The 115,343-nt window shown below is 45.9% G+C and carries 107 protein-coding genes and 3 other annotated features (1 of these 110 only partly in view); of the genes, 15 read left to right on the top strand and 92 right to left on the bottom strand.

Going from position 1 to position 115,343, the window contains the following annotated elements:
- Positions 1–22: 22 nt before the first annotated feature.
- Entirely contained in the window at positions 23–1,057 is a 1,035-nt protein-coding gene (gene pheS, locus ABMB67_RS10500) for a phenylalanine--tRNA ligase subunit alpha (RefSeq protein WP_354572027.1), read from the bottom strand.
- A 139-nt stretch (positions 1,058–1,196) separates the two neighbouring features.
- Positions 1,197–1,437, bottom strand: a binding site (T-box leader).
- 62 nt (positions 1,438–1,499) lie between these two features.
- Positions 1,500–2,255, bottom strand: a complete 756-nt coding sequence (locus ABMB67_RS10495) for a TrmH family RNA methyltransferase (RefSeq protein ID WP_251224689.1) — start codon at positions 2,253–2,255, stop codon at positions 1,500–1,502.
- A gap of 122 nt (positions 2,256–2,377) precedes the next feature.
- On the opposite strand from ABMB67_RS10495, the gene sspI reads away from it, so the two are divergent.
- On the top strand, positions 2,378–2,584 hold the full coding sequence (gene sspI / locus ABMB67_RS10490) for a small acid-soluble spore protein SspI (RefSeq protein ID WP_251224688.1): 207 nt from the start codon (positions 2,378–2,380) through the stop codon (positions 2,582–2,584).
- A 72-nt stretch (positions 2,585–2,656) separates the two neighbouring features.
- Here the strand turns inward: sspI and ABMB67_RS10485 are convergent, their stop codons facing one another.
- Positions 2,657–3,742: a M42 family metallopeptidase gene (locus tag ABMB67_RS10485; protein ID WP_354572026.1), complete on the bottom strand. Its 1,086-nt coding sequence runs from the start codon at positions 3,740–3,742 to the stop codon at positions 2,657–2,659.
- 75 nt (positions 3,743–3,817) lie between these two features.
- The gene (locus ABMB67_RS10480; protein ID WP_354572025.1) at positions 3,818–4,306 is read right to left on the bottom strand and encodes a dUTP diphosphatase; all 489 of its coding nucleotides are present in this window, start codon (positions 4,304–4,306) and stop codon (positions 3,818–3,820) included.
- A 159-nt stretch (positions 4,307–4,465) separates the two neighbouring features.
- On the opposite strand from ABMB67_RS10480, the gene ABMB67_RS10475 reads away from it, so the two are divergent.
- Entirely contained in the window at positions 4,466–4,849 is a 384-nt protein-coding gene (locus tag ABMB67_RS10475; RefSeq protein WP_251192407.1) for a sigma-w pathway protein ysdB, read from the top strand.
- Between the two features lie 84 nt (positions 4,850–4,933).
- On the opposite strand, the gene ABMB67_RS10470 is transcribed toward ABMB67_RS10475, so the two are convergent.
- Positions 4,934–5,512: a TVP38/TMEM64 family protein gene (locus ABMB67_RS10470; RefSeq protein WP_354572024.1), complete on the bottom strand. Its 579-nt coding sequence runs from the start codon at positions 5,510–5,512 to the stop codon at positions 4,934–4,936.
- 25 nt (positions 5,513–5,537) lie between these two features.
- Positions 5,538–5,684, bottom strand: coding sequence for a DUF1294 domain-containing protein (locus ABMB67_RS10465; RefSeq protein ID WP_354572023.1), 147 nt, complete (start codon positions 5,682–5,684; stop codon positions 5,538–5,540).
- A gap of 337 nt (positions 5,685–6,021) precedes the next feature.
- Between ABMB67_RS10465 and ABMB67_RS10460 the strand changes: the two genes are divergently transcribed.
- Positions 6,022–6,312 carry a DUF1294 domain-containing protein gene (locus ABMB67_RS10460; protein ID WP_235831246.1) on the top strand — a complete coding sequence of 97 codons (291 nt, stop codon included), beginning with the start codon at positions 6,022–6,024 and terminating at the stop codon, positions 6,310–6,312.
- Between the two features lie 100 nt (positions 6,313–6,412).
- On the opposite strand, the gene ABMB67_RS10455 is transcribed toward ABMB67_RS10460, so the two are convergent.
- The 40 genes from ABMB67_RS10455 to dnaE all read right to left on the bottom strand — a co-directional run bounded on the left by ABMB67_RS10455 (position 6,413) and on the right by dnaE (position 52,808).
- Complete coding sequence (locus tag ABMB67_RS10455; RefSeq protein ID WP_354572022.1) at positions 6,413–8,542, bottom strand: heavy metal translocating P-type ATPase; 2,130 nt, start codon at positions 8,540–8,542, stop codon at positions 6,413–6,415.
- Positions 8,535–8,903 carry an ArsR/SmtB family transcription factor gene (locus tag ABMB67_RS10450; protein WP_061794255.1) on the bottom strand — a complete coding sequence of 123 codons (369 nt, stop codon included), beginning with the start codon at positions 8,901–8,903 and terminating at the stop codon, positions 8,535–8,537. The genes ABMB67_RS10455 and ABMB67_RS10450 overlap by 8 nt, the downstream gene beginning before the upstream one ends.
- A gap of 264 nt (positions 8,904–9,167) precedes the next feature.
- Positions 9,168–9,725 carry a hypothetical protein gene (locus ABMB67_RS10445; RefSeq protein ID WP_354572021.1) on the bottom strand — a complete coding sequence of 186 codons (558 nt, stop codon included), beginning with the start codon at positions 9,723–9,725 and terminating at the stop codon, positions 9,168–9,170.
- Positions 9,692–11,569, bottom strand: a complete 1,878-nt coding sequence (locus ABMB67_RS10440; RefSeq protein WP_354572020.1) for a site-specific integrase — start codon at positions 11,567–11,569, stop codon at positions 9,692–9,694. The genes ABMB67_RS10445 and ABMB67_RS10440 overlap by 34 nt, the downstream gene beginning before the upstream one ends.
- Entirely contained in the window at positions 11,566–13,986 is a 2,421-nt protein-coding gene (locus ABMB67_RS10435; RefSeq protein WP_354572019.1) for a hypothetical protein, read from the bottom strand. The genes ABMB67_RS10440 and ABMB67_RS10435 overlap by 4 nt, the downstream gene beginning before the upstream one ends.
- Positions 13,964–15,337, bottom strand: coding sequence for a tyrosine-type recombinase/integrase (locus tag ABMB67_RS10430; RefSeq protein ID WP_354572018.1), 1,374 nt, complete (start codon positions 15,335–15,337; stop codon positions 13,964–13,966). The genes ABMB67_RS10435 and ABMB67_RS10430 overlap by 23 nt, the downstream gene beginning before the upstream one ends.
- Before the next feature lie 188 nt (positions 15,338–15,525).
- A complete protein-coding gene (locus tag ABMB67_RS10425; protein ID WP_354572017.1) occupies positions 15,526–15,711 on the bottom strand; it encodes a DUF1294 domain-containing protein in 186 nt (61 codons plus the stop codon).
- 148 nt (positions 15,712–15,859) lie between these two features.
- Positions 15,860–16,219, bottom strand: a complete 360-nt coding sequence (gene rplT, locus ABMB67_RS10420) for a 50S ribosomal protein L20 (protein WP_251192404.1) — start codon at positions 16,217–16,219, stop codon at positions 15,860–15,862.
- 37 nt (positions 16,220–16,256) lie between these two features.
- Positions 16,257–16,457 (bottom strand): 50S ribosomal protein L35, encoded by a 201-nt coding sequence (rpmI, locus tag ABMB67_RS10415; RefSeq protein WP_251224683.1) that lies wholly within the window; start codon positions 16,455–16,457, stop codon positions 16,257–16,259.
- A 36-nt stretch (positions 16,458–16,493) separates the two neighbouring features.
- Positions 16,494–16,997, bottom strand: coding sequence for a translation initiation factor IF-3 (infC, locus tag ABMB67_RS10410; RefSeq protein WP_251192580.1), 504 nt, complete (start codon positions 16,995–16,997; stop codon positions 16,494–16,496).
- Positions 16,998–17,102: 105 nt separating this feature from the next.
- Positions 17,103–17,224 (bottom strand) — a sequence feature (ribosomal protein L20 leader region).
- A 130-nt stretch (positions 17,225–17,354) separates the two neighbouring features.
- Positions 17,355–19,283, bottom strand: a complete 1,929-nt coding sequence (gene thrS / locus ABMB67_RS10405) for a threonine--tRNA ligase (RefSeq protein ID WP_285890608.1) — start codon at positions 19,281–19,283, stop codon at positions 17,355–17,357.
- A 362-nt stretch (positions 19,284–19,645) separates the two neighbouring features.
- Complete coding sequence (ytxC, locus tag ABMB67_RS10400; RefSeq protein WP_251224682.1) at positions 19,646–20,512, bottom strand: putative sporulation protein YtxC; 867 nt, start codon at positions 20,510–20,512, stop codon at positions 19,646–19,648.
- A 257-nt stretch (positions 20,513–20,769) separates the two neighbouring features.
- Positions 20,770–21,879 (bottom strand): cyclic dehypoxanthinyl futalosine synthase, encoded by a 1,110-nt coding sequence (gene mqnC, locus ABMB67_RS10395; protein ID WP_354572016.1) that lies wholly within the window; start codon positions 21,877–21,879, stop codon positions 20,770–20,772.
- 67 nt (positions 21,880–21,946) lie between these two features.
- A complete protein-coding gene (gene dnaI / locus ABMB67_RS10390) occupies positions 21,947–22,876 on the bottom strand; it encodes a primosomal protein DnaI (RefSeq protein WP_354572015.1) in 930 nt (309 codons plus the stop codon).
- The gene (locus ABMB67_RS10385; protein ID WP_251224679.1) at positions 22,877–24,328 is read right to left on the bottom strand and encodes a replication initiation and membrane attachment family protein; all 1,452 of its coding nucleotides are present in this window, start codon (positions 24,326–24,328) and stop codon (positions 22,877–22,879) included.
- A 108-nt stretch (positions 24,329–24,436) separates the two neighbouring features.
- Positions 24,437–24,895 carry a transcriptional regulator NrdR gene (nrdR, locus tag ABMB67_RS10380; RefSeq protein ID WP_251192397.1) on the bottom strand — a complete coding sequence of 153 codons (459 nt, stop codon included), beginning with the start codon at positions 24,893–24,895 and terminating at the stop codon, positions 24,437–24,439.
- An 83-nt stretch (positions 24,896–24,978) separates the two neighbouring features.
- Positions 24,979–25,377 (bottom strand): DUF1499 domain-containing protein, encoded by a 399-nt coding sequence (locus ABMB67_RS10375; RefSeq protein WP_251224678.1) that lies wholly within the window; start codon positions 25,375–25,377, stop codon positions 24,979–24,981.
- 130 nt (positions 25,378–25,507) lie between these two features.
- Positions 25,508–25,891: an adenosylmethionine decarboxylase gene (gene speD, locus ABMB67_RS10370; protein WP_285890606.1), complete on the bottom strand. Its 384-nt coding sequence runs from the start codon at positions 25,889–25,891 to the stop codon at positions 25,508–25,510.
- 392 nt (positions 25,892–26,283) lie between these two features.
- Positions 26,284–27,318, bottom strand: a complete 1,035-nt coding sequence (locus tag ABMB67_RS10365; protein WP_354572014.1) for a glyceraldehyde-3-phosphate dehydrogenase — start codon at positions 27,316–27,318, stop codon at positions 26,284–26,286.
- A gap of 253 nt (positions 27,319–27,571) precedes the next feature.
- On the bottom strand, positions 27,572–28,171 hold the full coding sequence (gene coaE, locus ABMB67_RS10360; protein ID WP_354572013.1) for a dephospho-CoA kinase: 600 nt from the start codon (positions 28,169–28,171) through the stop codon (positions 27,572–27,574).
- A gap of 12 nt (positions 28,172–28,183) precedes the next feature.
- Positions 28,184–28,819 carry a sporulation membrane protein YtaF gene (ytaF, locus tag ABMB67_RS10355; RefSeq protein WP_251223821.1) on the bottom strand — a complete coding sequence of 212 codons (636 nt, stop codon included), beginning with the start codon at positions 28,817–28,819 and terminating at the stop codon, positions 28,184–28,186.
- 63 nt (positions 28,820–28,882) lie between these two features.
- Positions 28,883–29,710, bottom strand: a complete 828-nt coding sequence (gene mutM, locus ABMB67_RS10350) for a DNA-formamidopyrimidine glycosylase (RefSeq protein ID WP_354572012.1) — start codon at positions 29,708–29,710, stop codon at positions 28,883–28,885.
- Positions 29,711–29,722: 12 nt separating this feature from the next.
- Positions 29,723–32,353 carry a DNA polymerase I gene (gene polA / locus ABMB67_RS10345; protein WP_354572011.1) on the bottom strand — a complete coding sequence of 877 codons (2,631 nt, stop codon included), beginning with the start codon at positions 32,351–32,353 and terminating at the stop codon, positions 29,723–29,725.
- A 333-nt stretch (positions 32,354–32,686) separates the two neighbouring features.
- Positions 32,687–33,622: a protease modulator HflC gene (gene hflC, locus ABMB67_RS10340; protein ID WP_251223818.1), complete on the bottom strand. Its 936-nt coding sequence runs from the start codon at positions 33,620–33,622 to the stop codon at positions 32,687–32,689.
- On the bottom strand, positions 33,623–34,576 hold the full coding sequence (gene hflK / locus ABMB67_RS10335; protein ID WP_251223817.1) for an FtsH protease activity modulator HflK: 954 nt from the start codon (positions 34,574–34,576) through the stop codon (positions 33,623–33,625).
- A 328-nt stretch (positions 34,577–34,904) separates the two neighbouring features.
- Complete coding sequence (pnpS, locus tag ABMB67_RS10330) at positions 34,905–36,686, bottom strand: two-component system histidine kinase PnpS (protein ID WP_354572010.1); 1,782 nt, start codon at positions 36,684–36,686, stop codon at positions 34,905–34,907.
- Positions 36,673–37,407: a response regulator transcription factor gene (locus ABMB67_RS10325; protein ID WP_251223815.1), complete on the bottom strand. Its 735-nt coding sequence runs from the start codon at positions 37,405–37,407 to the stop codon at positions 36,673–36,675. The genes pnpS and ABMB67_RS10325 overlap by 14 nt, the downstream gene beginning before the upstream one ends.
- Positions 37,408–37,712: 305 nt before the next feature.
- Complete coding sequence (gene mdh / locus ABMB67_RS10320; protein ID WP_251223814.1) at positions 37,713–38,657, bottom strand: malate dehydrogenase; 945 nt, start codon at positions 38,655–38,657, stop codon at positions 37,713–37,715.
- A 53-nt stretch (positions 38,658–38,710) separates the two neighbouring features.
- Positions 38,711–39,973 carry an NADP-dependent isocitrate dehydrogenase gene (gene icd / locus ABMB67_RS10315; RefSeq protein ID WP_354572009.1) on the bottom strand — a complete coding sequence of 421 codons (1,263 nt, stop codon included), beginning with the start codon at positions 39,971–39,973 and terminating at the stop codon, positions 38,711–38,713.
- A 90-nt stretch (positions 39,974–40,063) separates the two neighbouring features.
- Complete coding sequence (gene citZ / locus ABMB67_RS10310) at positions 40,064–41,179, bottom strand: citrate synthase (protein ID WP_354572008.1); 1,116 nt, start codon at positions 41,177–41,179, stop codon at positions 40,064–40,066.
- Between the two features lie 216 nt (positions 41,180–41,395).
- Positions 41,396–41,869 carry a DUF441 domain-containing protein gene (locus ABMB67_RS10305; RefSeq protein WP_354572035.1) on the bottom strand — a complete coding sequence of 158 codons (474 nt, stop codon included), beginning with the start codon at positions 41,867–41,869 and terminating at the stop codon, positions 41,396–41,398.
- Positions 41,870–41,993: 124 nt separating this feature from the next.
- Positions 41,994–42,392: an FxsA family protein gene (locus ABMB67_RS10300; protein ID WP_354572007.1), complete on the bottom strand. Its 399-nt coding sequence runs from the start codon at positions 42,390–42,392 to the stop codon at positions 41,994–41,996.
- A gap of 97 nt (positions 42,393–42,489) precedes the next feature.
- Entirely contained in the window at positions 42,490–44,244 is a 1,755-nt protein-coding gene (gene pyk / locus ABMB67_RS10295; RefSeq protein WP_251223810.1) for a pyruvate kinase, read from the bottom strand.
- Positions 44,245–44,269: 25 nt separating this feature from the next.
- On the bottom strand, positions 44,270–45,229 hold the full coding sequence (gene pfkA / locus ABMB67_RS10290) for a 6-phosphofructokinase (RefSeq protein WP_251192380.1): 960 nt from the start codon (positions 45,227–45,229) through the stop codon (positions 44,270–44,272).
- A 51-nt stretch (positions 45,230–45,280) separates the two neighbouring features.
- Entirely contained in the window at positions 45,281–45,523 is a 243-nt protein-coding gene (locus ABMB67_RS10285; RefSeq protein ID WP_354572006.1) for a hypothetical protein, read from the bottom strand.
- A complete protein-coding gene (accA, locus tag ABMB67_RS10280; protein ID WP_251223808.1) occupies positions 45,516–46,493 on the bottom strand; it encodes an acetyl-CoA carboxylase carboxyl transferase subunit alpha in 978 nt (325 codons plus the stop codon). Before accA ends, ABMB67_RS10285 begins: the two co-directional genes overlap by 8 nt.
- Before the next feature lie 18 nt (positions 46,494–46,511).
- A complete protein-coding gene (gene accD / locus ABMB67_RS10275) occupies positions 46,512–47,357 on the bottom strand; it encodes an acetyl-CoA carboxylase, carboxyltransferase subunit beta (RefSeq protein ID WP_354572005.1) in 846 nt (281 codons plus the stop codon).
- Between the two features lie 58 nt (positions 47,358–47,415).
- On the bottom strand, positions 47,416–48,081 hold the full coding sequence (locus ABMB67_RS10270) for a FadR/GntR family transcriptional regulator (RefSeq protein WP_251223806.1): 666 nt from the start codon (positions 48,079–48,081) through the stop codon (positions 47,416–47,418).
- 18 nt (positions 48,082–48,099) lie between these two features.
- Complete coding sequence (ystJ, locus tag ABMB67_RS10265) at positions 48,100–49,338, bottom strand: NADP-dependent malic enzyme (RefSeq protein WP_251223805.1); 1,239 nt, start codon at positions 49,336–49,338, stop codon at positions 48,100–48,102.
- A gap of 140 nt (positions 49,339–49,478) precedes the next feature.
- Positions 49,479–52,808 (bottom strand): DNA polymerase III subunit alpha, encoded by a 3,330-nt coding sequence (gene dnaE / locus ABMB67_RS10260; protein ID WP_354572004.1) that lies wholly within the window; start codon positions 52,806–52,808, stop codon positions 49,479–49,481.
- 202 nt (positions 52,809–53,010) lie between these two features.
- Between dnaE and ytrH the strand changes: the two genes are divergently transcribed.
- Together ytrH and ytrI are read left to right on the top strand one after the other, a co-directional pair.
- On the top strand, positions 53,011–53,343 hold the full coding sequence (gene ytrH / locus ABMB67_RS10255; protein ID WP_285890475.1) for a sporulation membrane protein YtrH: 333 nt from the start codon (positions 53,011–53,013) through the stop codon (positions 53,341–53,343).
- Entirely contained in the window at positions 53,340–53,846 is a 507-nt protein-coding gene (gene ytrI, locus ABMB67_RS10250; protein ID WP_251223802.1) for a sporulation membrane protein YtrI, read from the top strand. Before ytrH ends, ytrI begins: the two co-directional genes overlap by 4 nt.
- Positions 53,847–53,978: 132 nt before the next feature.
- On the opposite strand, the gene ABMB67_RS10245 is transcribed toward ytrI, so the two are convergent.
- Complete coding sequence (locus ABMB67_RS10245; RefSeq protein ID WP_354572003.1) at positions 53,979–54,920, bottom strand: DHH family phosphoesterase; 942 nt, start codon at positions 54,918–54,920, stop codon at positions 53,979–53,981.
- A 99-nt stretch (positions 54,921–55,019) separates the two neighbouring features.
- Here ABMB67_RS10245 and ABMB67_RS10240 point away from each other — a divergent pair, with 99 nt between their 5' ends.
- Positions 55,020–55,304: a YtpI family protein gene (locus ABMB67_RS10240; RefSeq protein ID WP_354572002.1), complete on the top strand. Its 285-nt coding sequence runs from the start codon at positions 55,020–55,022 to the stop codon at positions 55,302–55,304.
- Between the two features lie 293 nt (positions 55,305–55,597).
- Here ABMB67_RS10240 and ABMB67_RS10235 read toward each other — a convergent pair whose 3' ends face one another.
- The 7 genes from ABMB67_RS10235 to ABMB67_RS10205 all read right to left on the bottom strand — a co-directional run bounded on the left by ABMB67_RS10235 (position 55,598) and on the right by ABMB67_RS10205 (position 63,302).
- Positions 55,598–56,914, bottom strand: coding sequence for a CBS domain-containing protein (locus tag ABMB67_RS10235; RefSeq protein WP_251223799.1), 1,317 nt, complete (start codon positions 56,912–56,914; stop codon positions 55,598–55,600).
- Between the two features lie 511 nt (positions 56,915–57,425).
- The gene (locus tag ABMB67_RS10230; RefSeq protein ID WP_251223798.1) at positions 57,426–58,109 is read right to left on the bottom strand and encodes a metal-dependent hydrolase; all 684 of its coding nucleotides are present in this window, start codon (positions 58,107–58,109) and stop codon (positions 57,426–57,428) included.
- A gap of 137 nt (positions 58,110–58,246) precedes the next feature.
- A complete protein-coding gene (locus ABMB67_RS10225; protein WP_251223797.1) occupies positions 58,247–59,104 on the bottom strand; it encodes a YitT family protein in 858 nt (285 codons plus the stop codon).
- 214 nt (positions 59,105–59,318) lie between these two features.
- Positions 59,319–59,696: a hypothetical protein gene (locus ABMB67_RS10220; RefSeq protein ID WP_354572001.1), complete on the bottom strand. Its 378-nt coding sequence runs from the start codon at positions 59,694–59,696 to the stop codon at positions 59,319–59,321.
- 50 nt (positions 59,697–59,746) lie between these two features.
- Positions 59,747–60,550: an SDR family oxidoreductase gene (locus ABMB67_RS10215; protein ID WP_349775619.1), complete on the bottom strand. Its 804-nt coding sequence runs from the start codon at positions 60,548–60,550 to the stop codon at positions 59,747–59,749.
- A 170-nt stretch (positions 60,551–60,720) separates the two neighbouring features.
- Positions 60,721–62,097: an argininosuccinate lyase gene (gene argH, locus ABMB67_RS10210; protein ID WP_354572000.1), complete on the bottom strand. Its 1,377-nt coding sequence runs from the start codon at positions 62,095–62,097 to the stop codon at positions 60,721–60,723.
- The gene (locus tag ABMB67_RS10205) at positions 62,094–63,302 is read right to left on the bottom strand and encodes an argininosuccinate synthase (protein WP_251223793.1); all 1,209 of its coding nucleotides are present in this window, start codon (positions 63,300–63,302) and stop codon (positions 62,094–62,096) included. Before ABMB67_RS10205 ends, argH begins: the two co-directional genes overlap by 4 nt.
- A gap of 256 nt (positions 63,303–63,558) precedes the next feature.
- On the opposite strand from ABMB67_RS10205, the gene ABMB67_RS10200 reads away from it, so the two are divergent.
- Positions 63,559–63,861, top strand: a complete 303-nt coding sequence (locus ABMB67_RS10200; protein WP_251223792.1) for a hypothetical protein — start codon at positions 63,559–63,561, stop codon at positions 63,859–63,861.
- A 57-nt stretch (positions 63,862–63,918) separates the two neighbouring features.
- Here the strand turns inward: ABMB67_RS10200 and ABMB67_RS10195 are convergent, their stop codons facing one another.
- From ABMB67_RS10195 to ezrA, 14 genes are all read right to left on the bottom strand, one after another.
- Positions 63,919–64,740: an EcsC family protein gene (locus tag ABMB67_RS10195; protein WP_251223791.1), complete on the bottom strand. Its 822-nt coding sequence runs from the start codon at positions 64,738–64,740 to the stop codon at positions 63,919–63,921.
- A 3-nt stretch (positions 64,741–64,743) separates the two neighbouring features.
- Entirely contained in the window at positions 64,744–65,697 is a 954-nt protein-coding gene (locus ABMB67_RS10190; protein ID WP_354571999.1) for a 3'-5' exoribonuclease YhaM family protein, read from the bottom strand.
- Positions 65,698–65,903: 206 nt separating this feature from the next.
- A complete protein-coding gene (locus ABMB67_RS10185) occupies positions 65,904–67,106 on the bottom strand; it encodes an acetate kinase (protein ID WP_354571998.1) in 1,203 nt (400 codons plus the stop codon).
- Positions 67,107–67,309: 203 nt separating this feature from the next.
- Complete coding sequence (locus ABMB67_RS10180) at positions 67,310–68,302, bottom strand: class I SAM-dependent methyltransferase (protein ID WP_354571997.1); 993 nt, start codon at positions 68,300–68,302, stop codon at positions 67,310–67,312.
- Between the two features lie 117 nt (positions 68,303–68,419).
- Entirely contained in the window at positions 68,420–68,920 is a 501-nt protein-coding gene (tpx, locus tag ABMB67_RS10175) for a thiol peroxidase (RefSeq protein WP_251223787.1), read from the bottom strand.
- A gap of 199 nt (positions 68,921–69,119) precedes the next feature.
- Positions 69,120–69,590 (bottom strand): GerW family sporulation protein, encoded by a 471-nt coding sequence (gene ytfJ, locus ABMB67_RS10170; protein ID WP_251223786.1) that lies wholly within the window; start codon positions 69,588–69,590, stop codon positions 69,120–69,122.
- 18 nt (positions 69,591–69,608) lie between these two features.
- Positions 69,609–70,271 carry a DUF2953 domain-containing protein gene (locus tag ABMB67_RS10165; protein ID WP_354571996.1) on the bottom strand — a complete coding sequence of 221 codons (663 nt, stop codon included), beginning with the start codon at positions 70,269–70,271 and terminating at the stop codon, positions 69,609–69,611.
- 230 nt (positions 70,272–70,501) lie between these two features.
- Entirely contained in the window at positions 70,502–71,074 is a 573-nt protein-coding gene (locus ABMB67_RS10160; RefSeq protein WP_354571995.1) for an RDD family protein, read from the bottom strand.
- 18 nt (positions 71,075–71,092) lie between these two features.
- A complete protein-coding gene (gene sppA, locus ABMB67_RS10155) occupies positions 71,093–72,088 on the bottom strand; it encodes a signal peptide peptidase SppA (RefSeq protein WP_251223783.1) in 996 nt (331 codons plus the stop codon).
- Between the two features lie 71 nt (positions 72,089–72,159).
- Entirely contained in the window at positions 72,160–73,779 is a 1,620-nt protein-coding gene (locus ABMB67_RS10150; protein ID WP_354571994.1) for an amidohydrolase, read from the bottom strand.
- Between the two features lie 111 nt (positions 73,780–73,890).
- Entirely contained in the window at positions 73,891–74,103 is a 213-nt protein-coding gene (locus ABMB67_RS10145) for an alpha/beta-type small acid-soluble spore protein (protein ID WP_251192352.1), read from the bottom strand.
- A gap of 190 nt (positions 74,104–74,293) precedes the next feature.
- Entirely contained in the window at positions 74,294–75,502 is a 1,209-nt protein-coding gene (gene thiI, locus ABMB67_RS10140) for a tRNA uracil 4-sulfurtransferase ThiI (RefSeq protein WP_354571993.1), read from the bottom strand.
- Complete coding sequence (locus tag ABMB67_RS10135) at positions 75,492–76,646, bottom strand: cysteine desulfurase family protein (protein ID WP_354571992.1); 1,155 nt, start codon at positions 76,644–76,646, stop codon at positions 75,492–75,494. The genes thiI and ABMB67_RS10135 overlap by 11 nt, the downstream gene beginning before the upstream one ends.
- 177 nt (positions 76,647–76,823) lie before the next feature.
- Positions 76,824–78,542: a septation ring formation regulator EzrA gene (ezrA, locus tag ABMB67_RS10130; protein ID WP_354571991.1), complete on the bottom strand. Its 1,719-nt coding sequence runs from the start codon at positions 78,540–78,542 to the stop codon at positions 76,824–76,826.
- A gap of 242 nt (positions 78,543–78,784) precedes the next feature.
- Between ezrA and hisJ the strand changes: the two genes are divergently transcribed.
- Entirely contained in the window at positions 78,785–79,600 is an 816-nt protein-coding gene (gene hisJ, locus ABMB67_RS10125) for a histidinol-phosphatase HisJ (RefSeq protein WP_251223778.1), read from the top strand.
- A 25-nt stretch (positions 79,601–79,625) separates the two neighbouring features.
- Here the strand turns inward: hisJ and refZ are convergent, their stop codons facing one another.
- Together refZ and ABMB67_RS10115 are read right to left on the bottom strand one after the other, a co-directional pair.
- On the bottom strand, positions 79,626–80,249 hold the full coding sequence (gene refZ / locus ABMB67_RS10120; protein ID WP_354571990.1) for a forespore capture DNA-binding protein RefZ: 624 nt from the start codon (positions 80,247–80,249) through the stop codon (positions 79,626–79,628).
- 228 nt (positions 80,250–80,477) lie between these two features.
- Entirely contained in the window at positions 80,478–82,718 is a 2,241-nt protein-coding gene (locus ABMB67_RS10115; RefSeq protein ID WP_354571989.1) for a sensor domain-containing diguanylate cyclase, read from the bottom strand.
- Positions 82,719–83,215: 497 nt separating this feature from the next.
- Between ABMB67_RS10115 and rpsD the strand changes: the two genes are divergently transcribed.
- Positions 83,216–83,818 carry a 30S ribosomal protein S4 gene (gene rpsD / locus ABMB67_RS10110; RefSeq protein WP_251223775.1) on the top strand — a complete coding sequence of 201 codons (603 nt, stop codon included), beginning with the start codon at positions 83,216–83,218 and terminating at the stop codon, positions 83,816–83,818.
- A 114-nt stretch (positions 83,819–83,932) separates the two neighbouring features.
- Here the strand turns inward: rpsD and ABMB67_RS10105 are convergent, their stop codons facing one another.
- The 3 genes from ABMB67_RS10105 to tyrS all read right to left on the bottom strand — a co-directional run bounded on the left by ABMB67_RS10105 (position 83,933) and on the right by tyrS (position 87,014).
- A complete protein-coding gene (locus ABMB67_RS10105) occupies positions 83,933–85,042 on the bottom strand; it encodes an MFS transporter (protein ID WP_354571988.1) in 1,110 nt (369 codons plus the stop codon).
- A 64-nt stretch (positions 85,043–85,106) separates the two neighbouring features.
- Entirely contained in the window at positions 85,107–85,655 is a 549-nt protein-coding gene (locus ABMB67_RS10100; RefSeq protein WP_354571987.1) for a TetR/AcrR family transcriptional regulator, read from the bottom strand.
- Between the two features lie 117 nt (positions 85,656–85,772).
- Entirely contained in the window at positions 85,773–87,014 is a 1,242-nt protein-coding gene (tyrS, locus tag ABMB67_RS10095) for a tyrosine--tRNA ligase (RefSeq protein ID WP_354571986.1), read from the bottom strand.
- Positions 87,015–87,073: 59 nt separating this feature from the next.
- Positions 87,074–87,280, bottom strand: a binding site (T-box leader).
- A gap of 141 nt (positions 87,281–87,421) precedes the next feature.
- Between tyrS and ABMB67_RS10090 the strand changes: the two genes are divergently transcribed.
- The gene (locus ABMB67_RS10090) at positions 87,422–90,367 is read left to right on the top strand and encodes a transglycosylase domain-containing protein (protein ID WP_354571985.1); all 2,946 of its coding nucleotides are present in this window, start codon (positions 87,422–87,424) and stop codon (positions 90,365–90,367) included.
- Between the two features lie 575 nt (positions 90,368–90,942).
- Here ABMB67_RS10090 and acsA read toward each other — a convergent pair.
- On the bottom strand, positions 90,943–92,658 hold the full coding sequence (gene acsA, locus ABMB67_RS10085) for an acetate--CoA ligase (protein ID WP_354571984.1): 1,716 nt from the start codon (positions 92,656–92,658) through the stop codon (positions 90,943–90,945).
- 158 nt (positions 92,659–92,816) lie between these two features.
- On the opposite strand from acsA, the gene ABMB67_RS10080 reads away from it, so the two are divergent.
- From ABMB67_RS10080 to ABMB67_RS10070, 3 genes are read left to right on the top strand one after another with little or no spacing between them, the layout of a single operon-like run.
- Positions 92,817–93,449 (top strand): GNAT family N-acetyltransferase, encoded by a 633-nt coding sequence (locus ABMB67_RS10080; protein ID WP_354571983.1) that lies wholly within the window; start codon positions 92,817–92,819, stop codon positions 93,447–93,449.
- A gap of 24 nt (positions 93,450–93,473) precedes the next feature.
- Positions 93,474–94,112 (top strand): acetoin utilization AcuB family protein, encoded by a 639-nt coding sequence (locus ABMB67_RS10075; protein ID WP_251223768.1) that lies wholly within the window; start codon positions 93,474–93,476, stop codon positions 94,110–94,112.
- Positions 94,113–94,114: 2 nt separating this feature from the next.
- Positions 94,115–95,287: an acetoin utilization protein AcuC gene (locus tag ABMB67_RS10070; RefSeq protein WP_251223823.1), complete on the top strand. Its 1,173-nt coding sequence runs from the start codon at positions 94,115–94,117 to the stop codon at positions 95,285–95,287.
- Between the two features lie 110 nt (positions 95,288–95,397).
- On the opposite strand, the gene motS is transcribed toward ABMB67_RS10070, so the two are convergent.
- The 4 genes from motS to ABMB67_RS10050 all read right to left on the bottom strand — a co-directional run bounded on the left by motS (position 95,398) and on the right by ABMB67_RS10050 (position 99,395).
- Positions 95,398–96,159, bottom strand: coding sequence for a flagellar motor protein MotS (gene motS, locus ABMB67_RS10065; protein WP_251223822.1), 762 nt, complete (start codon positions 96,157–96,159; stop codon positions 95,398–95,400).
- Positions 96,146–96,949 (bottom strand): flagellar motor protein MotP, encoded by an 804-nt coding sequence (motP, locus tag ABMB67_RS10060; RefSeq protein WP_251223767.1) that lies wholly within the window; start codon positions 96,947–96,949, stop codon positions 96,146–96,148. Before motP ends, motS begins: the two co-directional genes overlap by 14 nt.
- Positions 96,950–96,978: 29 nt before the next feature.
- Positions 96,979–97,980: a catabolite control protein A gene (ccpA, locus tag ABMB67_RS10055; protein WP_354571982.1), complete on the bottom strand. Its 1,002-nt coding sequence runs from the start codon at positions 97,978–97,980 to the stop codon at positions 96,979–96,981.
- 338 nt (positions 97,981–98,318) lie between these two features.
- Complete coding sequence (locus ABMB67_RS10050) at positions 98,319–99,395, bottom strand: bifunctional 3-deoxy-7-phosphoheptulonate synthase/chorismate mutase (protein WP_251223765.1); 1,077 nt, start codon at positions 99,393–99,395, stop codon at positions 98,319–98,321.
- Between the two features lie 215 nt (positions 99,396–99,610).
- Here ABMB67_RS10050 and ABMB67_RS10045 point away from each other — a divergent pair, with 215 nt between their 5' ends.
- Positions 99,611–101,785, top strand: coding sequence for a cell division protein FtsA (locus ABMB67_RS10045; protein ID WP_354571981.1), 2,175 nt, complete (start codon positions 99,611–99,613; stop codon positions 101,783–101,785).
- Positions 101,786–101,946: 161 nt separating this feature from the next.
- Here the strand turns inward: ABMB67_RS10045 and ABMB67_RS10040 are convergent, their stop codons facing one another.
- Together ABMB67_RS10040 and ABMB67_RS10035 are read right to left on the bottom strand one after the other, a co-directional pair.
- Complete coding sequence (locus ABMB67_RS10040; RefSeq protein ID WP_251223763.1) at positions 101,947–102,384, bottom strand: YtxH domain-containing protein; 438 nt, start codon at positions 102,382–102,384, stop codon at positions 101,947–101,949.
- Complete coding sequence (locus tag ABMB67_RS10035) at positions 102,381–102,824, bottom strand: DUF948 domain-containing protein (RefSeq protein ID WP_251223762.1); 444 nt, start codon at positions 102,822–102,824, stop codon at positions 102,381–102,383. Before ABMB67_RS10035 ends, ABMB67_RS10040 begins: the two co-directional genes overlap by 4 nt.
- A 183-nt stretch (positions 102,825–103,007) precedes the next feature.
- On the opposite strand from ABMB67_RS10035, the gene ABMB67_RS10030 reads away from it, so the two are divergent.
- Entirely contained in the window at positions 103,008–104,123 is a 1,116-nt protein-coding gene (locus ABMB67_RS10030) for an aminopeptidase (protein WP_354571980.1), read from the top strand.
- 114 nt (positions 104,124–104,237) lie between these two features.
- Here the strand turns inward: ABMB67_RS10030 and ABMB67_RS10025 are convergent, their stop codons facing one another.
- The 12 genes from ABMB67_RS10025 to ABMB67_RS09970 form a co-directional block, all read right to left on the bottom strand.
- A complete protein-coding gene (locus ABMB67_RS10025) occupies positions 104,238–105,833 on the bottom strand; it encodes an acyl CoA:acetate/3-ketoacid CoA transferase (RefSeq protein ID WP_354571979.1) in 1,596 nt (531 codons plus the stop codon).
- A gap of 39 nt (positions 105,834–105,872) precedes the next feature.
- Positions 105,873–106,874: a LacI family DNA-binding transcriptional regulator gene (locus tag ABMB67_RS10020; RefSeq protein ID WP_354571978.1), complete on the bottom strand. Its 1,002-nt coding sequence runs from the start codon at positions 106,872–106,874 to the stop codon at positions 105,873–105,875.
- A gap of 123 nt (positions 106,875–106,997) precedes the next feature.
- Positions 106,998–107,798: a 1,4-dihydroxy-2-naphthoyl-CoA synthase gene (gene menB, locus ABMB67_RS10015; protein ID WP_354571977.1), complete on the bottom strand. Its 801-nt coding sequence runs from the start codon at positions 107,796–107,798 to the stop codon at positions 106,998–107,000.
- A gap of 17 nt (positions 107,799–107,815) precedes the next feature.
- A complete protein-coding gene (locus tag ABMB67_RS10010; RefSeq protein ID WP_354571976.1) occupies positions 107,816–108,712 on the bottom strand; it encodes a 3-hydroxyacyl-CoA dehydrogenase family protein in 897 nt (298 codons plus the stop codon).
- A 21-nt stretch (positions 108,713–108,733) separates the two neighbouring features.
- Positions 108,734–109,471 (bottom strand): SDR family NAD(P)-dependent oxidoreductase, encoded by a 738-nt coding sequence (locus ABMB67_RS10005; protein WP_354571975.1) that lies wholly within the window; start codon positions 109,469–109,471, stop codon positions 108,734–108,736.
- A gap of 87 nt (positions 109,472–109,558) precedes the next feature.
- Positions 109,559–110,494, bottom strand: coding sequence for a 3-hydroxyacyl-CoA dehydrogenase family protein (locus ABMB67_RS10000; RefSeq protein ID WP_354571974.1), 936 nt, complete (start codon positions 110,492–110,494; stop codon positions 109,559–109,561).
- A gap of 23 nt (positions 110,495–110,517) precedes the next feature.
- A complete protein-coding gene (locus tag ABMB67_RS09995) occupies positions 110,518–111,285 on the bottom strand; it encodes an SDR family NAD(P)-dependent oxidoreductase (protein ID WP_354571973.1) in 768 nt (255 codons plus the stop codon).
- Positions 111,286–111,302: 17 nt separating this feature from the next.
- On the bottom strand, positions 111,303–112,577 hold the full coding sequence (locus ABMB67_RS09990) for a TRAP transporter large permease (RefSeq protein WP_354571972.1): 1,275 nt from the start codon (positions 112,575–112,577) through the stop codon (positions 111,303–111,305).
- Between the two features lies 1 nt (position 112,578).
- The gene (locus tag ABMB67_RS09985) at positions 112,579–113,073 is read right to left on the bottom strand and encodes a TRAP transporter small permease (RefSeq protein ID WP_354571971.1); all 495 of its coding nucleotides are present in this window, start codon (positions 113,071–113,073) and stop codon (positions 112,579–112,581) included.
- A gap of 195 nt (positions 113,074–113,268) precedes the next feature.
- Positions 113,269–114,309: a TRAP transporter substrate-binding protein gene (locus tag ABMB67_RS09980; protein ID WP_354571970.1), complete on the bottom strand. Its 1,041-nt coding sequence runs from the start codon at positions 114,307–114,309 to the stop codon at positions 113,269–113,271.
- A 38-nt stretch (positions 114,310–114,347) separates the two neighbouring features.
- Complete coding sequence (fabG, locus tag ABMB67_RS09975; protein WP_354571969.1) at positions 114,348–115,088, bottom strand: 3-oxoacyl-ACP reductase FabG; 741 nt, start codon at positions 115,086–115,088, stop codon at positions 114,348–114,350.
- 18 nt (positions 115,089–115,106) lie between these two features.
- Positions 115,107–115,343, bottom strand: partial view of an acetyl-CoA C-acetyltransferase gene (locus ABMB67_RS09970; RefSeq protein WP_354571968.1) — the end only. The gene runs 942 nt beyond the window's last position; only the last 237 of its 1,179 coding nucleotides appear in the window; its start codon lies off the right edge, out of view; it ends in the stop codon at positions 115,107–115,109.

The raw sequence follows: 115,343 nt of genomic DNA, 5'->3' as shown, positions 1-115,343 counted from the left end.
CAATATCTCCTGTTAAATCGGTCTAGTTCCGTTTGAATTGCGCTAAAAAACGAACATCGTTTGTATAGAAGTGGCGAATGTCATCAATATCATACTTCAGCATCGCCAAGCGCTCGACACCCATTCCAAAAGCAAAGCCGCTGTATTTCGTTGAATCAAATCCGCTCATTTCAAGCACACGCGGATGAACCATACCGGCTCCGAGCACTTCAATCCAGCCAGAATGCTTACAAATCCGGCAGCCATGACCGCCACACATTCCGCACGATACATCAACCTCAACAGAAGGCTCGGTAAACGGGAAAAAGCTTGGACGAAGACGAATCTCTCTTTCCGCTCCGAAAAAGGATTTCGCAAACGTTTCAAGAACCCCTTTCAAATCGCTCATCCGCACGTTCTCATCCACGTATAAGCCCTCAATCTGCATAAATTGATGAGAATGCGTCGCATCATCATCATCGCGCCGGAACACTTTCCCCGGACAAATGACTTTCACCGGCCCTTTTCCTTGATAACGTTCCATCGTTCTCGCCTGAACCGGCGATGTATGGGTCCGCAGCAAAAGCTCTTCCGTGAAGTAGAACGAATCCTGCATATCGCGGGCGGGATGATCCTTCGGCAGATTTAATGCTTCAAAGTTATAATAATCCGTCTCAATTTCAGGTCCTTCGGCAACAGAGAAGCCAAGACCGATAAAGGCATCCTCCACCTCTTCGACGACAGCCGTTAAAGGATGAGTGGAACCGGCCTGAACCGGACGGCCCGGTAAAGTGACATCAATGCTTTCGCTTGCGAGCTGGGCTTCAATCGCCGCTTCCTCGAGCGCTGCTTCCTTGCTGTCGACCTGTTCTTTGATCGCATCACGGACATCGTTGGCCATCTGACCAATGACAGGACGCTCCTCCGCCGATAATTTCCCCATGCCGCGCAATACTTCCGTAATCGGGCCTTTTTTTCCTAAGTAGGCGACCCGAACCTCCTGCAATGCTTTTTTGTCCTCGGCCTGCTTGACCTTTTCTAACGCTTCATCACGTAACGCTTCTAATTTTTCACGCATCTGTTTTCCTCCTTCTTTTCGACCATGAACTTGCTTTTGCTCCACACCCGCTTCGGGCTTCTTTCGGGCATCCGCTAACCGCACGACGCCCTCCCTCAAATCTTCCTGGAAATCGTCAAAAAAAGAGCCCTCAATCCCGGTAAGGGACGAAGACTCTCGCGGTACCACCCTAATTAACGCAGAAAAGTGGCGCTTCCCTGCATTCGCTCCATTGACTTAACGGCCATAAACCGGTACATCTTCACGAGAATCCATCTCCCGTGCTCCGATGCCTGCTCCAGAGCGAATTCGGAATTCCCTGCTATAAGAATGCTTTCAGTCAAGGCATTCTCTCCCTGCATAGCGGTGTCATTCGTACTACTCTCTTTCGTCGCATTTTGCTTTTTTCACTTGTATGATGATCGCTTTTTCATTATAGAAAAACTTCAGCGCCGATGCAACCTTATCCTCGTAAATAATAAAGGAGAATGCCGGTTGCCACGGCGACATTTAATGACTCCGCTTCTCCATAGATCGGAATGTACAAATTCTGGTCAGTCAGCTCGAGCAGCTCCTCTGACACCCCTTCTCCTTCATTTCCCATCAGCAGCGCGAAATCACGCTGCGGCTCAATCGCCGAATAAGAGCTGGCGCCTTTTAGAGCAGTGCCGAAAACAGGGATTTGCGCCTGTTTACATCGCTCCACCCAGTCCACTAAATCTCCTTTCAGCACCGGCAAGTGGAAAATCGAGCCTTGCGACGCTCGAATCAGCTTCCCATTAAAAATATCGACACAGCCGTCGCCTACAATGACACCGGTTAAGCCGGCGCTGTCTGCCGTCCTAATCATCGTTCCCAAATTCCCTGGATCCTGAACGCGATCCACTAGCAGATACTTTCCTTCCGTAATCTCGGCATCCGGCGTTTCAGGAAGCTCACATACGGCGATAACGCCCTGGGGCGTTTCCGTTTCAGCCAGCTCCTTCATCACTTGCGGACTGATCATAATGACGTCAAGCTCAGCCAGCGGCCACTCTTGGGGCGGGATCGTTTCATCGGTCAGCAGCACTGTATTTACTTTGATCGAGGCCCGTAACGCCTCTTCCACAAGATGAAAGCCTTCGACAAGAAACTGTCCGGCTTTCTCGCGCCCTTTTTTCGTATGAAGCTTTTTCCAGGCTTTTATTTGCTCATTTTTGCTCGAATCAATCCTTCGCATACGGTACTCCTTTACCTGTCTGTTCTATCCCTCATCATACCGATTTTTACAAACATAATCCAGTCTGATTTCAGCCATACTACAAGGAGAAAGAATCATGAACTGGAAAGGAGGGCACAAAGATGGGCTTTAACCTTCGTGGTGCGATTATGGCCAACATTCAGGGCAGCTCTGAAGAGGATGTCGAAGCAACAATTCTCGATGCCATTCAGCGTGGAGAAGAAAAAATGCTGCCGGGTCTTGGCGTGTTATTTGAAGTATATTGGAAAAACGCAGACGAGCAGCAAAAAGAAGAAATGTGCCAGCAAATCAGCCAGGGGCTGCAATAAACAGATAGAGGGATTACCGCCAACAGTGCCAGCTTTGACGGTAATCCCTCTTGATTTTTTTTGAGCCAACCATTAATCAAATGTAAGCTTTTCCACCGTTTCGCGATCGAGCTTTTTGATGACCTCCACGAGCAGCTTCACCGTATTTTCATAATCATCGCGGTGCAGAATCGCGGCGTGAGTATGAATGTAGCGGGTCGCGACTGTAATTGACAGCGCCGGAACGCCGTTCGCCGTTACGTGAATCGCGCCGGAATCCGTGCCCCCTCCGGCCATCGAGTCATATTGATACGGAATGTCATGCTCATCAGCAGTTGCCGTTACAAATTCACGCAAGCCTTTGTGCGAAATCATCGAAGCATCATACAAGACGATTTGCGGCCCTTCGCCCATTTTGGCGAGAGCTTCTTTTTCCGTTACCCCAGGCGTGTCGCCGGCGATGCCGACATCAATCCCGAAGCCGATATCCGGCTGAATCAAATGCGCTGATGTCCGCGCGCCTCTTAAGCCGACCTCTTCCTGAATCGTTCCGACTCCATACACCGTATTCGGGTGCTTTGCATCCTTCAATTCGCGCATGACATCAATCGCAATCGCGCAGCCAATCCGATTATCCCACGCTTTTGCCATCAAATACTTTTCATTCTTCATGACGGTGAATTCACAAACCGGGACGACCGAATCGCCAGGACGCACGCCGAATTCAAGCGCTTCCTCTTTGCTTGAGGCGCCAATATCAATGAACATATCCTTTTTATCAACCGGCTTCTTCCGGACATCGGCTGGAAGAATATGCGGCGGCTTTGAACCGATTACCCCCGGAATGTTCCCTTCCTTTGTCATGACTGTAACGCGTTGGGCCAGCATCACCTGCTCCCACCAGCCGCCGACGGTTTGAAAGCGGAGAAAGCCTTTGTCATCAATGCTTGTGACCATAAAGCCGATTTCATCGAGATGACCGGCAATCATAATTTTCGGGCCGTCCGCCTGACCGACCTTTTTGGCGACAAGGCTGCCAAGCTTATCAGTCGTCACCTCGTCGGCATATGGCTGAATATAGCTTGTCATCACTTCTCTCACTTCACGCTCATCTCCTGAAATGCCGTTCGCATCAGTCAGGTCTTTTAGCATTTGCAGACGTTCATCAAGCTTCTTCATTATGTACATTCCTCCTATGATCAAGTAGTGACTTATTAGTAGTATACATAAAAAGCGTGGTCCTACTCACTTCATCTAATAACCGACATCCTGCCGTTCATGATTCACTTTATTTTTAGCCAAATAGCCGGCTTCGATTTCCTCGTGGGAAAAACCGAGCTGCTGGCCTAACGCCAGGAACGCTTCCATCAAAGCGTGATAGTTCTCTTCCGTCGGAGCAAGCTGCAGTCGGTGTGTCGTTTCCATCACGATGAGAAATTGCCCGGTCAGCGTTTCCTGATGGCCATATGACTGAAGCGGCTGCGGGTAGCGAAATCCGAGCGCCAGTCCGAGTGTCAGCACGAAATGCAAGCCGTCGACATACTCCTCCAAAATAACACCTCGCTCAGAGGCCGACTTGCGGCTCCAATATTTAAAGCAGCGCGTTTCGTTCGCCAGTTCGCCAAGCTCCACAAGAAGCGCCAGCTGCTGCTCCTGAAACAAATCAGCCTGCGTCAGCTGATGCTCGGTCATAATCCGGTTGTTTAATGTCTCCTGGATGTCAAATAGCTTCTGAATATCCAACGTTATCCCTCCCCTTGAACTTGATTATAACAATTTTTTTCAAAAAAGATGCAACCAAATCTTTTCTGATTCGTATAACTGAATAACTACTTTACTTCCTTTATAAAAGTATGTCAAAATCATTCTATTCACTGATCCCTCATAAAGGAGGAATGAAACATGGTCATTCTCTTTCGTTTCTTAATTTTATTAGCTCTTATAATCCTGGCTTATTCGGCCTTAAAGTATTTATTTCACCCGCGCCGCAAGCTTGAGCAGGCGCATGAACGCCAGCAGTTTTTCTTTTACGATGATGAGAAGGACGTCAGGAAAAACTTCCTCCTCACCTACAAAGGTGTGATGTTTGAAGGGGAAAAATATTTAGGGACGACAGAGGACTCCTTCGAGATTGTTTCCGTCTATATTTGGGCGAGACAAACCGACCGGCTGAACGGATTTTCCAAAGAGGATTTTCAATTTATTGCCGATGATGTTCATCTTCGCTACCCGAATGCAAAAATCGAATGGAAAAGCCCGATTAAAGAGCTGCTGCGAAAAGAATAAGCAAGAGGGGTGTGCCAAAGGGGAAAATACCCTTTTTGACACACCCCGTCTTTTTCATTACGAAGCTTATGAGACAGCTCCCACTCATTCTTTCTTCTCCGCAAAAAAGCCGGCCCAGCTGACAGACGTTGTGCGCTTCGGCCGAAAAAAGAGAAACAGCAACGTCAAAAAAAGAATAAATACGACCGTACCGACGAGCGGCAGTGCATGCAGCATATCACCAAAGGATGTATAAACAATCGCCGGTGGAATACTGACGATAAAGGATTGCTGTGTATACTTTTTAACATTGTCTGTCGTTTCCATAATATAAAGCGACACAAGATGGAAATGAACAAACGGCATCAGTCTCATCACCATCATTTGCGGCAATGTCAGGCGATATTCATCTTTCAGCATGCGCCGTTTTAAAGCAGCGACCTTTTTCCTGACACCCGGAAAGAGATAAACGAGCCAATAAAAAACGAAGCTGACTGCTGTCAGACCGACAATCGAGTAGAGTGAGCCGGCCAACGTCCCGAATAAATATCCGCCTAGCAGACAAATAAACAGAACCGGAATGAAGAAAATCTGTCTGACGACATGGAGCAGAATAAAAAACAGCGGGGCGAGCCAACCGCTTTGCTCAATTACGAATAAAGACTTTCTTAGAAACTCTTCCATTGTCAGCTCCACCTCCTCTACTACATTATGCTTGTATCGCTGAAATGATGAAGGCGAGCGCCAGCACCTGGATCACGATAATAAGCGGTACCCCGATCATAAAACGCTTATGCTTCGTTTTATGATGAAAAAATCTCATTCCTACATTATGATAAGTGGGATTATTGTACATTCATACTCTAACTCGATTATTATTGGCTTTTTAGTAAAATTAGATCAATTTTACTTTTGGACAAAAAAACTATTATTATTTTCTACTATGATAAAATAATTGGATTAATATTGGTAAATTGGTTCAATATCGTGTTCTTTTTCACATGAAAAAATTGGACAATTTTCACCATGTAAATCTACATTAATAATATGACCTTAATTCTTTCCTTTTTGCTACTCGCCCCATAAAATCGAATCTTATTCAAATTTCGGTTATAATTATTTGTGGTTCATAAAATTAACTCCTTTACATAATTCAAATAATTGAGATTTAAAGGAATAAGATGGAGGTTAATTTGGAATTGATTTTTCTTGTATTTGTATACTTATTTTTCATTAATACTGTTGGTATGGTATTGATGTACCTAGATAAAAAAAAGGCTATCAAAGGGGAGTGGAGAATTAAAGAAAAAACATTATTTAAAATTGCGTTGTTGGGTGGCTCTGTTGGAATTTTGCTAGGCGGCCAGCAATTTCGGCATAAAACCCACCATAATTCATTCAAATATGGAATTCCGGTTATCATTACATTCCAAATCGCATTGATCATCTTTGCCATTTATTTCTTTCAAAATAACCCCATTTGATGAAAGGACATAAAATGCAATTCACCAATAATCCCCAAAACTAAATAATGGTTTTATCATAAAAAGGGATAACGTTCTGCTATCCCTTTTACATATGATTCTATTCTTTTACTTTTAGCAATCGTAAACTGTTTAATGTTACAAGTAACGTTGCTCCCATATCAGCAAATATCGCTATCCATAGTGTTAACCAACCGGGCATGACTAACAGTAATGCCACTAATTTAATCGCTAAAGAGAAGGTAATGTTTTGCTTGATGATTGTTAAAGCCTTTCGGCTTAATTTTATTGTATATGGTAATCTACTCAAATCATCAGACATTAATGCGATGTCAGCCGTTTCTAAAGCTGTATCAGTTCCAGCACCACCCATCGCTACACCAACAGTAGATGCTGCAAGTGCTGGAGCATCGTTCACGCCATCTCCGACCATTCCCACACTTTGATGCTTTTCTCGAAGTTCTTTAATGAAATTCAACTTATCCTCTGGAAGTAAATCAGCTTTAATATCAGAAACACCAATTTGTTTTCCAATTGCACTTGCAGTTCTTTGATTATCACCTGTAAGCATTACTGTTTCAATTCCAATATTATTCAATTTACCGATGACTTCTTTTGATGTTTCCCTAATTTCATCAGCTACAGCAATTAACGAAAGAATCTCTTTTTTCGTTCCTAGCACCATCACGGTTTTTCCTTGGGTCTGCATTTCTGTAATCTTTTGTTTTCTATCACTTTCAATGCTTCCATGCAATTCTTCAAAAAGTGCTGGGCTTCCGACATAATACATTTCGTTATTTACTTTGGCTTTTACACCTTTACCCGTAATGGATTGGAAGTCTTCAATCATTACATCATTAAAGTCTGATCCATTTTCTTCTGCTTTTCTCATAATTGCTGAAGCAAGTGGATGCTGCGATCCTTTTTCAATGGCTGCTGTTATGGTCATTAATTCATTTTCATTTCCACCATATGTCACAATGTCTGTTACAGCAGGAATCCCTTTTGTTAATGTTCCTGTTTTATCAAAGGCAATCGCTTTTAAGTGTCCTGCTTCTTCTAAATGGATACCACCTTTAATTAAAACACCATTTTTCGCTGCATTTCCAATTGCTGTAACAACAGCAACTGGAGTTGAGACTACTAAGGCACAAGGACAACCAACCACTAATACAGCTAATCCTTGATAAATCCATTGGCTCCAGTCTCCCCCAAATAATGGTGGAACTACCGCAATTAAAAGAGCTAGTATCACAATAGCTGGTGTATAGTATTTTGCAAATTTATCGACAAACGCTTGAGAAGGGGCCCGTTCTGCTTGAGCTTCTTCTACCAAGTGAATGATTTTTGAAAGAGTAGTATCTTCAACTCGTTTTGTTACTTTAACCTCAAGTAACCCTTCTTCATTCAAGGTTCCTGCAAATACTTCATCATCTGTGGTTTTCATTACTGGAACACTTTCACCTGTAATCGCAGCCTGATTTAATGCCGATGTGCCTTTAACCACTACTCCATCCATTGCTAACTTTTGACCGGGCTTAACAATCATGATGTCTCCAACTTGAATATCATCAACATGAATCATCATTTCTTCATTGCCACGTCGAATTAACGCTTCTTTTGGGGCAATATCCATTAAAGATTCAATAGATTGACGTGCTTTATCCATTGAATAACGCTCTAATGCTTCACTAATCGCAAATAGGATAACAACGGTTGCCCCTTCACCCCATTCACCAATGATTGCAGCTCCTATAATGGCAATAGTCATAAGCGTATTCATATCGAAATTTAATCTGCTTAGATTTTTGAGACCTTTAATGAATAACGAATATCCACCGATTAAAATGGACGCTGCATAACCAATTGTCGGTAGAACATGCTCCTCACCATACTGCTCTCCTAAGAACCAGCTAACTACAAGTAAAAGAGCTGATATATATACCTTAATATTTTCTTTCTGCTTCCAAAAAGGTTCTCGTTCTACCCTTTGTTCTTTTTCATCTCGAATTTTTAAATTTTCAAATGCTCCTGCTTTTTCTAATTCTTCAATTGTTGTCGTCCCTTTAACATAAACTTTAGATGCTCCGAAGTTTACTTTCGCATCCTGAACACCGGGAAGTTCTTTAACATTATTTTCAAAAATGGCTGCACAGTTAGTACAAGTAAATCCTTGAACACGATAGGCTTTCATTTCTTCTTCAGCAAGTTTTGCTTTCTCACTAGACATTGCTCTTCACCTCTTTCTTATGTGCTAATGCAATCATCATAATTTGTCTGATATGCTCATCATCTAATGAATAAAATGCCAGTTTGCCTTCTTTTCTAAATTTCACAACCCCCTGTTTATGAAGGAAGCGTAAATGATGAGAAGCATTTGCAACTGTAACACCTACTATATTTGCGATGTCACACACACATAGTTCTTCATCTTGACACAAAGCATAGGTAATTTTTGCTCTATTTTCATCTGCAATAGCTTTTAACATTTGGGCAACACTAACAATGTCAATTGCTTGTAAATCCCCTTGTATTCGATTGACTTTTTCTTCATCATAACAATAAATCTCACAGGTATCTTTTTTATTCATTATCTCACTCCATTCTCATTCAAGTCTTCATTTGATTATAGTATACTTCATTTAACCAAAAACATTCAAGTATATATTTGAATGAAATTAAAATAGGAATTTGTATAATTCTAACTCCTGATGTTCGTTTTTTTTAATTAACCTTTCTTAGCATAAAATTAAATCCACAATTTATTTATAAAAACAAAAAAACAAGCTATTCATTATAGCTTGTTTTCTATGAGTTTTTGCGTTCAACTATCCTCTAATTCCTTAGATTTTAAATCAACTAAAGGATACAATTTTTTTATTATTCTGATCAGCAACTTCCTTACGCAATTTATTGTTTTCAATTTCTAATTTTTGAATATCCTTTTGTCTATCTTCTATTTTTTGGATAAGACGTTTATTTTCAGCTTCTAACTTTTCTATATATAATTTCATTTCGAAGCTGTCAACTACTTTCTGTCTTAATCCATCTATATACATGGAAAGCTCCCCTTTTTCACTTTTGAGCTTTTTAGTCCTATTTATATTCAAAATGTCTTCTTTTTCAATTTCTTGAATTCGTTTTTCAATATAGAGTTTTAATGTATTTGTATTTAGGTTAATCTGGCTTCTTGGTACTTTTGCCCCCGATGAAACAGAGGAAATAGATAGTTTATTAGACTGCTTTATTTGTTCTTTTAATTGTCTTTGTTTCATACAAAACTTTTGTAGATATTCTTCTAACAAGATCAATTGGTCCTGTATTTTTACGCTACTAATTTCACTTAATTCACCAATACCATATCTTAGAGTGTTTTCATTTACACACTCTCTAAGTTCAATGTCGATGCCCATTTGGTAATCTCCTTGTTAACATTTTCAATATCGGAAATTATGATTTCTAATTGTGGGTAAGAAGATAAGATGAATTCTTTTCCTTTCTCGTTCAAAATAGAAAGAAGTAATTCATGCTCTTGTAAAACCCGGTTTTGATAAAACTTAATTAAAGAAGAATATTCATTCTCATAATCCCTTTGATACTTTGAGTCCTGTTGAACTAATTCTTTGTTATGTTGAACGATTTTTGACTTATCAATAAATCGTTTATAGGTGAAATCAAACGATTCAATATTAGGTACTTTTGGACTTAGAAAATACCATTTTTCAAAGGTTGCAAGACGATATTGACGCTCACACAACATTCCTAAATGTTTAGTACATACCCCAACGATGCTTTCACGTAAGGGGTTATATTTTAAGGTATTGATAATTTCATCAATATCCTTAAAAATATTGAATTTCTTCTTTTGGAGAAATTTATTTATCTCTTCATATGCTTTAATTAATTCTGGTTCTGATAGTTCTTTTTTTATAAAGTGATTTTGATTGTTTAGTTCCAAACCTAATGAAGTTCCATCCTTCGTTGCCCGTTTGAATAATGTTTCCTTTATAAGTTCATCTCTAAAATAGTGCTTTGTCATTTCTTCAGTCAAATGATTCATATGCTCTCTTATCCATTGCAAACTAACTTTATCCTTTAGAATATTAGCCACGGCTACTCTAAATTGATGTGGATTTAAAGTATAAAAAGTATCACCTATTTTTGGAACATTTGGTAAGATTTTTGGGATTGTACCTTTTAAATAGCTGTCAATTTTCATTAAATGAATTTGGGCTTTTTCATACTCAGATATATGATCAAACAATTCATTTTGATTTCTATAAAAAAAGGTATCAAAGATGTTATCAAACGTTGTCCGACCATAAATCTTATTAAACTTGTTCAAAAATAGATAATTGGTGCTTCCCATTTCTCTCCCGTTTTTTGAAATTTTCACAAGAGTTTGGTAAGCCTGTACAGTTTCAGGAAAAGCGATTGTTTTAGTCCATTTGCCATTATTTTCAGCAGTTGTTTTAAAAGTAAAAAATTCAAGTATAAATGCTTTTGCTTTTTTGTTTAATATTGTAATGTCCTTCAATTTACCAGCTTCTAATCTATGGAGTTCTCCTTTTCTCATACCTGTGTGGGATAAAATAACAATTAGACACGCCATCATACGATCTTGTTTTCTAAGGCTTTCATCCTTCATATCTTTTAAGGCACATTTAACAACACGATTAAAAATTCTTTTTGGGATATTTGGTGTTTTATGAGCCTCTTTTTCCGCTTTTCTTTCTACTATTGGAACAGTAAGTGTCTTTTGAAACTCCGATAAATCTATGTCACATCCAGCAAATTGAACTTCCTGTAAAAACCTACCAACACCTTTAAGAAGCGTTGATAGATAATTTTTTGTAATATTATTTTTTTTAAGAGTTTCCACATATCCCTTGATGACCTCTGGTGTTAGGTATCTTAAATCATACATATATTTTTCTTTTTCCAGATAAAAAATGAATCTTCTTATCTCGTTGAATCTGCTATAAACTGTACTGCTTCTATTTCGTTTAGTAAACAGCTCACGCAGCATAATTTTTTTCAATAATACTCTAAACATTTTTGACTTGATAGGGGAAAAATCAAGTGGGTGTGCCTTTGGGTGTAGTTTATCGGCAATCTCCCATCTATTATCAGAAAACCTCAAATTTGTCCTAATCAAGAGTGGGGGTTCATCAATAAAATCACTTTTTAGGTAATTCTGTTGCCCAGATAATGTACTTGCATTATCTATATTCCATTCTATTTTCTCAGTGTTCATTTTTCCCCCTCCATAATCGAATACATTTTTGCTAAGTAACTTCCATACAACTCCATCAACCCCGAATAAAAGTTCCTTTCAGCAACCGAGGTCGCATTTTCTTTATTTTTTTTATAAACTTTCATTTTCTCTTCAAAATAATAACTACGTTCAACAGTTGTTACAAACTTTTTACAAGTCAAACATTTATAAAAACTATCTTCTTCCAGTTCAACTTTTATACATGGTTCACTTGCACAATTCCCTGCACCATCTTGAACAGGTGGCAAGTCTTTAACTGATTCAATATCCACAATTTCTCCCTGTAATTCATCATCCAAAATTGAAACTTCATAAAGTGCCTCAACATACCTTTTTGTATTCTCTCTATCACGATAATGTTTAGCTGCAACCCCGGCTGTGTTTCCTGTGATTACACCAACCTCTAATGTTGAAATAAGACCATCCTCAACCATTTGCCAAGCTCTCTCAATATATGTATCTCGTAAATTATTAGGGCTATACTGCAATCTAATTTTTTCTTGATCATATAAGTTCTTACAAACTTCTGTAAACAAACGAATAAATCTGCCCTTTATTCTAATCACTTTATTATCAAGATAGTAATGACTACAAATAAAAATATATTTTTTTAAAGGTGAATCTGCTTTTTCATAAATTGCTTGAGTTAGTTTTAAAGCCCTTTCAATTAATCGAATATGTTCTATCATGAAGACCTCTGTCTTATATTTTCTTCCAGAAGTCTTAGAGTAATATTTAATTGTGCCAAATTCCCCACTATCATCAATTGATACAATGCAATCTCTTTCTAATCCCAATATCTCACCGTGACGAAGTTTTGTTTCAATAGATAATTGTAAAACAATTAATAATATTTCATCTTCTTTTGTCTTTACTCTTCGAGTAAATTCCTTTTGTATTTTGGTAAAGTCTTCTGATGGAATTGGAATTCCACCCTTATTTTCAATTTGAATTGAACTGAATTGGTCAATACTCAACATAGTAATGCTATATTTTCGTTGAATATGTTTTAGATAACTGCGTATGATAACAATTCGTGACTTGGTTGTTTTATCGTTGTATTTTTCATTTGATATGAGACTTGCATGATAAAAAATTAAAAATCTGTTTGAAAAAGGCTTAACCTCACTTGAACCCAATAGTTTGTCGGATACCGTTAATGAAGGTTTTAAGGTTAATACTTTCATTTCATCTTGATAATACATTTCTGCTTGGTTTAAAAAGTCTACTAAGACATAAAAATGGTTGTAAGTACCTCGATATGTCAAATCAGATTTCCATATGTAATCTTTTAAGTCTTCTCTAAATTCGATATTGTGTACCTTCTCAAAGTTCATAAAGGAATTATTAATGTTTCCTATGTGAGTTCCACTTTTATTAAGGTCAGCAACAACAAACCACTTATCGCTTTCAGAATAGTCGCCTATTCCATTGGTGTTTACAACCTCATAGCCCTCTTCAAGACTTTTTTGATATAGGTTGTGTGTGAAAAGATCTCTGTTGAAAAAAAACGAATTGAATAACCTTTCTCCTGTTTCTTCTAAATACATATCATCTATGTATCTATAAAACATTGAGAGAAAAGGGTAGGCTTCACGTCTTCCAAGAGGATTATATTCATCATTCATGCGATTAAAATAGATCAATTGCTCTTTAAACGTTTTCTCGTTAAAATCCTCAAATCTATTAATTTTGTAGCCACTTAAACTATCCTCAAATAATGTAGTCATTACTCTATGTTGGATGGTAAATTTGAAACCGCTTTGTTGATCAAAAATCTCTAAAAAACTTTTCACAATACTAAATATAAACTTATTATCCGTAGGCATAAAAAAATTGCCGTACATGAACTTATTATGAGCGTAATAACCTATCTGTATAATTTGTCCAACCTTTGAATTAATAGGAAAATTGGTACTGATTCTTTCAATAAAAGGAGTTATATTAAGTTTTTTCTTACTTCTCAATTCAAACTCATATGGCAAGAACAGATTTCTATAATTTACTATAAACGATTTCACTTCGGGATTCGTAATCACATCAAAAGAGATGATATTTTGATATAAATTGCTAATCATCTCTCTTGATGTTTGAGAAAAATTACCAAGTTTAGAGATTTCATGAAAAATGAAACAATAATTTTCCCAATTAAAATCTTCTTGGCTTCGTATGTATTTTCCGATAATTAACAAAAATTTTTTGATATACAATAATTTCAAGTTTCCTCTTTTTGCTTTGAATTTCCGTTTCATCAGAATGTCGCAGGTGTCCTTAGTTTGAAGCCATTCCCAAATTAAATTTTTTATTTGCAAATCGGATTCAAGAGATGCAATTATTGAGATAATGGTCTCGTTTTCAATGTCAGTATAATAATCATTTGTTTTTGTCTTTATCATAAATCTCTTTGTACCTTTCGTTGTTTTTCCTCAATAATTCTACTTTATCTTCATCATCAGGATTATAATAGGCTTCGCAACTTTTCGGACTTGCATGACGAAGTTCTTTTTGCAACTCTAAAATTTGCATTCCACTTTTAACTCGTTTCATAGCGAAAGCATGTCGAAAACGATGGCTTAAATTAGTAGATTTAGAACCTTTATCTACATGAATCCCTGCTTCTTTAAAAATCCCCCGAAGAACATACCCCCATCCAGCCTGTGTAATAGGAGTATAGTGTTGGTGATTTAAAAAGATATATTGATTCTCATTGTTTACAAGGGGAGTCGTACTAACCCTGTCTGCTACTGCATTATTTTTTAGGTTTTCCCTTTTAATTGGACTTTTACTTAATAGAATGTCATCTCTCGATTCGTCTATGTATTCTTGAATCAATTCTGCCATTTCTTCTTCAATTAGAACCGTCTGGTATCCAAGGTGATTACCTTGTTCTCTATACCAAGCATCATTATATTCATCTTTCGATGTAGGAGTTATAACCCCTTTGGCCCTTTGTGTAGGCTTGTCAGACATTCTATCACGGATGATGAGGTTATAATAACCTTCTTTATATGATGGCACTATATCTTCAAATGTTAGCCCTAAAACCTCTCCTATACGCAGCCCATAATTATACATCAAATCAATAATCACTTTTTCACGTATCCCATAGCTTCTTTCAATTACATCCATAATTCTTTCGTATTGATAAGGCTTTATGTATTTCGGAACAGATTGTTGCTTAAATACTTTTTTATTTACCTTGTATCGTTCCTGTGTCCCTTTATGTGCATGTGCAAAGAATCCATTACCTATAGTTGTACCTATTTTTATCGTTTCAAACAAAAATGAATCTTTTATGCCATACATTTTCTCTAAAAAATTTCTATAAACATTTAGATAGTTGTTATATGTCTGATTGTCTCGTCTAACTCGAAGATCAACACTCCATACACTACCTTCTTTTTTTCCCCCTTCTAAAAACAAGCGTAGATCCCTAATATCACCGTTAGTTAAATTTTGCGGATTATCAATATGTACAAGTTCCAAAAAGGAGTAGAACACCTTTAAAGCTGAAAAAGCAGTTTCTCTTTTTTTATATTTGTCATCGCCAATCTTTTCATTCAAATAGATATTGGCATCTTCTATTAAGTTTCCTTTTAAATCTGTAATTATGAAGTAAGTTTTCCTTCTTACGGTTGATAGCTTTATAAAGCCAATTATCCCAAACTTTTGGATAAGCTCATTATTGCTGTCGTATCGTTCATAAACTGTTCCTAACGATGTTTGTCTATCCTTAATTACACCCATATAGTTTTACCCCCAAGGTATAAGGTCCTCGGTCTATCGACCTGCGGATACGCCTCCCGCTGTGGGCTACGTCCCCATCCAACTACAAATAGAACCTTTATGTTTTTCTTTATAACTGGATATAGACAATAACCCCACTAATCATAAGTATAGAACACCATAAAAAAATATCCAATACTTTCTTGAAATCATGTACAGATACTTGGCTTTTCATAACCGATATAGGAGCCTACGCTTCCGCCGATGATCGCCCAAAGAAAAAGCGTCCGCTCCGAAATGCGCCTCTGTCTCTTTCGGGCTTTCTGCTTATCGGCCCCTACAACAATGAAAGAAAGCACGTTCACGATTAACAAATAAAGGACTCCTGCTCCCATGTTTGGACACCCTTTCTAAAAAACCGCGTAGCGGCATCAGAAAAAAAGAGAGGGGCCCCAAAAAGCCGTAGGCTCCGGGACACCCTCTCTTCCTTTTTGTGAGATAACCCCTAGGCACTATATCCGCTGCTTCAGAGCTGTCTCTTCTTTATGCGTTAAGGCTTGCTTTTGCTTTTTCAGCAAGCTGAGCGAATGACTTCTCGTCATTGACAGCAAGGTCAGCAAGCATTTTACGGTTTACATTGATCTCAGCAAGCTTAAGACCGTGCATGAAACGGCTGTATGAAAGACCGTTCACGCGGGCAGCCGCATTGATCCGTGTAATCCACAGCTTACGGAAGTCGCGCTTCTTCTGGCGACGATCACGGTAAGCATAAAGCAAGGACTTCATTACTTGTCCTTGAGCTGATTTGAATAATGTATGTTTTGAACCGAAATATCCCTTTGCTAACTTTAAAACCTTCTTACGACGACGACGAGCGACATAACCGCCTTTTACTCTTGGCATCGCAGTTCCCTCCTTTTTTCTATCAGAAAAACATCAATTATTTTTTGTACGTTAACATTTCACGAATACGTTTGAAGTCACCAGAGTGAACAATCGCAGATTTGCGGAGCTTTCGCTTCTGCTTCGTTGATTTGTTTGCAAATAAGTGACTAGTGTAGGCGTGTGAACGCTTCAGCTTTCCAGATCCTGTTTTCTTGAAACGCTTTGCAGCGCCGCGATGAGTTTTCATTTTTGGCATAACTCAGGTCCTCCTTTAATCTACTTCAAATCGATGTTACTTCTCCACCTTTGGAGCCAAGATTAAGAACATGCTGCGTCCTTCCATCTTCGGCTTTGCCTCGATCGTGGCAACATCTTCACATTCTTTCGCCAGACGCTCTAATACCCGGCGTCCGATTTCGGAGTGGGTAATCGCCCGTCCGCGGAAGCGGATCGCAGCCTTTACCTTATCTCCCTTTTCCAGGAATTTACGCGCATTACGAAGCTTTGTGTTAAAGTCATTATCTTCAATCGTCGGGCTAAGACGAACTTCCTTGACGTTAATGATCTTTTGCTTCTTGCGTGTTTCCTTGTCTTTCTTTTGTTGTTCATAACGGAATTTTCCGTAGTCCATGATACGACACACAGGCGGTTTCGCAGTTGGAGCGACACAAACTAAATCAAGGTTGACATTCTGCGCCATTTCAAGCGCTTCCTGCTTCGACTTGACCCCAATCTGATCACCGTTTGCTCCAATAAGACGTACTTCACGCGCACGAATCCCTTCATTGACCAACATGTCTTTACTAATAATGAGCCACCTCCAAAGGATTTTAAACGGATCAAAGCACTTCACGCATATTGCTTCCATTCAGAAGAACGGAATGGTACATGCTCCTCATTCAATATAAAAAAAGTGCAGGCACAATACGCCCACACTTTGTTCATTTGAAAAATGAATGTTATTGTACCTGCCAACTGCATTCGCGTCAATCAGGTGAGAAGCGGGCGCTTCTGCTTTGTGTCCAATGTGTAATTGTTTACTTGACAACTATAGCATACCCGTTGATAGGTGTCAACTCGTTTAGCGACCGACCTATTTATTTTACCGTTAATAGGCTGAGATTGCAATGACGAATTTTCCCTGATTGTCTGCTTACTTCTTTACTTCCGCACTCAGCTGCTCAATGAACTGCTCGAGCGGGACGGATTGCGAGTCCTGCTCCCCGTACTTGCGGACGTTGACGGCGCCTGCTTCCATTTCCTTATCACCGATAACGAGCATATAAGGAATCTTCTGCATTTGCGCTTCGCGGATTTTGTAGCCGATTTTTTCATCGCGCTCGTCAATATGAACACGGGCCCCGAGCTGCTGCAACTGCTCCTGCACCTGTTTTGCATAGTCCAAATGGACATGCGGTGAGACCGGAATGACCTGAACCTGCACCGGCGCGAGCCATGTCGGGAAGGCCCCCTTGTATTCTTCAAGTAAAAAGGCAACAAACCGTTCCATTGTCGAGACGACGCCACGGTGGACGACGACTGGACGATGCTGCGCGCCATCCTCGCCGACATAGGTTAAATCAAAGCGCTCCGGCAGCAGGAAGTCAAGCTGGACTGTAGAGAGCGTTTCATCCTTGCCGAGAGCGGTGCGGACTTGTACATCGAGCTTCGGACCATAGAAAGCCGCTTCTCCTTCCGCTTCATAATAGTCGACATCGCCCAGCTCATCCATTGCTTCCTTCAGCATTCCCTGCGCTTTTTCCCACATCGCATCATCGTCGAAATATTTTTCCTTATCCTCTGGATCGCGATAGGAAAGACGGAACTTATATTCCTTGATGTCAAAATCCTCGTACACTTCGCGGATGAGGTGAACGACGCGCAGGAATTCCTCCTTGATCTGGTCAGGACGGCAGAAGATGTGCGCATCATTTAACGTCATCCCTCTGACACGCTGCAGTCCGGAGACCGCCCCCGACATTTCGTAGCGGTGCATCATTCCAAGCTCGGCTATCCGCAACGGAAGCTGACGGTAGCTGCGCATTTCCTGCTTGTACACCATCATATGGTGCGGACAGTTCATCGGGCGGAGAACAAATTCCTCGTTATCGCGCTCCATGACCGGAAACATATCGTCCTGATAGTGATCCCAGTGGCCCGACGTCTTGTACAGCTCGGCGCTGCCGAGAATCGGCGTATACACATGCTGGTAGCCCAGACGCTCTTCTTTATCGACGATATAGCGCTCGATAATGCGGCGCACCGTCGCTCCTTTCGGCAGCCAAAGCGGCAGTCCCTGACCGACCTTTTGGGAAAGGGCGAAAATACCAAGCTCTTTCCCAAGCTTGCGGTGATCCCGCTCCTTCGCTTCCTCGAGCAGACGAAGATGCTCCTGCAAGTCCTCCTTCTTAAAGAAAGCCGTCCCGTAAATACGCTGAAGCATTTTATTTTTGCTGTCGCCGCGCCAATACGCGCCCGCTAAACTGAGCAGCTTGAATTCCTTCACTTTATTCGTGCTCGGGATATGAACACCGCGGCATAAGTCGAAAAACTCTCCCTGCTCATAAATCGTCAGCTTTTCCCCTTCCGGAATCGCGCTGATTAATTCAAGCTTGTACGGATCACCGAGCTCTTCGTAAATCCGAATCGCTTCGTCCCTTGATACTTCAACGCGCTTGACCTCAAGATTTTCAGAAATAATCTTTTTCATTTCCTTTTCGATCTTCGGCAAGTCTTCTGCTGTAATGGATTCCTCAGCATCGATATCATAGTAAAAGCCGCCTTCAATGACCGGGCCTATTCCTAAATGAACATTTTTGTACAGCCGTTTAATCGCCTGGGCCATAATATGAGCCGTGCTGTGGCGCAAAATGTCGAGCGCATCCTCGCTATCCTGCGTGACAATTTCAATCTTTCCATCTGTTTGAAGCGGCGTTCTTACATCAACCAGTGTACCGTTGTGCTTCCCGGCCAGCGCTTTCTTTTTCAGCCCCGGACTAATCGAAGCCGCTACCTCTTCTGTCGTTGTCCCCTGAGGAAATTCCTTTACCGCGCCATCGGGAAACGTTAATTTCATTGCCATGACTATCCACTCCTTCTTTCTGATCTAATTAAAAACAACATAAAAAACACCCATCCCTCTATAGACATAGAAGGGACGCGTGTCATTCGTGGTTCCACCCTCATTCAAGACTGAAAAATTACTTTAGTCTCCTCATTGATGCAGGATAACGGCTGCATGCCGGCGCCAGTTTCCACATTAGGTGTTCCCCTCGCGCAGTTCAGAGGTGGTAAGCGTGCGATTCATGTTAAGAAGCTCCCAGCTTATTGCTTCTCTCTCTGAAAACAGAATTTCCGCAGCTCATGTCCTCGTCGTGACCCTTACTCATTTGACTGTTGATATGTAGTATTATAGGGAGCGCAAGCTGGAAAATCAAGAGGATTTCAAAAGTTGGTTGATTCTGGCTCGTAAGCCCGCAGTGGATAAAGGCGCAATCTTTCTTCAAAAATCGCCTGCAGCGTCAGGATGACACCGTCATCCGGCTCATCGGTGAAAAGATAAACTCTCCCCGGCAGCAGACTGACGAGCGGGCTGACAACCATTTCCTCGACCTCAAGCGCTTCTTCAAACATAAGCTCCACATTCAAGTGAAACAGCAGCTCCTCCCGTGTCAAACGACGAAAATGCTCATCATAGAGTGTGAAGCCTTGATCATGGACAATATGCAAACATGAAAATTTCGGCTGATGTGATTTCACATAGTGCCGGAGGTCAGCAATCATATTTTGATATTCCTGCTCAAGCATATATTCATCAATCGCCATTTCCACACAATCAATCAGCATCTCCCCATACTCCCGCAGACGAAAGGTCAGAAATGGCTCATAAAAGAAGCTCGTTTCTTCTTCGACATGATTGGCAAATGCTTCATAAATATAGGCGCGGCGATTGAAAAACGTCTTCATCATCGGCAGATCATCGCGATCTCCTTCTAAAATGGCTCGAGCAATGGTGATAATTTCCTGTTGCTCCTCCTTGGCTGTAAAATAGAACATCGTTTCGACGATATCGAGCAGCCACTCTTCTTCCTTCGTACTGATCACATAATCGGTCAGCACGGAAACGAGCAATGGATGAAAGGAATCATAGAAATTAACAAACTGATTTTCATAGTTCAGTAAAATCGTTGTTTCTCCTTCCCTTTTCACCGTTCCTTCCAATCCATAGGCAGCGTAATTTCGGATATACGTTCTTAGCTGATCTAACAGCTGCTTGCAATCATCGGTCTGTTCAAAATGGATTGCGATCAACGCTTATTCCCCCTTACCGTCTAACGAACTTCTTCTGCTTCATTTTTCCATAACCGTATTCAGACAGGCTCTACTCCATCCTATGACCGTTTTCCAAAAAACATGATGGGGAATATGCGAAAAGAGCGTTTTTTCTTAGCAGCGGCGCGCGAAGCCGACGCCCCGCCCCGAATCATCCCGAAAATGTTTATACGTTCTTCCTCCTAAAAAAAGCTGTCCCGGAGGCTCTCCCTCTGGAAACAGCTTTTTTGCGTTTTTTAGTTTTGCATAATAAAGTCTTTCTCCGCCTGCTCCTCGCCTTCAAACAGGTGAAGAATCTCATATTTCGTATTGCGCTGAGCCGGTATTTTCCCTGCTTCACGGATAAGCTTGAGAATTTGGTTCGTGTTGACCTTATGTGTAGTACCCGCTGCCGAGACGACATTCTCCTCCATCATCGTGCTGCCGAAATCATTGCAGCCGTATTGCAAGGAAAGCTTGCCGATCTCCGGGCCCATCGTTACCCAGGATGATTGAAAATTGGCGATATTATCGAGAAACAGCCGCGAGATCGCGACATTTTTTAAATAATCACGCGAGCTGAGCTTTTTCGTTTTCCACATTCCTGTATTTTCCGGCTGGAACAGCCAGGAAATAAAGGCGGTAAAGCAATTTGAACGATCTTGAGCGTCACGGACACGCTGGAGATGCAAAGCGCGCTCCTCATAGGATTCGCCAAAGCCGATGACCATCGTCGCCGAGCCAAACATCCCGACGCGCTTCGAAGCTTCCATCGCTTCAATCCATTGCTCCCACGTGATTTTCAACCGGCTGACCCGGAGCCTCGTTTCCTCCGTCAAAATTTCCGCTCCGCCACCGGGCATGCTGTCCAGTCCTGCTTCATGAAGCTCCCTTAAAACGTCCTCGACGCCAAGACCTGACACTTCGGCGATCTTCCATACTTCAGCCGGAGAAAAGGAATGCATCCAAATTGGGAAGCGCTTTTTAATTTCGCGCAGCAAATCGGTATAATAGCTGAGAGGGAGATCCGGATTCGTTCCTCCCTGCATTAAAATTTCCGTTCCGCCGACAGCGACGGTTTCTTCTATTTTTTTGAAAATCTCTTCATCTTTTAACACATAGCCTTCCTTGCTGCCAGGCGCCCGGTAAAACGCGCAAAAACGGCAATACGTGTCACAAAAGTTCGTATAATTGACATTTCGACCAATGACAAATGTCGTAATCGGTTCCGGATGCCACTTCTTCATGATCGTATTCGCCGCTTCGCCCATCTTTTCAACTTCGTCGCTCTCATAAAGAGCAACCGCATCTTCCATCGACAAACGCTCACCATTGACCGCGCGCTCTAAAATCGCATCAATGCTCATATATATCGTAACCCCCGAATCTTTCAAAATAGGATACTGTTATCGTATCATAGAAAAGCTGATTTATCTAACGTGAGCGGCGGTTTTTCCCTTCTACCGTCACAAACGCCGTGAAATGCTTGATCCGCTCCATAATCCGCTTCGCCTTCAGTTCCTCGGTCCCGCCGCGATCCGAGTAAGCGAGATGCTCCTCCAGCTCCTCATAATCATAATTGGACGTAAATAAGGTCGGCAGCTTTTCAAGCATGCGGTGCTGCAAAATCGCGCCGAGCACATCATCGCGAATCCAGCCGGAAATCGTCTCGGCGCCAATGTCATCAAGAATTAACACTTGAACGCTTTTGACCATATCCAGCTTCTGCTGAAAGCTGCCGTCGCCGATCGCCTGCTTCATTTCCCGGAAAAAATCAGGCGTATACACAATCATTGAGCCGATCCGCCTGCTCTTTAGCGCATTCATGACTGCGCCCATAATATGTGTTTTGCCGACGCCGAATTTCCCATAAAGATAAAGTCCCTCGCCATTCTCGCCGGGATTGGCATGAAGCGCAAACGCAAGCGCTTTGCGGCAGGCCTCTGCCCTGTCCTGATCGCGGTCAAGCGTATCAAAGCTCGCTGCAAGAATCTCCTTCGGCACATAGAGAGAGCGCATTAACTGCTGCTGCTGCTTCTTTTCATCCTCTTCACGCTTCAAGTGGCACGGATGGTAATGCAGGTCGAGCGCCCCTTTTTGGCTGATCAGTTCCGGTCGGTAGCCTTTCATCATGTTCGGACAGTTCGCAAGCCCCGGACACGTCTCGCAATGATAGCTTTCCTTGCGAAATTCATATAATTTAACAAGACCTTGCTCGATGCTTTCCTGGTTAATGTCCGGATTGCGCTGTAAAGCAGACTGGACGAAGGGGTCCGTCAGCAATTCCTGCATGGCACGGTCAAGCCGCTCTCTCAGGCTGCTGTTTTGCATCCAGTCCGTTAGCGATGATTGAATTGATTTCACTTAGCTCTCTCCCTTCCCCGCCTTACTTTTCTTCAGCTCCTCCAGCATCTCCTCAAAGCTTTTATCCCCTGATGCGGGAAGTTCATTTCGCTTGGCGGAAGAAGGGACCTCCGCTTTAGCGTCCTGCTCTTTCTGCTTTTCGGCGAGCAGCCATTTCGGCAGCTTGTCCCGCCGCGGGTTTGCTTTGCCTTTTGCTGATGCTTTCGGATAAGATCCGGACCGCCTGCTGCTTTGATTTGACTTATTCTGCTCGAAGAGGGCAAGCTCCATCGCTTCCTTCACCGTTCGTACTTTTTTTCTTGCCCAATGGCTCGCGATTTTATCGACCAACGCCTTGCTGAGCTTCATATCCTGACTCCAAAGAATAAAATCGAGCAGCACATTGATCACGCCTGGCAGCAGCTTATGATCAAGCATAAGCGATTCTATTATTTTAACATCCGCCGCTGCGACTTTGGCGCCGTCAGAGCGGATTTCAAGCAAGGTAAGTGGTGGCGTCGTTTCATAAAAATGGATGATCCGCTCTTCCTCTGTCGCAGGCTCACGGTCAGCCATGATCCGATCCTTAACTGGATGAGTCCGCAAGCCGAGAGCGGGCGGCTCTGTCCCTTGTTCAATTTTGTACCACTCCTGCACTTTTTTGCGCAGCTGCTCGCTGTTGACCTCCTCCTCATGGATAAAGGTCTGTTGGACGATACTGCTCATCTCCAGCGGCTCGATTTTATAGACAAAGGCGAGCCTGATAATCGCCGACTTGATCTCTTCCGTCAACGCCGAGTCCGGGACAATCGACTTCGATAAGCTTTTTTCAAACAGCTCAAAGTCGAATTGATTCGAAACAAAGGTGACATCCTGTTCATCCTGCCTGCTTATGAGCGCTTTTCGCTCATCAATATGCAGCACCTTCCCCGTTTCCGATTTCAGGTTCGAGACCATTTCAGAATGATGGAGCGACGCGTACACCTCATCAAAGGCGTATGTCAGCTCTGTATAGTCATCACTGGCCACTTCATCAAGCATGAAGCGCTCACGCAGCTGACGGTAATACGTTTTGCCGAGCCGATTAAACAAATAAACGCTAAGAACATCATTTTCAAAAAACTGCTTTGGTGTCATCGGAGGCTGCAATTCATATAAATACGTTGACCCTTCCTCGTCTTTGCGCTTAAAGGTTTTCAATAAACCAATCGCCTCCAGCTTCTTCCGCTCCTCATAAATCACCTCAAGCGACTCGCCGAGCAAAAGCATCAGCTGACGATGAATAAGCTCCCCGCTCCAGTATTGATCACGTTCAAGCTGGGAAAGAAGCGTCATGTAGAGGCTGTGGGCACATGCTCCGATTAAAGGCTGATACAATAAAGTAAGCGTCAAACGATCCTGTTCGGCCAGGTAATAGCGCGTCCGAACCGTAAATCGATCAACGGGTAATAACTCCTTCCAATGCCATGTCACCAAAGGTCCCCTCCTTTTCATGATGTCTGTCATGCTTCCTGATTGATATGAGCAAGTCAAAGCAGCGTAAAAAGAGCTTGCAGCGCTAGTTCGCTTTAAGCTCCATTGTTACTCGTTCTTATTCATCAAATCGGTCAGCTCTTTAATAAACACATTAATATCTTTAAATTGACGGTACACCGATGCGAAACGTACATAAGCGACATCGTCGACATCCGCAAGACGCTCCATGACCAGCTCTCCGACATCATGACTGTGTACTTCGTTTTTTCCTCTGCCGCGCAGCTCCCGTTCAACACTGCCGACGATCTGTTCAAGTGTTTCGAGCGAGACCGGTCTTTTTTCACATGCCCGGATCAAACCGCGAATGATTTTATCCCGGCTGAATTCTTGCCGCGTTCCATCTTTTTTGACAACGATAAGAGGAACCTCTTCGACCATCTCAAACGTCGTAAAGCGGTGATTGCAGGCTTCACATTCCCGGCGGCGGCGAATGGAGCGCCCTTCATGACTTGGTCTTGAATCAAGAACCCGAGTTCCATTATGGTGGCAGGCAGGACAACGCATTAAATCATCTCCACTTTCCCCAGTCGTACTTTAACATTATTATCTTTCATCATATAGAAAAAAGGAATCGCTGACAAGCATCGTTATGATAATTCGTCCCCTAAACCTGACCCTATGTAAGGCAAATTTTGATCTAATGCTTTGTAAAAAGCCATTATCGCTTTCCGACTTTGTCCAAAATCCGACGGGAGCACGGTATCGATCGAGCAGGACACATCGACTGCTGTCCGAAATGGTTTGACCGTAATGACCGTCACGATAAAAAGGGTTTTCCCGTTTGCGCTTGTCGCGACAATTTCACCGCGCTCCGCCTCGACTCTTTTCACCGTCCATTGCTGCTCTTGGATAACCTTCTCGGCTGCTTCGAGCGCCTTGTCCTTCGTCGTTTTATAGTAGCGGGTCTTCAGTTCATTCAGCGGGTGACGTTCAGCTGTTTCCGTCCGTTTGCTAAAGAGCTGCCCGAATGTATCCTTCAGCGCCATTATTTCCTCTCCTGTCCTTGTTGGCTTGATGTCCTTATCATACCATACCCAGCTTGCCAAAGCGTAAAAAGAGGACGGAATTGCTTAAAGGGGTGCCCCAAAAGCTACCGCTTTTAGGACACCCCTCTTCTTATAGTGCTTGTACTTTTGATTTTTCAATTTTGACCGGGCCCATTCCTCTAGGTACCTCAATCACTTCTGTTGTGGTAGCTCCAAGGGCCTCCGCAATATAATTAGATGCCACGTTAGGATCGATGCGATCTCCACACGTATAAACATCAATACTCGCATAGCCATGTTCTGGAAAGCTGTGAATCGTCAAGTGAGATTCAGAGATAATCACGACCCCGCTCACACCATGCGGCGCAAACTTATGGAAAGCAACCTCCCGGACTTCCGCTCCTGACTTTAATGCAGCATCCACAAAAACCTGTTCAATATAGCTCATATTATTCAACTTCTCCACGTTACAACCCCAAAGCTCAGCAATGACGTGACGACCCATTGTGTCCATAAGTTGAATCCCCCTTTACAAAGAAATGTCATGCCTTCTCAAACATGTAGGAACGTCTGTTTACACGGGGGAAAGTTAGTCCAAAGAGGTCCTAACCCTTTCTGCAAAAGAATCATCCCTAATTAACTGTAATTGAAGTTCACGAAAATCAGTATACTTCGTTTGTAAATTGATTGCAACAGTTAGAATTAAATTTTTTTGAAGACTTTTGCCAAGCAAGGATACTCGTCCCATCACAACAGCAAAAAGGAAGGAGCCCGGGGCAAAAGGTGGATTTTCCCTTTTTCCCCGGGCTAAGGCAGCGCCATGTTTTTTATCTCAACCGAGCTTCCTACCCAGCCCCTACTAGCATGTCTCGAAGCGCCCGGCACTATGCATTGATCGCAACTGCTTTAGGAAGCAGAATGAACCTCTTCCTTTACTGACAGCTTTTGGGCGACAAGATGAAGCAGATCAACAACGCGGCAGGAATAGCCCCATTCATTGTCATACCAGGCAAGTACTTTCACTTGCCGCTTATTCATGACCATTGTCGACAAGCCATCAATGACCGACGACTGTTCTTCCCCGTTAAAATCAATCGATACAAGCGGTTCATCGGTAAAGCCAAGAATTCCCTTCAAAGAACCGGCGGCCGCCTGCTGCAACGCTGAATTGACTTCCTCGACGGTTACGTCCTGCCGCACGGTCACGACAAGATCGACAAGTGAAACATTCGGTGTCGGAACACGAAGCGCCATTCCGTTCAGCTTCCCTTCGAGCTGCGGCAGCACTTTTGAAATCGCCTTGGCTGCCCCGGTCGAAGTCGGAATAATCGACTGTCCGCAGGCACGGGCACGTCGTAAATCTTTGTGCGGATTGTCAATATTTTTCTGATCATTTGTATAGGAGTGAACCGTTGTCATCAGTCCGCTTTCAATCGAAAACGCTTCGTCAAGCACCTTGGCGACAGGAGCCAGGCAATTCGTTGTACAGGACGCATTTGAAATAATGTGGTGCTTGTCGCTATCATAAGACTGATCGTTAACGCCAATCACGATTGTCTGGTCCTCTTCCTTCGCCGGGGCGGTGATGATTACCTTTTTTGCGCCGGCCTGGAGATGATAGCCTGCAGTTTCCCGTGTTTTGAATTTCCCCGTTGCTTCAATGACAATATCGACGCCAAGCTCCTTCCACGGCAGCTCACGCGGATCTCTTGATTGAAGCAGTTGAATTTCTTTTCCATCTATAATAAGCGAATGCTCTTTCGCCTCCACCTTTAAAGGAAAGGTTCCATGTATGCTGTCATACTTAATGAGATGAGCCAGCGTTTCTGCAGGGTAGCTCGCATTAATCGCTACGATCTCAACTTCTCTCTCCTGCATTGCCTTTCGAAATACCATTCGACCAATCCGCCCAAATCCATTAATGGCTGCTTTTGCCTTCATTAGAACGACTCCTCTCAGAAATAAGCTATACTTTATATCCTCTATTTTCAAAAATAGTATATCACATTATATGATTAAGTACGATTATTTTCTGCCCAAAAGTGAAATTTGTTGCATTTTTGGATGAATGTCAGGTTACAAATGACCCAAAACAAAAGAAATCGAATGACTTCCAGTCGTTCCATAACGAAAAAAGAGCCGGTAAAAAGGGCAAATCGCCTTTTAACCGGCTCCACTAACCTGAAATGAGCTGTCAGGACACGCTGACTCCCCATCGCCGCAAAATTTCTTTCAGCTGTGCCTCAGTCTCCTCTTTCGACCCTGAATTGTCAACAACCGCGTCCGCCTGCTTACGCTTTTCCTCCAAGGGCATTTGCGACGCGATTCGTTTACGCGCGTCGCTTTCCCCCGCCTGGTCACGTGCCATCAGCCGGGAAAGCTGCGTCTGTTGATCAACATAAACAAGCAGCACTTTATCAACTAAGTAAAATAGCTCACTTTCAAACAGAAGCGGAATGTCATACACGATTGTCGTCTCCCCTTGAGCGAGATAATCGTCCTTCCATTCGGCCATCCGCTTCCTGACAGCCGGGTGAATGATCCCGTTCAGCACCTTCCGCTCAGCCTCATCCTGAAAAATAATCGCCCCGAGCTTTTTTCGCGCAAGTGTTCCATCCTTATTCAACACATCCGGGCCGAAATGATCGACAATCTGCGCCAGCGTTTCAGTTCCCGGCTCGACAACCTCGCGCGCCGCCTGATCGGCATCAATGACCGGAATCGAATAAGAACGCAGCATCGCACTGACCGTTGATTTCCCGCTGGCAATTCCACCTGTTAAGCCAATAAACAAGACGCATCCTCCTTACAAGCTGCACACCCCTAATGTAATCAACAATAGACCAGGCAAAAATGAAAATTTCTTCAACCATCGTGAATCAGAAAAGCGGTAGCCGCTTCTCATCCCAAGCGTAATAAACAACGCGCTCATACCGGCGACGCTGATCGCCATCCAGACAGGAGAAAAGCCGATCAGCGCAGCGCCAAGTCCTGCTCCAAAAGCATCGAGGGATAGCGCAATTCCGAGCAGTAACGCCTCAGGTCCATTAATCGTCCCCGAATTGTCAAAATCGGCAATCATCGGTTTCCGTAAAATACGTATCACGACACCGAGCACTTTAATTTCAAAGTTGAGAATGACTTCATCTTCTTTTGTTTTTTCAGTGTTTTTCGCTGGCCTATAGACTTGATAAAGGGCCCAGGCTCCTATCGTTATTAAAATGATTCCTCCAATAGACCCTGCCACCTCCGGCGAGAGGTAGGCTTCCATGATCGTACCAAAAAACATCGCAACCAAAATCGAAACAGCCGAACACGCCGCAATAAACAGCAAGGATCGCCAAGGAAGCTTCATTTTACGCAACCCGTAGGTTAATCCGACACCAAAGCTGTCAAGACTAACGGCAAGGGCAAGAGTCAATAAGGAAACTATTTCAATCATCGTGATAAGCCCCTTCCTTTTCAACGCTATGATAGTATATGGCAGGGGCCTATTCGATGTACGTTACTTTTTTTGACAGTTTGCGCAGAAATGCGTTCCTCGTCCGCCAACAACCGTTTTGCTAATGACAGTCCCGCAGCGGATGCAAGCTTCATCTTTTCTTCCATATACTTGCAGCTGCTGTTGGAACATTCCCATCTCTCCTTGGCCGTTGACATAGGACTTGATCGAGCTTCCTCCCTGGTCAACGGCATCCTGCAATGTCGCAATAATCGCCTGATGAAGCCGGACAATCTCTTCTTCCGTTAAGGAAGCCGCCGTTCTTTCAGGATGAAGGCCAGCGCGAAACAACGCTTCATCGACGTAAATATTTCCAAGTCCGACCACTGTTTTTTGATCAAGCAAGAACACTTTTATTGACCTGTTTTTATGTCGGGTTGCTTCATATAAAAGCGCCGATGTAAACCGATCCGACAACGGCTCAATTCCGAGCTGCGAAAGAGGCAGTGCTCCCTCCTCCTCACCCTTTTTAAAAATGTGCATCGTCCCAAACTTCCGCACATCCTGATAACGAAGCTCAGTCCCGTCGGTAAAGGTGAACAGGACATGAGTATGTGGCAGCACCTCATCGGTCGCCTGATAAAGCCCGTAGCGCCCTTCCATCCGCAAGTGAGAGACAAGTGTCAGTTCATCCAGCATAAACAGCAAAAACTTCCCTCTTCGCTTCATCGCACGAATCGTCTGGCCCACTAAGGCATCCTGAAACTGCTCAACCTCGCGTGGCTGCTTAATAATATTCGCCCATCTCACCTCGACGGCGTCAATCGTTTTGTTTAAAACGAGTGTTTCCAATGTTCTTCTGACTGTTTCAACTTCTGGTAGTTCCGGCATCCTTCTCTCTCCTTACTTCGCGTCATACCATGTATCGCCGAATGACACATCGGCTTTCAACGGAACCGCAAGCTCCATCGCCTGTTCCATCACATCCGGAACGAGCTTCATCACCTCGTCCAGCTCCGCTTCCGGCACTTCAAAAATCAATTCATCATGCACTTGCAGCAGCATGCGCGTCTTCAGCTTCTTATCATCGAGCGCGGCGGCCATATCAATCATCGCCTTTTTAATAATATCGGCAGCCGTTCCCTGAATCGGCGTATTCATCGCCGTCCGTTCGGCAAAGCTGCGTTTATTGAAATTACGGCTTGTCAAATCCGGCAAATAGCGGCGCCGCTGCAGAAGGGTCGACACATAGCCTTTCTCCCTTCCTTCTTCGATGATAGTGTCCATATATTCTTTTACCTTCGGGTAGCTTGCAAAATAGCGCTCAATAAAGGAGGCCGCTTCTTTTCTCGTAATACCGAGGCTTTGCGACAATCCGTAATCACTGATTCCATATACGATGCCGAAATTCACGGCTTTCGCGCTCCGTCGCATATTGGCCGTCACTTCCTCTTTTTCGACATGAAAGACATCCATCGCTGTTTTTGTGTGAATATCCATGTCCTTCCGGAACGCTTCGATCAACCGATCATCCTTGGAAATATGCGCTAAGACGCGCAGTTCAATTTGCGAATAATCGGCAGCGACGATCTTCCAGCCTTGTTCAGACGGCACGAAGGCCTTGCGGATTTTCCGGCCTTCTTCTAAACGGATCGGGATGTTTTGCAAGTTCGGATCGGTTGAGCTTAAGCGACCCGTTTGTGTCAATGCCTGGTTAAAGCGGGTATGGACTTTCCCTGTTTCCTTCCGCGTCACTTTAAGCAGTCCTTCAATATACGTCGAGCTTAATTTGCCAAGCTGTCTGTAATGTAAAATATGCTCAACAATCTCGTGCTGGGGCGCCAGCTTTTCCAATACATCAGCTGAAGTCGAATACCCGGTCTTTGTTTTCTTGATTGGCGGCAGCCCGAGCTTTTCAAACAAAATTTCCCCGAGCTGCTTCGGCGAATTAATATTGAAAGCAACACCGGCAAGCTGATGAATCGTCTGCTCAAGCTCCTGAAGTCTGCCTTCCAGATCTTCGCCCATCGCCTTCAATTGCTCCGTATCAACCTTCACACCGGTCGTTTCCATATGACCGAGGATAACGGAAAGCGGCATTTCGAGCTCGCGGTAAAGCTTCTCCTGCTCGTTCTTCTGCAGTTCTTCTTCCAGTAGCGGTTTGAGCTGATAAAGCGCGTGCGCTTTGCGGGCAAGGTGCAGACCAAGCTTGTCCTGCTCCGGCACTTTCAGCTTCGCTCCCTTCCCGTATACGAGTTCATCTTCCTGCACATCCTCGATCCCCTTCCGCCTCGCCACATCGGTTATTTCATGGGAGGAGAGCGACGGATCAAGCAAATAAGAAGCCATTTGCACGTCGAAATCAATTCCTTCAAGCAGCAAATCACGCCAGCCGAGCACGACAACCGTCCGCTTTGCGTCAAAGACCCACTTTTTCGCTGTTGCATCCTTCGCCCATTTGCGGAACAGCTCCGACTGTAAGGCTACCTCTGTCGGCACGAAAAAATGACCTTCTTTGTTTGAGATGGCGATTCCTTCGATTTCAGCCTGATGATAATTTTCCTGCAATACTTCTACAATTAATGCCGCCGGACTCGTCAAATGTCTTTCTTCAATTTGACTAACGGTCTCATAGTCGAGCGCAGCAAGCTCTTTTTCCTCTTCCTGCGTGTCGTCGTAGGCAAATTTCGCCAGCAGCGATGAAAAATCAAGCTCCTTCAGCAGAGCGACAACCTGCTTCGAATCGTAATCGCCGAATCGTAGCTCTTCCAGTTCCTTCTCGTAAGGCACCTCCGTGTAAATCGTCGCCAGCTCTTTGCTCATCAAAGCCTGCTCTTTATGCTCTTCAAGCCGTTCCTTCATCTTCTTGCCTGAAATTTGATCGATCGAGGAAAGCACCTTTTCTACCGTACCAAACTCCTTTAACAGCTTAAGCGCCGTCTTTTCCCCAATCCCCGGCACTCCGGGAATATTGTCGGAGCTATCTCCCATCAGACCTTTCATGTCGATAATTTGTTCAGCTGTTATGCCGTATTTTTCGTCGAGCAATGCTTGATCGTAATAGTCAACTTGAGTAATTCCTTTTTTCGTCAAGGCAACCGTAATTCGTTCCGATACGAGCTGCAGCAAATCTTTATCACCTGAAAAAATCTTTACTTCCCAGTCTTTTCCTGCCGCCTGCTTCGCTAATGTTCCGATAATGTCATCCGCTTCGTAATTATCAGCTTCATAACGGGCGATGTTAAAGGCATCAAGCAGTTCTCTCACCAAAGGAAACTGTTCGGACAGCTCAGGCGGCGTCTTCTGCCGGCCACCCTTATATTCACTGTAGGTTTGATGACGGAACGTCGTTTTGCCCGCGTCAAAGGCGACGAGCATATGCGTCGGCTTCTCTTCTTCAATGATTTTCAACAGCATCGTTGTAAAACCGTAAACAGCATTCGTATAAACACCTTTGTCATTATTTAACAAAGGCAAGGCAAAAAAAGCGCGATACGCAATGCTGTTTCCATCTATTAATATGAGCTTCTTCAATCGAAAGGCTCCTCTCTGTTTCAATTTTCGCTGCTTCTATTGTAGCATAGGCGCGTAAAAATGAGAAAAAGAGGGCATGTCAAAAGGATTTGCTTTCCTTTTAACACGCCCCTGAATTTTGAAAAACTCCAACCTTTCCCTTGGCAAGGACTCCGCCCGGGCGCCATGGAAAAAACCGTTCCTTGGCTCAAAGCTAGTTGTGGCTTCGTTCTGCGCAAAGTCGCTACCGAAGAAACCCGCTTCGGTAGCGACTTTTTAAACCCTCGCGCAGACTTCGCTCACTACTTCGAGTTTTTGCCAAAAGGGCAAAATCCACCCTTTTGGCAAAAACTCTTAATCAATATACCCCATCAGGATGCGGGCGTATGGGGAGTCGGCCGGTAGTACGATGACGGTGTCGTCGCCGATTGTTGTTTCATAGGATTGGAGAGTGCGGTACAGCTGGTAAAATTCCGGGTCGCGGCCGAATGCGTCATTGTAAATGCGCGCGGCTTCTGCTTCCCCTTCCCCGATGATTTCATTGGCGTCTGCTGTCGCCGTCGCAATCATTTCTTTCACTTCCCGGTCGGTATTGGCCTGAATCCGGTTCGCTTCTGCTTCCCCTTGCGCCAAATACTCCTGAGCTGTCGAATGACGTTCCGATATCATCCGGCGGTAAACCGCTTCTTCATTCTCAGTAGGTAAATCTGTTCGTTTCATTCTGACATCCGTTAAAAGAATGCCGTAATTGTTTCGTTCAAGAGCTTCATTCACCCGGTTAAGCACGAGTTCATTAAAGTTTCCTCTAGTCGGCGTCATCTCTTCGTTGATAATTTCATCAAAATCGAGCTGCCCGAGCTCCGCCCGAATCGCGGAGAAAATCAATTCACCCATGATCGCTTCTGCCTGCTCCAAAGTGCGGGCATTGGCGATCATCATTTGCGGGTTGTCAATTTTCCAAATCGCATAATGATCGGCGAGCATCCGCTTTTTATCACGCGTGTTGATTTCAGCTGGAGGAATATCATACACCATCTGATATTTCGGTAATGTCGTCACCGATTGAATGAATGGCAGCTTATAGTTTAATCCCGGCTCGTCTTCGATCCGTACGACCTCCCCGAACTGTCTAACTACCTTATATTCGCCTTCTTCGACAATGAAGAGGTTGCTGATAATGATCGCCAAAATGGCAATTAACACAGCAGCAATTGCCGCAAGCTTAATATATTTACGCCATTCTCCGTTAGGACGGCGTTCATTTAAATCGACAATGTTTTCATCGCTCATTTAGTTCGTTCCTCCTTCTGCAGCAGCTTCCGCGCGCCGCTCAAGCGGTCGAATCGGTAAATAACTTACTGTATCCCCGTTGCTGTCCATAATATAAATTTCTGTAGACGGCAATACATTTTCCAGAGTCTCCAGCACAAGCCGCTGGCGTGTGACTTCAGGGTTGACTAAATACTCATCATAAAGCGCCTCAAATCGGGCGACATCCCCACGGGCCCGCTCAATTCGCTCGGTACGCGTTCCTTCTGCCCTGGACATAATCGCGTCCTTTTCCCCTTCGGCGACATTAATCTCTTGATTGCGGTACTTCGTCGCTTCATTAATCTTTGTTAAACGCTCTTCACGCGCGTCAGTCACTTCCGTAAAGGCGCGGCGCACTTCTTCAGTCGGAAGCTCAACGTCCTGAAGCTTCACATCCTGAATGCTCACGCCGATCTGGTACACTTCCAGCAATTCAACGAGATTTTCGAAAACCTTCGCTTCGATTTCTGGACGCTGATCGGTCAGCGCATCATCTATATTCGAGCTGCCGATCACCCCGCGTAATGAAGCAGAAGTTGCATTGTAGAGCACTTCCTGTGGATCCTCCGTACTGTATAGAAATTGCTCCGGATCGGTAATCCGCCATTGGACGGCCAAATCAGCAAATAAAATATTTTCATCGCCCGTAATCATTTTGGCCTCATTCGTAAATTCAATCAGTTCACCTTCATTTTCTTGATAACCTACTTGAAGGTTATATGTACCCCGGGATAAAATCTCCACTTTTTGAATCGGCCAAGGCATTTTAAATTTAAGACCGGGTTCTGTAATCGTTTCGTCCACCTTACCAAAGGTAATCAGGGCAGCTTGCTCTGACTCGTCGACAATATACCAGCCAGTAATTAAAAATAAAGCTAAAATGGCAATTCCAATTAACGAAACAAACCCTACCAACAGTTGCTTAATCGTCATCTTATCATCCTTCCATTCTTTCTACCTCTATTTACGAGTATGCAAAAATAAAGGTTTCATTCTTTTTGAAGATTCCTCACCCTTTTCTCACATTCTTATTCATTATAGTACAAAGAACTGAAGAATTGGGTAGAAAGAAATTGTAAATTGTCGGCAAGAACGAAAAAAAGGACGGAAGCTAAAGGGGGTGCTTCCGTCCTGCCTAAGGGGATGTAACAACTTCACAAAAAGGAGTCCTCTTTGTCAAGCATGATAAAACCGTTCAGTCTTTATTTTAGAAAACAAAGGTTAAGCAGGAATGAACATCATGTAAAAAGTTTGTAAAGCCTTAAACCGATTGTTCTTCTTCCTGTGTACGGGGAAACGTCAAGCTGAAGCATGTACCCTCTCCAGGCTTGCTTGTCACATGAATGCTGCCGTGATGGGCTTCCACGAGATGTTTGACTATTGCCAGCCCTAAGCCGGTCCCTCCGGAATTCCGGCTCCTTGCCCGGTCCACACGATAAAAGCGTTCAAAAATACGCGGAATTTCTTTTTCGCTGATGCCGACACCTGTATCCTGCACAAGCAATTCAACCTCGCTTTCCTTTCCATGAAGGAAAAGATCAATTTGCCCACCATCCGGGGTGTAGGTGATCGCATTGTTGACCAGGTTGATGACAATTTGCTTCATCCGTTCCGGGTCACCTTCCATTTGGCTGTCCCCCTGTGTATGAAGCAAAAGTGAGATCCCCTTCTCCTCCGCCTTTTCCTTTAAAATGACAATAACATCCTCAATCACGCGCTCGACATTCGTCGGCTGCCAGTTCAATTCAAAATACTGCTGCTCAATCCGCGACAGCTCAAGAAGATCATGAATTAATCCTTGAAGACGTTCGCTTTCCTTATAAATGATATTTAAAAACTTCTCCCGTAATGGAGCGGTCTCCATTGCCCCATCAAGCAAGGTCTCACTAAATCCTTTAATCGACGTAACCGGCGTTTTTAATTCATGGGAGACATTGGCGACAAAATCCTTCCTGACCTGCTCAAGCTTTTTCAACTCGGTAATATCGTGGAGGACAAGAGCAATCCCGGTCAAACGGTCATTCCGGCTCATAATCGGCGCGGCATAAATATCGAAATGCCTGATTTCCTGCTGAACGACAAAATGGACTTGCTTTCTCTGTTTTTTCTCCGTAATAAAAATCGCCTGGACAATTTTATTCAGCTCTTTATGTTTAATGACATCATGATAAAGCTGATTGATCCATAAGTCGGTATTCTCCTGAAAAATATCGCGGCAAGTCCGGTTCATTAACGTAATATCCCCGCGGACGTTGATCAGAATCAGTCCGCTTCCCATATTCTCAATTAATGTCTCCAGCCGCTCCTGCTGTGTTTGATAGCGGGTTGTCATTTGCTCCAAATTATGGGCAAGTACATTGATGGAACGGGTCAGCTGGCCGATCTCATCTTTTCTGCCTTCTGACGTCCGTGCTTTATAATTCCCTTCAGCCAGCTCATTGGCTACCGCGGTTGCACTTTCAATCGGAGAAATCATCTGGTTCGCGACGCGATAAGTGACCGCGACAATAATAATAAAAGCAACGGAAAAGCTGATCGCCAAAATGCCCCAAATCGTCTGATTCATCTCAGCCAGCGTTGTCGTCGGAAGCCCGAGCCGGACGAAGCCGATTTCTTCATTTTGATCATCGACAATCGGAACCGCGTAGTAGAGCAGTTCTTCTTTCACCGTTTCACTAAAACGAATACTTCTGCCTTCTTCTCCCGCCAGGATCGCCCGGATTTCAGGTCTTAAATCATGCCTGTCCATTAACGCCGGGTCCGTTTCCGACTCGCCGACGACCGAGCCATCAGCCAGAATAATCGTCACCCTAGCCTGCAGCTCCTCGGAAAAATCAATCGCCAGCTGCTGAATCTCCTCTGAAGCAAGATCCTCCTTCGCCAGCATATACGCCGTTAAATCAGCTTCTTTTTTCAGCCGTTCGGTCAGGCTGTTTAAATAAAAATCCTCGTAAAGCTGTCCAATAATAAAGCTTAGACTCGCCATGACGATTAATGTGATACTGACGACCGCAAGAACAAGCCTGAATCTAAGTCTTAGCATGGAGCTGTGGTTCCTCTAATTTATAACCAAGTCCGCGAATGGTCTTAATATAAATCGGTTTTTTTGTGTTTGGTTCTATTTTTTCACGCAAATGGCTAATATGAACGTCGACAATTCGCGTATCGCCGACAAATTCATAATCCCATACGGCATTTAACAACTGATCACGCGTAAGCACCCGGCCCTTATGGTTCGCCAAATAGAGCAATAGTTCAAATTCCTTCGGGGTCAGCTCGAGCACCTGGTTCTGGTAATGCACTTCGTAGTTATCCGGGTAAATTTCAACCTCTCCGCATGTCAGGACAGTAACAGCCTCTTTCGCAGTTTCTTCCTTTTGCGATAAAGACGACTGCTGCTCGACTCTTCGTAAAATAGCACGGACTCGGGCAACAACCTCACGCGGGCTAAACGGCTTTGTCATATAATCGTCAGCACCGAGCTCAAGACCCAGTACTTTATCGAATTCATCATCCTTTGCCGTCAGCATTAAAATCGGCGTCAAAATCTTTTGCTGACGAAGCTGCTTGCATACCTCAATACCGTCTAGCTCTGGTAGCATGAGATCAAGAACGATCAAATCAAATGGCTCCGAACTGGCGAGCTTCAATGCTGTAGCCCCATCCATTGCCGTAGTGACATCATATCCTGACTGCTCCAGATTGAATTGCAATAATGTAACGATTGATTCTTCATCATCCACTACCAATATACGCTGTGACATCATTCCATCCTCCAAACGTAAACTTCCCCCAAAGTTTACGTTAATAGTTGTAACGGTTTTCCCTCTTCATCCTTTTTTAATAGTATATCAAAAAAGAGACTGCTTTTCCTTGTTAGAACAGCTTTTTTCTAAGAAAACGCTCTCTTCTCCCCCAGGAGACGGCGCGAAGCCAATCGGTTGCTGTGAATTTCAAAAAAGAGAGGCTGCCTGAAAGCGAACGCTTCTAAGACAACCTCTCTTCATGTAATTGGAAGGTGCATCGTTTCTTTCTGCACGAGCCTTCAACCGTGATCCTTGTTTTCTACCTACTCTTTCGGCAATGCTTCCATAACGTTACGGATCGATTGAATCGATTTGGCGAGAGCCGCTTTTTCATCCTCAGTTAATTCAAGCTCAATCACCTTTTCAATTCCATCTCCACCGAGAATCGTTGGAACACCGGCATAAATGTCTTCGTAGCCATACTCGCCTTCAAGGTAAGCAATTGTCGGAATGACACGCTTTTTATCCTTAATGATCGCTTCCACCATTTGTGTAAGTGAAGCAGCAGGCGCGTAGTAGGCACTGCCGTTTCCGAGCAAGCCGACGATTTCGCCGCCGCCTTTGCGTGTCCGCTCGACGATTGCATCAAGACGGTCCTGCGGAATCAGCTTCTCCAGTGGAATGCCACCGGCATAGGAATAGCGGATAAGCGGAACCATATCATCGCCATGCCCGCCAAGAACAAAGCCGCTAATATCTTCTACCGACAAGTTAAGCTCCTGGGCGACAAATGTCCGGAAACGGGCTGTATCAAGCACTCCGGATTGGCCGATAACCCGGTTTTTCGGGAAGCCGGACTCTTTGTAAACCGTATATGTCATCGCATCAGCCGGATTCGTTAAGACGATGATATAACAATTCGGCGAGTACTTCACAACTTCTCTCGTTACGGCCTTCATAATTCCCGCATTTGTATTGACCAGATCATCGCGGCTCATTCCCGGCTTACGAGCAATCCCCGCCGTAATAACAACGACATCTGAGTCCTTTGTATCTTCATAATTTGAAGTTCCGACAATCGCTGAATCGATTCCTTGAACAGGAGTCGATTCAAGCATATCCAATGCCTTTCCTTTTGTCGGGCCTTCCATTTGTGGAATATCTAATAACACGACGTCTCCAAGTTCTTTTTGGGCAACCATCAGAGCTGTTGTAGCTCCAGTAAATCCACCGCCAATGACTGAAATCTTGCGACGCTTTATTGCCATCTGCATCCACTCCAATTTTTATTTAATAATCTAACCTCTTATCCGTTTCCTGATTAAAGGTTCTTAATTAATTCATCTGCAAAACCAGAGCATGATACTTCTGTTGCGCCATCCATCAGACGGGCGAAGTCATATGTGACGACCTTGCTGGCAATCGTTTTATCCATTGACGCCATAATAAGATCAGCCGCTTCTGTCCAGCCAAGGTGACGAAGCATTAACTCACCGGAAAGAAGAACGGATGAAGGGTTTACTTTATCAAGTCCGGCATATTTCGGTGCTGTACCGTGAGTCGCTTCAAAAATAGCGTGTCCTGTTGCATAGTTGATGTTCGCACCAGGTGCAATACCAATTCCGCCAACTTGTGCCGCAAGCGCATCAGAAATGTAGTCACCATTCAAGTTCATCGTAGCGACAACATCGAACTCTTTTGGACGAGTAAGAATTTGCTGTAAGAAAATGTCGGCGATTGAATCCTTGACGATGATCTTTCCAGCTGCTTCGGCATCTGCCTGTGCTTTATTTGCCGCGTCTTTTCCTTCTGCTTCGGCAATCTTGTCGTATTGAGCCCATGTGAATACTTTATCGCCAAACTCGCGCTCAGCCACTTCGTATCCCCAGTTTTTGAAGGCTCCTTCAGTAAACTTCATGATGTTCCCTTTATGCACAAGCGTCACGCTCTTGCGGCCTTCATCAATCGCATACTGAATTGCTGCACGAACCAGTCGGTCTGTTCCTTGCTCAGAAACTGGCTTAATTCCGATACCAGACGTTTCAGGGAAGCGGATTTTCGTTACACCCATTTCGTTTTGAAGGAAATCGATAAGCTTCTTCACTTCGTCTGAGCCTTCTTTGTACTCAATACCTGCGTAAATATCTTCAGAGTTTTCACGGAAAATGACCATGTCTGTATCTTCAGGACGTTTTACCGGTGAAGGAACACCTTTGAAATAACGAACCGGACGAAGACATACATAAAGGTCAAGCTCCTGACGAAGGGCAACGTTTAATGAGCGGATTCCGCCGCCGATTGGAGTCGTTAATGGCCCTTTAATCGCGATAACATACTTGCGAACTGCATCAAGTGTTTCTTCAGGTAACCATTCACCCGTTTGATTAAATGCCTTTTCACCGGCAAGAATTTCTTTCCATTCGATTTTCTTTTCGCCATTGTATGCTTTCTCAACTGCCGCATCCAATACTCTGGAAGCTGCCGCCCAAATGTCAGGACCAGTTCCATCTCCCTCGATGAACGGGACAATCGGGTTATTTGGTACTTCAAGAACACCATTATTCACTTTGATTACTTCTGCCATATTTAATGACCTCCTTCATATATTGTAAAACAGCAAGGAATGAAAAAATGCTATGTACAAGGAGGGAGTTGCTCCTCCTGCTGTACGCGATTAACGTTGTTCGACCGGCACGTAAGAGCGCTTATCGTGACCAACATATTCAGCGCGCGGACGAATTAGTCTGTTGTTGCTATACTGCTCCAGAATGTGGGCAAGCCAGCCTGATGTCCGGCTTACGGCGAAGATCGGAGTGAAAAGATCATGCGCAAACCCCAAGGAATGATAGACGCTCGCCGAATAAAAATCGACGTTAGGCAACAGCCCTTTTTCCTCGGTGATCATCTTATCAATTTTAACAGACATTTCATACCATTTTGGTTCGCCGGTAATTTCAGTTAGACGTTTGGACATTTCGCGCAAATGTTTCGCACGCGGGTCGCCATTTTTATAGACGCGGTGACCAAAGCCCATAATCTTTTCTTTATTATCCAATGCTTTACGGATGTAAGGCTCAACATTTTCAATCGTGTCGATCTCCGTCAGCATCTTCATCACACCTTCATTTGCTCCACCGTGGAGAGGACCTTTTAAAGCGCCAATGGCTGCTGTCATTCCAGAATAAACATCAGATAAGGTTGCCACGCATACACGCGCTGTAAATGTGGAAGCATTCAACTCATGATCTGCATGTAAAACAAGTGCTTTATTCAAGGCATTCACAGCAATTTTATCAGGCTCTTCGCCAGTCAACATGTACAAGAAGTTGGCGGCAAAGCTCAAGTCATTACGGGGTGCCACCGGCTCAAGACCGTCTCGCAAGCGTGAGAAAGCTGCCACGATCGTCGGAATCTGAGCCTGGATTTTAACAGCTTTAAGACGGTTTGCTTCCTCTTCCATCACATCAGCTTGTTCATCAAATAATGCCAGACTTGAAACGGCCGTACGCAATGCAGCCATTGGATGGACTTTATCTAACGGAAGTGCTTTCATCTGCTCGATGATCTCTTTTGGAATTTCTGCATGGTCAGCCAGCTGCTGTGTAAATGTCGAAAGCTCATCCTTTTTCGGTAAATCGCCATTCCAAAGGAGGTAAATCACCTCTTCAAAACTCGCATTATCTGCTAAATCATCAATGTCGTACCCTTGATAGGTCAGGACACTATCAATAATTGAACTAACACTTGAAGTCGTTGCTACAATACCCTCTAGACCACGAGTTGTACTCACATTAACCTCTCCTTTTCTCTAATGTTCTTCCTTGGCCCCGAACTAGTAAATGCTTACATTTACAACCAGTAAACATAAGCGCCGCTATGTAGGAAGATGTTGACACAGTTCATTATACCGATTTATTACGCTTTTGTGAACGTTTTACGTTAAACTAATTCTCGACAATCCGATCACTTTGCCCGCTTTACCTGGATGAAGCCGCTTTTCTTCGCATTAGCCGCCGAGCTTTGAAAAGAATTCAACAGCTCTCATTGCCAAGTACGCAATCCCAGCTCCAATTAACGGGCCGACCGCAACACCATTGAATAATGTCACAGCGAGAATCGTTCCAAAAACGAGAGCCGTCGTAATATGAGGATCTGTCCGCAATAAATCAAGCCCGCTTGCTGCAATTAAGGCGACAAGAATACCGGCTCCGAGCGCAATCCACGCATAAGAGGAACGCACCGCTTCCCCAAGCTGCTTAAACCCGATTTCGCCAGTAACAATCGGCGTTAAAACGGCAATCGTAATGACCGTGACGCCAATATTAATTCCCTTTTGCTGAATAAAAGGGAATACTTTATCTCCTAAACCTACCCATTTCAAAAGCAACAGGCAAACAACCGCAACGATTAAAGACTGGTTTTTCGCCATGATCGCGATCGCTAACAAAATAAGCATAAAAATCGACGCCTGTGAAAACAAAAAACAATCAACCTTCTTCCTAAAACAATCTTCCTCATACTGCGTTGGCCGTTCCAACATCCATAGCAATGCCTGTTTATCATACCATAATCCTACAGGATTCGCCATAACCGCCCAGCTTCTGTTACCTTCGATTACTCATAATAATAAAGTTTCCATTTTTGATGAGACGATGAAATATTTTCAGCAGCAGTGCTTTCGCAACCGTTCTCGTTTGCGGAATAAGCAAAAAGAAACCGATCGCATCCGTAATGAATCCAGGGGCGAGCAAAGCAATCCCTCCGATAAGAATACAAATCCCATCAAGCATCACTCCACTCGGTAATTGTCCTTGCTGTGCCTGCATTTGAGCGAGCCTGATCGTCTGCAATCCTTCCCGCTTCGCAAGCCAAGCCCCTAAAATTCCCGTTGCGATAATCAGAAGAATCGTCGGCCAGACACCAATCGTTCGTCCTGATAGGAGCAACACCGCGATTTCAAGCGCGGGCACAACAATAATAAGCAACAACAGGAACCGAAACATCTGAGCTTCCTCCTTCCGCCAACCTCATTTCCTGTTAAGGAAAAAAGTTTGTCTCAACAGACATTCGGCTTACTTGAGACAAACTTTCTAATTCCGCTTAAAGCACGCTCGTATGGCCACGATAAATATCGCCGCGCGCACTGTCTACTGTAATTTCCTCCCCATCTTCAAACAGCTCCATTGCCCCTTCGACTCCGACAATGACAGGGGTACTCAAGTTAAGACCGACGACCGCCGCGTGAGAAGTCAGTCCACCTTCTTCGGTGATCACGGCCGCGGCCATTTCAAATGCCGGAATCATATCCTTATCCGTACTGTACGTAACAAGGATTGAGCCTTCTTTCATTTTCTCATTGGCCTCAAAAGCGTTTCTCGCCACCACTACTTTCCCTGATGCCGTCCGCCGGCCGATCCCCTGGCCTTTGGCAACGACCTCGCCAATAACATGGACCTTCATAATATTTGTTGTTCCCGTTTCCCCGACCGGTACCCCCGCCGTGATGACGACCAAATCACCTTGTGCCACCATCCCTGACGATACTGCGGATTCCACAGTCGATTCCAGCATTTCATCGGTGGAAGCTGCTTCTTTGCCAAGAACAGGATAGACACCCCACACGAGGTTCAGCCTGCGGATGACGCGCTCGTTGCTCGTGACGGCAACAATTGGCGATTTCGGGCGGTATTTTGAAACCATTCTTGCTGTATAACCGCTCTCAGTCGCCGATAAAATAGCAGCCGCTGACAGATTAGAGGCAGTATGGGCGACCGATTGGCCAATCGCGCTCGTAATCGTGATATTCGCTTCCTTCGTTTTCTTACGCAGCATCGCTTCATAATTCAATGCTTCCTCGGTCCGTCGCGCAATGTTGTTCATCGTCTGCACGGATTCAACCGGATAATCACCGGCCGCCGTTTCACCCGATAGCATGATCGCGTCTGTTCCATCAAAGATCGCGTTGGCAACATCACTGGCTTCCGCTCTTGTCGGGCGCGGGTTACGCTGCATCGAATCAAGCATTTGTGTCGCCGTGATAACCGGCTTTGCGGCGTAGTTACATTTTTTGATCAACTGCTTCTGTACAAGAGGCACTTCCTCGGCAGGGATTTCAACACCGAGATCCCCACGGGCGACCATCAACCCGTCTGACACTTCTAAAATTTCGTTGATATTGTCGACACCTTCCTGATTTTCAATCTTCGGGATAATATGAATATCCGTCCCATTATGTCGTTCAAGAAGCTCACGGATTTCCAGCACGTCGGTTGCACGGCGGACAAACGAAGCCGCGATAAAGTCAACCCCCTGCTCAATTCCGAACTTAATATCAGCCGCATCCTTTTCGGTAATCCCCGGCAAGTTCACGCTGACATTCGGCACGTTGACGCCCTTTTTGTTTTTCAATGTCCCGCTGTTTAAGATCTTCGTAACAATTTCCTCGTCACGGATTTCCACGACCTCCAAGCCGATCAGTCCGTCATCGAGAAGAATTTTCGAACCTGGGTGAACATCGTCGATTAACCCCGGATACGTGATCGAAATCTTCTCCGCATTTCCAACTACCTCTGTCATGGAAATGATTAATGTTTCACCCGCCTTCAGTTCGGCTACTCCCCCCTCCAATGTTTGCGTCCGGATTTCCGGTCCCTTCGTATCAAGCAGGATCGCTACTTTTTGCCCGGTGCGCTTCTCTGCTTCACGAATATTTTCAATCCGCGCCCCGTGCTCCGCAAAATCACCGTGTGAAAAATTCAGCCTGGCGACATTCATACCAGCTTCAATAAGGGCAACAAGCTTATCGATCGATTCACTCGCCGGTCCAATCGTACATACAATCTTCGTTTTTCGCATATTAGCCTCCTAAAATAGTCATTGTTTAAATCGATAACTCCTGTGAGAGCTTGTACATCTCCTGGTCAATTGTATGCGGACGGGATAAAGCTTCGTTTATATCATGGTAGACTAGTTCATTACGCTGAATTCCGACAGTTACACCAGCTTTCCCATCAAGCAGCAGGTCAACCGCTTTAGCCCCGAGCCGGCTTGCCAGTACACGGTCAAATCCGGTTGGTGAGCCGCCGCGCTGGATATGGCCGAGCACAGTAACACGCGTCTCCATCTTCGTTGCTTCCTGAATGCTGCGGCCGAACTCAAATCCGCTTCCGACTCCTTCCGCTACAACAATAATACTATGCTTCTTCCCCCGGTCTTGTCCACGTTTTAATCGGGAGATAATCGCGTCAAAGTCATAGTCTGCTTCCGGAATCACGATTGTTTCCGCCCCATCAGCAAGCCCCGACCAAAGCGCCAAATCACCGGCATGCCGTCCCATGACTTCAATCACATATGTACGTTCATGCGAAGTTGCCGTATCGCGGATTTTATCTATCGCATCAATGACGGTGTTTAACGCCGTGTCAAACCCGATTGTGAAATCCGTCCCCGGAATATCGTTGTCAATCGTTCCTGGGACACCGATCGTTGGAAATCCGTGCTCGGTTAATTTTTGCGCCCCGCGGTATGAACCGTCTCCGCCGATCACGACAAGCCCTTCAATCCCAAACTTCTCCAGCTGGGCGATCGCCTTTTTTTGTCCTTCTTCTGTTTTAAATTCTTCACAGCGTGCTGTATATAAAATCGTGCCGCCGCGATGGATGATATCGCCTACAGAGCCGAGCTCCATCTTCTTAATATCACCCTCGATTAAACCGGCATATCCGTAAGAGACGCCATATACTTCCACCTCATGATAAATCGCTTTCCGCACGACAGCCCGAATGGCAGCGTTCATTCCTGGAGAATCGCCCCCGCTTGTCAGAACTCCGATACGTTTCATTCTATGTACCCCCTCGACTTGTTTTGGCAAAGTGTTTGTTCTTCTTTCCCCTTACCCTACTTTTTGGACTTGTAATAGTATCTTGCTCTCAATTAAAAAAAATACCATTTTCACCGCCGGAACACAATACAGATGATTGAGCGAGCCATCAAAAGAGGAGACGGCGCCAATCGACTTCTCTACTGCCTGAAAGCCACGCCCCGTACAGGTTTCAAAGATTTTCAGCGGCCCTGGATAGCACATAGAGGGTGTCCCAAAAGCCAGCACTTTTAGAACACCCTCTCCTTTATTCAACAGGCATGACATCGTTTACAAGCCCGTATTCTCCAATTTTTTTGTACTTTTCATAGCGATTTTCAATTAGTTCTTCTTCAGACAGCTTCGATAATGCTGTCAGAGAAGCCGTCAATACGTCGTCTATCGCTTCTGCCTGTCGCTTGACGTCTTTATGGGCACCGCCCTTAACTTCATGGATAATTTCATCAATAATCCCTAATTCTTTTAAATCCGGCGCTGTAATTCTCATTGATTCTGCCGCCTTTTGCGCCAGCGAAGCATCCTTCCAAAGGAGAGCCGCTGCCCCTTCCGGCGAAATAACGGAATAGGTCGAATTCTCGAGCATATGAACATGATTGCCGACACCTAACGCCAGCGCTCCGCCACTGCCGCCTTCCCCAATCACGACGCAAATAACAGGCACCTTCAATCCGGCCATTTCAAGCAGGTTTCTGGCAATCGCTTCACTTTGACCACGCTCTTCAGCAGCCTTTCCAGGGTAGGCTCCTTTTGTATCGATAAAGCAAAAAATCGGCCGATTAAACTTCTCAGCCTGTTTCATTAAGCGCAGCGCTTTCCGGTACCCTTCAGGATGAGGCATTCCGAAGTTGCGGCGAATGTTTTCTTTTGTATCTTTTCCACGCTGATGACCAATCACCGTGACCGGTCTCCCGTGAAATTTCGCGATGCCACCGACAATCGCCTCATCATCGCCAAATAAGCGGTCGCCATGGAGTTCAAGAAAGTCGGTAAACAAATGCTCGATATAATCCAACGTCGTCGGCCGCTCGCTATGACGGGCCAGCTGAACCCGCTCCCAAGGCTGCAAATTGCCGTAAATCTCTTCCTCCAGCTTCTGCAATCGTCTTTCCAGTTTCACAATTTCATCGGTTAAATCGATATCTTTTTCTTCGGTGAAATGCCGAAGCTCACTGATTTTATTCTTCAATTCGGTAATCGGCTTCTCAAAACCTAGTTCACTCGCCATGCTTGAGCACCTCCTTTGTTATGAAGCGTGAATATCCAATATATTTCGAAGTGTTTCTTTCATCTCCAGACGCGGAACAACACGATCAAGCTGGCCATGCTTAAGCAGGAACTCCGCGGTCTGGAAATCATCAGGCAGCTCCTGGCGAATCGTCTGTTCAATAATGCGTCGTCCGGCAAAGCCGATCAGCGCTTTCGGTTCGGCGAAATTATAATCACCCAATGAAGCGAAGCTCGCTGACACCCCGCCTGTTGTCGGATGCGTCATGATGGAAATAAAAAGCCCACCCTCACGATGTAATTTCTGCAGGGCGGCACTTGTTTTCGCCATTTGCATCAAGCTAAGAACCCCCTCCTGCATTCTTGCTCCACCGGAAGCGGAAAACAGGATAAATGGCAGTTTCTTGTCAATTGCCCGCTCTATAGCCAACGTGATTTTTTCACCGACAACCGACCCCATGCTTCCCATCCGGAAGCGGGCATCCATAACAGCTGCCACGGCGCCAAAACCGCCAATTTGCCCTTCGCCTGTCACAACCGCTTCATTGATGCCGGTTTTCTTGCGGTCCGCTTCAAGCTTTTCTTCATAGGCATCAAAGCCTAAAGGGTTAAGGCTCGTCATATTCTGATTAAATTCAACGAACGTACCACTGTCAAATATACTATTCATCCGGTCATAGGCTGCCATACGGTGATGATGACCGCATGTGTCGCACACATATAAATTCTTTTTCAATTCTTTCGTATACATAATCGTTCTGCAAGCGGGACACTTCGTCATTAAGCCTTCCGGCACTTCCTGCTTGGCACGCTCAGAAGGGATTGTCGCATACCGCTTTTTTTTCTTTAAAAAATCCTTAAGCATTTTTCCACCTCGCTCGCTTAAGCTTTCGTAATCTATGATCTAAAACGAAACAGCTCAATCAAAAACGGCTATTTTGCAAATGACGTTTCATCGCTGCAATTGCTGCTTCGCTGTCTCTTCCTTTAAGCGCCTGATAAATCTCTTCATGTTCGGCAATAGAAGCGCTCATTCTTCCTGCCCGTTTCAACGATTGTTCAATCGCCACCTTGTTGTACTCGACCAATGCCATCCATAGATTAAGCAGAAGCTGATTTTGGCAGGAAGCGACGATCGTTTTATGAAATAAATAATCCTCTTCCACCGGCAGATCACCATGAGCCCACTCTTCTTTCGCTTCATTGATCAGACTGTTCAGGCGTTCAATTGCTTCTTCATCCATTCGTTCACAGGCCAAGCGCAGTGCTTCCACTTCGACAATTCTTCTCGTTTCGCTCAGATCCTGCTTAGCACTTTCACTTTTCAATAAAAAAGATAAAATAATGTCAATTAATTGAAAGCTGCCAGCCGGTTTAATAAAGGTACCTTCCCCGCGCCTTGTCTCAATTAAATCAAGCAGTTCAAGCGCTCGCAGCGCCTCTCTGACAGAGGAGCGACCAACATCAAGTCGGTCGCTCAGTTCTCTTTCAGAAGGAAGCTTATCTCCACTCGTTAACTGATCATGCTGGATAATTTGATTAATTTTTTTGATGATTTCTACGTATACCTTCGGCTGTCCTGATGACATAATGTCATCCCTCACCTTTTATTCGTTTCCGATAATAGCCATTTTTCTCGTTCTCTCAGCTATTTCTTCAGGGTCTACTTTCTTTCTGGCAACGCCGGTCTCCATCGCTGTCTTCGCTACAGCTGCTGCAACAGCCGGAGCAACCCGCGCATCAAATGGTGCCGGAATCACATAATCAGAAGAAAGCTCTGACTCAGCGACAAGATCAGCAATCGCATAAACGGCGGCAACCTTCATTTCCTCGTTAATATGAGTCGCACGTACATCAAGCGCTCCGCGGAAAATTCCCGGGAAAGCAAGAACATTGTTCACCTGGTTAGGGAAATCAGAACGTCCTGTTCCAATGACTTTCGCCCCGGCAGCTTTGGCTTCTTCCGGCATAATTTCAGGCACAGGGTTCGCCATCGCAAAAATAATCGGATCTGCATTCATGCTCTCGACCATCTCTTTTGATAATGCGCCGGCAACGGAAACCCCGATAAAGACATCCGCGCCCTTAATGACGTCAGCGAGACTTCCCTCTAAACGGTCCGGATTCGTAAATTTCGCCACTTCGTCCTTCATCTGGTTCATCCCGTAAGAACGCCCGTCGAAAATAGCGCCTCTTGAATCACACATAATGACATCGCGGATTCCCATGCGCTGCATCAATTTAATGATCGCGATTCCGGCTGAACCGGCTCCGTTCGCCACTACTTTAATTTCTGACATTTTCTTCCCAGTCAGCTTTAACGCATTAATAAGTCCGGCTAGTGTGACGATCGCCGTTCCGTGCTGGTCGTCATGGAAGATCGGAATATTTGTTTCTTTCTTCAGACGCTCTTCAATTTCAAAGCAATCCGGTGCAGCAATATCCTCAAGATTGACCCCGCCGAAAGTCGGCTCCATTAATTTCACCGTTTCAACGATTTTATCGATATCTGTTGTGCGCAGGCAAATAGGAAAGGAATCAACGCCGGCAAATGACTTAAATAAGACAGCTTTTCCTTCCATAACCGGTAAAGAAGCTTCAGGACCAATATTCCCCAATCCAAGCACAGCAGTACCATTGCTGACTACGGCTACCATGTTTCCCTTCATTGTATACTCATATACGCTTTCAACGTCCTCAAAGATTTCCTTACAAGGTTCAGCCACTCCCGGTGAATACGCTAAGCTTAAATCCTGAGCATTTCGCACAGGGACCTTCGACGTTGTCTCCAGCTTCCCTTGATTTTCGCGGTGAATATGTAAGGCTTCTTCTCTTGTTGTTGCCACAACAGACACACTCCTTCTTTTATAAATAAATTTGATTTCCTTAGATTGAATCCTGTTTTTCACTAATGGTCTGACCACTTAAAACAACCTTTATTATATAGAAAGTTCAGTCATAAGCCAAGAGATATTCCTGATTTCCCTTATTTATTATACGACTGCAGCACGACATTTTCCTTCCCCAACAGCCCGATTAATTGATCGAGACATTCATCAGCCGCATTGACATACCAGTCTTGAGGGAGAATCTTTTTTTCTTTTGTTTCAGCATGATAAAGCACGACCGGAACCGTTCCCGGATAAGCTTGAAGCTGCGCTTTCACCTGCTCAATCTTCGAAGCCGTTTCCGGTAAAATCCGCAGAAACAAGAGTTTACGAGGCTCGACCGTAAGCTGCTGCAGCCGGATCGCCTTTTCAATGATAAGCTGCTGCCGTTTAGCGTCCGCCCTGCCTTCAACAAACAGAAGCTCGCCTTCTTTGAAAAGCTCTTTCGCTGCCTTCCAGGCTGATGGAAAAGCGACAACTTCTGCCTCGCCCGCCTCATCACTCAGCTTGGCGAAAGCCATCTGCTCATTTTTTTTCGTTTTGATTTCTCTGACCTGGACCACCAGTCCCGCCGCCCGGATCACCCCTTTCGCTGTCAGCGCCTCGCTCAATGTTCGACGCCCCCTCCCTTCCAGCTTCTCTTTATACATTTCCACCGGATGAGAGGAAAGGTAAAACCCAAGTGCTTCCCGTTCCATATCGAGCTTTTCCTGAACGGTGAGCGGTTCGGCAGCCTCATATTGCGGCGGTGGCACTTCGACGGTGAACAATCCAGCGGTTTCTTCCTGAAAGCTTTTGACTGTGTCCGCAAACTCAAACGCCGCTTGCAGGGAATGGAGCAAGGTCGCCCGATCCTCCGCGAACTCATCCAGCGCACCTGCTTTGATCAGCTGTTCGATTGCTTTTTTGTTAACGAGCTTCGTGTCAACGCGGACGACAAAGTCAAACAGATCAGAAAACGGCTTTCGCTCGCGCTCCGTCAAAATCGCCTGCACGGCCTTTACCCCTACGTGGGCAATCGGCAAAAGGCCAAAGCGGATCGCTGATTGCTCCCCGGTAAAGAGCTGGCCGCTTTTTGACAGAGAAGGGGGCAGGATCCGATAGCCGGCCTGCCGGCATTCCTGGAGATGATGAGCCAGTTTTTCATGATGGTGCCAGACGCTGGAGAGCAGCGCTGTATAAAACGCCAGCGGATAATGGGCTTTCAGATAAGCGAGCTGATAGCTGAGCATGCTGTACGCGACGGCATGGCTTCGGTTAAAGCCATAGTCAGCAAACCGTTCAATTAGGGCAAAAACCTGCTCCGCAAGCTCCGACCCGTACCCTTGGCGTAACGCCCCTTGCTGAAAAGCCTCCTTTTGCCGCGCCAGTTCCACTTTGTTCTTTTTGCTGATCGCTCTTCTTAATAAATCGGCTTCCGCCAAGGAAAAACCGGCGAGCACCGAAGCGATTTGCATAATTTGCTCCTGATAAATGATGACGCCATATGTTTTGGCCAAAACCGGCTCCAAATCCGGATGAAGATAGTGGACCTGCTCCGGTTGGCGCTTGCCTCGAATATAATCGTCGATAAATTTCATCGGGCCGGGCCGGTAAAGAGCGTTGACGGCCACGATATCTTCAAAGTCAGTCGGCTTGAGGTCGATCAGCGTCCGCCGCATTCCCTGTGACTCCAATTGAAAAATTCCCGTCGTATCGCCGGCACCGAGCAGCTGATAGGTCGGCGCGTCATCAAGCGGAATCACGGCCAGATTAAACGGGCGATGCTGCTCGTGAACAAGCTGGACGATCCGTTCCAGCAACGTCAAGTTCCGCAATCCGAGAAAGTCAAACTTCAGCAATCCGAGCTCCTCGACGACCTCCATCGTCGCCTGGGTCAGCGACATCCCGCCCTGACCCGCTTGCAGCGCGACGATTTCCGGCAATGGTTCGGCACTGATCACGACTCCCGCGGCATGTGTCGAGGAATGCTTCGGCAGCCCTTCCAGCTGTGTCGCGAGCGTCCACAGCTCCTCCGCTTCAGTTGATTGCTTAATCAGCTGTTGCAGCCGCGTGCTGCCTCTCAGCGCTTTCTCCAGCGTAATCCCCGGCGAGGCGGGCACTTCTTTGGCGATTTGCTCGGTTACCGTCCCCAGGCCCAGCGCCTTGCCAACGTCACGGATGACAGCCTTTGCCGCCAGCGTTCCGAATGTCAGAATTTGCGCCACATGCCGCTCTCCGTACTTTTCCTTGACATAGGCGATGATCTCGTCGCGGCGATGGTCGGGAAAGTCGAGATCAATATCCGGCAAGGAAACGCGCTCTGGATTCAAAAAACGCTCAAACAGCAGTTCATATTTCAACGGATCGACATGGGTAATATAAAGCGCATAAGCGACAAGTGAACCGGCAGCCGAGCCTCTGCCCGGGCCTGTATGAATCTGCCGTTGTCTCGCATAGCGTAAAATATCCCAAACGATTAAAAAATAATCACTGAAGCCCATCCTGATAATCGTGCCCAGTTCATGCTCCAGTCTGGCAAGCATCGGCTCCGTCACCTGTTGATAACGCTCCTTTAATCCCTGCTCGCATAAGTGGCGCAGCTGCTTTTCCGCCGGCACCGCCGCTTCCGCCTTAAATTTCGGCATGCGCCGTTCGCCAAGTGTCAGCTGCACCGTGCAGGCAGATGCAAGCAATTCAGAGTTGTGGAGCGCCTCTGGTACGTTTTGAAAGCGGTCGCTCATTTCAGCAGGGCTGTGTAAATAGGCGATCCGTTCTCTGTCGGTAAAGACGCTGTCAGCCAGCCTGCTCCCCTGCTGAATCGAGCGCGCCACCTGATACGCGCTGACGTCCTCCTTTTCTGTAAAAAAGACAGGAGGAGCGGCGAGCAGCCGCAAACCGGAAACTTGCGCGAACGCCTTACGTGCTTCATAGTCGTCACCATAATCCTCTTCAATCGCGAGGAACCAATCGGAGGATTCGGTCCCGCCTTTCCAGCGATTGATCCAGTCAAGTGCTTTTGGATACTGGCCTTCCTGCAGCCAAAGATCAAGGGGGCCGGTCCGGCTCGGCAGCACGACAAGCACTTCCCGCAAATGAGGAAGCATTTCCTCACGCGTCAGAAACGGCTCTTTTTCCTCTTTATGGCCAAGGATCGTCGCTAGCTGCAATAAGTTGGCATAGCCCTGATTATTTTTGGCATAAAGGCGAAGAGTGGCCGAAGCCTGCTGCTCCGCCTCATATTGGATGGTCAGCTCAAGCCCGAAGATCGGCTTGATCTGATTGGCAACGCAAGCCTGATAAAAGGGAACCGCCCCGTACATCACATGACGATCGCTTAATGCCAGCGCCTGATAGCCAAGCTCTTTCGCTTTTTTCACGAAAGCAGGCAACCGATTTGTAGCAGATAGTAGGCTGTATTCACTATAAACATAGCTTTGAACAACCATCCAATCCCCCCCTTCCTAAAAATAAGTCCATGTATCCTAGTATAGTATAAATGATCAGCTGCTGTCTCATTAGCTGGTTGTCCGGCGCTTTTTGCAGCGACCGGGACAACGGCAGTCATAATTCTGTTCTCATTCCGTATACATAGTAATATGGATAAGCCCTTGTACGGAAGCACGAGAGTGAAAGGAGGAACAGAGTATGTTGGACCGGGAGCTGCTGGCTACGTTAATCATAGACTTCTTCGTCGCCTTCGGTGTTTTAATCGGCGGCGCGATTATTGGCGGGATCGGTGCCTTTCTCATTGGAAAGCCTCCCCTTTCTGTTATGAATGATTTAGCCAGCAGCTTAAAAATCTGGGCGATCGTAGCAGCGATCGGTGGAACGTTTGACGCGATTACAACCATTGAACGGGGGCTTTTTAACGGCGCTCATGATGATATTTTCAAGACGGGGCTAATGATCTTTGCCGCCCTCTGCGGCGCGCATTCAGGGACGCTGCTGCTGCAGTGGATCGTAGGGGAGACACTGTCATGAGAATCCCCCCATTCTTTGAGCGGCCAAGCTGGCAGCGCTTTTTTGCCGGGGTCATCATTGGCGTTCTCATCGGCTGGTTCTTTTTTGTTTATCAGTATGGACAAGTGTATGAAGGCTTGATGCTGCGTATTTCCAAACAGGAGGCGCTGATCCATAAGCAGCAGGAACGAATTGACGGGCTCGTCAGCGAGCAGACGAAGCTGAATGAAGAGAATCAAAAAAAGCTGACGATCCAGCAGGTTGAAATTGTTTACGTAAATGACCGGCGCCTGCGCCTCAACCAGTTAACATTATTTGAACTAAGAGAACAGGCGCTCAACGAGCTCCAGTTTATTGAACGGAAAGATATTGAAACGGTGGCGACAATGAAAGATTCGATTATAAAAACGTTGGAGAATAAAGTGTTTCATGTCGGAGAAGGCCGCTATCAGCTTGATGTGAAGGAAGTCTATTTGTTTACGACGTTACGGCTTTATGTAGAAATTACGCTGCCGAGCGCTTGAGACAAAACGAGCTCCTATTGGCAATCGCAGTCGCCGAGGTTTTCGCACATTGCTTAAGGGCTGGGCAAAAGCAGCCTTTTGTCCCAGCCCCGGCAGCGTAGCCAAAACAGGATTGACTATGCCCGTTCTTTGTCAGTCCCCTTCGCTTGAAGCCCGCACAAGCTTCGCGACAATCTCCTCTGTTTCCTCCCAGGAATACGCCGTTGCTCCGGCAGCCATCGGATGGCCTCCTCCGCCGTGCTCGGCGGCAATCTCGTTAATCACCGGTCCTTTGGAACGCAATCTGACTCTGATCTTATCCTCCTCCTCAACGAAGAAAACCCATGTCCGTAAGCCCTCCACATCGGAAAAGCTATTGACGAGCTGCGATGATTCATTGGCTGTCACCTGAAACTGCTCCAGCAGCTCCTTTGTCAGCCGCATGACGCCGACGCGCTCAGCGACAATCGAAAAATGCTGCAGCACATAGCCTTGCAAGCGAATTATTTTCAAATCTTTTTTATGAAAGTTGGAATAAAACGCATTCTGGTCAAATGCTTCGGCGACAAGCAAACTCGTCCGTCTTAACGTATCAGCGCTCGTGTTTGAAAAACGGAACCTGCCCGTGTCCCCTACGATGCCCGCATAAAGCAGTTCAGCAGAGTCAGCGTCCAGTTCAAAACCGCGTTCCTTGCCCTGGATCGCCAATTCAACGATCATTTCACTGACGGAGCTAAAGCTCGTGTCAACCCAGATAAGATCGCCATACGGTTCCTCATTCGGGTGGTGATCGATTTTAATCAGGTAAGCGCCCCTGTCATAGCGCGCATCACTGATCCGCGCCGTATTAGCCGTATCGCACACGATCACGAGTGCTCCCTCATATTGTTCATCCTTTACCGTATCCATCTCCCCTAAAAAAGCTAAGGAGGGTTCTTCCTCACCGACGGCAAAAATGTTCTTTTCCGGATAACGCTTCTTAAGAAGCGAAGCAAGCCCGAGCTGGGATCCTAAAGCGTCGGGGTCCGGCCGTTCATGACGATGAATAATAACCGTGTCGAAAGCGGCAACTTGATCAAGAATAGTAGCAATCAATTTATTCAGCTCTCTTTCTGTTCATCTTTCCTTCACTGGTATTCTTTCTCTTATAACGATACAATATCAGCATGACCTATGAAACAAGGAGGCCTCATTGTGGATAAAATATTTACGATTATCATTATCTTTTCTGCCGTCTTTTTTCTTTATAACAAAATAAAAACATGGCGTACCCCGCCATCCTTATTAAATCGTCTCTATCAAACGAAGGCGACGCTCTCGCTCGGCTTTTTCCTCACCGCCTTTGGCGCCAACCTGCTGTTCACTCCACGCGGTACAATCGACATTGTCGTCGGAGCCGTTTTTGCCCTTTTAGGAATCGCCAATATCGTTTTTGGCTATCGCGCTTACCGCCATTACATCCCTCAGCTCGACGAGTAGTCTTTCCTCACTTTCGGGAGACCAATGAAAGAGAGAAACTAAAACACTCCGATCATCCGAGGCTGGGACAAAAGGTTGTTTTTTACCTTTTTTCCAGTCTCTACGCAATGAGCGGAACCGCCACGATTTTTTTGAAAGCCCGTTGTGAGTGGATTTCTCACAACAGGCTTGTGGCGTGTGAAGCCATTGCCAATAGGTCCAAAAGCTAGTTTTGTCTCAAGCTCGATCTTCTTCTCGTGCCGCGAACGTTGCTAGTCTGGCATCTCCTGATTCCCTGCTATTTGACTTTAGGATTAAGGTTCAATCAGCTGGGCCATCATCAATGCCTTGCCGACGATCTCCCCATTAAAGTACAGCTCGACGTCAATTTTTCCGTGCTTCCGTCCAATTTCCAATATTTTTGGTCTGATCATGATCATACTCTCGATCTGGACAGGCTTAATAAAGTAAATCGTAATATTCTCGACAACGAGATCACCTTTTTTGTATTTCCGCAACACTCTGCTTCCACTTTCGGTGACAAGCGTCGTCATGACGCCGTAGGAAATCGTCCCGAGCTGATTCGTCATTTGCGGTGAAACCTCGCATTCGAACATATAGCCTTCCTCGACGGCCTTTTCCTCGATCCGGCTCGTGACGATATCTTCAATCGTTTCACCGACATGAGGCTGCCGTTGCACCATTTGCAACGCTTTCAGCACATCCTGCCTGCTAATGATGCCAAGCAGCCGGCGCTGCTCGTCAATAACGGGCAACAGCTCGATTCCTTCCCACACCATAACGTGCGCCACAGCAGCGACGGTCGTATGCTCATTGACCGTAATCGGATTGCGGGTCATCACCTTTTCAATCGGAGTTTGCTTCGTCGCCCCGAGCACATCCTTTGCGGCGACCATGCCCTGAATTTTCATTTGGGCATCAATGACCGGATAACGGCTGTGCCCGGTTTTTTCATTCAGTTCATGCCACTTCTCGACATTGTTCTGCGTCGTCATGTAAAACGTGTCCTGCAGCGGAATCAAAATATCATCGACCAGCACGATCTCCTTTTTAATTAGCTGGTCATAGATCGCCCGGTTAATCATCGTCGCCACAGTGAACGTATCATAGCTCGTCGAGATAATCGGCAAATCCAGCTCATCCGCCAGCTGAATCACCTCTTCGCTCGTGTCGAAGCCCCCGGTGATCAAAACAGCCGCCCCCGCCTCCAAAGCGAGCCTGTGGCCCTGATAGCGGTTTCCTACAATGAGAAGATTTCCCGCTTCGACATAGCGCATCATCGCGTCAAGCTTCATCGCCCCGATGACAAAGCGGTTGAGTGTCTTATACAACCCCTGCCGTCCCCCGAGAACTTGTCCATCGACGATGTTTACGATTTCAGCAAAGGTCAGCTTTTCAATATTTTCCTTCTTTTTCTTCTCGATCCGAATCGTCCCAACGCGCTCGATGGTGCTGACAAGCCCCTGGTTTTCGGCCTCTTTAATCGCACGGTAAGCCGTGCCTTCACTTACGAGCAACGCTTTGGCAATAGAACGAACAGAAATTTTTTCTCCTACCTCAAGGTCAGTAATATACTCAATAATCTGCTCATGCTTTGTTTTTGTCGGCATACCGCCACCACACTTTCCTACTCTCACTGTATCTGTTATTTTTTTCTCTCTGTATTACTGCCATTATACGTTGGAAAGAGTAGGGGAGCAAGGCTATCTTTCGCTATTCTCTTTGTCTCAGTCTTTTTTTCGCGGCAGAAGGAAATGATACAGATGCCACTTTTGTTTCCTTTCTATATAACAGCTGTAGACTATTTCCAATTAAGACAATTATCGCAAATGCAACCCATGAATAAGCAAAGGCCTGTGCCAGCGGCTCACCTTGAAAAGGGAGTAACGAAAAGCTGTAAAATAACATCAAAGCCGACAGCAAACAGCAAAGAAACGCCCGTTGGCGCATAAGGATCACCCTTTCTTTTTTGACTCTTTTTCCATACCTTATGCGGCCAATATGAAAAAAAGACCCCTGTCCAGGTCTTCATTCCAATGCCATGTAAAAAAAGAGGGGCTGCGACAAAGGCTGGTTTCCCTTTTTGCATCCCCTCGTTTTTTTCTCCTATATCGATCCGCTTTAAAGCTCGATTGACTCTCCCACTCCGAGAGCGAGACCTTTTTTGCCTGGCAGCTGTTCAGCAAACTGCTTGCCGTCCTGTTTGATTAACGGGAACGTATTGTAATGAATCGGTACGACCCGCTTCGCCTGCAGCCATTCCGCTGCGACCGCGGCGTCGTCAGGACCCATTGTAAAATTATCGCCAATTGGCAGGAAGGCGAGGTCGATCGTATTTCGTTCACCAATGACCTTCATGTCGCCAAATAAAGCGGTGTCTCCAGCATGAAAAATCGTTTTACCTTCCGTCGTCAATAAAATCCCGGCCGGCATCCCTGTATAAATAATTTTTTGCTCCTCTTCAATTGTAAACGACGAGCCATGGAAAGCCTGCGTTAATTTAACGGTGCCAAAATCAAATTCATGCGCACCGCCAATATGAAGCGGATGAGTGTTGACACCTTGCCAGCCTAGATACGCTGCGAGCTCGAACGGGGCGATTACAAGCGCATCATTTCGTTTCGCAAGCGCTACCGTATCACCGACGTGATCATTGTGACCGTGCGTCAATAAAATCACATCAACCTCCACTTCATCGGCCTTTAAATCGGTTGTCCCATTTCCGGTAATAAAGGGATCGAAAATGATTTTCTTCCCCTTTGCTTCGACAAAAACAACTGAATGACCATGATAACTAACCTTCATTTGCATTCGCTCCTTTTTTGAAAAATAAATCAATTATGTAAGTAGATAGATGCAACAACAAATAACAAGCCATTCACCTATTTCTTTATACCCCATTGTATATTACTTAACCACACACCGGCTTGAATCCTGCCTGTTTACGAATCTTTTTTTTCGCCCGCCGAACTAAATAACGTTGCTTTTTTAACCCCGGATGTCTCTGACACATAATACGCTTCCAGCACGGCGCTCGGATCGACCGCCATGACAACCTCCTTCAGCTTCGGATAAACAAAGCGGTTCGTAATGCAATAAATGATTAATCGTTCATCACCTGTATAGCCGCCCTGTCCATACAGATAGGTGATCGACACATCAAGCTCCTTCAACAATTTTTGCCCGACTTTATGCGGCGTATCGGAAATAATCATCACCGATTTCCCCTGGTTTAACCCATCAAGCACAAAATCAATCATTTTCGAAACAATATAAAAAACAGCGACACTGAACATTGCCTGCTCAAGCGTAAAAACAAATGCCGCCCCGGTCAAAATAAACGCGTTGATCGCCAGCAAAAACGTACTGACCGGAATATGAAAGCGGCGCTGGGCCCAAATCGCAATCATTTCTGTCCCGTCCACGGCTCCCCCCGCTTTGACAACGAGGCCGACGCCGAGCCCCAAAAGCAGCCCGCCGTAAAGGACAATCAGTACTTCAGAAGACGTAATCGCCAGCATCGGTCCAAGCCACGCAAGGGAAGCAGCCGTTATCACATTTGCATATAAAGTCCGAATGACAAAGGTTTTCCCCATAAAGCGGCCCGAAAACAATAAGGAAGGGATGTTCAGGGCTAAAAAACCGACCCAGATCGGCCAGGCAAACAGTTCATTTGCCATAATCGCGATCGCTGTCACTCCGCCGTCGACAAGTCCATTCGGAGCCAGAATCAGCTCAAGCCCTGCCGCTACAAATACCGAACCAATCGTTAAAAGTAAATAATGAAAAAAAGTTCTCATTCCGCTGCTCCTCTACCCTTAGTTAGCTTAATTTTACCATATTCTTTCGGATGAAGAATAATCGGAACAAAGCGAACTTTCTCATTTGAACCAGCCGAAGCGCATTTCTGAAACAGAAAAAACCCCAAAGGCTAAAAAAACCTTTGGAGACATCCTTGAGAATGGAGAATAGAGCCTGCCTTTTGTGACAGGCTTTTTCTGTTGCGAACGTCCGCTATTCCGGTTTATGCCACACCCATGTAAAAAGCTTTCCTTCCCCGTTCATATAACGAATGTCGACGCTCTCCGCTTTTGGGTAGAGCGATTGCTGAATTCGCGATACAAGCTCTTCAATCGTCGCTCTTTCATCGAGGTTGATTTTCTCCAGTACACGCTCGACTTCTTCCTTCGCTTTTTCTCCTTTGATTACCCGTTCCCCCGATTCAAACTCATAATGATTCGGACTATCATATTCCCATTGATGTTCGATGCCATTTTCGATAATCGTCAGCCGGAATGAAAAGCTTTCCATCAGCTCTGTGCCGGCAGCATAAGCAGGAGAGCTTGCAAGCAAAAAGGCCATTCCAAGAAAGAGCATCCACATTTTTTTCAATTGTTATCACCTCGATAGTAAGGTGCGTTAAAAATGGAATATTATACATCCTAACGATAACGGTGTATGACATCCACCCCTCCGGTTACTTCCAGCACCGTTCCCGTCACCATATCGGCATCCTCTTCGCAAAGAAAGAGAATCGAGCGGGCGATGTCCTCCCCCGTGCCTGAGCGCCCAATTGGCGTCTCTCTGTCAGGGTGCTGACGTGCCTCGGCAATCGTCGCTTCCTTCATTTCTCCTAAAATATTTCCCGGACATACCATGTTGGCGGTAATCCCATATTCCGCTTCCTCAATCGAAACAGTTTTCATCAACGAAACAAGGCCGACTTTAGCGGCCGCATAGGCGGAGCGGTACAGCCATCCCGGGGCGCTGTTCGCTCCCTGGAAGCCATATGCAATAATTCTGCCGAATCGCTGCTTTCTCATAATGGGTACGATTTTTTTTAAAAGATAAAAAAACGCACTCAAATTGCCGTCGATCATTTGATACCATTCTTCTTCCTCGTATTCAACGAGCTTTTTCCGTTCAAATACATACGGCCCCGCATTGTTGATCAACAGATCGATCCGCTGAAAACGGTTCATCGCTGCCTCAACAGCCCGATAAATATCAGCTTTCTTCGTTACGTCCGCCTGGATAAACTGGAGCCGGCCCTCATAGGCCAGCCAGCGTTCTTTCAGAACCCGAACAGCCTCTTGATCACTGCGAAACGTCACCGTCACAGAATAACCCTTTGCCAACAAGCTTTCCGTCACCTGCACTCCTAAGCCTTTTGTTCCTGCCGTAATAAAGGCATGACGCATGCAATTCCCTCCTATGTCCTTCAGTCTCCTCACCTTCTCGATCATACTATGTTTTTCCTCATTCGTTAAGAAAAGCGACTGCACGATTTTTTCTTAGGCTACCCAAAAAAGAGGCTGAAGTAAAAGGTGAAAACAACCTTTTACTCCAGCCTCTAAGCAATATGCGGGGCCGCCACGATCTTTTGAATGGGGCTCTCACAGCTTTTATTCTGCATTTAGTCGGCAAGGCATTGCTTGGCCTTTTCGAGCGCTGCTTTTACTTGTTCGAAACCAGTGCCGCCTGCGCTGTTCCGCCGGGCGACAACCGTCTTCGGCTGCAGCACCTCGTAAATATCTTTATCAAATAATGAGCTCGCCTCTTCGTAATCAGAAAATGGTAAATCAAGCAGAAAGACACCCTTCTGAATCGCGACAAGAACAAGCTTCCCGACAACTTCATGCGCTTCGCGGAACGGCATTCCTTTCGTCGCCAAATAATCGGCGAGTTCTGTCGCATTTGAGAAATCCTGGTGCACCGCTTTTTCCATTGTATCTGCATGAACCGTCAATGTCTCAATCATCCCAGCGAAGATATGTAAGGAGCCTTTTACGGTTTCCACCGTATCAAACATTCCTTCTTTATCCTCCTGCATGTCTTTATTGTAGGCAAGCGGAAGTCCTTTCAACGTCGTCAGCAAGGAAAAGAGGTTGCCATACACCCGCCCCGTTTTTCCGCGGATCAGTTCAGCCATATCCGGGTTTTTCTTCTGCGGCATAATGCTTGAGCCCGTCGCGAAGGCATCATCGATTTCAACGAACTGGAACTCCTGTGACGACCAGAGAATCAGCTCCTCACACAAGCGCGACAAATGCATCATCAGCATCGAGGCGTTGCTGAGAAATTCCACGATAAAATCACGGTCACTGACTGCATCGAGACTGTTTTCATAAATGCTGTCAAAGCCGAGCAATTCGGCCGTATACATCCGGTCAATCGGGAAGGTCGTTCCCGCGAGTGCCCCAGCGCCGAGCGGAGAGAGATTGACCCGCTTCATGCTGTCTTCAAACCGGCCCAAATCACGTTCAAGCATCCAAAAATAAGCGAGCAAATGATGAGCGAAGGAGACCGGCTGCGCCCGCTGCAAATGAGTATAGCCGGGAATCAGCGTCTCGACATGGACAGCCGCCTGATCGTATAACGCCTTTTGCAGTTTTTTCAGCGCGGTAGTAATTTCTTTTAGCTGGTTGCGTAAATAGAGGTGCATATCGGTCGCGACTTGGTCATTCCGGCTTCTTCCGGTATGAAGCTTGCCGCCAACCGGCCCGATTTCATCAATCAGCATTTTCTCAAGATTCAAATGAATATCTTCCTGCTGCACGGAAAACTCGAGCTCGCCTTTTTCCGCTTTCTCACGCAATGTGCTCAAGCCCGCTTTAATTTGCTCGACTTCCTCATGCGAAAGAATGCCACACTTTCCAAGCATTGTAACATGGGCTAGACTTCCTTCGATGTCTTCGTTGACCAGCGCCTGGTCAAAGCCGATTGATGCCCCGAAGGCATCAACCCACTCTTCTGCTGTTTTCGTAAATCGTCCACCCCAAAGCTTCGTCACTGTGTGACCTCCTTTTTCTCTTTGTTCACCATGCTGTGTACTTTTGTTGTCAGCCCCCATAAAGAGATAAAGCCGACCGCCGCACTATGATCAAATTCGTCGTCCGTGGAGTAAGTCGCGAGCTTCTCGTCGTAAAGGGAATAAGGTGATTTACGTCCTTCGACGATTGCGTGGCCTTTAAACAGCTTCACCCGAACCGTTCCTGTTACCGATTTTTGTGTTTCCTTTAAAAAGGCCTGTAATGCAGACTGGATTGGAGAGAACCAAAGCCCGTCATAAATCACTTCTGAAAGCTTCTTGCTAATGACCGGCTTGAAGTGCGCGACTTCCTTCGTCAACGTAATATCTTCAAGCTCTTTATGCGCTTTGATCAGCGTCATGGCTCCCGGGCATTCATACACTTCACGCGATTTAATGCCGACCAGTCGATTTTCAACATGGTCGATCCGGCCGACTCCGTGCTTACCCGCGACATGATTCAGCTCAAGGATTAACTGGTCAAGCTGATAGGAAACGCCGTTAAGCGTTACCGGTACCCCTTGTTCAAAGCCGATTTCGATGATTTCAGCCTGATCGGGTGTATCCTCAATCGCGGCTGTTAATTCGTAGGCACCTTCAGGCGGTGTCGCCCACGGATCCTCCAAAATTCCGCACTCATTGGCACGTCCCCACAAGTTCTGGTCAACGGAATAAGGATTATCCAAATCAATCGGAATCGGAATATTGTTCTTCTTCGCGTATTCAATCTCTTCGTCACGAGACCATGCCCACTCACGTACCGGGGCCAGCACTTTTAAATGAGGATTCAATGCCTGAATCGACACTTCAAAGCGTACCTGGTCATTTCCTTTGCCCGTACATCCGTGCGCGACTGCTGAAGCTCCTGTCTGTTCAGCGATTTCCACGAGCTTCTTTGAAATCAAAGGACGTGACAATGCTGAAACTAGCGGATACTTTTCTTCATACATTGTATGAGCCTGAAGCGCCGGCAAAACAAATTCCTCGGCAAACTCTTTTTTCGCATCAATTGAATAGGATTCGATTGCACCGACATCAAGCGCCTTTTGCTTAACGAAGTCAAGGTCCTTTCCTTCGCCGACATCCAAGCCGACCGCGATCACATCATACCCTTTATCTGATAACCACTTAATAGCGACTGACGTATCCAAACCACCTGAATATGCTAGTACAACCTTCTCCCTCATTTTACATTCCTCCAATGAATAATAATACTCATAATATTATTTTTATACATTTCTGTGAAAAAAAAGAGCCGTCTTATTTTTTATGACTGCATAAAACCTAACTCATTTCTTATTAATATTCATTACTTTAACAGGGCTTATCGATTTTGGCAAGTGTTTATTCATCTATTTTTTATCTTTTTGTTTTCATTTTAACAAATGTCCGTTATCATCAACTGTATGGAAACGATTGTCGTAAATTATGAGGTGAATATACATGAGCATGACATTTCGCTATGACGCTCGTCTCGGTATCCCGCTGCCCGTGCTCTCATGCCGGTGGGAGGAAATCGAGCCAAATGTACAGGAAAGAATCCTGCTCGAATGGGAGGAAATCAGAGGCGCCATCCCGGATAAAGTGAAGGAGCTTGAACAGCAGATCGAAGCCGTTCATGCTGAAATGACGGAAGAAGAAGACTTTGAACGCTCTTGTGCCTTAAACCTAAAAATGGCTGAGCTTGCCTCTGTGATTAATGACCTGTGGATTTATTTCCGCACAACGCCGACTCTTTCAGCCTAAAAGAGACCTCCTTCATCCGGGGAGGTCTCTTTCTTATAGGGCTTGTACAACCCCTTCTTATTGCAGCAGTCTCCTCATCTGATAAAAGCGCTGTCCTACTTCAATTACTTGTTGAGTGAAGCGGTAATTGAGGCCGGCCCCGACCGCCATCCCTACTAAAGGCACGCCTTGCACCGTTTTTTTCCGTAACATGGCGATCATAAAGCTTTTTGCAACCTGGGCGAGCAATTGATCGAACCACTTTTGCTGAAAAATCGCGTCCTCTCCCTGATAAAAAACATCATCAGCCTGCTGTCCGACCTCAGCTAAAAGCTTATCCCACTCCGCTTTTTGGTAGGATTTCGGCAGCGTGGCCACATAAAGCAGTTTTAGAATATACACCATTTCAACCGGCTTTCTGCTGTCATATCCGTACACTTCCGCCAGCTGCTGTAAGGAACGGAGCTGAATGAAAGCCATCGCTGGTAAATCCAATGACAAAAGAAAGATTCCGCCCATTCCTGTCAGGCCGCCTTGCCCGAAGGCAAGCAGCCGCTGTTTCGCCATCAACTGTTCGGCCAAATAATCGAGCTGCTCCAATGAAAGCTGCCGCAAGTCGGAAATCGTTGCGATATTGGCATCAAAAATTCGGGCATATTGAATCATCCGGCGCCGGTTTTCTTCGTGGGAACGGCTATGCTGGCTCCACGCTTGAAGGTGAAAGAGGCAGTCATCAACTTTGGCGAGCCATTTTTGCTTCCGTTTTTCCCCCAGTTGATTAATAAGCAGTTCCGTCCATTTATGATAAGACTTTGTGAAATCAGAGCTTTCCGCGGTAAAATACGTTTCTTCCCAGTCCTTTATTTCCTGCCAACGCTGCTCGATCCGCCTTTCCGTCATACCCTACTCCTCCTTGTTCCTTTGCTCCGTATACATTTTTCGTTTAAAAAGCGCTGAATAGGTCCATGGCTCGCGCGCATTTTCAGCGATCATTTCAAATGTGTGCAGCTTCGTATTCAGCTGCTTAATAGAATGAAAAAAGAGAGCTTCAGCCGTCTTTGGAGAAACCGTACTTCCATAGCCGTCATCGACCTCTCCCATCTGACTGGCGACGCAATGCTTTAATGCTAACAGTTCGGGATCTTTCACAGAAATTCCTGCCTCCCTTGCCGCTTCGGAGATCAGCTCCAGGCCTAACGCAAGATGGCCAAGCATTTCTCCTTCTGTCGAATATTCAGGAGCAACCACTTCGGTGAAAACCTCGGTCTTTCCGATATCATGAAGCAAACAGGCAGCCAGGACAATGTCACGGTTGACAAACGGATAAAGCGGCAAGAGCTGATAGGCGCTTTGCGTGACTTGGACAATATGGTCAAGCAAACCTGCATAATAATGATAGTATGCTTTCGAAGCGGGGATCGTCGTCATTCGATCACGGATCGTTTTCTGACTGTACAGCTGCTTGACGATCGCGCTCAGCACCTCTGAGTGAATATCCTCCATCATCATCCTTAAATCATGCCACAGCTCTTCGCGTAAAACACCTTTTCGCGAAATCAATTCGGAAACATTGACGCCATCCTCTTCTGTCGCCAGGCGGATCCGGCGGATGTTCACTTGCTTTTGTCCTTTATAGCTCGTGATCGTTCCTTCCAGCTTCACAACCGCTTTCCGCTGCAGCAAATTCCTTTGTTCAGCTGTCACATCCCACAGCCGGGCCGGGATCAGCTGAAGATTGCGTTCAAGAATAAAGTTGGCATACTCACTGCCGTTCGAGGCCTGCTTTATTTCGCGCTCCCGCAATAGAAAAAAACCCGAAATTACCTCTCCCTCTGCCATATCCAAAAAAGCTGACATACGAGCGCCTCCTCGCGATTGTTCTCATTACAACTCTATACCCTGCTTATCCTTTACTCACTCTCATTCTAGCGCTCCCTCCTTGACAAAGTAAAGGACTTGTCCCCAAAGGCCCATTTTCACCTTTTGGGACAAGTCCGAAGCAGCAAGAGTAGGAAGCATAATCAGGAATTTTTTATCCAACCCGTGCCACAATACGAGCCGGATCAGCCTTTTGAAAGCGCCCCTGTCAGCCTCACCGTATCGCGGGCTATCATCACTTCTTCATTTGTCGGGATAATCAGCACTTTAACAGGAGAATGCGGATAATTAATAAACGCTTCCTTGCCACGGACTTTGTTCAAGCTTGGATCCCAATACACGCCCATGAATTCAAGTCCGGTCAAGACACGCTCTCTGATCACATCGCTATTTTCACCAATCCCCGCTGTGAAAATAATGGCGTCAACCCCGCTCATTCTCGCGGCATAAGAGCCGATATATTTGTGAATACGTGAAGTAAACACGTCAAGCGCCAGCTTCGCCCGTTTGTTGCCGGCAGCAGCTTCACTTTCGATATCACGCAAATCACTGGAAAAACCCGACACACCCAGCAATCCGCTTCTTTTATTCAATGTTTCAAGCACCTCATGGGCATCTTGATTCGTTTTTTCCATAATGTAAGGAATCAGTGCCGGGTCAATATTTCCCGAACGCGTTCCCATTGTCACACCAGCCAGCGGGGTGAAGCCCATTGAAGTATCAATCGACTTTCCACCTTTAATCGCAGCAATACTCGCTCCATTTCCAAGATGGCAGGAAAGCAGACGCAATTCCTCAATCGGCCGCCCTAACAACTCGGCCGCCCTCTGAGAGACATATTTATGAGATGTTCCGTGAAAGCCGTATTTGCGAATGCCGTATTTTTTGTAATAATCATACGGCAAGCTGTAAAGAAACGCGCTTTCCGGCATCGATTGATGAAACGCCGTATCAAACACCGCTACAGCCGGCACATCCGGCAGAATTTCCTTAAACGCCTGGATGCCGACGAGATTGGCCGGATTATGAAGGGGAGCCAGCTCAGACACTTCTTTAATGCCTTCGATTACTTCCTCGGTCAATAAGACTGAATCATTAAACTTTTCCCCGCCGTGAACGACGCGATGACCGATTCCTTCAATATCGGAAAGAGAGTCGATGATTCCGAGTCCTGTCAGCCTTTCAAGCAGAATTTTTACCGCAACTGAATGATTGGCGACTTCAAGATGTTCCTCGTGCTTTTCCCCATTTACTTCAATCGAAAATACTCCTTCTTCAAGGCCGATTCGTTCAAACAGACCCTTCGTCACGACCTTTTCCTCAGGCATATATAAAAGCTGGAACTTCAATGATGAACTTCCCGCATTAATTGCAATAATATTTGCCACTCATGAACAGCTCCTTTTTAATAAAGACGACACTTCCTTTCCATTTAAGCACCGGTATACGCTAATTTCAAGTGAATCCTCGTATTTACAAGCGCTTTCTCGTGAATTCTTTATTTTCTGAATTGAGCATACAGCCTGCTTCAAAAAAAGATGCACAGCAAAGGGTGTAGGTTTCCTTTACTGCACATCCGCTTTGTGATGGATTACGCCATTCCCAATTGTTCTTTGTACCATTTGTTAATCTGCTCAATCATATCGGCGAGAGCCTGTTTATTAGAAAAAGAAGGAAGCTCTGCTAACAGCGCCTGCTGCGGCTGATGTACACCTTCCCCTTTCTTTTGCAGCATGAAAATACTGCGGCCGAACGTTTCCGACTGAAACATGCTCTTTGGGAGCTGGAGCAAGCCGAGAATGTTTGCTTGCTGTTTAATATACGTATGCAGACGGTCCGCCTGTTCACTTTCAAAGAGGAAATTCGGAACAACGAAATACAAAAAGCCGCCGTCCTTTGTTTGCTGAATCGCCTGTTCAATCATTAAATGATGAAGAAAGGAATGCCCCTCTTCTGCCTGAAGGTGATAGCTTTTCGCCACATCATCCTTCGGGTAAAAGCCAACCGGCAAATCGGTGACGACAAGGTCAACCTGCGGGAAGGCGAGCGGCTCGATACTGTCCTGGTGAAACAGATCAAGTGCGTTTTCCTGCAAGTTGGCACTGACATAGGCGAGCTTGACCAAAGTCTCATCCACCTCGAACCCGCGGGCTGCCAACGGCTGTATGGCGTTATTCAGTAACGCGTGGACGAGATTTCCCGATCCGGCGGCAAGGTCGAGCAAGCTGGCTGGTTCTTTTCTTTGCTGTAATCCTTTATTCACTAAATAGCTTAAAAACAAGCAAACGGCATCAGGCGTCATAGAATGGTGCGGCTGAACAGCCCCTTTCATTCCTTTTAGCACGGCAAGCTGAAATGCCTTCCGCACTTCTTCCTTGGCAAAGGCCTGCTCACTGAGCTTCTCTACTTGATTCAAAAGCCATTTCTGTTGCTCCGGTTCAAGCGGCTGACAAACTTCCTGCCGGAACAGATTCTCTCCTGCCTCTGCCACCCCTTCAAGATAGGTGCAATCCCAATGCTTCTCCAAATACAAAGCCGCTTCATCCAAATATTGATACAAACTTTCCACACGTCGATCTTTCATCTACTTCCCACCTTCATAAGCTTCCACTTTCTTCTATTGTAACAGAAAGAAAAGGCTGTCCCAAAGGCTTCACCCTTTAAGACAACCTCATTTCCTCATCCTCTTCTTTCCTAAGCTTTACTTTGCTGCTTTTGCAGCTTCCAGCGCCGCTTCGTAATCAGGATGATTTGTAGCCTCTGCTACATATTCTGCATACGTTACCGTATCAGAGGAATCAACGACAAACACGGCTCTTGTTAAAAGGCGAAGCTCCTGAATCGCGACACCGTACGCTTGACCGAAAGAAAGATCACGATGATCAGAAAGCGTTTGAACATTCTCAATCCCGGCAGCGGCGCACCAGCGCTTTTGCGCAAACGGTAAATCAACGCTAATTGTTAGAATCTCGACATTTGGCAAGCCTGCCGCTTCTTCATTAAAACGACGGGTCTGCTGATCGCACACCCCTGTGTCAATGGAAGGAACAACACTGATAAGGCGCACCTTACCGCTAGTTGAAGCGAGTGTTACTTCAGATAAATCATTAGCAAGTACCGTGAAATCAGGAGCCTTTTCTCCTACTTTTACTTCATTGCCCAGCAATGTGATCGGATTGTTTTTAAACGTCACTTGTGCCATGCTGATTCCTCCTTTTTCGATTGGAAATATGTACATCCCTATCTTACACGAGAAAAGGAACCGCTGACAACAAAAGAGTATCCTGAATTTGGACACTGGCACAAACCCGCTGTGAGACATCCACTCACAACGGGTTTTCACATCATAGCGGTTGGACGAAGCCGCTGTCCTCTTTGACAACCTTCGCGCCTTTTTACAACTATACCGGCGGCTGATCGTGGCGGGGTTGCTGATAATGGTTCTGCTGCTGTCCTGTCTGATAGCTTGAATTTGTTTGCTGTTGATTCGAACTGAGCATCTGCTGGATTTTTTCCACTACTTGCGGAGCAAAGTCAAGCAGCTTTTCATAAAGGTGAGTGTTGCTGTCAAGATGCACCATTTTCACCCCGTGGCTGTTTACAACTAAAAAGGCAATCGGCGTTATCGAAACACCGCCACCGCTACCGCCGCCAAACGGATGTCCGGTATCATGCTCGTCACCATGATGAGAAGATTCAATCACAAACTCGCTCCCACCGGCCGCAAAGCCGAAACCAACTTTTGAGACAGGCATAATGACGCTGCCGTCCGGGGTTTCAACGGGATCACCGATAATTGTATTCACATCGACCATTTCTTTTAAATTTTCCATTGCTGTTTTCATTAAGCCTTGAATCGGATGATCTGACATTTTTTCTTCCTCCTGTCGTTACATAGTTTCTTGAACCGCGTCCTTTTCGGACCTTGTCGGCCTTTGTTTCCAATGCTTAAGCAGCATTAGAACTGCAACGATAGCATGTCCGATTCGAAAGGAAATCATGCATGAAAAGGAAACTTGCGTGATCACTTCCTGAAACCGCGGATCCACTCTGAGCTTCGGAAGCTGCTTGACTTTTACATAATGTGACAAAAGGCCAATCATGCTCCCTTTCAATCCCCAGATCACCCCGCTTAGCTGAGCGGTCATGGCCGCTTCTCCCACTCCAAAGGCAGTATACCAATGAAGCTGTTTGAGCGAAACGTGGCGAAGGAACCGCTTCATAATTTGATGAAGACCGACGACATGATGCACTAGATCGTTCAATAAGCGAAAATCATTCAATAACGTATCGATCGTAAATGCCTGTGTCTTATCTGATTTTTTTGGTCCCATCTCCTGCTCTTCCCTGACGATTAAAGAAAGAGACGTATCATCGAGCTGAATAACCGGAGCTGAGAACGTATAGACGCGCATCCCCCAAACACGAACAGCTACCTCAAGCAAATCATCATCCTTCAAATGACGATAAATGATCGAGATTGTCAGCTTCGTAATCATGATGAGGACAAGCAGCAGGACTAGAATGAGTAAAATAATCAGGAACCAGCGCATGTCATTCTCCTTAGCAGCATAATGTCGAAATGTCCCTATTTTGCCCTTTTCCTGGTAAATTAAACGAAAAGGGGATGAGACAAAAGGTTGTTTTTTTTCCCTTTTGCTCATCCTCCCTAAGCAGCGGGCGACGTTCGCGCATCGTTTTAAGGCTGGAAGGAAAGTGGGGGTTCATTCCTTCCAGACGCGCGCAGAACGAAGCCACCGTTCTCTTTTCATCCCCTTTTATTTCACTGAACAGGCTGGTAAATCATCTGTTCCGTCTCTTTCTCCTGAATGACAAACGTATCGGCGACCATGTCATGCAAGCCTTGTTTGCGTGCGGTGAACGCCACGGTCACATACAGAATTTGCAAAAAGAAAAAGATATGGTGCAGCAGGCGGCCGACACCTTCCCGAAATAGGATTTGCCCCCAGGTTAACGGCAGACCATTGACGGAAATCACCCGTAACCCGAAAACCATTTTGCCGATCGTCTGTCCGGTAACCTTTGTCATGATCGCAAAATAAAGGAAAAACAGCAACGCCGTAAGCACGGTCTGCCCGCTAAAGAACGTGATCGTTATGTCTCCCCCACCTGCCAAACGCCAGAGAGGGGTGAGGAGTAAACCATTTATTGCATAAACCGTTACAAGATCAAGCAGGAAAGCCCACAGTCTCAGCCAAAAGCCGGCCAAATAGTAAGGCGCCTCCACTGCTTCCGGCTGCATGACATGTTCCCGCTCTTGCTTGCGCTGCATCGCCCGATGACGCAGTTTGCCATTTACCGTTCGTCTTCCATCAGAACGTGGTCGTTGCTCCACTTTCCTTCAGCTCCTCCCTTAATTTGTATAAAGATACTTTAACGTTGGCGAGCGATGCTCCGCCAATAAACGGTGAAGCCCGGCAAGCTCATCCTCTGATGACAGCATTCTGTTTACCGACATTGAAAAAAGCTGAGAAAACCCAAGACTTGATTCATATTGAACAACGCTGTAATCCGCCCCTAAATAGTCCTTCATTGCCGCGATTGTATCATCGAGGCTTCCCAGCTGATCGACGAGGTTTAATTCCAGCGCCTGCGCGCCACTGTAAATGCGGCCATCCGCAAGCCGGCGAACCTCATCCTCAGCCATGCCCCGGCCGTTAGCGATTACAGCGACAAATTCATCGTAGGATTCGTCAATTAAAGCCTGTAATATCGCTCGGTCTTCCTCTGTCATCTCGCGAGTCGCAGACATAATATCCTTATACGGTCCACTCTTGATCGTATTCACTTTCACCCCATAGTTCTCCGCTAATTCGGCTACATTGATCGATTCCATAATCACACCAATTGAACCGGTAATCGTCTGTGGACTGGCGACAATTTGCGTTGCCGGCGCGGCAATGTAATACCCGCCTGAAGCGGCCATGCTCCCCATCGAGACAAAGACCGGCTTCCCATACTCCTCCTGCGCTTCGATAATCTTCTCATGAATTTCGGCGCTCTCGACTACACCGCCTCCTGGTGTGTTGACCCGTAATACAATGCCTTCCACAGCAGGATCCTTGGCGGCATGCTCTAATTGTGACAGCAGCAGGCGGTGATTATAGCTTGACGTTTGCAGCCATCCTGTTTCACCGTTATCCTGTATGACGCCATTTACATCGAGCAACGCAATAAAGCCGCTCCCATCTTCCCCTCGTTCGACAATTGTTTCTTCCCATTGATTCCCGCCCGGCATTCCCCAGGCCGTTGATTCAGAAAAAATTGTGGCAGTCGCTACATTCATTGCAGCAGAAGCCACTAACAGCATCGCTACTGCAATTAAAGCCAACCAGCGTTTTCGGCTCATCCTTCCACTCCCTTACATGTTTCATCTTTTTTACCATCGTTCATGATACCATACAATCTGGCGGCTTACAGTTACGATTTAGCATCGTTATCCCCGCCCCGGGTATACACGACCGTGTTATCGACAACCGTCATCATTACGTTAGCCTTCACAATCTGATCCGGCTCGCACGTAAACAAATTCGTGTCAAGCACCGTAAAATCAGCTGTAAACCGAGGCGCGATTTGTCCCCTTTCCTTCTCTTTGTTACTCGCATAGGCGCTGCCCCGGGTAAAAAGCGTCACTGCTTCAAATACAGAAAGCTTCTGCTCCGGCAGGTAGCCTTCATGCGTCTCGCCGGCTTTTCTGCGCGTCACTGCGGCATGAATGCCGAGCAAAGGATCAACCGGCTCAATCGGCGCGTCCGAACCGCCGGCGCAATGCAAGCCCCGGGCCAACAGACTCTTCCAGGCGAATGAGTGCGGCAGCCTGTCATAACCAAGACGCTCCATGACCCATGGAAAGTCTGAAACGACGAAGCGGGGCTGAATATCAAGCACAACAGGGAGCTTCGTCATTTGCTCGACTAACTCGTCATTAACAACTTGAACATGAATCAAGCGGTCTCTGCCTTCGCCGTCTGCCAACGGATACGATTGAATTGCTACCAGCGAAAGGGCCAATGCTTGATCGCCAATTGTATGAAGCGCGACCGGACGTCTTTTCGCTCGGGCCAGCTTGACAAGCCTCAGCAGCTCTTCTTCCGTATGAATCGCCACACCGGACGTTGACGGATCATCCGTATACGGATCGCGAAGCAGCGCGGTCCTGCCGCCAAGAGCGCCATCGACGAAGATTTTAACCGCGCCCAGCTCCAAAAACGGGCTGATTTCCCGCTCTTTGACGCCTGCTGCCTCCATCTCGGCGAGCGCCTCATGATGAATAAGCAGATGGGCGCGGAATTTCCGCCGTTTGCCGTCGATTACTTCCTGAAACTGTTTAAATGTCCGCAAGAAGCCGCCATAATAAAATAGATCCTCCGTATGTCCGCCGACGAGTCCAAGCTTTACTACATCATCTACAGCTGTCATCAACGCCCTGCGTATGTATTCCTCTGATACCGGTGGGATCACCTGCTTGATCAATTCCGTCGCCGTATCTAATAAATAGCCTGTCGGTTCCCCTTGATGATCCCGGACAATCACTCCCCCGGGTGGATCGGGAGTCGCGCTTGAAATGCCCGCCCGCTTTAATGCTTCACTGTTGACCAGCGCGGCATGGCGGCAAATCCTGCTCAAATACATCGGCTGATCGGGAGCGATTTCATCGAGCTCTGAGCGGTGAAAAATTTTCCGGTCGCTGAAATTGTTTTCATTCCAGCCTTCAGCAAAAAGCCACTCGTCCTCTTTGTTCTCCAGCACCTTTTTCCGCAAAAGCTGTTTCATTTCTGCTGCCGAGGCCACTTCTGACAAATCAAGCCGAAGCAGCTTTTCCCCATGTCCGATCAGATGAAGATGGCTATCGACAAAGCCCGGATAGACAAACGCACCGCCAACATCCCGCCTTGACGTCATTCGATCTTTATATTGTCGCTCAAGCTTCTCCGTTTCTCCGACAGCTTGAATTAATCCATTTTCGACATAAACGGCTTCTGCCACTTCCCCTTCTTGGCTCATCGTAAAAAAGGTTCCGTTGTGCCATAAGGTTCCCATCCGCATTCTCCTTTCCCCTTCATATTCACCTACTATCGTGCCAGATAGAATGAGAAGATGCAACGCAAAGAGGGCGCCCGGTTAGGACACCCTCTGGAAGCCAATACTATATTATTGTTGTTGGAAACCACCCATTTGTTGTTCAGCCATTTGAACAAGACGCTTTGTGATCTCTCCTCCTACAGAACCGTTGGCACGAGAAGTAGAGTCAGCTCCTAGTTGCACACCAAATTCTTGTGCAATTTCATATTTCATTTGATCTAAAGCTTGTTGTACACCTGGTACAAGTAATTGATTGCTGTTACCGCTGTTGTTGCTTGCCATGTGTCTCACCTCCTTCTGTACACATAGAATGAGTCGAAAGGGCAGAAAACATGCAAATAGCTTAATGGTAATTAATGCAAATACATTTAAGAAAAAACGCGGCGTGCGGATTCGCTATACCCTTTTTTGTAACTCGAAGAAGAGTAATCGCTACGCTCATTACGAATCACCGGAAATTCTTTTTGATTTTTTAAAACAGTTCTTCGATTTCTTCCTGGGCTTTCGTATAACTTGTAATCGTAATTTGCTCCGTTCTTTCGACAGCATCGTTGACATACTTCTCAGTCTCGACAAACTGCTCGAATTTATGGGCCTGATCGCGTCTCGGTCTCGTTTTTGAATCAGGCGGCAAAAAGATCGTACAGCAATCTTCATATGGAAGAATGGAAATATCATAGGTGTCGATGCGTCTGGCGATTTCAATCACTTCCAATTTATCCATTGTAATCAGTGGACGAATAATCGGTAAATTCGTCACTTCATTAATGGTGTTCATGCTGTGCAGCGTTTGACTGGCGACCTGCCCAAGACTTTCCCCTGTCGCCAAGGCGAGAATCTTTCGTCGTTCAGCAATTTTTTCGCTGATTCTCAGCATCATCCTGCGCATAATCGTCATTTGAAAATTACTTGGCACTTCCTGATGAATATGCTTTTGCATTTCGGTAAAAGGGACGAGGTGAACGACGACGCTGCTGCCAAACTTTGTTAACGTTTTCGCGAGGTCGAGCACCTTTTGCTTCGCCCTTTCATTCGTATACGGCGGACTGTGAAAATGAATCGCTTCAATTCTTGTCCCGCGCTTCATCGTCAAATAACCGGCGACCGGGCTGTCGATTCCGCCTGACAGAAGCAGCAACACTTTCCCTCCGGTTCCAACTGGCAGTCCCCCGGCTCCTTGATACGTCGCTGAGGTCAGATATGTCGCTGTTTCCCGTACTTCGAGGCGAATGTCTAAATCCGGCTGATGAACATCCACTTTCAATTGATCGGAGGAATGGGCCAGCACATAGCCGCCAACTTTGTGATTGAGCTGCTGCGTATCATATGGAAACTGCTTGTAAGCGCGCTTCGTTGTAATTTTAAATGTTTTCACCGGCGTTGGATGACTGTTCAACACCTCCAGCGCTCCTTTTTGAATCGCGGCAAGATCGTTCTCGACCATTAGCGCCAGGCTGAACGAATGAATCCCGAAAATATTTTGCAGCTTCTCGATGATCGCTTCATGATCTTCTCCGTTTAATTCAATGATGATCCGGCCGAATGTCCGCTTATAGCGCAAAGCGGGAAACATCTTCAAGCTCATTTTTATATTTTCCTGGAGATGCTTTTCAAAAAGGGAACGGTTCTTCCCCTTCAACGCAAGCTCTCCGACACGTACTAAAATATGATTATACTTCACGTTTTACAACCTCCAACAATTCAGGGATAACGGTTTGCAATTCCTTATTCAGCGCGGCGATCTCTGCCTCTGTCGTTTCAAAAGACAGGCTTACCCGGATTCCCGCGCTTGCTCTGTCCTCGCCAAAGCCCATCGCGGTCAATATTTGACTCGGTGCGGTCAGCTTCGAGGAACAGGCTGATTTTGTCGAGACGTAGATCTCCTTCTCACTTAATGATTGAACGAGGACCTCCGGCTTTATTCCCGGTACGGAAAAGTTAATGATATGCGGTGCGGCGCTGTCAATCTCAGGAGAGTTGACATACACCCCTTCTATTTGATGCAGAACATCGCGCACTTGTCTGTTTTGCTGAACCAATTTCGCCAGCTTCTGCTCCTGCTGCTCAACCGACATCCGTAACGCTTTGGCCATCGCCACAACACCGGCCACGTTTTCCGTTCCGGCGCGAATCCGGCCTTCCTGCTGACCTCCCTGAAAAAGTGGGCTCAGCTGCAGTCCCTTGCGGACATATAAAAAGCCCGTCCCCTTCATACCATGGAATTTATGGGCTGAACACGTGCATAGATCGACATTCGACGCTTTTACGTTCAACGGCACTTTCGTAATCCCTTGAACATGGTCGACATGATAATAGACTTTTGGATGGCCCGCGAGCCGCTTTCCAATTTCTTCAATCGGCTGAATCGTACCGACTTCATTATTGACATGGATCAGGGAAACGAGAATCGTATCCGGCCGCAGCGCCCGGCTGACATCATCAGGCTCAACTCGTCCTTCCCCTGTTACAGGCAAATACGTCACTTCAAATCCTTCACGCTCAAGCTGCCGGAAGCTTTCCAGCACAGAAGGATGCTCCACCTGACTCGTGATCACATGCTTCCCGTGCGTGCTTCGGGCATAAGCTGTCCCTTTGATCGCTAAACTGTTGCCCTCTGTTCCCCCGGAAGTAAAGATAATTTCCTGTGCCTCGACCTCAAGCAAATCAGCAATCCGGTTTCGCGCTTCTATCAGCAAATTTTCGGCTTGCATTCCCAATGAATGCAGCGATGAAGGATTGCCGAAATAACGTGTTGCCACCTTCATATATGCTTCTGCCACATCTTTATATGGTTGTGTTGTCGCGCTGTTATCTAGATAAATCATCTGCCTGCCTCCCTATATACACCCATCTATGTTAGCACAAAATCGGCAAATAACAAGCTTGTCGCCTTCGTAAAAAAGCATGAGCGACGAGGCCTGTAACTCGATGAAGAGCAATGGCTACGCTCATTACGAAAAAGCTGCTGAAAAAGTAAAAATCATACTTTTTCAGCAGCTTCGTCAAATCTCCTGCTTTAATCCACTTTTCTGATACATGTTCAAATATTCCTCGACCCGTTCCAGCACATCAGGGTCATAAGGCTTGATCACAGCAACAGCTGTTTCAACCGCTTGTTCATATTCATACTGACGGAAATAGTGCTCCGCATTCGTCAGCCCTTGATGCACATCATGTGAGCGGCTGCGGAAGCGGTTGCCGAACTGAATGACATACTCGGCAAATGTTGCCAGCTCAATTGTCTCGTTGATCAGTTCTTCGCTTTCCTTAACCGTCTTTACTGCTTCCTCGACGAGAACGGTAACCCGCCCCAGCTCCAACGGAACCTGATGCAGCTGCTCGGACGCTTCATCCATTTTCTGCTCAGCTTCTTGGAGCGTAAGCAGCGCGGCTTCCGGCAGTCCTGGAATATTGCTTTTTTTGATCGTCCGCTTCGTGTCCAGCAATGTTTCCTGAAGCGAGTGGAGTGTTTCCTTTGCCCGCCATTCGTCCTCGCGTAAAGCAAACAACGCCTGTTTATCCTCGGCGATGGACTGAGTCAGCTTCGTAATCTCAAGCTTCCATTCCTCTACCATCTCACGGATGGACGTGAATGTCTGACTCTCATTGGCCGTAATTTCCTGTAAGACATCCAGCTGTCTGGTGAGATCAAGTACCGCTTCCTCCATCTTTTTCCTTGCGGCGAGCTTCTCTTTCGAAATATGATAGCTCTGCTGAACCTGAACGGTCTCCTCAAATAAATCATTGATCTGATTTTTGGCCTGCTCGCAAAGCTGCTCAAGCTCGGGCAACTGCTCTGTCACAAATTGCTTTGAATCAACTTCAAACTCCAGCAGCTCATAAATCCCTTCTATTTGGGCTGACACCTCGTGCAACCGCTCCTCGGCCTCATCACATTTCAACGCCAGCAGCTCTTCCTTCAGCTTGTCGAGCTCGCTTTTGATGCCTGATAGCTGTTTTTCCAGCGAAAATGGTTCCAGCTTGTAGCCGGCCTCTTCCATCCCTTTCATGCCTTCCTCGATTTCTTTAAGCTCATTTGGAATGGTCGTCTCAGCCTGAACCAACAGCTTTGGATAACGCTCAAGCAGGGACTCTGTTTCCTGAAGCAATTCACCCGCTTTTAGCAGATGATCGCGCGCCTTCAGATAACTCCCTTCTGCTGTCGCTGTTTCGAATGATTCGAGCAAGGTTTGAATCTGCTCCATTCGTTCATCAAATCCGGCCACACCCTTCCCGAGTGAACCCCGGCGCTTTAACAAAGCGGCCTGCAACTCCTTGTAACGCCTTCTCACATCATCGATCTCCGTCCGGTTCTGCTCCTCGCTTTGAACGAGCTGATCGATTTCCTCAAGCATCTGCTTCAATTGATCTTCAATCCCTTGCAGCCTCTGGCGGGTAGTTTCCGTTTGCAGCTTTGCTTTTTTAAAGCGGTTTTTGGCTGCCAGCTCCTCTATATCAAACAATTGCTCTTCAATGTTTGGTAAAATAGTGCCGACAATATCATCCCATTCGCTCCGCCATTCTTCGAACTTTTCTTCCGTCTGGCCTGACATATGTAATTGTTTCACCTTACCGATTTCTTCCGGTATCGTCCGATTTAAAATGTCATTTTTCCATTCTTCTAACTGGTCTACTTCTTTATACGTTTTCCTGCGCAAAATGGCGCTTATTACAATTAAAACAAGGATAATAGCAATAGCTGTATAAACTACATAACGCATGTGAGGACTCCCTTCTATAGATCCTTGGAATGTTTTGTATTGAAGGCCTCAATTTGAGCTTCTAAAAAATACAGCGAATTTCTCATCGCCCTTTTGTTTTTCTCTACAAAACACAAATATCCTTTATATATTGACAAATTTTTTATTTTTCACGACTTTAATTATGTATTATGATACCATGAAAGTAACACTTTGTACGTTTTTTTCGTGGTTCTTATTTAATTTTAGAAGGAGATTCTACGATGGTACACGATGGACATGTTCACAGCCCCCTTTGTCCGCATGGCACAAAGGATGATTTTGTCGATTATTGCGAGAAAGCCATTGCCCTTGGCATAGAGGGAATCAGCTTTACGGAGCATGCCCCGCTCCCCGCTTCCTTCGATGATCCCACCCCTCAGCAGGACAGCGGCATGAACCCGGCTGATTTACCACGGTATATCGAACACATTCAATTGGTAAAGAGAGAATATAAAGGAAGGCTCAACATTCTGCTGGGCCTTGAGGTTGATTATATTGAAGGATTTGAAAAGGAGACGGCCGACTTTCTGAACGAGGTTGGCCCATTGCTGGATGACAGCATTCTTTCCGTTCACTTTCTCCATCTTCGCGACCGCTATCTTTGTCTTGATTACAGTCCGGATGTCTTTCAGTCAGCGGTTGATTTGCTCGGCTCTACCGCCAAAGTGCACGAGCATTATTATCAAACCGTTTTCGCTTCCATCAAGGCGGATCTGGGCCGCTACAAGCCAAAAAGAATCGGGCATATGACGCTCGCCCGTAAATTCCAAAAACGCTTTCCGGCTCCCGATTCGCAGTTGTTCGCAAAAGAGATCACCCGTATTCTGACAGCCATCCAGCAAAAAGGATATCAGCTGGATTACAATGGCGCAGGCTGCCTGAAGCCGCTTTGCCGTGAGCCTTACCCTTACGCAAGCATCATTGAAGAAGCCGTTCGGCTGAAGATCCCGCTTGTCTACGGCTCGGACGCTCATTCGGCCAATGGGCTGCTCAGTGGCTACGACCAGCTTGCCGCAGCTCCGCTGGCAAAGCCGTAGCTTTTTTCGTCCCGAAACAGGAAGCTTACGCGATTCCTGTTTCGGCCTTGGGCTGACAAAGGGCGGCCTTCACCCATCTTGCAATATGCTCCATATACCGGTCGACGAAATAAGGCTCTTTCGGTGACAGCTGGTACAGCTCCTGAAAATAATGGGGAGTCAAATAAGGCATATTCACCATCGTCCGGATCTGAATGATCACATAGTCGACCGACTGGCGCTGAAACTCTCCTTTTTTCATCCCAAGCTTGATCATTTGCTCGTAATCATGCTTTTCCTTCCGCAAATAAGTTGTCATAATTTCCCTGACAAGAACGGAGTCGAGCGTCATTTCGCGATGTACCATTCGCGCGGTATAATGATTTGTCGCCTGATAAACAAGCAGCTCCCTGATCACCGAAAGCAGACTCTCCTGGACGGAGTTCGTTTGCTGCCTGATCGCTTTATGCATCGTTTGCAAATATCCTTCGAGAAATTGAATCAAAATCTTTTCATAGAGCGCTTTTTTTCCGCCAAAATAGTAGGAAACCAAAGCGATGTTCACATTGGCTGAGGAAGCAATATCTCTGACAGAGGTACCATCATATCCCTGGGTATAAAAGAGTCTGATCGCTGCATCTACCATTTTCTCTTTCGTTGATCCCTTCATGTTTTGTTGTCCCCTTTGTCATAGTCTTCTTCCCCTTCTGCTTCGCCCCGACGCTGATCAATTCCTTCCATAATCCATCGACATTGGCCGAAGAACTTTCTACATTTTTTTCAGTCAAAAACAGACAAAAAGCTTGTCCTGAAAGGTTCACTTGACTAACCTTTCAGGACAAGCCCAGAGCAGTATCCAGCCCCGCCTTTGTAAAGCGGATATTCATTTACGCGCTCGTTATTTCACAACGACACGATTTTTCCCTGTTTCCTTCGCTTCATAAAGAGCGGTATCGGCCTGATTGAACAGCAGCTTCAACGATACTTCGCTTTCTCTTGAGCTCCAATGTGAAATCCCAATCGACACTGTGACGCGGGGACTCGTTTCAATCGCCACGGCTTTGACGATCCGCTCTGCAATCTGCTGCCCAATCTTCACCTCGATATTCGGGAAATAGATGGCCAGCTCTTCCCCGCCCCATCTTGCCGCAATATCTTCCTCGCGAATGTTCCGTTTCATAATATTGGCGACCTGAATGATGATATCATCGCCTACCTGATGCCCGTACGTATCATTGATTTGCTTAAAGTTATCAATATCAAGCAGCAAAAATGTCCCCTGATTCTGCTTGTACATCGACTCTTGAATCCGCTCGTCCAAATGGTTACGCGAAAACAGCTTCGTTAAGTGATCGGTGATCACGAGCCGTTCGAGTTCTTCGTGCAGCATGGAATTGGAAAAAGCCAAGGTGGAATGATGAACCAAAGATTGCAGTAGTTTAAAATTTTCAAAGGTAAAGTGATAGGAGCTTTGATGAACCGTGACAACCATCCCTTTTAGTTCATTGTTCTGAATCATCGGCACCATTAATACTGACTTGTAAAAATCGAGCTGAACATCTTCATGACGCTCCGTATCCCCAATGTAAATCGGGTCTTTATCGCGCTTCACCTTTCTTATTAACGGCTCGAGGGCATCAAGGGAATCTTCATTTTTGAAAAAGGGTGTACTTCCGTCAAGAACGACGGCTTCCCCATTGGCATGGAACATGATGAAACCCACTTCTTCGGCTTTAAATGACTCGATGATCTGCTGCGTCATAAAGTTGATCGTATCCGCCAGGCGCAGATTTGAATTTAACTGGTGTGACGTCTCGTTAATAAGCTGTAAATCATGAATCAGATTTCTCGATTGCTGATAAAGCTCAGCATTTTCTAAAGCGTTCCCTCCTGTATCCGCCAGCATTTGAATGAAGTCAATTTCATACTGCGGCACATGGACATCTTCAGAAGTCATAATTTCCATCACGCCGTAAACACCTTGCTTGCCGCGCAAAGGGGCGTAAAGAATCTTTGAATTGTCCTCCAGTTCTTTATCCACTTGGATTTGGCCGGTTAAATACGCATGCTCCGCTGTACTGTTACCGCTTTCCGTTCCATATTTCAACGGCTTAATGGAGACATTTTCGTTCACTTGCCATTCCTGTGAAAGAAGGAGATGGACGTGGTAGTGAGGATAGGCTCTTTCAATCGCCTCGACAATCTCCCCCAGCACTTCACCAATGTCCATTGTAGAGTGGAATTTCTTCGTTACTTGCAGTAAAATATCCCGCCTTTGTGCTTCCTGGACATCTTTTTCCTGTATATATGCTTTTTCAAGAATCGGTAAAATTTCTTTGATCGACTGCTCGTAGTCATCTTTTGCTTTTTGAGCCTCATGCTCGGTTTCAAACGTAAACAGGAGCAGGGAAACAGGCTTGTTTTCCACTTCTATGGCACAGATGACGTGGTAGTGATAATTGTTTTCAAACAACTGACTGTCTTTTAACAGCACAAACGGCTCCGCACCGATTTTGCTTTCATAGTGCTGCTGTTTAAACACCGCGTCAAAATGATCAAGATCCCAATGAGACGGATAAAACAAAGGAACGAATCGTTCTTCACTTCGCTCGACAATCACTAACTTGCCGGAGCCGCTGTCGTTTTTTTTATAGCAGGTGTTTAACGCATTGGCCAGCGAAGTAAACTCCATTTGATAGCCGGCCAATTCCAGTAATTCATTAATCGGAAACATCTTTTTCTTCTTCAGTCGCTTCGTCGTCAGTCCTGACCCGGTCACAACCCCTTCTAAATAGCTGATAATCGGCTCTTCCTTTGCCGAAGCAGAAAGAACGACACCTAAATATAACGGAGTATCAATATGTTCGTGCGCAGAGAAAGGAACTGCTAGCAAAACAGAGTCTTTACACTTGCATTTTAGCTTTTGTGCTGAAAAGTTGCTTTCAAAATAGGTGAGCGCCTCGTCCATGGAAGGCGGCACATAACCCATCTTGTATGCGGAGAGAATTCTCTCATTTGATGCAATAAAAAAAACAGCAGGTTCAAATAAAGCTGTACTCTTGTTACTGTTTGAGACAAGCTCTTCCAAAAATGGTCTATATTGACTATTGTCGCTGTTTCCATTCAGAATTTTATCCATTCTCTTACACCACCACATAACATGCATGTTAAATGACTCACATTTGCACTGATTTTTAATGATTTCCTTAGCCAAAATTAGTGAAGTAGGAAAATATGCCCCTCCCCCTCATAAATATATGAACCATTTCATTCATTAAATCATCATTCTTTTGGGTCTTTCTACATCTATTATAAAACAACTTATTCCATTTTACTATGTAACTAGAACGTTCCGATACAAAAAATTATGAATTTTTTTATCTCCCTTCTCAATATTCCGCTCTCTTCTTGACATTAAACGTGTAAATTAATATAATGGAATTTGTGTAAAAAGACAGCCAGTGTAAACATACTATGTTTTTCATTTTGTTCCTCGATGCGGCTGCATGAATCGAGGTGCATCTGTAACTTCTAGCTGTCGAAGCGAACATGCATGAAGACAAAATGAACGTAGCTATGAGATTACAATGCGGTTGTTATTTTGCAACAAACAAAATAACAAGGAGGAGTCTATTTATGGCTCGTTATACAGGTCCATCTTGGAAATTATCCCGCCGCTTAGGCATTTCACTAAGTGGAACAGGTAAAGAATTAGCAAAACGTCCGTATGCTCCAGGGCAGCACGGTCCAAACCAACGTAAGAAGCTTTCCGAATACGGAGTGCAATTACAAGAAAAGCAAAAGCTTCGTCACATGTATGGTGTCAACGAGCGTCAATTCCGTCGCACGTTCGATACAGCTGGTAAAATGGCTGGTATCCATGGTGAAAACTTCATGATTCTACTTGAGTCACGTCTTGACAACCTTGTTTACCGCATGGGTCTTGCCCGCACTCGTCGTGCAGCTCGCCAGCTTGTTAACCACGGTCATATCGTTGTTGACGGCAACCGCGTTGATATTCCATCATACCGCGTAAAGCCAGGTCAAACAATCGGTGTGCGTGAGAAGTCCCGCAACCTTGACATCATTAAAGAGGCGTTGGAAGGCAACGACTTCGTTCCTGGTTATGTATCTTTCGATGCTGAAAAGCTTGAAGGCACATACACTCGTCTTCCAGAACGCGCTGAGCTTCCTTCTGAAATTACAGAAGCGCTTATCGTCGAATTCTATTCTCGTTAAGCGATTATAAGGGTCTTACCCCAGCCTGTCGACAAAGTCGACAGGCTTTTTTGTTTAGAACGCTTTTTTAGAAATAGCGATAAATAAACTAATTCAACGAAAAAATCCTATTTTTTATTGTCGAACAGCAATAAACAGCCCCGCCGTCCCAAGGCTTGCAAACATTAGAAATGCAAAAGGGTATGCCGTGCTGTCAATCAATGCTCCTCCGGCCAATGAGCCGAGTGATTGGCCGAGACCGAGCGCCAGAAAAGAAAGGCTGACGCCGATTGAAGGCTCTGCTGGAAACAATCGTGTCGCCCAGATCACGAGCACTCCGGTCAGGGCGATATAGGTGCTGCCAAAGAGCAGCGCGGAGACATACACTGCCACATCAGCTGGAACCGTAATCAGCGCAATCGCCAGCAGCAGCAACAGAAAAACGAGCCGATAGGTCAAGGCCAGACCGATCTTCCCGATGGCGCTGCCCGTCAGTCCGCCGATGATCCCCGAAATCCCCATCACCATCCAAAAAGTAACGCTCTCCGTCGTACTCATCTGATGGACGACCGTTAAATAGCTGCGGGAAAACGTCCAAAAAATCGCAGAGCTGCCGCCAATCAGGAGTGAAGCCAACAGTAGCTCCTTTGCTTTGACGATAATATACCAGGATGCCTTGCTCCCGGCTGTTACGGCTTTCTCTTGCCGTGCCGGAAGAGAAAGCGAGTTCCAGAGAAGCACCGCCAAGGCGATGAGCACAAATAAAAAATAAGCGAGCCGCCAATGTTCGGTAAACAAAAGCGCGACAGGAGCGGAAACGAGCAGGCCGAAACCTGAGCCGCTGTTTATCCACATATTCCCGCGATCCTTATCTGCTTCCTTTAGTGAGATCGTCGCGACCTGACTTAGCGCCGGGGAAGCCCAGCCACTGCCGATCCCCGCAGCAAAAATGCTAATCACAAGCGGGGAGAAGCTTTGTGCCAGCGCAATTCCGCTCATCCCGACGAGCGCTGTGATCCCGGCGGCCTGTATTAAGCGAAAACAGCCGAACCGACGAATCAAAAACGGCGCCGTCAGCAACGCTGCCGAGTAAGAAACATAAGCAGCCGATGCAGCGATCCCGGCGCTGCTTTCCTTTAGCTTGAGGGAAGTCGAAATATCCGGCAAAAACAAGCCAAAGCTGAACCTTGCCAAGGCATAGGTGACAGCAATCATCGCGACACCGGGCCATACGATTTTCCCCATTTTCTCATCTCCTTTTTAGATAGAACGATCACTCTATTTTTAAAGAAAAAAACTAAGCCTTCTCCTATTCCGACTTAGCTTTTTTATCGCTCTCCAGTCTGATTTGTTTAGCGAAAAAGAGACATTCCTCAGCAACTTCATCAAGCGGCCTCGTTTCCGCCAAAGCAGTCGTTCCTTCAAAGAGCAGGGCGAGGCGGATCGCGTTCCGGTTTGTGTAGCCTGCCGCTTGGAAAAAATCGATTAGCGCCTCTTTATGTGCATCGACATAATCGACAATCGCCTGATTGCCATTCGCAAACTCTTCCTTCGCTCTTAAAAACATACAGCCATTCGATCCGTGCCTCCGTGTCCAGAAAAGATGCGCTTCCATCAGCGCCACAGAAGGCTCCCCTTTGGCCTCGTTTAGGCACGCCTTCAAGCTGGAAAAATACCGGGCTTCTCTTCTTTTTAACACTTCCATAATTAAATCCTCTTTCGATTGAAAATGATTGTAAAGCGTCATTAGCGCGACACCGGACTCTGTAACGACTTTCTTCAACCCAATCGCATGAAAACCGTGCTCGTAAAAAAGCCGTTCCGCCTGCTCCAATAAATCTTCTTTTTTCCGACTCATTCCAACCAACCCACCTTTATATAGAACGATCACTCTATTTTTGCATATTCATTCTGCTTTTGCAAGAAAAAGCAATGGCTTCAGGTCTGTTCTCCTAAAGCCATTGCCTTCCTTTTTTTACATGCTTATTTTTACGAACTTGCGCTTTCCGACTTGAATGACCTGCCCGTCCTCGACTTGCAGTTGCAGTTGAACATCGGTTACTTTTTCTTCGTTAATCTTCACTCCGCCGTTTTGAATCATCCGTCTTGCTTCCCCTTTTGAGCTTAGCAGCTTCAGCTCAACAAGCAAGTCGACGATCCAGACCGGGTTGTCTCCAGTCCATTGCGCTTCCGGGATATCGCTCGGCAAAGCACGCTTTTGAAAGACCGTTTTGAAATAGTCGACCGCTTCATCCGCCTCTGCTTTCCCGTGATACATCTCCACGAAGGTAGCGCCAAGACGCATTTTCGCATCGCGTGGGTGCACGCTGCCGTCCTCCAACCCGCGCTCAAGCTCTTCAATTTCTTCCATGGAAAGATTCGTGGCCAGCTTATAGTATTTCACCATCAGCTCATCGGGAATCGACATCGCCTTCCCGAACATTTCATTAGGCGCTTCATCGATGCCGATATAATTGCCGAGTGACTTCGACATTTTCCGTTCCCCATCAAGTCCTTCAATCAACGGCAGCGTCAATGCGACCTGCTTGTCTTTTCCATAGGCTTCCTGCAAATGTCTGCCCATCAATAAATTGAACTTCTGATCGGTTCCCCCCACTTCAATGTCAGATTCCATTGCCACGGAATCATATCCTTGCATAAGCGGGTAGAAGAACTCGTGAATCGAGATCGGTTGCCCCGATTTATAGCGTTTTTCAAAATCATCACGTTCAAGCATCCGGGCCACCGTCATATTGCCGGCCAGCTTAATGACATCCTCAAACGTCAACTCTTTTAACCAGGCTGAGTTATAGTAAAGCTTTGCTTTGTCCATATCAAGAATTTTTCCATATTGCTCGACATAGGTTTCGGCGTTTTTCTTTACTTCTTCATCCGTCAGCTGCTTTCGTGTTTCAGATTTCCCGGTCGGATCACCGATTCTCCCGGTGAAATCACCGATCAGCATTTGAATCTCATGCCCTAATTCCTGAAATTGTCTCAGCTTGTGCAAAACGACCGTATGACCGAGATGAACATCGGGAGCGGACGGATCCATCCCGAGCTTGATTTTCAACGGTTTTCCGGTAACGACGGACTTTTCAATTTTTTGACGAAAGTCCGCTTCCGGAATAATTTCCACAACGCCACGTTGTAAATAAGCAAGCTGACGTTCCACCTCGGCCTGCTGTTCAGCTGTTAACGTTACCTCTTTTTCCATTTGTCTTCCTCCTGTTTCGTTTCACTTTTGCACTAGAGCAGAAAAAAACCTCCTCCCTAAAAAGGGACGAGGTTGTCGCGTTACCACCCTTGTTGAAGAAGTCAGCCTTCTTCCACTTCATTTCAATAACGGAATGTTCCGTTCTTTGCTTATCACAAAGAAAGCTCCAGATTGTATTTCATCGTTGCCTGTGTACTGATTCGCACCACCCATCAGCTCTCTAAAACAGGGAAACAACGATTACTTCGATCCTTCACGGCTTTACCTATATATGCTCTATTTACGATGTTTCTTTTTTACCACAATGATTCACCCCTGTCAATATAACATTCTACATTATTTGCGGTTTTCATATCCTCCATCGACGGCATTATGCTATAATGTTTCTGATATATAGGAGGTTTGCTATGAAACAAGATTCTGCACTTATAGAGAAATTCAAAGCGTTTACAAGAAGGCTCCATGAACTGAAGGTCTTTCGCAAAATCGGGATCACCTATCAGGTCTTCTGGAATCTTTTTCTCATATGTTTAGTCGCAGGCTTTATGTCCCTTTTCTTCATCGGCGGGACAGCGGCCGGATATTTCGCCTCACTTGTCCAGGACGAAACACTCCGCAGCGCCGATGACATGAAAGCAAGGATTTATGACTATGAGGAAACGAGCCAGGTCTTTTTTGCTGATAATGTTTATCTCGGCGAGCTCCCTTCCGAAATTGAACGGCACAAAGTGGCGCTCAAAGACGTGTCCGACCATTTGAAAAATGCGATCATCGCTACGGAGGATGAGTATTTTTATGAGCACGAGGGCATTGTCCCGAAGGCAATCATGCGGGCGACCTTCCAGGAGTTCGCTAATTCTGCTGTGCAAACAGGCGGTAGTACATTGACCCAGCAGCTGATCAAAAATCAGATTTTGACAAGTGAAGTTTCGTTTGACCGGAAAGCAACGGAGATCCTGCTTGCTCTAAGGCTTGAACAATTCCTTGAAAAAGACGAAATCCTTGAAGCTTATTTAAACATCGTACCTTTCGGGCGCAATTCCTCAGGCCGTCATATCGCCGGTGTACAGGCAGCCGCTCAGGGAATATTCGGCGTTGACGCAAAAGACCTTTCCGTCGCTCAGGCCGCCTATATTGCCGGCCTGCCGCAAAGCCCGTTCGGCTATACACCTTTTACCGGAGACGGTTCGATCAAGGAAAATCTCGACCCCGGGCTTAACCGGATGAAAACCGTACTATCGAGAATGCATGAATCGGGCTTCATTTCAGACGCGGAATATCAGGAAGCGTTGCAGTATGATATTCGGGACAATTTAACAGACAGCACACCGGCTCCAATTGATCAATATCCTTATCTCACCTACGAAGTTATGCGGAGGGCGACGGATATTTTAGTCATGCAGCGCTTGGAGGAGGAAGAAATTTCTCTTGATGAACTGAATGAAGAAGAACGGCTTGAAACCTATAACCGGTTCCGCGAGCAGGCTTCAACCAAGCTTAGAAGCGGCGGCTACCGCATCCATACAACAGTGGATAAAAACATGTACATTGCGATGCAGGAAGCCGTGCAAAACGATGCTCTCTTTGGACCAATGAAGGATGGCGAACAGGAGGAAGTCGGGGCCATCCTGATTGAAAATCATACGGGAGCCATTAAAAGCTTCGTCGGCGGAAGAGATGAAGGCAGCGACCTGCAATACAATCACGCTACGCAGGCGTACCGGCAAAACGGTTCGACGATGAAACCGCTGCTCGCTTACGCCCCCGCAATGGAAATCGGCGCGATTCAGCCGGGGATTGTCGTACCGGACACAGAAGCGTACTATTCCGGCGGACAGGAAATCACCAACTTTGACAACCAGCATCAAGGCTTGCTTTCCGTGCGGGAATCGCTTGCCCGCTCACGCAATGTTCCGGCGGTTCGCTCTTTTAAGAGAGTACCGCATGAGCAAGCGCGGGACACATTGCTGAATCTCGGTTTTCGTCTCAGCAATGGCGAGCCGTATGAATCAGCTCCGCTCGGCGCTACAGAAAACAACGTTACCGTCGAACAAAATACAAACGCTTATGCGACTTTCGCCAATGGGGGTACCTATGTGGAATCCTATCTCATTGAGCGAATTGAAACAGCGGACGGGGAATTGGTCTATGAGCACGAGCCTGTTAAACGGGATGTCTTCACCCCGCAAACGGCCTATTTGACACTCGATATGCTGAGGGATGTCCTTCGCCCGGGAGGAACGGCAAGCTCTCTTCCTGGCCGGCTATCCTTTTCGGCCGATTGGGCTGGAAAAACAGGAACAACGAGTAATGTCTATGATTCCTGGTTTGTCGGATTTAACCCGAATGTGACGCTCGGCGTCTGGATTGGCTATGATACGCCGAAAGAGATTCAGCGCACGGTTGGTGGTTTACGTTACGGGCCGCGTACCCAGCAGATTTGGGCTAATCTGGCCAATGCCGCGTACTCTATCAACCCGGAGCTGCTCGCGCCAAGCGAAAGATTTGCGATGCCGGATGGGATTGTTAGACGTTCGATCTGCAGTTTGACAGGTCTCTTGCCATCGACGATTTGCCAGCAGGCTGGCCTTGTTACAACGGATCTCTTTAACGTCAAGTTTCTGCCATCGGAAGCGGATGACAGTCTGGAAAGTGCGCGCTATGTTACAATTGACGGCCAAAACTACCTTGCGTTGTCGTCTACCCCTGCCGAATTCACGGAACAAGGAGTAGCGATCTCAAAGGACTTCCTGGATATCGGCGACCTGTCCAATTATTTGCCGGAGTCGATGCGCAATATTATTCCTGAGCGGGAAGCGCCCAATAATGGACGGACTCCTGGTCCAGTCGGGGGAGTGGCCTTAAATGGCCAAACCTTAAGCTGGAATAAACACCCGGACAATGACATTGTCGGCTACCGGATTTACCGGGCAAGTAACGGCCAGGACAACTATCAGCTTTTAACAAGCGTGCGGGAAAATACAAACACAAGCTTCTCTGTTCAAGGAGGCTCTTATTCGTACTATGTCACGGCCGTAGATGCGGCCGGACGCGAATCAGCGGCCTCAAACACAATAGCCGGCAGCGCGCCGGAACAACCTGACGAACAGCCGGACAACGGAGCGGAAGACTCAGATTCAGCTAACGGAGACAATTCATCTGGCGGTTCTACTAATAATGGGAATGGAAATAACCAGCCGGATCACAGCAACGGAAATGGCACGGATACGCCGGAAGAACCGGCTGAACCTGATGGCAACAACGGAAACGGAAATGGAGGCGGGAACGGAAATAACGGTTCAGGCAATAACCCTCCTCCTAACGATCCGCCGCCTGAGGAAGAGAATAATTAGCTGAATAGCTATGGATTCCAACAGCAAGGCACCAACGGCCTAAAAATAAAAAAGAGCCAGCTGCAAAACTGGCCGGCCAGCATAAGCAGCCATTGTTTCGGGGTGTGGCAAAAGGATTTTTTCCTTTTGCCACACCCCTTTTTTTGTACAGGCTGCCGTCTCGTGATTTGCAACGCTTTATTCCAGGACAGCTCTCCCGCTATCGCTTTAAAGCAAGGAAAGGATAATACTAATCACGACAATTGCCCCTATAATCATTAAAATGGTTCGAATCATATGTTACTACACCCTCTCTTTTGCGACTTTTCCTTGTTACACAGGCTATTCCCCGCCATTCTTAATCATAAACCTTACAGAAAAGTCACAGGGCACAGCCGCAAAAAAGACAACGGATCATCTGTTTTATACGTGAGTCTGATCTGGCCTGCAACGAACAGAAAATACCTCTTCCCTAGAAGAATCAATGACGAAACCCCCACGCAAAAAACGAGGGGATGACAAGTAAGAGCTTGAGACAAAACGAAGGGCTGGGCAAAAGGTATAAGCAACCTTCTGTCCAGCCACTGTATTTGCCGTTAATCCTCCATTGTTGATAAGTCGCCTGTTGGCAGGTCAAGCTCCCAGGCTTTCAGGACACGACGCATAATTTTTCCGCTTCTTGTTTTTGGCAATTTATCCCTGAACTCGATTTCGCGCGGAGCCGCATGAGCCGCTAAGCCTTTTTTGACAAAGTTCCGAATGTCTTCCTTCAGTTCATCCGTTACTTCATAGCCGTCACGTAAAGCGACAAAGGCTTTAATAATCTCACCGCGGACCGGATCCGGCTTGCCGATCACCCCGGCTTCGGCTACAGCCGGATGCTCAACGAGCTTACTCTCCACTTCAAATGGACCGACGCGTTCGCCTGATGTCATGATCACATCATCAATCCGTCCCTGGAACCAGAAGTATCCATCTTCATCCATGTAGGCGGAATCACCGGATACATACCAGCCTTCGATTTCAAAATAGCTTTTGTATTTTTCCTCATTGTTCCAGATTGCCCGCATCATAGACGGCCAGCCTTTTTTAATCGCCAGATTGCCCATCCGGTTCGGCGGAAGCTCATTGCCCTGATCGTCGATAATCGCCGCTTTGACACCAGGAATCGGTTTCCCCATGGAGCCGGGACGAATATCCATCGATGGATAATTACAAATGATCTGCGCTCCCGTTTCCGTCATCCACCATGTGTCGTGAATACGGAGGTCAAACACTTTCTTGCCCCAGCGGACGACTTCAGGGTTAAGCGGTTCTCCAACGCTCAGAATATGGCGCAAGGAGGACAGATCATAATTTTTTACGACTTCATCTCCAGCACTCATCAGCATCCGGAAAGCTGTAGGGGCACTATACCAGACCGAAACGCGGTAGCGCTCCAATGTCTCATACCAGTCCTGCGGGCTGAAGCGTCCACCACGTACGACATTGGTCGTACCGGTCAGCCACGGGCCGAAAATCCCGTAGGAGGTCCCTGTCACCCAGCCCGGATCTGCTGTACACCAGTAAATGTCATCGTCCTTAAGATCAAGCACCCACTTGGCGGTCTGGTAATGCTGAAGCATCGCATTATGCACATGCAGCACACCTTTTGGCTTCCCGGTGGAACCGGACGTATAATGAAGAATCAGGCCATCTTCCCGGTCAACCCATTCAATGTCCAGTTCATCACTTGCCGCGTTCAAGCGCGTTAAAAAGTTCAAGTAGGCGCCATTCTCTTCATACGCTTCATCCACAATTAAAATTGTTTCGAGCTTCGGCAGATCATCGACCGGGACCCGTTCAAGCAAGGTTGGCGTTGTCACTAAAACCTTTGCCTCGCTATCTTCAAGACGATCCCGTACCGCACCTTCCATAAACGCTTCAAAAAGCGGGCCGACAATCGCTCCTAGCTTAATCGCACCGATTGTCGCGAAATATAACTCAGGTGAACGTGGCATGAAAATAAACACCCGGTCCCCTTTTTTCACGCCCGCGTCGCGCAGCACATTGCCGGCTTTATTGGAATACTGTTTCATTTCTTTAAACGTATACTGTTCATCTCTGCTTTTATCACTATAGTAAAGGGCGACTTTCTCTCCCTTATCTTCCTCAACATGACGGTCAATCGCTTCATAGGCGAGGTTCAGCTTGCCGGTTTTGCTCCAGGTGAACTGTTGTTCAACAGTGCTCCAATCAAAAGAAGCAGCCGCTTCTTCATAATTAGCCAGATTACTATTTTTGTTTTCGGATGGAAGCGCTTGCATTTTCATTACACATCTTCCTCTCTCTATGTATTTTCATAACTATTATAATACAGATAGATTCTTTATTCAAATTAAAATTGTTCCAAGGAAAAATCTATGAGAAAATAAACGTATCACCGACCAGATAAAATATCGGGCAAAAATTGAGGTGGGGAAAACAGATCATGATTCACTCCAAAACCTATTATTGTGTAGAAGTTTTATTTGATGGACGCCCTTTGCAAATTGAAGGCCCGGTTCCAGCTGAAAGGCTTGAGACATACGCTTTTCACCCGGGGCTTGTTGCGTTCCGTCCCCCGGAAGAACAAAAGAAAGCGCTGTTGGAGATCGCCGATTTACCGGAAGGTCGCATCAATATTATCCGCGATGATCAAACGGTCGTCGGCTATGTCACTTTCGTTTACCCTGATCCGATGGAACGCTGGGCAGAAGGCAAAATGGAAAACCTGCTTGAGCTTGGCGCGATCGAAGTTGCACCCGACTACCGCGGAGCGCAGCTGGGAAAAAACTTGCTGCGAATGTCGATGCTCGATGATGCGATGGAGGACTACATCATTATTACGACGGAATATTACTGGCATTGGGACTTAAAAGGCAGCGGTCTCGATGTTTGGGAGTACCGCAAAGTAATGGAAAAAATGATGAATGCCGGCGGGCTGGAATGGTATGCTACCGACGACCCGGAGATTTGCTCCCATCCGGCAAATTGCCTGATGGCGCGGATCGGCAAACGGATTTCCGCCGAGTCGTTACAGAAGTTTGACCAGCTGCGCTTTCAAAACCGGTTTATGTACTAGTACAACGAAAGAGGTGGTAATGATATGCTCATTGAACAAATTATGACGCGGGATGTGATCACATTACCTGCTGATGCCACAATTAAAGAAGCGATGCGTTTAATTGAGCTTCATAAAATTAAACATATTCCAGTCGTTGACGATGATGCCCATATTATCGGAATTGTCTCGGATCGTGATATTCGCGATGCAAGCCCCTCAATTTTTCACGCAACCGATCACCTTGAAGACTTTCATAAGCCTGTTTCGACCATTATGAAACGCGATGTGATTACTGCCCATCCGCTTGATTTTGTCGAGGAGATCTCGAATATTTTTTACGAGCATCATATCGGCTGCCTGCCAATTATCGACGACGGAAGATTAGTCGGCCTGATTACAGAAAAGGACGTGCTCCACTCCTTAGTGGAACTGATTGGCGCCAATCAGCCAAGCTCCCATATTGAAATTAAGGTCGAAAATATTACCGGCAAGCTTGCCGATATTGCGACCATCTTCAAACTAAACAAGGTCAATATTACAAGCGTCCTAGTCTACCCACACAAAGACCCGGCTTATAAAGTATTAACCTTCCGTGTTCAGACGATGGATCCGCGCCGTCTGATCGGTATTCTTGAGAATCAGGGCTATGAAGTCATCTGGCCTGGGGAACCGAGGTTATGATGATGAAACATCCATCCGTATTTATTTTTTCAGATGAGCAGCAAGCTTACCGCTTTAACGAAAAGCATCCTTTTAATCATTTGCGGCTTGCCCTTACGTATGATTTATTGAAAAAAAGCGGAGCCCTTTCTGATGAACAGATTATTGCCCCACGAATGGCAAGCGAAGATGAAATCGCTCTCATTCATGACGATGCCTTTATTCAAGCTGTAAAAGCAGCAAGCGAAGGTACGCTTGCCGAGTCCGTCGCCGACAACTACGGGCTTGGGACAGAAGACACGCCGATCTTCCCGCAGATGCACGAGGCTGCCTCACTTCTCGTCGGCGGAACGTTGACAGCCGTTGATCAAGTCATGAGCGGCGCCGCCTTGCACGCCTTTCATCCCGGTGGAGGCCTGCACCACGGGTTTAAAGGGAAAGCATCGGGCTTTTGCATCTACAATGACAGCTCGATTGCCATTGAATACATGCGAAAAAAATACGGGGCCAGAGTGCTGTATGTCGATACCGATGCGCATCACGGCGACGGGGTCCAGTGGGCTTTTTACGATGATCCCGATGTTTGTACGTTGAGCATTCATGAAACGGGGCGTTATTTATTTCCGGGGACCGGGCAAGTGCATGAAAAAGGAGCGGGAAAAGGCTACGGCTTTTCCATCAACGTGCCGCTTGATGCGTTTACAGAGGATGATTCCTTTCTCGAAGTATATGAAGCATCCATTCGCGAGGTGGCTGATTTTTTCAAGCCGGATGTCATTTTAACGCAAAATGGAGCGGATGCCCACCATCTCGATCCGTTGACTCATCTGTGTTCCTCCATTAGGACCTTTCATACGATTCCGAAAATCGCCCATGAAATGGCTCATGAATATTGCGGAGGAAAATGGATCGCTGTCGGTGGTGGCGGCTATGATATTTGGCGTGTCGTGCCGCGTGCTTGGGCTTCGATTTGGCTCGAGATGACCGGCCAAACCGCTAAGCGGGATGAACCGCTTGCCAAAGAGTGGCGGCAAGCCTGGGAAAAGCAGGCTGACGTCGGACTGCCAACGTCCTGGGATGATCCGGTTGATCTGATTCCCGCTATCCCGCGCAAACAGGAAATTACAGAGAAAAACCGTAAAACATTGGAAAAAGCGATTTTCCATATTCTCAATGAAAAAAAGAGATCGTCCTAGCTAGAGCAGCATAGATAAAAAGCCAGAAGGAAAGTGGATTTCTTTCCTCCTGGCTGGTGCAGATCGAAGCCGTCGCCTCATGGTAGATCTTTATTCAGACATCTTTGGATTTAGAACGTTTGATTGTCTTCACTGTTCGGGTCCGAAATCACAATGACGACGCGGCGGTTTGTCTGCAGGTTTTCAACAGACGTATTCGGCACGACCGGCCGTGTATCGCCATATCCTGTTGCGACAAAGCGTTTCGGATCAAGGTCATAGGTGTTGATCAAATGTCGGATAACACTGCTCGCCCTCGCGCCGGACAGCTCCCAGTTTGACGGGTAGCGAAAAGTGGAAATTGGCCGGCTGTCGGTATGACCTTCCACCCTGACCATATTTGGAATCGCTTCAAGCAATGTTCCAACCTTCTCTAAAAAAGGAAGCGCCTCTGGAAGGATCTCGGCTTCCGCTGTTTCAAAAAGCGTCCGTTCCTGCAGGACTAGCACGACCCCACGATCATCCCTCGTTGCCGAGATACCTTCTGTTAATTCATTTTCCTCAAGAAAATTTTGTACTTCAGCAAGAAGGGCGTCCATGTTTACTTCCGTTTCAGAGCCGCTTTCACCAAACTGTCCGTCCTCAAAAGGATCTTGCCGGTCTCCTTCACGCTCTTCGGCCGTATTGTCAAATTCTATCGCTGAAGGGAGAAACTCAAAAATTTGTCTTTGCTGAAAAGATTCAGCAATCGCGCGAAATTTCTGAGCATCGACGACAGACATCGAAAATAGGAGAATGAAGAATACGAGAATAAGAGTCATCATATCGGAAAAGGTGACCATCCATTTCGGTGCCCCCTTATCGACTTGCCGACGTCTTCTACGCTTGATCATACTCATCACCTAAATCTTCTTCTATTTGCTTCGTTTCCTTTATGAATGCACTCAGCTTTTCTTCAAGAATTTTAGGGTTTTGACCAGATTGCACGCCAATAACGCCTTCAATGATAATCTGTTTCACAAACACTTCTTCATCAGTCTTGTTTACTAGTTTCGTAGCCATCGGCAAAAAGACAAGATTGGCCAGCACGGTCCCATACAAAGTTGTTAAAAGGGCGACCGCCATGCTCGGACCTAATGAACCGGGATCATTCAAATTTTGCAGCATCAAAACAAGTCCGATTAACGTTCCGATCATCCCCCATGCCGGAGCATATTCGCCCGCCTTTTCGATAATGGCCCGTCCTTTGCGGTGGCGTTCTTCCATCGCCACCACCTCTGCCATCATAATGTCCTTGATCACATCGGGTTCAATCCCGTCAACGGCGAGGAGTACTCCTTTTTTAATGAACGGGTCAGTCACGTCGTCAAGACCTGCTTCAAGCGCTAATAACCCTTCGCGTCTTGCCTTTCCTGACAAATCGACAAATGTCTCAATCAGTTCTTTCAAATCGTGATCTTCCGTCCGAAATGCCTCACGTACAACTTTCGGTACGGCCTTCAGTTCCCCAAAGGAAAAGGTGATCACAATCGCGGCAAACACTCCTCCAACGACAATTAAAATGGAGGAAATTTGAATAAAGAAAATAAGTCCAGATGGTCCAGAGTTTGAAAAGACAGCCAATAGGAGCACGACTATCCCTAATACGAGTCCTATTGGCGTCAGTAAATCAAATTTTTTCATAGTCCTCTCCCTGCCTCACAATCTGCCCCTTACGCTTTCGTTGATTGACGATACTCAATACGGTGAGGGAGCTCCACGATGTGATCAAGCACTTCCTCTTTGTTCATATATTTTGTCAGCAACCGCATCGATACAGCTCCAATGTCATAAATAGGCTGTACGACTGTCGTCAGCGTCGGGCGTACCATAACAGCTAAACGCGTATTATCGAAGCCGATCACTTCGAGGTCATCAGGAATGGTAATACCGTTATCCTGGGCGGCGTGAATAATGCCTAATGCCATTTCGTCTGTCGCCGCAAAAATTGCTGTCGGCTTTTCATCCAACTGCAAAAAGGATTGCATCGCTTCAAGACCCGAGTCGTATGTATAATCTCCAATAACGACAAGCTCTTCATCGAACTCAATTTCGTTGCTTTCAAGAGCTTCCCGGTAACCGGCAAACTTCTGGTAACCGTTAATTGGATCATCGAGCGTGCCGGAAAGCATTCCAATTCGTTGATGTCCTTTTTCAATCAGGCTTTTAATCGCGTCATGAACTGCCTGCTTATAATCGATATTTACAGATGGCAACTCCTTGTTCGTATCAAGCGTAGCCGCCAACACAACCGGAACAGGTGAACGCTTGAATTGCTCGGCATGCTCCTCAGTAATGACACTGCCCATGAAAACAATTCCGTCAACCTGCTTCTCTAACAGCGTGTTAATTAAATGAATTTCCTTTTCCTTGTTCTGATCGGAGTTACAAAGAATGATATTGTACTTGTACATCGTCGCAATATCTTCAATCCCTCGCGCCAGCTCCGCAAAGAAAATGCTCGAAATATCGGGAATAATCACCCCTACAGTCGTTGTTTTTTTACTGGCGAGACCACGCGCCACCGCATTTGGACGGTACCCTAACCGTTCAATTGCATCCAGAACCTTTTTACGGGTTGCCGGCTTAACATTAGGATTGCCATTGACAACGCGTGAGACCGTTGCCATCGACACACCCGCTTCTCGTGCTACGTCATATATTGTCGTATTCAAATGTAGTCCTCCTTCAGCGAACTTAATGTATTGTTATCATACGATACTATGAGGAGGTTCCGCAATGTCTTACACTACTTATATCGACCCGCTTATGAAAAATTTTCACAGCATTTTCAATTTCTTTTCAGAAAAGTAGACAACGGAACCTTTTTCGTTCCCCAAAACGCCTATTCCTACTTATTATTCTCCTCTTTGAGCTGAATCATGTGATTTCACAAAAAGAAGGTGTGTCAAAAGGATCGATTTCCTTTTGACACACCCACACGCCTGAGCCGCGTCACGTTTTTCGTTATTTTCAAGAGAGGTGACAGCGCCGGAAATTCATCCAGGCATGCTTACCCTTTGTATAAGCCGGAAGCTTGCAATTCGTCGATAAAGGCATGGAATTGCGGAATATCCATCTGCTGCGCCGAATCAGACAATGCAACCGCCGGATCCGGATGCACTTCGGCCATCACTGCGTCAGCCCCGATGGCCAAGGCCGCCTTCGCTGCCGGAAGCAACAGATCACGCCGTCCGGTTGAATGCGTCACATCGACAAGGACCGGCAAATGTGTTTCCTGCTTTAAAATCGGTACCGCGGAAATATCCAGCGTATTACGCGTTGCTGTTTCAAAGGTGCGAATACCGCGTTCGCAAAGCATAAGGTTTGTATTTCCTTTCGATACGACGTACTCGGCCGCATGGATAAACTCAGAAATTGTGGCTGATAAGCCTCGTTTTAATAATACCGGCTTTTGAACAGAACCAGCGGCTTTCAACAGCTCAAAGTTTTGCATATTGCGGGCGCCGATTTGAATGACATCTAAATATTCTGCCCCGACTTCAACATCAGATGGACTGACGATTTCACTAATGACGACCATATCCAGCTCATCTGCAACCTGCTTAAGAATCTTCAGCCCTTCGACTCCCAATCCCTGAAAATCATACGGAGATGTCCGCGGTTTAAATGCTCCGCCGCGCAGGACATGAATGCCGCGATCCTTTAACGCTTTCGCCACCGTCAGTACTTGCTCGTAGCTTTCGACCGCGCAAGGTCCCATCACTAACCGCTGCTGGCCGTCTCCCATCTTCACCCCTTTAAGATCAACCACTGTATTCTCAGGATGCTTCTTACGGGAAACGAGCAAAGCTTTGCTGTTATCTTCTTCTTGCAATTCAAGACTAGCTTTGAAGATTTGTTTGAAAATATGCTGTAACGTCGATGTCTCGAACGGGCCTTTATTATTGGCCGCGATATGATCAAGCATGCTTCTCTCTCTGACAGGATCAAAACGGTTTACGCCTTGAGTTCCTTTGATCTTTCCAATTTCCTGTACGAGGTGAGCTCTTTCATTAATCAATTCCAGAAGCTTAAGATTCACCTCATCTAACTCGGCTCTCAACTGATCTACTTTCTCGTTACTCACAACTCTCCACTCCTTTTTATCCTTTGGCTTCTTCGTGATTAGGTTTATTATAAGGGATGCTTATCAGAAAGTCACGAACTTTTTCTTTAATAATTAGACGCTTTTAAGCGTTAAAGCGACATAATATATCTTTCTCTTACGTTCTCCGGCAAACTTTAGTAGAATAAAAGAAACATAAGTATGTCAAAAACTTTAAAAGAACGCAGGTGTTTGTCATGACTACTGATCAATCTTCCCCTTTATTCGCCCTTGATATCGGTACTCGCTCTGTTGTCGGCCTTTTGTTACGTCCTGAAAACGGCTCCTTTTCCTTAATTGACTCTGTCATAAAGGAGCATGAGGAACGGGCGATGCTCGATGGCCAAATTCATGATGTGCCTGCTGTTGCTAAAGTGATCGAGACAGTAAAGCACAAGCTTGAAGAACAGCACGGTCCTCTGCGGAAAGTATGCGTCGCCGCTGCCGGGCGCTCTCTGAAAACAAAGCGGGCCCGTTTTGAAATTGATATTTCGGCAAAGCCGATGTTTGATCGTGATGATGTGCTGCATTTAGAGCTAAGCGCAGTCCAGCAGGCCCAATTTCAGCTGGCAAATGAAATCGATGACGCATCGACGATTGATTATTACTGTGTCGGCTATTCGGTTCTCGCTTATTCTCTCGACAACGAACCGATCGGCAGCCTGCTTGATCAGACAGGCAAGCTGGCAGCGGTGGAAGTGATCGCGACTTTCCTGCCAAAGGTCGTCGTTGAATCACTGCTCGCCGCCCTGACAAGAGCTGAACTGGAGCTTGAAGCGTTAACATTAGAGCCGATCGCCGCAATAAATGTCCTCATTCCGCCTTCGATGCGCCGCTTAAATGTCGCACTCGTCGATATTGGTGCCGGGACATCAGACATAGCCTTAACGGATGAAAATACGGTGATTGCCTACGGAATGGTGCCGGTCGCAGGAGATGAAATTACCGAAGCCATCAGCGATCATTATTTGCTCGACTTTCCTGATGCCGAGCAGGTCAAGCGGCAGCTTTCCACGCAGGAAACCGTCGAGATCACCGATATTCTCGGCACAGAAATGTCATATGCGAAAAAAGAGTTCATCGCTCCGATCGAAGGGAACATTCAGCATCTCGCCCGTTCGATCAGTGAAGAAATTATCCGCTTAAATGGAAGAACTCCGAAAGCGGTTATGCTCGTAGGAGGAGGAAGCCTGACCCCCCTTTTACCTTATTATGTCGCTGAATATTTAGGTCTGCCAGAGAACAGGGTCGCGATTCGCGGAGCCGATGCGATTAAAGCTTTACAATCAAAGCCCGGTGATCCATTCGGTCCGGAGCTCGTCACTCCGATCGGTATTGCGATTGCGGCGAAAGAAAATCCGATCCAATATAGTAGTGTTACGGTAAACGGGCGGACTTTGCGCCTGTTCGACGTCAAAAAATTAACGATAGGAGACGGCTTACTCGCCGCCGGAATCGATATCGCCCGATTGTATGGCAAACCGGGCCTTGCGCTTATGGTTACGGTTCAGGAGCAGCTTATTTCCATTCCGGGCGAATATGGAGGGCCGCCCCTTCTGCTGAAAAACGGGCAGCCGACAACACTCGATTCCCCGCTGGAAGCTGGCGATCAGATTGTAGTAGAACGGGGGCAAAATGGCGAGCAGGCGAAGGCGACAATCGCCGACCTGCTTGAGGACATTCCGACGTTATCGCTCGTGATCAATGGCGAGAAACGGGAAATCACAGCGACTATTTTACAAAATGGAGTCGTTGCCTCAAAAGATTCCTTCGTCAACGAACGCGACCAAATTACACTGCTCTCAAAACGAACCGTAAAAGAGATTCTGCAGCTGGAAAACATAGGTCCCCACAACTTTGAGCCGGTGACAATTATCGTTAATGGGGAACGCTGGTCGTTTCAGCCAAAACAGACGAAGCTTCTGCTTAATGGCAGACCGGTGCTGCCAGGCCATGAAGTGAAAAGCGGAGACGAGATAAGCTGGGAGGTAGCTTCGGAAAATCAGCTAACCGTAGCGACATTTCTCAGGCAAAACGAAGTGGAGCCCGAAAAAAGCATCACCGTCTTCTACAATAATGACCCTGTGGAAATATATAAAACGGTTGTGGAAGTAAAACGGGGCGACAGCGTGCTCTCCCCGTCCGATGAACTGCGGGCAAACGATCAGCTTCAGTTGTCGTTTAAAAAGGAAGAGCCGTTTATTCTTCAGGATATCTTCACCGCCGTCGAAATCGACCTGGCTCATCTTTCAGGAAAGAAAGTAGTCCTGCGAAAAAATGGCGAAGAAACAAGCTTCAACAGTCCATTAATAAACGGGGACCGGATTGAGCTTCTCGTTGGCGAAAAGCTTTCTTTATTCCGCTCCTCTTAAAAAGGGAACATAGGTGACAAGGCCCAAGCCCGTTGCGAGAAAGCGACTCACAACGGGCTTTTTGTTATGCTCAACGCCTGCGCCTCATTATTAAAGGCCCTACCGAAGTTTTCCTCCGATAAGGCCTTGATGCAGAACGAAGCCACAATGATAGCTTGATGTTACTTCGTTTGACTCGCTTCTTCTTCAATTTTTGCCTGAATCTCATCCACTTCCCGTTTGACTGTTTCCTTCACTTCCTCCTGTGCCTCGCCTACCTCGCCAGCCAACTCATCTGCGAGCTCTTTTGTTTCTTCAGCATCGGCTTTCACATTGGAGGTGACTTCCTTTACTTTATCAACTACCTGGGCAGACTGATCACTGACGACTTTAGCGATGGAAGCTGATTTTTCCTTTGCATAAGAGGCCCATTCATTTCCTTTATCATAAGCGGTTGATGTCAGCTGGGTCGTCTTCTCTTTTGCCAATTGCGCTTGTTCATTTAAATCATTACGAAGCTCTTTGCCTGATTTCGGTGCTAACAGCAACGCGGCTGAGGCCCCTACAATTCCTCCGATTAAAGATCCAATAAGAAAGTCTTTCGTATTCATTTCACTCATTTGGTCTCCTCCTTACTAAGATTTAAGTGCTGTTTTCTTTGCTTGAATTTCGTATATAAATCAATCACGACATTGCCCCATTGTACCGCCTGGGCAATATTTTCGGATTGCTTTACCGTTTGTTCGGATACGGTATCTGACACGTGCCGCAGTGACTTATTCACTTGCCCGACGGAGTCTCCAAGCTCCTTAAATGAAGCGAAAACAGTATTAAAGGATTCGGTTTTTCCTTTTATATCATCAGCCAACTGATTTGTGCGCTGGAGAAGTTCTTCTGTTTCCTTCGTAATTCCGTTGATCTGCTTCTCCAACCCTGCCATTGTGCTGGCTACATGATCAAGTGTCTTATTTGCCGATTTCAATGTTTTGACAAGCGAAAAAACTAAAATAGCGAACGCTACGGCTACAATCAGCGCACTTATGTACAATAAACTTTCCAAACTAACGTCACCTCCCTGCTGTCTCAACGCCTTATATGTATACACATTTACCCATCTTTGCTCATTTGTAAACATAGGTGTCTGAATAACTTCGCTAATCTCTTTAATGAATCCTTCTTTCTCGCCAAAGTTGTTAAAAATTCCGATTATGTTTACAATAAGTTACATAAAGGAGGCGTTCAGATGAGAGATCCACGTATAACTAAGCTCGCTCATAATTTAATTACATATTCGGTGAATTTGCAAAAAGGAGAAAAGGTATTAATTGAGAACTTCGGCCTGCAGCGCCAGCTCGTCACTGCCCTGGTGGATGAAGCATATAAAGCCGGGGGCTATCCTTTTGTTTTATTGAAGGATCACCAGGTAGACCGCTCGCTTTTGATGGGCGCGTCGGAGGAGCAATTGAATTTACTTGCTTCCTATGAAGCAAACGTGATGAAGGATATGGATGCTTATATCGGCTTACGGGCTGGAGATAACATTTCTGAACTGGCGGATGTCCCTAGTGAAAAAATGACCCTGTATGGGAAATCAGTCGGCACGAAAGTCCATCGCGAAATCCGCGTTCCGAAAACAAAATGGGTGGTGCTCCGCTATCCTAGCTCCTCAATGGCCCAGCTTGCCAATACAAGCACCGAGGCGTTTGAAGATTTTTATTTTGATGTATGCAACCTCGACTACAGCAAAATGGATAAAGCAATGGATGCGCTCGTTGCCTTATTTGACCGTACAGATAAAGTCCACATTAAAGGACCAGGCACCGACCTTCAATTTTCTGTGAAAGATGTGCCGGCCATCAAGTGTGCAGGCCTGCGCAATATCCCTGATGGCGAAGTATATACGGCCCCGGTACGCGACTCAGTGAACGGGACCATTACATACAATACGCCTTCGCCTTACCAGGGCTTTACTTTTGAAAACATCAGCTTCACCTTTGAAAACGGGAAAATCATTAAGGCGTCAGCAAACGATTCAGACCGGATTAACAAGATTCTCGATACAGACGAAGGGGCCCGCTTTATCGGCGAGTTTGCCATCGGGGTCAATCCGTACATTCAGCACCCGATGAAGGATATCCTTTTTGACGAGAAGATTGACGGCAGCTTCCACTTCACACCCGGCCAATGCTATGAGGAAGCGGCAAATGGCAACCATTCCGCCATTCACTGGGACATTGTCATGATCCAAAGACCGGAATACGGCGGCGGCGAGATTTATTTCGATGACGTCCTGATCCGCAAAGACGGACGCTTCGTCATTCCCGAGCTTGACGCGTTAAACCCGGAGAATTTGAAATAACGTTCTCTGTTATCTAAATCGCGTACGCATATTGCTAAGAGGCTAGGGCAAAAGGTAAAACACCCTTTTGCCCTAGCCTTTCGCTATTCAATGTTCCAACTTTGCATGGCGTTTTTAAATCAGCTGTGTCGACACTTTGTTTAATTGCCAGCTCTTTTTTAGGTCCATTGGTTCTTCTCTGAAAATCGCTTTGTCCATTTCTTTTAAATGAGGGGATATAACAGGCTTGAACGCCATTTGTTTTAAAATATCTTTTTCCAGATCAATCCCTGGTGCAATTTCTGTTAACATTACCCCTTCTGCTGTTAAAACAAATACCGCTCTCTCCGTCACATACATTACCCGCTTTTCCCTCGCCGCGGCATACTGACCACTAAATGTAATTTGCTGAACTTCATTACTAAACTTCTTAAAGCAGCCCTCTTGTTCAATCACTAATTGACCGGCTTTACATGTTACCTGGAGTCCTCCTCCTGTAAAGGTAGTACAAAAGACAACCTTCTTTGCGGATTGCGTAATATCGATAAATCCTCCACTCCCAATATGTCTCCCTGCAAACTTGGATACATTCACATTTCCACTTTGATCAACTTCAGCCGCTCCCATAAAAGTAATATCGACACCCGCCCCATGATAATAATCAAATAGATATTCATGGTCTAAAATAGCCGAGGCATTTCTTGCAATGCCGAATGAATTACCACCTATCGGCACTCCGCCTATAATACCGGATTCAAGCGTAAGCTTTAAATCTTCATTTATTCCTTCTTCACTTGTAACCGGTCCTATTACATCTCCTGGAATGCCAATTCCCAAGTTCACAACCGCTCCTTCGAACAATTCCTGGACGGCCCGTCTGCCGATCATTTTTCTACTATCAAGCGGCGCCTGCTCGATTTCCTTGACCGGAGTCTTTATATCTCCCGTAAAAACAGGTGAATAAATAGTAAGCGGGGCCTGGCGGTGTTCCGTTTCCGGATTTTCCGCGACCACATATCCGTCTACCAAATAGCCTGGAACGACGACATCCTTTGGGTGGAAAGAGCCCTTCTTAGCCGTGTATTTCACCTGAGCAATCACTTTACCTCCATATGCCTTTGCTGCTTGCGCCGCCGATAATATTTCCAGCTTAATCGGCTCTTCTTCTGTCGTAATATTCCCTTCTTCGTCAATGCTCGTGCCACGGATAAACACGTAATCAAATGGGATCGCTGAATAAAATAGAAATTCCTCGTCATTAATATGAATGAGTTTTACTAAGTCTTCTTTTTCTTTTGTACGCTCGTTAAATTTGCCGCCTTCTATTCTCGGGTCGACAAAAGTCCCTAGGCCGATGGACGAAATATGCCCCGGCATTTTGTTTGCCATCGCGCGAAGCAGATGAGTCAGCTGACCCTGTGGCCAACAGTAGCACTCTACTTTATTTTGTTCAATCAGCTCGCGTGTTTTAGGGGCAAGCCCCCAATGCCCGCCAATGATTTTGGCAATCAGCCCTTCCTCTGCAATATGTTCAATCCCGTTGGTCCTCCCGGATTGCCCGGCAGTATGGTAAATCGTTAATTGATTTGGATGACCTGTCTCTTTAAATTGTTTCCTTAGCTCCTGCAAAATTTTATCGCATTGCCCCATGCCTCCAAAGCCTACCAGTGCAACGGTACAGCCATCTTTTATATGTTGAACAAGTTCAGCAGCCTGATATCGTTTCGCCATTTTGAACATCCTTTCACATATTGTTGACTTTTTCGCGTTCTATTCCTTTTGCCTGCAGCTTTCTCTTTCAATTAGAACCGGTTCTAAGTATAGCTGCGCAGGTTGATATTCATCTTTTTGCTGAATCGCACTTATTAACAATTCACACCCATTTCTTCCTATATCATAGGCCTTTGCATCAATGCTTGTTAAGGAAACCCTGAAGTCTTCTGCAAAAGGAATATTGTCAGAACCGATGACGGATACATCATGCGGTATCCTATAACCGGCATCCTGCAGTGCTTTAATCGCTCCGAACGCCATAACGTCGCTCGCTGTAAAAATAGCTGACGGTATGTGCCCGCTTTTAATCAATGGTTGAATATCCTGATACGCTTTCTCCATTGAATATTCTGAGCTGATCACTCTTTCAGAAGGCAAATAAATCCCCATTGAAGAAAGAGTATCGATAAATGCCTTTTCACGCTCCCAGCTATTTAAGCGATCACCACCGATAAAAGCAATATTTCGGTGACCAAGTTCAGTTAAATAAGTTGCGGCTAATTCGCCGACAAGGAAGCTGTTAATCCTTACCACCGTCCCTGCATATTGTTCAGGAGAGCGGTTGACCAGCACATGTTGCATCCCTATCTTATTTAGAAATGCCAGGCTTTGGGAATGTTGCTGATCGACTGTGCCAAGCACAATCCCGTCGACTCCCTGATCTACCATCGATTGAACGAGCTCATACTCTTTATCAGGATCGTCACCGGTCGTACAAAGAAGAACATTATAACCGGCCGTAATAGCAGCGTCCTCGACTCCTTTTAACAGCCTCGGGTAAAACGGATTTGTAATCTCCGTCACAATTACACCGATCAAACCGGTCTCCTTCTTTTTTAAGCTTCTCGCTACTTTATTAGGACGGTAGCCAAGTTCTTCGATTGCCTTTTCTACTCTGTGCTTTAATGGCTCACTGACATATTTATTACGGTTTATAACCGCGGACACAGTGGCGATGGACACATTTGCTGCTTTTGCTACATCTTTAATCGTAACCATAGTGTGCACTCCTAGCGAAACGTTTAGCTGGAAAGATGAAAAAATTTACTAAACGTTTTTCATTAATAGTAGCACGTGGTCTTTACATTAGACAATAATGTGTAGCCGCCCTCAAAAAAGGGGTTACGATTTTCTAAACTTTCGATAGTCAGCTTCCCGCTTTTCTTGAAATGCCCGCCTTCCCTCCGCCGCCTCTTCCGTTTGGATATACAAGGGCAGGCTCCCCATCGCCAATTGGGCAATTCCTTCTATATTTGCTGAGTCAGCATTAAATGAATACTTAATCATCTTCAGGGCCGTCGGACTTTTGTTGACAATTTTCTCCGCCCATTCGAGCGCTGCTTCCATCAATTGCTCTTCCGGCACAATTTTATTAACCAATCCCATTTCTTTCGCTTCTCTTGCATCATATTGTTCGCATAAATACCAGATTTCCCGGGCTTTTTTTTCACCGATAACCCTTGCCAAATATGCGGTCCCGTAACCTGCATCATAGCTTCCCACTTTAGGACCCGTTTGACCGAAAACAGCCGTTTCCGCAGCGATGGTCAGATCGCAAATGACATGCAATACATGCCCTCCGCCGATCGCATAGCCGTTAACAGCAGCAATCACGGGCTTGGGAATTTGGCGAATCATTTGATGCAGAGTTTGAATCTCTAACCCAAGCCCGCCGCCAAGTCCTCCTGCTCCATCATAGCCGGTTTCATTTTTCACTTTTTGATCACCGCCGCTGCAAAATGCCCGTTTGCCACTGCCAGTTAAAATGACAGCTCCAATGTCCTGATCGTCCCATGCCAGTTGAAACGCTTTGATAAGCTCTTTTACTGTTAACGCCCGAAATGCATTTAATACTTCCGACCGGTTTATCATGATAATTGCTATGCCATCCTTCTTTTCATAGAGAAGATCGTTAAAATTCATGCTGGCTCCCCCTGCGATTAAGTTATCTGTACGGCCGCCTGATTTTTTTCTTCGATTAATTTGTTTCCATTCCCGTCATATTTATAAAAGCCTCTGCCGGTTTTCCGTCCTAAATTACCGGACTCCACCATTTTCACAAGAAGTGGACAAGGACGATATTTCGAATCCTGAAATCCATCGTACAATCCCTGCATCGTTGCCAGGAGCGTTTCTAATCCGACAAAATCGGCTAACGTAATCGGCCCCATTTTATGATTCGCTCCCAGTTTCATGGCCGCATCTATATCCTCCGGGTCTACACCTTCCATAACAAGATAAATTGCTTCATTGACCATTGGAATGAGAAGGCGGTTCACGATGAAGCCAGGATAATCTTTACATTCAACAGCTGTCTTATTAATTTTACTGGAAAACTGTTTCATTTTCTGAACAGCTTCTGCTGAAGTCAAAAGCCCCGGTGTAATTTCCAGCAACTCCATCTTCGTTACCGGAAAAAAGAAATGCGCGCCGACGAACTGTTCAGGCCGCTTTGTTACTGCGGCCATTGCCGTAATAGATAATCCTGACGTATTTGAAGCAAAGACAGCTTCTTTTTTGGCGATTTGATCGATTTCGCGAAACACGCTTTTCTTCAAATCCAGGTTTTCCGGTACGGCTTCAATAATCAGATCAGCATCCTTTAAAGTTTGAACTTGACTGGTTGATGAAATTCGATTCATTACCTTTTCTTTTTCTTGCTTCGTTTTACGTCCTTTTTCAATGTCCCGATCCAGCAGTTTGTTGATTGAATGCATTCCCCTGATCAACTGGTCATCGGAAATATCCACCCATGTTACATCGTAACCGCCTTCTGCTGTTACTTGAACAATTCCTGCCCCCATTAAACCTGCTCCGATCACTCCAATTTTTTGCATGTTACTTCATCCCTTCCTCTATTAATTTATAAACATGCCACCGTCAACTCTCAGGATTTCACCTGTGACGAATGGCGAATGGGCGATCAGACCGAAGGCGGCCTCTGCGACATCTTCTGGCGTTGCCATTCGTCCAAGCGGGGTAGCCTCACTTAATTCTTTCATTTGCTTTTCGTGCCCTTCAATCCATCTTGTCGCGACTACTCCGGGAGCAAGACTATTGACTCTTACTTCCGGAGCCAGCACTCTCGCTAAAGATTTTGTTATGCTGTTGGCTGCCGCTTTCGAAGCAGCGTAACCGATTGAGCTGCCCAGCCCGGTTTGTCCTGCTACCGATGTTATATTTATGATGCAGCCCTTTTGCCTTTTTAACTGGTCGGCAGCCGCCCTGCAGCAAAAGAACATTCCTTTAACATTTACACCTACCATATTGTCCCAATATTCAGACCTCATTCCCTGTAAATCATCATGCTCAACGAAATGAGTCGTGCCGGCATTATTTACTAAAATATCAATCTGACCAAATGCCGTAAGCGTTTCGTTTACGAGCTTCTCGGCCGTTCTTTCATCAGCGACAGAGCCTTGAACGACAATACACTTTACTCCCAGCTTCTCAACTTCCTCTTTTACTTCATCTGCTTTGTCTTTTGATGAGGAGTAATTGATTGTTATATTGACCCCTTCCCTCGCAAGCCGAAGCGCTATCATTCTTCCAATTCCACTGCTCGATCCTGTTACAATCGCAACTTTTCCTTTCATTGCTCTCCCCCCATTATTTGTCACCACTTATTTTTCATGCTGTCCGCATGCCGTCTCCCGCATTGGCGCCTAAGCAGCAGCGCTCTCTTACTGGAGCTTGTCATCCTCCTTCAAAAAGTGAATTAACATTTGCTCCCGCTTTTGATTCATCTCTTTCGTAAAGGATTCGGTCCATACATAGAAACCTTCGCCTGTTTTCTGACCATATTTTCCTTCTTGCACCAATGCCCTTATCTCATCATAGGAGTGGTCCGCCTTTGACAAGTCTGTAAACAAATACTCTGAAATAGTGTCAAACACATCCAACCCACCCATATCCGCCGTTAAAAAAGGACCTGTTACTGGTAATCTTCTGCCGATGCTGTAAACAACAGCCGCGTCGATATCCTCCTTAGATGCCGCACCAAGCGCTAAGATGTGTTGCGCTTCGCGAAACAGGGCATATTGCAGCCGGTTCACAATAGAGCCTAAAATATCCTTCTTCACTTCAATTGGTTTTTTCTTCATAAAATGAAGTAATTGAAATGTTCTCTCCACTGTCTGCTCAGATGTTCGTTGTCCTCTGATCACTTCAACTAACGGAATGAGATGAGCAGGATTCCAGAAATGAGTCACTACCGTCCTTTCCGCCTTGGTTGTTCTCAATGCTATCTCCGTCGGGCTCAAGCCTGACGTATTGCTGGCAAGAATCACTCCTTCTGCACATTTCTCGTCCAGTTTGTGAAATAAGTTTTGCTTCAAGGTAAGATTTTCAGGAATTGCTTCAATAATAAAAGTCGCATTCTCAATAGCTTCCTGCAGCGAGTCTGTATATCGAAGTCTATTCCGTACAGCTTCAGTTTCATCAGATTGGATCAGCCCTTCGGCTGTTAACACATTTAATTTTTCCCTTACATTCTGTTGCGCCCTTTGTAAATCAAGTTCGTTGATTCCGTAAACCACGGGCGTCATTCCGGCCAGAGCGGCTGAAATGGCGATGGAATGCCCCATTGTCCCCGCTCCTAACACTGACAGCTCCTCCATATCATTTCCCCTCCAAATAGTTGTTAGCTTCCTGCCGTCCAGCCACCATCAACCAGCAATGATGAACCTGTAGTCATATTTGATAAATCAGAGGCTAAATATAAGATTGCCCCTACTACTTCTTTAACGGTTCCGCCCCGTTTCAGTGGAATACGCTCCAATAGACTCTTCCGCGTTTTTTCATCTTCAAAGAGCCCTTTTGTTAATTCAGTCTCGATGAATGTCGGTGCGACGGCATTCACTAAAATATGAGGGGCCCATTCGACGGCCAGTGATTTCGTCAGAAGCTCGACGGCCCCCTTACTGGTACAATAAACGGATCTGTTACTTGAGCCAACATGACCATATTGCGATGAAATGTTAATAATTTTATTCACTTTCCCTGGATCCATTAATTTCGCTGCTTCCTGTGAGCAGAAAAATGCCCCTTTTACATTGAGGTTTATAATGGTGTCCCATTCTTCTTCCGTTACTTCTATGGCCGGCGTCCTTATATTTGTACCGGCATTATTCACCAGCACATCAACGGTTCCAAACCTGTTTTTCACCTGAAGAAACATCTCTTTGATTTCAGCAAGAGAAGAGATATCTGCTTTTATCGCGACACTTTCTGGAGAAGAGAGCTTCAGTTCCTCTTCCACCTCGTTCAGCCCTTTTTCATGCCTACCAATAACAATGACTTTTGCTCCCATTTTCGCCATCTGCCTTGCACATTCTTTCCCTATTCCTTTTGTACCTCCTGTAATAAGGCAGACTTTTCCTTTTATACTGTTTTCAATGGAATAACTCATTTTCTCTCTCCGTTTCTTTAATTTAAAATTGACGGAAGCCACAGGGACATGATCGGAAGAAAGCTGATGATTAAGACGTCAACGAACAAGATAATGACAAACGGAATGATCGCCCTTGAAATCGCTGAAATTTTTATTTTTGCTGTTTGTGACGCCACAAATAAGTTAATGCCAACTGGTGGAGTGATGAGACCGATAGCCAGATTGACAACCATAATAATTCCAAAGTGAACCGGATCAATTCCGAGGCTTGTGGAAATCGGCAGTAAAATTGGAACTAAAATTAAAATCGCTGCCGCTGCTTCAATAAACATTCCAGTTATCAGCAATAAAATATTTGCTAATATTAAAAAGATGAAGACACTAGATGTAATACTTAAGAAAAATTCTGAAATCATCGTTGGCACACCGAGACGATTAATAAAAAAGCTAAATAATCCAGCCGTTCCAATTACAATCATCACAATCGCAGTTGTAACCGAAGAATCGCGGAAAATTGTAACCAGGTCCTTCACTTTGATCCGCCTGTAGACAAAGAAACCGATGATAAACGAATAAACAACCGCGATGACCGCTGCTTCTGTAGGAGTGAACACTCCACCATAAATCCCGCCTAATACAATAAGCGGCATTAATAGCGACAGAATTGCCCCCCTGAATGCTTTGAATACCTCTTTAACATTACTTTTCTCCACCCCTTTATAGCCTTTTTTCTTGGCTACAATATATGCTGAAATAAGAAGTGTCCCGGTAACGAACACCCCCGGCAGCACTCCGGCCATAAACATATCACCTACAGACACTTGTGCCGCAATTCCATATAAGATCAAAGGAATACTCGGAGGAATAATGACGCCAAGAGCACCTGAGACAGCCTGGTTGGCACTGGCATAACGAACTTCATAGCCTTTGGCGACCATCGCCGGAATCATGATTGCCCCTATTGCTGCTGTCGTGGCAGCGCCGGAGCCCGAAATCGCCGCAAAAAACATCGAAGTAACGATAGCAACCATCGCCAATCCGCCACTAATATGGCCGACAAGTGTACTCGCAAAATCAATTAATTTTTGTGAAATCCCTCCTGTTTCCATTAAGTAACCCGCCAAAATGAAAAACGGAATCGCCATAAGCGGGAATGAATTAATAGAATTGAATACTTGCTGAGGGATGACCTGTAAACTAAATACATCGCCCTGCCAGGCAACAATTGCCGTCGCCAGTCCAAGAGACGTTGCAATGGGTACACTTAAAGCAAATAACAAAATAAGTAGGATAAAAAGAAGTGCAACCATTTTATTTCTCCTCCTTTCCAATCGCCTCTTCAATCATCACAACAACCGTATTCAAGAACAGAAACGTACCACCCACACATACGCTAATCATTGGCCAAAACATGGAAATAGCAGTTGCCGGGGCTCTTTGAAAGGACACGGATTGAGCAATTTCCCAGCCAAAAATAATTAAGATCAAGTAAAAGACAAGGGAAATAAGATGGGCCAGAATGCGAATCGTTTTTTGAGCTAACCCCGTTAAATAATCCGGCAGCAGTTCGACAGCTATTAATGTCCCCTGCCTCATCGCATACGCTGCTCCTAAGAGCGTAATCCATATCATTAAAAATCGGGCGATCTCTTCCGAAAAAGTTAACGAATTTCCAACGACAAACCTCGCAAAAACCTGCCACGTAATCAAAATCGTCATAATCCCAAGCAAAAGAGCCAAAATCCAACCAATTATCATATTGACCATATCCATTGCACGTACATATCCTTTAAGGACTCTAGTCATTTTAATTGCCTCCTTTATGATAGGAGATGTGTCAAAAAGGGCTGTTTCCTTTTGACACATCTCCAAAGCGGCGGATAAATGCTGAACAACCAGTTTAAAGGGAACAGAAACGGTGCTTCTACCTGCTCGCTTTTGCAGCATGGAACCACCGCTTCTTTTCATTGGTAACGGCTTTCTGAGTCAACTCTTCTTCTTTTAATATTCAAAATTACGTACTTGCTCAATCACATCTTCACCAATTTGCGGAGCCCACTTTTCATAGACTGGTTCTACCGCTGCTTTAAACGCTTCTAAATCGGGTTCGGTTACTTCCATCCCTTCATCTGCCAGCATTTGCTTCATTTCTTCCGCCTGCTGCTGACTTGCCTCACGCTGAATTGGTAACGCAATCTCTGCTGCCTCCATAATGATCGCTTGGTCTTCTGCCGATAAGGAATCAAACAGCTGCTTGCTCATCATGAGCGGTGCCGGGGAATAAACATGCTGCGTCATTGCCAAATAGTCCTGTACTTCAAAAAATTTCACATCGTAAATAGTCGGAAGCGGATTCTCCTGGCTTTCCATCACTCCTTGCTGCAAAGCTGTGTATACTTCTGGCCAGGCCATCGGAGTAGCATTTGTCCCAAGGGCTGTCCATGTATCCACTTGCACTTCTGACTCCTGTGTTCGATGCTTAATATCTTTTAAATCGTCCGGTGAATGAATGGGACGGACACTGTTTGTTTCATGACGAAAACCATTTTCCATCCATGCGAGAATTTTTACCCCTGCCTGTTCCTCAAGCTTGGCGCCCAATTCCTCCCCAATCTCACTATCGAGCACGGCGTATGCATGATCATAATCATTAAACAGATATGGCATATCAAACATAAAGAACTCCTGAACAAAGCCACCTAATGGTCCTGTCGATGTAATCCCTATATCAATCGAATTAATTGACATTCCTTCAACGACTTCCCGTTCGCCGCCAAGTGAATTATTATGGTGGGATTTAATCGTCAATCGGCCATCTGACAACCGTTCCAATTCTTCTCCGAATGCTTGAACGCCTACATCCTGGTGGGACCCTGGACCGAGCGGGAGACTGACATCGAACTGAATGCTTTCACCAGCCTGCTCTGCTGAACCCCCTTCTGGGTTGTCGGTTCCACTGCTCGCTTCTTCTCCCCCGCCACAAGCCGCTAGTAACAGCAACGTACTGAATCCAAACGCTAGAAAACCATTTCTTTTCTTCATCTTAAAACTCCCCCTCACATGTATTGAATTAAGAAAGCCTACAAAATCATTCCTCCACCAACGTTTATGACTTCGCCCGTAATATATGAAGCTTGATCAGAAGCAAGAAAGGCAATGCAGTTGGCAACATCTTCAGGTTTTCCGACTCTCCCCAGTGAAATTTTTGAAATCATTAAATCCCACACATGGTCCGGAACACCTTTAGTCATATCGGTTTCAATAAAGCCTGGGCATATCGCATTGACTGTTACGTTCCTTTTCCCCAGCTCCCGGGCTGCTGTTTTTGTAATCCCGACAACGCCTGCTTTAGAAGCCGCATAATTTGCTTGACCTACATTCCCGAGCCAGCTGGCAGAAGAAATATTAATAATACGTCCCGATGTTTGTTCTCTCATGATCTGACTGGCGGGTCGCATCGTGTTAAAAACCCCGGTGAGGTTCACATTAATAACAGCGTCCCATTGTTCATGGGTCATTTTATAAAGCAGAGCATCTCTGTTAATCCCGGCATTGTTGACAAGAATATCAAGCTGGCCATGGTTCGATGCTATTTGCTCAATCATTTTCTCAGCCTGTTTTTCGTCTGTCACATTGCAAACATAAGCTTCAGCGCTCCAGCCTTGCTCCTCAATGCTTTTCACGACTTGATCGATTCCCTCTTCATTCATATCACTTACGACAACATGGCTGCCTAATGATGCCAACTTAGTGGCGATTCCACGACCAAGCCCCCGGGCAGATCCGGTTACAATTGCTGTTTTTCCTGTAAGACTAATCATTGTTGAGCCACCTTTCGATCAATCTGCCATTTCAAAGATAGTCGCAATGCCTTGCCCTCCGCCAATGCACATTGTTGAAATTCCCAGCCTTAGCCCACGTCGCTTTAGTTCTGATAGAAGCTTAATGGTAATAATCGCCCCCGAAGCGCCAATCGGATGTCCCAATGCAATCGCCCCGCCATTTACATTTACTTTCGCGCTATCAGCCTCTAAATCGTTAATGACCGCCAGCGCCTGAGCGGCAAATGCCTCATT

The sequence above is a fragment of the Halalkalibacter oceani genome (genome assembly GCF_040544555.1).
Lineage (GTDB): Bacteria > Bacillota > Bacilli > Bacillales > Bacillaceae_D > Halalkalibacter > Halalkalibacter oceani.
This window is presented reverse-complemented; position numbering and strand designations above follow the sequence as displayed.

Excerpts from the sequence above, each read along its gene's own strand:
- ABMB67_RS10010 (WP_354571976.1), bottom strand. The coding sequence starts at position 108,712 with ATGCAAAAAATTGGAGTGATCGGAGCAGGTTTAATGGGGGCAGGAATT.
- dnaE (WP_354572004.1), bottom strand. The coding sequence starts at position 52,808 with ATGGTTGTTCAAAGCTATGTTTATAGTGAATACAGCCTACTATCTGCT.
- ABMB67_RS10090 (WP_354571985.1), top strand. The coding sequence starts at position 87,422 with ATGAAACAAGATTCTGCACTTATAGAGAAATTCAAAGCGTTTACAAGA.
- tpx (WP_251223787.1), bottom strand. The coding sequence starts at position 68,920 with ATGGCACAAGTGACGTTTAAAAACAATCCGATCACATTGCTGGGCAAT.
- ABMB67_RS10325 (WP_251223815.1), bottom strand. The coding sequence starts at position 37,407 with ATGTCACAGCGTATATTGGTAGTGGATGATGAAGAATCAATCGTTACA.
- ABMB67_RS09980 (WP_354571970.1), bottom strand. The coding sequence starts at position 114,309 with ATGAAGAAAAGAAATGGTTTTCTAGCGTTTGGATTCAGTACGTTGCTG.
- acsA (WP_354571984.1), bottom strand. The coding sequence starts at position 92,658 with ATGAAAATGCAAGCGCTTCCATCCGAAAACAAAAATAGTAATCTGGCT.
- accA (WP_251223808.1), bottom strand. The coding sequence starts at position 46,493 with ATGGCGAGTGAACTAGGTTTTGAGAAGCCGATTACCGAATTGAAGAAT.
- ABMB67_RS09990 (WP_354571972.1), bottom strand. The coding sequence starts at position 112,577 with ATGGTTGCACTTCTTTTTATCCTACTTATTTTGTTATTTGCTTTAAGT.
- ABMB67_RS10195 (WP_251223791.1), bottom strand. The coding sequence starts at position 64,740 with ATGACGGAAAGGCGGATCGAGCAGCGTTGGCAGGAAATAAAGGACTGG.
- ABMB67_RS10145 (WP_251192352.1), bottom strand. The coding sequence starts at position 74,103 with ATGGCAAGCAACAACAGCGGTAACAGCAATCAATTACTTGTACCAGGT.
- fabG (WP_354571969.1), bottom strand. The coding sequence starts at position 115,088 with ATGATTAGTCTTACAGGAAAAACAGCAATTGTAACCGGATCTGCCCGG.
- mutM (WP_354572012.1), bottom strand. The coding sequence starts at position 29,710 with ATGCCGGAACTACCAGAAGTTGAAACAGTCAGAAGAACATTGGAAACA.
- accD (WP_354572005.1), bottom strand. The coding sequence starts at position 47,357 with ATGCTTAAGGATTTTTTAAAGAAAAAAAAGCGGTATGCGACAATCCCT.
- ABMB67_RS10100 (WP_354571987.1), bottom strand. The coding sequence starts at position 85,655 with ATGAGTCGGAAAAAAGAAGATTTATTGGAGCAGGCGGAACGGCTTTTT.
- ABMB67_RS10465 (WP_354572023.1), bottom strand. The coding sequence starts at position 5,684 with ATGTACAATAATCCCACTTATCATAATGTAGGAATGAGATTTTTTCAT.
- ABMB67_RS10450 (WP_061794255.1), bottom strand. The coding sequence starts at position 8,903 with ATGAATAAAAAAGATACCTGTGAGATTTATTGTTATGATGAAGAAAAA.
- ABMB67_RS10425 (WP_354572017.1), bottom strand. The coding sequence starts at position 15,711 with ATGGGAGCAGGAGTCCTTTATTTGTTAATCGTGAACGTGCTTTCTTTC.
- ezrA (WP_354571991.1), bottom strand. The coding sequence starts at position 78,542 with ATGCGTTATGTAGTTTATACAGCTATTGCTATTATCCTTGTTTTAATT.
- ABMB67_RS10030 (WP_354571980.1), top strand. The coding sequence starts at position 103,008 with ATGAGAGATCCACGTATAACTAAGCTCGCTCATAATTTAATTACATAT.
- rpsD (WP_251223775.1), top strand. The coding sequence starts at position 83,216 with ATGGCTCGTTATACAGGTCCATCTTGGAAATTATCCCGCCGCTTAGGC.
- ABMB67_RS10190 (WP_354571999.1), bottom strand. The coding sequence starts at position 65,697 with ATGTCAGCTTTTTTGGATATGGCAGAGGGAGAGGTAATTTCGGGTTTT.
- ABMB67_RS10105 (WP_354571988.1), bottom strand. The coding sequence starts at position 85,042 with ATGGGGAAAATCGTATGGCCCGGTGTCGCGATGATTGCTGTCACCTAT.
- ABMB67_RS10200 (WP_251223792.1), top strand. The coding sequence starts at position 63,559 with ATGAGCATGACATTTCGCTATGACGCTCGTCTCGGTATCCCGCTGCCC.
- ABMB67_RS10025 (WP_354571979.1), bottom strand. The coding sequence starts at position 105,833 with ATGGCGAAACGATATCAGGCTGCTGAACTTGTTCAACATATAAAAGAT.
- ABMB67_RS10470 (WP_354572024.1), bottom strand. The coding sequence starts at position 5,512 with ATGGAAGAGTTTCTAAGAAAGTCTTTATTCGTAATTGAGCAAAGCGGT.
- ABMB67_RS10365 (WP_354572014.1), bottom strand. The coding sequence starts at position 27,318 with ATGAAGGCAAAAGCAGCCATTAATGGATTTGGGCGGATTGGTCGAATG.
- ABMB67_RS10180 (WP_354571997.1), bottom strand. The coding sequence starts at position 68,302 with ATGAAAGATCGACGTGTGGAAAGTTTGTATCAATATTTGGATGAAGCG.
- ABMB67_RS10165 (WP_354571996.1), bottom strand. The coding sequence starts at position 70,271 with ATGCGCTGGTTCCTGATTATTTTACTCATTCTAGTCCTGCTGCTTGTC.
- ABMB67_RS10045 (WP_354571981.1), top strand. The coding sequence starts at position 99,611 with ATGACTACTGATCAATCTTCCCCTTTATTCGCCCTTGATATCGGTACT.
- ABMB67_RS10445 (WP_354572021.1), bottom strand. The coding sequence starts at position 9,725 with ATGGGCATCGACATTGAACTTAGAGAGTGTGTAAATGAAAACACTCTA.
- ABMB67_RS10375 (WP_251224678.1), bottom strand. The coding sequence starts at position 25,377 with ATGGCGCTGAAGGATACATTCGGGCAGCTCTTTAGCAAACGGACGGAA.
- ABMB67_RS10475 (WP_251192407.1), top strand. The coding sequence starts at position 4,466 with ATGGTCATTCTCTTTCGTTTCTTAATTTTATTAGCTCTTATAATCCTG.
- sppA (WP_251223783.1), bottom strand. The coding sequence starts at position 72,088 with ATGAGCCGAAAACGCTGGTTGGCTTTAATTGCAGTAGCGATGCTGTTA.
- infC (WP_251192580.1), bottom strand. The coding sequence starts at position 16,997 with ATGTTGGTCAATGAAGGGATTCGTGCGCGTGAAGTACGTCTTATTGGA.
- nrdR (WP_251192397.1), bottom strand. The coding sequence starts at position 24,895 with ATGCGTTGTCCTGCCTGCCACCATAATGGAACTCGGGTTCTTGATTCA.
- tyrS (WP_354571986.1), bottom strand. The coding sequence starts at position 87,014 with ATGGAAAAAGAGGTAACGTTAACAGCTGAACAGCAGGCCGAGGTGGAA.
- pyk (WP_251223810.1), bottom strand. The coding sequence starts at position 44,244 with ATGCGAAAAACGAAGATTGTATGTACGATTGGACCGGCGAGTGAATCG.
- ABMB67_RS10135 (WP_354571992.1), bottom strand. The coding sequence starts at position 76,646 with ATGATTTATCTAGATAACAGCGCGACAACACAACCATATAAAGATGTG.
- ytaF (WP_251223821.1), bottom strand. The coding sequence starts at position 28,819 with ATGATTGAAATAGTTTCCTTATTGACTCTTGCCCTTGCCGTTAGTCTT.
- mqnC (WP_354572016.1), bottom strand. The coding sequence starts at position 21,879 with ATGAGCATTGATGCGATTTTAGAGCGCGCGGTCAATGGTGAGCGTTTG.
- ABMB67_RS10075 (WP_251223768.1), top strand. The coding sequence starts at position 93,474 with ATGCTCATTGAACAAATTATGACGCGGGATGTGATCACATTACCTGCT.
- ABMB67_RS09985 (WP_354571971.1), bottom strand. The coding sequence starts at position 113,073 with ATGACTAGAGTCCTTAAAGGATATGTACGTGCAATGGATATGGTCAAT.
- pfkA (WP_251192380.1), bottom strand. The coding sequence starts at position 45,229 with ATGAAACGTATCGGAGTTCTGACAAGCGGGGGCGATTCTCCAGGAATG.
- ABMB67_RS10235 (WP_251223799.1), bottom strand. The coding sequence starts at position 56,914 with ATGCCGACAAAAACAAAGCATGAGCAGATTATTGAGTATATTACTGAC.
- ABMB67_RS10000 (WP_354571974.1), bottom strand. The coding sequence starts at position 110,494 with ATGGAGGAGCTGTCAGTGTTAGGAGCGGGGACAATGGGGCATTCCATC.
- hflC (WP_251223818.1), bottom strand. The coding sequence starts at position 33,622 with ATGAGCGATGAAAACATTGTCGATTTAAATGAACGCCGTCCTAACGGA.
- ytfJ (WP_251223786.1), bottom strand. The coding sequence starts at position 69,590 with ATGTCAGATCATCCGATTCAAGGCTTAATGAAAACAGCAATGGAAAAT.
- ABMB67_RS10070 (WP_251223823.1), top strand. The coding sequence starts at position 94,115 with ATGAAACATCCATCCGTATTTATTTTTTCAGATGAGCAGCAAGCTTAC.
- mdh (WP_251223814.1), bottom strand. The coding sequence starts at position 38,657 with ATGGCAATAAAGCGTCGCAAGATTTCAGTCATTGGCGGTGGATTTACT.
- ABMB67_RS10040 (WP_251223763.1), bottom strand. The coding sequence starts at position 102,384 with ATGAGTGAAATGAATACGAAAGACTTTCTTATTGGATCTTTAATCGGA.
- ABMB67_RS10300 (WP_354572007.1), bottom strand. The coding sequence starts at position 42,392 with ATGTTTCGGTTCCTGTTGTTGCTTATTATTGTTGTGCCCGCGCTTGAA.
- ABMB67_RS10430 (WP_354572018.1), bottom strand. The coding sequence starts at position 15,337 with ATGGGTGTAATTAAGGATAGACAAACATCGTTAGGAACAGTTTATGAA.
- ABMB67_RS10270 (WP_251223806.1), bottom strand. The coding sequence starts at position 48,081 with ATGTCATCAGGACAGCCGAAGGTATACGTAGAAATCATCAAAAAAATT.
- pheS (WP_354572027.1), bottom strand. The coding sequence starts at position 1,057 with ATGCGTGAAAAATTAGAAGCGTTACGTGATGAAGCGTTAGAAAAGGTC.
- hflK (WP_251223817.1), bottom strand. The coding sequence starts at position 34,576 with ATGACGATTAAGCAACTGTTGGTAGGGTTTGTTTCGTTAATTGGAATT.
- ABMB67_RS10230 (WP_251223798.1), bottom strand. The coding sequence starts at position 58,109 with ATGAAGGTTAGTTATCATGGTCATTCAGTTGTTTTTGTCGAAGCAAAG.
- ABMB67_RS10495 (WP_251224689.1), bottom strand. The coding sequence starts at position 2,255 with ATGCGAAGGATTGATTCGAGCAAAAATGAGCAAATAAAAGCCTGGAAA.
- motS (WP_251223822.1), bottom strand. The coding sequence starts at position 96,159 with ATGATCAAGCGTAGAAGACGTCGGCAAGTCGATAAGGGGGCACCGAAA.
- ABMB67_RS10005 (WP_354571975.1), bottom strand. The coding sequence starts at position 109,471 with ATGAAAGGAAAAGTTGCGATTGTAACAGGATCGAGCAGTGGAATTGGA.
- refZ (WP_354571990.1), bottom strand. The coding sequence starts at position 80,249 with ATGAAGGGATCAACGAAAGAGAAAATGGTAGATGCAGCGATCAGACTC.
- sspI (WP_251224688.1), top strand. The coding sequence starts at position 2,378 with ATGGGCTTTAACCTTCGTGGTGCGATTATGGCCAACATTCAGGGCAGC.
- ABMB67_RS10205 (WP_251223793.1), bottom strand. The coding sequence starts at position 63,302 with ATGAGGGAGAAGGTTGTACTAGCATATTCAGGTGGTTTGGATACGTCA.
- rpmI (WP_251224683.1), bottom strand. The coding sequence starts at position 16,457 with ATGCCAAAAATGAAAACTCATCGCGGCGCTGCAAAGCGTTTCAAGAAA.
- ABMB67_RS10440 (WP_354572020.1), bottom strand. The coding sequence starts at position 11,569 with ATGAACACTGAGAAAATAGAATGGAATATAGATAATGCAAGTACATTA.
- hisJ (WP_251223778.1), top strand. The coding sequence starts at position 78,785 with ATGGTACACGATGGACATGTTCACAGCCCCCTTTGTCCGCATGGCACA.
- ABMB67_RS10225 (WP_251223797.1), bottom strand. The coding sequence starts at position 59,104 with ATGAGAACTTTTTTTCATTATTTACTTTTAACGATTGGTTCGGTATTT.
- ABMB67_RS10215 (WP_349775619.1), bottom strand. The coding sequence starts at position 60,550 with ATGATCGAGAAGGTGAGGAGACTGAAGGACATAGGAGGGAATTGCATG.
- ABMB67_RS10435 (WP_354572019.1), bottom strand. The coding sequence starts at position 13,986 with ATGATAAAGACAAAAACAAATGATTATTATACTGACATTGAAAACGAG.
- ABMB67_RS10020 (WP_354571978.1), bottom strand. The coding sequence starts at position 106,874 with ATGGTTACGATTAAAGATGTAGCAAAAGCAGCAAATGTGTCCATCGCC.
- speD (WP_285890606.1), bottom strand. The coding sequence starts at position 25,891 with ATGGACACAATGGGTCGTCACGTCATTGCTGAGCTTTGGGGTTGTAAC.
- ABMB67_RS10150 (WP_354571994.1), bottom strand. The coding sequence starts at position 73,779 with ATGGGAACCTTATGGCACAACGGAACCTTTTTTACGATGAGCCAAGAA.
- pnpS (WP_354572010.1), bottom strand. The coding sequence starts at position 36,686 with ATGCTAAGACTTAGATTCAGGCTTGTTCTTGCGGTCGTCAGTATCACA.
- motP (WP_251223767.1), bottom strand. The coding sequence starts at position 96,949 with ATGAAAAAATTTGATTTACTGACGCCAATAGGACTCGTATTAGGGATA.
- thrS (WP_285890608.1), bottom strand. The coding sequence starts at position 19,283 with ATGGCAATGAAATTAACGTTTCCCGATGGCGCGGTAAAGGAATTTCCT.
- ABMB67_RS10455 (WP_354572022.1), bottom strand. The coding sequence starts at position 8,542 with ATGTCTAGTGAGAAAGCAAAACTTGCTGAAGAAGAAATGAAAGCCTAT.
- menB (WP_354571977.1), bottom strand. The coding sequence starts at position 107,798 with ATGAATTTTAACGATCTTCTCTATGAAAAGAAGGATGGCATAGCAATT.
- ABMB67_RS09995 (WP_354571973.1), bottom strand. The coding sequence starts at position 111,285 with ATGAGTTATTCCATTGAAAACAGTATAAAAGGAAAAGTCTGCCTTATT.
- icd (WP_354572009.1), bottom strand. The coding sequence starts at position 39,973 with ATGGCAGAAGTAATCAAAGTGAATAATGGTGTTCTTGAAGTACCAAAT.
- ABMB67_RS10115 (WP_354571989.1), bottom strand. The coding sequence starts at position 82,718 with ATGGATAAAATTCTGAATGGAAACAGCGACAATAGTCAATATAGACCA.
- ABMB67_RS10080 (WP_354571983.1), top strand. The coding sequence starts at position 92,817 with ATGATTCACTCCAAAACCTATTATTGTGTAGAAGTTTTATTTGATGGA.
- ABMB67_RS10485 (WP_354572026.1), bottom strand. The coding sequence starts at position 3,742 with ATGAAGAAGCTTGATGAACGTCTGCAAATGCTAAAAGACCTGACTGAT.
- rplT (WP_251192404.1), bottom strand. The coding sequence starts at position 16,219 with ATGCCAAGAGTAAAAGGCGGTTATGTCGCTCGTCGTCGTCGTAAGAAG.
- ytrI (WP_251223802.1), top strand. The coding sequence starts at position 53,340 with ATGAGAATCCCCCCATTCTTTGAGCGGCCAAGCTGGCAGCGCTTTTTT.